This window comes from Wielerella bovis, from assembly GCF_022354465.1.
Classification (GTDB): Bacteria; Pseudomonadota; Gammaproteobacteria; order Burkholderiales; family Neisseriaceae; genus Wielerella; species Wielerella bovis.
Map to the genome: position 1 here is coordinate 1,959,973 of NZ_CP092361.1, position 115,343 is coordinate 2,075,315.

At 43.0% G+C, this 115,343-nt stretch carries 119 protein-coding genes, 3 tRNA genes and 1 other RNA gene (2 of these 123 only partly in view); 60 read left to right on the forward strand and 63 right to left on the reverse strand.

Annotated elements, in window-relative coordinates:
- On the reverse strand, positions 1 to 799 hold the 5' portion of the coding sequence (locus tag MIS45_RS09515) for an autotransporter assembly complex protein TamA (protein ID WP_249450366.1). Its footprint begins 1,082 nt before the window's first position; the window shows 799 of its 1,881 coding nt (coding positions 1-799); its start codon is at positions 797 to 799; the stop codon falls past the left edge of the window.
- Positions 800 to 1,277: 478 nt separating this feature from the next.
- Here MIS45_RS09515 and sstT point away from each other — a divergent pair, with 478 nt between their 5' ends.
- The gene (gene sstT, locus MIS45_RS09520) at positions 1,278 to 2,513 is read left to right on the forward strand and encodes a serine/threonine transporter SstT (RefSeq protein ID WP_249442368.1); all 1,236 of its coding nucleotides are present in this window, start codon (positions 1,278 to 1,280) and stop codon (positions 2,511 to 2,513) included.
- A gap of 230 nt (positions 2,514 to 2,743) precedes the next feature.
- Here the strand turns inward: sstT and trpA are convergent, their stop codons facing one another.
- Entirely contained in the window at positions 2,744 to 3,526 is a 783-nt protein-coding gene (trpA, locus tag MIS45_RS09525; RefSeq protein ID WP_249450367.1) for a tryptophan synthase subunit alpha, read from the reverse strand.
- Positions 3,527 to 3,735: 209 nt separating this feature from the next.
- On the opposite strand from trpA, the gene MIS45_RS09530 reads away from it, so the two are divergent.
- On the forward strand, positions 3,736 to 4,179 hold the full coding sequence (locus MIS45_RS09530) for a hypothetical protein (RefSeq protein WP_249450368.1): 444 nt from the start codon (positions 3,736 to 3,738) through the stop codon (positions 4,177 to 4,179).
- A 295-nt stretch (positions 4,180 to 4,474) separates the two neighbouring features.
- Here MIS45_RS09530 and MIS45_RS09535 read toward each other — a convergent pair whose 3' ends face one another.
- From MIS45_RS09535 to MIS45_RS09545, 3 genes are all read right to left on the reverse strand, one after another.
- The gene (locus MIS45_RS09535) at positions 4,475 to 5,056 is read right to left on the reverse strand and encodes a toxin-antitoxin system YwqK family antitoxin (protein WP_249450369.1); all 582 of its coding nucleotides are present in this window, start codon (positions 5,054 to 5,056) and stop codon (positions 4,475 to 4,477) included.
- A 63-nt stretch (positions 5,057 to 5,119) separates the two neighbouring features.
- Positions 5,120 to 5,196 (reverse strand) — tRNA-Asp (locus MIS45_RS09540).
- 36 nt (positions 5,197 to 5,232) lie between these two features.
- Positions 5,233 to 5,308 (reverse strand) — tRNA-Val (locus tag MIS45_RS09545).
- 331 nt (positions 5,309 to 5,639) lie between these two features.
- On the opposite strand from MIS45_RS09545, the gene MIS45_RS09550 reads away from it, so the two are divergent.
- From MIS45_RS09550 to MIS45_RS09560, 3 genes are all read left to right on the forward strand, one after another.
- Positions 5,640 to 6,821 (forward strand): efflux RND transporter periplasmic adaptor subunit, encoded by a 1,182-nt coding sequence (locus tag MIS45_RS09550; protein WP_430472170.1) that lies wholly within the window; start codon positions 5,640 to 5,642, stop codon positions 6,819 to 6,821.
- A gap of 110 nt (positions 6,822 to 6,931) precedes the next feature.
- Positions 6,932 to 8,869 carry a MacB family efflux pump subunit gene (locus MIS45_RS09555; protein WP_249450371.1) on the forward strand — a complete coding sequence of 646 codons (1,938 nt, stop codon included), beginning with the start codon at positions 6,932 to 6,934 and terminating at the stop codon, positions 8,867 to 8,869.
- Between the two features lie 102 nt (positions 8,870 to 8,971).
- Complete coding sequence (locus tag MIS45_RS09560; protein ID WP_249450372.1) at positions 8,972 to 9,622, forward strand: trimeric intracellular cation channel family protein; 651 nt, start codon at positions 8,972 to 8,974, stop codon at positions 9,620 to 9,622.
- Between the two features lie 264 nt (positions 9,623 to 9,886).
- On the opposite strand, the gene prfB is transcribed toward MIS45_RS09560, so the two are convergent.
- The 6 genes from prfB to fur form a co-directional block, all read right to left on the reverse strand.
- Positions 9,887 to 10,990 carry a peptide chain release factor 2 gene (gene prfB, locus MIS45_RS09565; RefSeq protein ID WP_249450373.1) on the reverse strand — a complete coding sequence of 368 codons (1,104 nt, stop codon included), beginning with the start codon at positions 10,988 to 10,990 and terminating at the stop codon, positions 9,887 to 9,889.
- A 46-nt stretch (positions 10,991 to 11,036) separates the two neighbouring features.
- On the reverse strand, positions 11,037 to 11,702 hold the full coding sequence (locus MIS45_RS09570; RefSeq protein ID WP_249450374.1) for a thiamine diphosphokinase: 666 nt from the start codon (positions 11,700 to 11,702) through the stop codon (positions 11,037 to 11,039).
- A gap of 296 nt (positions 11,703 to 11,998) precedes the next feature.
- Entirely contained in the window at positions 11,999 to 12,283 is a 285-nt protein-coding gene (locus tag MIS45_RS09575) for a hypothetical protein (protein ID WP_249450375.1), read from the reverse strand.
- Positions 12,284 to 12,569: 286 nt separating this feature from the next.
- Positions 12,570 to 13,295, reverse strand: coding sequence for a leucyl/phenylalanyl-tRNA--protein transferase (aat, locus tag MIS45_RS09580; protein WP_249450376.1), 726 nt, complete (start codon positions 13,293 to 13,295; stop codon positions 12,570 to 12,572).
- A gap of 68 nt (positions 13,296 to 13,363) precedes the next feature.
- Positions 13,364 to 13,963 (reverse strand): hypothetical protein, encoded by a 600-nt coding sequence (locus MIS45_RS09585; protein ID WP_249450377.1) that lies wholly within the window; start codon positions 13,961 to 13,963, stop codon positions 13,364 to 13,366.
- Between the two features lie 64 nt (positions 13,964 to 14,027).
- Positions 14,028 to 14,453 carry a ferric iron uptake transcriptional regulator gene (gene fur / locus MIS45_RS09590; RefSeq protein WP_249442390.1) on the reverse strand — a complete coding sequence of 142 codons (426 nt, stop codon included), beginning with the start codon at positions 14,451 to 14,453 and terminating at the stop codon, positions 14,028 to 14,030.
- Between the two features lie 114 nt (positions 14,454 to 14,567).
- On the opposite strand from fur, the gene MIS45_RS09595 reads away from it, so the two are divergent.
- The 3 genes from MIS45_RS09595 (at position 14,568) to pssA (ending at position 16,880) form a co-directional block, all read left to right on the forward strand.
- Entirely contained in the window at positions 14,568 to 15,023 is a 456-nt protein-coding gene (locus MIS45_RS09595) for an outer membrane protein assembly factor BamE (protein ID WP_249450378.1), read from the forward strand.
- Positions 15,024 to 15,043: 20 nt separating this feature from the next.
- Positions 15,044 to 15,856, forward strand: a complete 813-nt coding sequence (gene dapB / locus MIS45_RS09600; protein WP_249450379.1) for a 4-hydroxy-tetrahydrodipicolinate reductase — start codon at positions 15,044 to 15,046, stop codon at positions 15,854 to 15,856.
- Positions 15,857 to 15,977: 121 nt separating this feature from the next.
- Entirely contained in the window at positions 15,978 to 16,880 is a 903-nt protein-coding gene (gene pssA, locus MIS45_RS09605) for a CDP-diacylglycerol--serine O-phosphatidyltransferase (protein ID WP_249450380.1), read from the forward strand.
- Positions 16,881 to 17,253: 373 nt separating this feature from the next.
- Here pssA and MIS45_RS09610 read toward each other — a convergent pair whose 3' ends face one another.
- The 5 genes from MIS45_RS09610 to nirK all read right to left on the reverse strand — a co-directional run bounded on the left by MIS45_RS09610 (position 17,254) and on the right by nirK (position 24,497).
- Complete coding sequence (locus MIS45_RS09610) at positions 17,254 to 18,930, reverse strand: formate--tetrahydrofolate ligase (protein ID WP_249450381.1); 1,677 nt, start codon at positions 18,928 to 18,930, stop codon at positions 17,254 to 17,256.
- A gap of 159 nt (positions 18,931 to 19,089) precedes the next feature.
- Positions 19,090 to 19,773 carry a PoNe immunity protein domain-containing protein gene (locus tag MIS45_RS09615; protein ID WP_249450382.1) on the reverse strand — a complete coding sequence of 228 codons (684 nt, stop codon included), beginning with the start codon at positions 19,771 to 19,773 and terminating at the stop codon, positions 19,090 to 19,092.
- 266 nt (positions 19,774 to 20,039) lie between these two features.
- Complete coding sequence (ubiD, locus tag MIS45_RS09620) at positions 20,040 to 21,518, reverse strand: 4-hydroxy-3-polyprenylbenzoate decarboxylase (RefSeq protein ID WP_249450383.1); 1,479 nt, start codon at positions 21,516 to 21,518, stop codon at positions 20,040 to 20,042.
- A 583-nt stretch (positions 21,519 to 22,101) separates the two neighbouring features.
- Positions 22,102 to 22,851, reverse strand: a complete 750-nt coding sequence (locus MIS45_RS09625) for a formylglycine-generating enzyme family protein (RefSeq protein ID WP_249450384.1) — start codon at positions 22,849 to 22,851, stop codon at positions 22,102 to 22,104.
- 155 nt (positions 22,852 to 23,006) lie between these two features.
- Positions 23,007 to 24,497: a copper-containing nitrite reductase gene (gene nirK / locus MIS45_RS09630; RefSeq protein WP_249450385.1), complete on the reverse strand. Its 1,491-nt coding sequence runs from the start codon at positions 24,495 to 24,497 to the stop codon at positions 23,007 to 23,009.
- 372 nt (positions 24,498 to 24,869) lie between these two features.
- On the opposite strand from nirK, the gene MIS45_RS09635 reads away from it, so the two are divergent.
- A complete protein-coding gene (locus tag MIS45_RS09635) occupies positions 24,870 to 27,116 on the forward strand; it encodes a nitric-oxide reductase large subunit (protein WP_249450386.1) in 2,247 nt (748 codons plus the stop codon).
- A gap of 436 nt (positions 27,117 to 27,552) precedes the next feature.
- On the opposite strand, the gene MIS45_RS09640 is transcribed toward MIS45_RS09635, so the two are convergent.
- Positions 27,553 to 30,057: a heavy metal translocating P-type ATPase gene (locus MIS45_RS09640; RefSeq protein WP_249450387.1), complete on the reverse strand. Its 2,505-nt coding sequence runs from the start codon at positions 30,055 to 30,057 to the stop codon at positions 27,553 to 27,555.
- Positions 30,058 to 30,320: 263 nt separating this feature from the next.
- On the opposite strand from MIS45_RS09640, the gene MIS45_RS09645 reads away from it, so the two are divergent.
- Positions 30,321 to 30,872, forward strand: a complete 552-nt coding sequence (locus MIS45_RS09645) for a flavin reductase family protein (RefSeq protein ID WP_346766860.1) — start codon at positions 30,321 to 30,323, stop codon at positions 30,870 to 30,872.
- A gap of 108 nt (positions 30,873 to 30,980) precedes the next feature.
- Here the strand turns inward: MIS45_RS09645 and MIS45_RS09650 are convergent, their stop codons facing one another.
- The 5 genes from MIS45_RS09650 to MIS45_RS09670 all read right to left on the reverse strand — a co-directional run bounded on the left by MIS45_RS09650 (position 30,981) and on the right by MIS45_RS09670 (position 37,041).
- Positions 30,981 to 32,303 (reverse strand): MFS transporter, encoded by a 1,323-nt coding sequence (locus MIS45_RS09650; RefSeq protein ID WP_249450389.1) that lies wholly within the window; start codon positions 32,301 to 32,303, stop codon positions 30,981 to 30,983.
- A 508-nt stretch (positions 32,304 to 32,811) separates the two neighbouring features.
- A complete protein-coding gene (locus MIS45_RS09655) occupies positions 32,812 to 33,789 on the reverse strand; it encodes a DMT family transporter (protein ID WP_249450390.1) in 978 nt (325 codons plus the stop codon).
- A gap of 269 nt (positions 33,790 to 34,058) precedes the next feature.
- Positions 34,059 to 34,829 (reverse strand): creatininase, encoded by a 771-nt coding sequence (locus MIS45_RS09660; RefSeq protein WP_249446778.1) that lies wholly within the window; start codon positions 34,827 to 34,829, stop codon positions 34,059 to 34,061.
- 55 nt (positions 34,830 to 34,884) lie between these two features.
- Positions 34,885 to 35,823, reverse strand: coding sequence for a DMT family transporter (locus MIS45_RS09665; protein WP_249442432.1), 939 nt, complete (start codon positions 35,821 to 35,823; stop codon positions 34,885 to 34,887).
- Between the two features lie 87 nt (positions 35,824 to 35,910).
- Positions 35,911 to 37,041, reverse strand: coding sequence for a serine/threonine protein kinase (locus MIS45_RS09670; protein WP_283397266.1), 1,131 nt, complete (start codon positions 37,039 to 37,041; stop codon positions 35,911 to 35,913).
- Positions 37,042 to 37,949: 908 nt separating this feature from the next.
- Here MIS45_RS09670 and MIS45_RS09675 point away from each other — a divergent pair.
- From MIS45_RS09675 to MIS45_RS09725, 11 genes are all read left to right on the forward strand, one after another.
- Positions 37,950 to 39,938, forward strand: coding sequence for a DNA topoisomerase IV subunit B (locus MIS45_RS09675; RefSeq protein WP_249450391.1), 1,989 nt, complete (start codon positions 37,950 to 37,952; stop codon positions 39,936 to 39,938).
- A gap of 147 nt (positions 39,939 to 40,085) precedes the next feature.
- Positions 40,086 to 40,301 carry a hypothetical protein gene (locus MIS45_RS09680; protein ID WP_249450392.1) on the forward strand — a complete coding sequence of 72 codons (216 nt, stop codon included), beginning with the start codon at positions 40,086 to 40,088 and terminating at the stop codon, positions 40,299 to 40,301.
- Positions 40,302 to 40,377: 76 nt separating this feature from the next.
- On the forward strand, positions 40,378 to 40,632 hold the full coding sequence (locus MIS45_RS09685) for a hypothetical protein (protein ID WP_249450393.1): 255 nt from the start codon (positions 40,378 to 40,380) through the stop codon (positions 40,630 to 40,632).
- 2 nt (positions 40,633 to 40,634) lie between these two features.
- Positions 40,635 to 40,784 carry a hypothetical protein gene (locus MIS45_RS09690; RefSeq protein ID WP_249450394.1) on the forward strand — a complete coding sequence of 50 codons (150 nt, stop codon included), beginning with the start codon at positions 40,635 to 40,637 and terminating at the stop codon, positions 40,782 to 40,784.
- 70 nt (positions 40,785 to 40,854) lie between these two features.
- Positions 40,855 to 41,421, forward strand: coding sequence for a hypothetical protein (locus MIS45_RS09695; protein ID WP_249450395.1), 567 nt, complete (start codon positions 40,855 to 40,857; stop codon positions 41,419 to 41,421).
- Entirely contained in the window at positions 41,405 to 42,298 is an 894-nt protein-coding gene (locus MIS45_RS09700; RefSeq protein ID WP_249451377.1) for a replication initiation factor domain-containing protein, read from the forward strand. Before MIS45_RS09695 ends, MIS45_RS09700 begins: the two co-directional genes overlap by 17 nt.
- Entirely contained in the window at positions 42,289 to 42,618 is a 330-nt protein-coding gene (locus MIS45_RS09705; RefSeq protein ID WP_249450396.1) for a hypothetical protein, read from the forward strand. The genes MIS45_RS09700 and MIS45_RS09705 overlap by 10 nt, the downstream gene beginning before the upstream one ends.
- A gap of 4 nt (positions 42,619 to 42,622) precedes the next feature.
- Positions 42,623 to 42,811 (forward strand): hypothetical protein, encoded by a 189-nt coding sequence (locus MIS45_RS09710; protein ID WP_249450397.1) that lies wholly within the window; start codon positions 42,623 to 42,625, stop codon positions 42,809 to 42,811.
- A 152-nt stretch (positions 42,812 to 42,963) separates the two neighbouring features.
- Complete coding sequence (locus tag MIS45_RS09715) at positions 42,964 to 43,179, forward strand: hypothetical protein (RefSeq protein WP_249450398.1); 216 nt, start codon at positions 42,964 to 42,966, stop codon at positions 43,177 to 43,179.
- A gap of 17 nt (positions 43,180 to 43,196) precedes the next feature.
- A complete protein-coding gene (locus tag MIS45_RS09720; RefSeq protein ID WP_249450399.1) occupies positions 43,197 to 43,508 on the forward strand; it encodes a hypothetical protein in 312 nt (103 codons plus the stop codon).
- A 2-nt stretch (positions 43,509 to 43,510) separates the two neighbouring features.
- Positions 43,511 to 44,017 carry a hypothetical protein gene (locus tag MIS45_RS09725; RefSeq protein ID WP_249450400.1) on the forward strand — a complete coding sequence of 169 codons (507 nt, stop codon included), beginning with the start codon at positions 43,511 to 43,513 and terminating at the stop codon, positions 44,015 to 44,017.
- A 121-nt stretch (positions 44,018 to 44,138) separates the two neighbouring features.
- Here MIS45_RS09725 and MIS45_RS09730 read toward each other — a convergent pair whose 3' ends face one another.
- Entirely contained in the window at positions 44,139 to 44,423 is a 285-nt protein-coding gene (locus tag MIS45_RS09730) for a hypothetical protein (RefSeq protein ID WP_249450401.1), read from the reverse strand.
- Between the two features lie 31 nt (positions 44,424 to 44,454).
- Between MIS45_RS09730 and MIS45_RS09735 the strand changes: the two genes are divergently transcribed.
- The 10 genes from MIS45_RS09735 (at position 44,455) to queC (ending at position 54,164) form a co-directional block, all read left to right on the forward strand.
- Complete coding sequence (locus tag MIS45_RS09735) at positions 44,455 to 46,110, forward strand: virulence factor TspB C-terminal domain-related protein (protein WP_249450402.1); 1,656 nt, start codon at positions 44,455 to 44,457, stop codon at positions 46,108 to 46,110.
- Positions 46,111 to 46,112: 2 nt separating this feature from the next.
- The gene (locus tag MIS45_RS09740) at positions 46,113 to 46,400 is read left to right on the forward strand and encodes a DUF2523 family protein (RefSeq protein WP_249450403.1); all 288 of its coding nucleotides are present in this window, start codon (positions 46,113 to 46,115) and stop codon (positions 46,398 to 46,400) included.
- A 108-nt stretch (positions 46,401 to 46,508) separates the two neighbouring features.
- Complete coding sequence (locus tag MIS45_RS09745; protein WP_249450404.1) at positions 46,509 to 47,603, forward strand: zonular occludens toxin domain-containing protein; 1,095 nt, start codon at positions 46,509 to 46,511, stop codon at positions 47,601 to 47,603.
- Between the two features lie 315 nt (positions 47,604 to 47,918).
- Positions 47,919 to 48,932: an IS110 family RNA-guided transposase gene (locus tag MIS45_RS09750; RefSeq protein WP_249450405.1), complete on the forward strand. Its 1,014-nt coding sequence runs from the start codon at positions 47,919 to 47,921 to the stop codon at positions 48,930 to 48,932.
- Positions 48,933 to 49,225: 293 nt separating this feature from the next.
- Positions 49,226 to 50,125 (forward strand): hypothetical protein, encoded by a 900-nt coding sequence (locus MIS45_RS09755; RefSeq protein ID WP_249450406.1) that lies wholly within the window; start codon positions 49,226 to 49,228, stop codon positions 50,123 to 50,125.
- A gap of 155 nt (positions 50,126 to 50,280) precedes the next feature.
- On the forward strand, positions 50,281 to 50,406 hold the full coding sequence (locus tag MIS45_RS09760) for a lipoprotein (protein WP_249445794.1): 126 nt from the start codon (positions 50,281 to 50,283) through the stop codon (positions 50,404 to 50,406).
- 4 nt (positions 50,407 to 50,410) lie between these two features.
- Positions 50,411 to 51,133, forward strand: a complete 723-nt coding sequence (locus MIS45_RS09765; RefSeq protein ID WP_249450407.1) for an endonuclease/exonuclease/phosphatase family protein — start codon at positions 50,411 to 50,413, stop codon at positions 51,131 to 51,133.
- A 48-nt stretch (positions 51,134 to 51,181) separates the two neighbouring features.
- Positions 51,182 to 52,546, forward strand: a complete 1,365-nt coding sequence (locus MIS45_RS09770) for an MATE family efflux transporter (RefSeq protein ID WP_249451378.1) — start codon at positions 51,182 to 51,184, stop codon at positions 52,544 to 52,546.
- Between the two features lie 274 nt (positions 52,547 to 52,820).
- A complete protein-coding gene (locus MIS45_RS09775) occupies positions 52,821 to 53,411 on the forward strand; it encodes a hypothetical protein (protein WP_249450408.1) in 591 nt (196 codons plus the stop codon).
- 105 nt (positions 53,412 to 53,516) lie between these two features.
- Positions 53,517 to 54,164, forward strand: a complete 648-nt coding sequence (queC, locus tag MIS45_RS09780; RefSeq protein ID WP_249442438.1) for a 7-cyano-7-deazaguanine synthase QueC — start codon at positions 53,517 to 53,519, stop codon at positions 54,162 to 54,164.
- Between the two features lie 143 nt (positions 54,165 to 54,307).
- Here queC and MIS45_RS09785 read toward each other — a convergent pair whose 3' ends face one another.
- Entirely contained in the window at positions 54,308 to 55,693 is a 1,386-nt protein-coding gene (locus tag MIS45_RS09785) for a DHA2 family efflux MFS transporter permease subunit (protein WP_249450409.1), read from the reverse strand.
- A 273-nt stretch (positions 55,694 to 55,966) separates the two neighbouring features.
- Positions 55,967 to 57,352: a uracil-xanthine permease family protein gene (locus MIS45_RS09790; RefSeq protein WP_249446785.1), complete on the reverse strand. Its 1,386-nt coding sequence runs from the start codon at positions 57,350 to 57,352 to the stop codon at positions 55,967 to 55,969.
- A 526-nt stretch (positions 57,353 to 57,878) separates the two neighbouring features.
- On the opposite strand from MIS45_RS09790, the gene MIS45_RS09795 reads away from it, so the two are divergent.
- From MIS45_RS09795 to MIS45_RS11420, 6 genes are all read left to right on the forward strand, one after another.
- Positions 57,879 to 58,298 (forward strand): OsmC family protein, encoded by a 420-nt coding sequence (locus MIS45_RS09795; RefSeq protein ID WP_249450410.1) that lies wholly within the window; start codon positions 57,879 to 57,881, stop codon positions 58,296 to 58,298.
- Positions 58,299 to 58,388: 90 nt separating this feature from the next.
- Positions 58,389 to 58,802, forward strand: coding sequence for an NfeD family protein (locus tag MIS45_RS09800; protein ID WP_249446787.1), 414 nt, complete (start codon positions 58,389 to 58,391; stop codon positions 58,800 to 58,802).
- 59 nt (positions 58,803 to 58,861) lie between these two features.
- Complete coding sequence (locus tag MIS45_RS09805; protein WP_249442443.1) at positions 58,862 to 59,809, forward strand: SPFH domain-containing protein; 948 nt, start codon at positions 58,862 to 58,864, stop codon at positions 59,807 to 59,809.
- Positions 59,810 to 60,135: 326 nt separating this feature from the next.
- Positions 60,136 to 60,741 carry a glutathione S-transferase N-terminal domain-containing protein gene (locus MIS45_RS09810; RefSeq protein ID WP_249442444.1) on the forward strand — a complete coding sequence of 202 codons (606 nt, stop codon included), beginning with the start codon at positions 60,136 to 60,138 and terminating at the stop codon, positions 60,739 to 60,741.
- Between the two features lie 37 nt (positions 60,742 to 60,778).
- Positions 60,779 to 61,180 (forward strand): ClpXP protease specificity-enhancing factor, encoded by a 402-nt coding sequence (locus MIS45_RS09815; protein ID WP_249445805.1) that lies wholly within the window; start codon positions 60,779 to 60,781, stop codon positions 61,178 to 61,180.
- A gap of 94 nt (positions 61,181 to 61,274) precedes the next feature.
- A complete protein-coding gene (locus tag MIS45_RS11420) occupies positions 61,275 to 61,400 on the forward strand; it encodes a putative periplasmic lipoprotein (RefSeq protein ID WP_283397267.1) in 126 nt (41 codons plus the stop codon).
- A 102-nt stretch (positions 61,401 to 61,502) separates the two neighbouring features.
- Here the strand turns inward: MIS45_RS11420 and ssrS are convergent.
- The 4 genes from ssrS to MIS45_RS09835 all read right to left on the reverse strand — a co-directional run bounded on the left by ssrS (position 61,503) and on the right by MIS45_RS09835 (position 64,122).
- A non-coding RNA gene (gene ssrS / locus MIS45_RS09820) (6S RNA) lies at positions 61,503 to 61,682 on the reverse strand.
- 9 nt (positions 61,683 to 61,691) lie between these two features.
- Positions 61,692 to 61,991 carry a cell division protein ZapA gene (locus MIS45_RS09825; RefSeq protein WP_249442446.1) on the reverse strand — a complete coding sequence of 100 codons (300 nt, stop codon included), beginning with the start codon at positions 61,989 to 61,991 and terminating at the stop codon, positions 61,692 to 61,694.
- The gene (locus MIS45_RS09830) at positions 61,988 to 63,058 is read right to left on the reverse strand and encodes a coiled-coil domain-containing protein (RefSeq protein ID WP_249442447.1); all 1,071 of its coding nucleotides are present in this window, start codon (positions 63,056 to 63,058) and stop codon (positions 61,988 to 61,990) included. The genes MIS45_RS09825 and MIS45_RS09830 overlap by 4 nt, the downstream gene beginning before the upstream one ends.
- 74 nt (positions 63,059 to 63,132) lie before the next feature.
- The gene (locus tag MIS45_RS09835; protein WP_249442448.1) at positions 63,133 to 64,122 is read right to left on the reverse strand and encodes an NAD(P)H-dependent glycerol-3-phosphate dehydrogenase; all 990 of its coding nucleotides are present in this window, start codon (positions 64,120 to 64,122) and stop codon (positions 63,133 to 63,135) included.
- 162 nt (positions 64,123 to 64,284) lie between these two features.
- Here MIS45_RS09835 and MIS45_RS09840 point away from each other — a divergent pair, with 162 nt between their 5' ends.
- Positions 64,285 to 64,698, forward strand: coding sequence for a PACE efflux transporter (locus MIS45_RS09840; protein WP_249445806.1), 414 nt, complete (start codon positions 64,285 to 64,287; stop codon positions 64,696 to 64,698).
- 53 nt (positions 64,699 to 64,751) lie between these two features.
- Here MIS45_RS09840 and MIS45_RS09845 read toward each other — a convergent pair.
- Positions 64,752 to 64,836, reverse strand: a tRNA-Leu gene (locus tag MIS45_RS09845).
- Positions 64,837 to 65,113: 277 nt separating this feature from the next.
- Positions 65,114 to 66,115 carry an endolytic transglycosylase MltG gene (mltG, locus tag MIS45_RS09850; protein ID WP_430472171.1) on the reverse strand — a complete coding sequence of 334 codons (1,002 nt, stop codon included), beginning with the start codon at positions 66,113 to 66,115 and terminating at the stop codon, positions 65,114 to 65,116.
- A 164-nt stretch (positions 66,116 to 66,279) separates the two neighbouring features.
- On the opposite strand from mltG, the gene MIS45_RS09855 reads away from it, so the two are divergent.
- Positions 66,280 to 66,555 (forward strand): type B 50S ribosomal protein L31, encoded by a 276-nt coding sequence (locus MIS45_RS09855; RefSeq protein WP_249442451.1) that lies wholly within the window; start codon positions 66,280 to 66,282, stop codon positions 66,553 to 66,555.
- Positions 66,555 to 66,680, forward strand: coding sequence for a type B 50S ribosomal protein L36 (gene ykgO / locus MIS45_RS09860; protein WP_249442452.1), 126 nt, complete (start codon positions 66,555 to 66,557; stop codon positions 66,678 to 66,680). Before MIS45_RS09855 ends, ykgO begins: the two co-directional genes overlap by 1 nt.
- 68 nt (positions 66,681 to 66,748) lie before the next feature.
- Here ykgO and rimI read toward each other — a convergent pair whose 3' ends face one another.
- Both rimI and MIS45_RS09870 read right to left on the reverse strand, forming a co-directional pair.
- Positions 66,749 to 67,186: a ribosomal protein S18-alanine N-acetyltransferase gene (rimI, locus tag MIS45_RS09865; RefSeq protein ID WP_249450411.1), complete on the reverse strand. Its 438-nt coding sequence runs from the start codon at positions 67,184 to 67,186 to the stop codon at positions 66,749 to 66,751.
- Positions 67,187 to 67,251: 65 nt separating this feature from the next.
- Positions 67,252 to 68,139 (reverse strand): Dyp-type peroxidase, encoded by an 888-nt coding sequence (locus tag MIS45_RS09870; RefSeq protein WP_249450412.1) that lies wholly within the window; start codon positions 68,137 to 68,139, stop codon positions 67,252 to 67,254.
- Positions 68,140 to 68,711: 572 nt separating this feature from the next.
- Here MIS45_RS09870 and MIS45_RS09875 point away from each other — a divergent pair.
- The 7 genes from MIS45_RS09875 (at position 68,712) to fhuB (ending at position 75,770) form a co-directional block, all read left to right on the forward strand.
- Positions 68,712 to 69,377, forward strand: coding sequence for a lysophospholipid acyltransferase family protein (locus MIS45_RS09875; RefSeq protein WP_249450413.1), 666 nt, complete (start codon positions 68,712 to 68,714; stop codon positions 69,375 to 69,377).
- A gap of 3 nt (positions 69,378 to 69,380) precedes the next feature.
- A complete protein-coding gene (locus MIS45_RS09880) occupies positions 69,381 to 70,316 on the forward strand; it encodes a phosphatidate cytidylyltransferase (RefSeq protein ID WP_249446793.1) in 936 nt (311 codons plus the stop codon).
- An 86-nt stretch (positions 70,317 to 70,402) separates the two neighbouring features.
- The gene (locus MIS45_RS09885; RefSeq protein ID WP_249450414.1) at positions 70,403 to 71,146 is read left to right on the forward strand and encodes a uracil-DNA glycosylase family protein; all 744 of its coding nucleotides are present in this window, start codon (positions 70,403 to 70,405) and stop codon (positions 71,144 to 71,146) included.
- A gap of 4 nt (positions 71,147 to 71,150) precedes the next feature.
- Positions 71,151 to 71,831 (forward strand): RadC family protein, encoded by a 681-nt coding sequence (radC, locus tag MIS45_RS09890; RefSeq protein WP_249450415.1) that lies wholly within the window; start codon positions 71,151 to 71,153, stop codon positions 71,829 to 71,831.
- 259 nt (positions 71,832 to 72,090) lie between these two features.
- Positions 72,091 to 72,855 (forward strand): ABC transporter ATP-binding protein, encoded by a 765-nt coding sequence (locus tag MIS45_RS09895; RefSeq protein WP_249450416.1) that lies wholly within the window; start codon positions 72,091 to 72,093, stop codon positions 72,853 to 72,855.
- Between the two features lie 80 nt (positions 72,856 to 72,935).
- On the forward strand, positions 72,936 to 73,778 hold the full coding sequence (locus MIS45_RS09900; protein ID WP_249450417.1) for an ABC transporter substrate-binding protein: 843 nt from the start codon (positions 72,936 to 72,938) through the stop codon (positions 73,776 to 73,778).
- A gap of 45 nt (positions 73,779 to 73,823) precedes the next feature.
- Entirely contained in the window at positions 73,824 to 75,770 is a 1,947-nt protein-coding gene (gene fhuB, locus MIS45_RS09905; protein ID WP_249450418.1) for a Fe(3+)-hydroxamate ABC transporter permease FhuB, read from the forward strand.
- 313 nt (positions 75,771 to 76,083) lie between these two features.
- Here the strand turns inward: fhuB and MIS45_RS09910 are convergent, their stop codons facing one another.
- The 3 genes from MIS45_RS09910 to hemB all read right to left on the reverse strand — a co-directional run bounded on the left by MIS45_RS09910 (position 76,084) and on the right by hemB (position 78,104).
- The gene (locus MIS45_RS09910) at positions 76,084 to 76,758 is read right to left on the reverse strand and encodes a hypothetical protein (RefSeq protein ID WP_249450419.1); all 675 of its coding nucleotides are present in this window, start codon (positions 76,756 to 76,758) and stop codon (positions 76,084 to 76,086) included.
- Between the two features lie 37 nt (positions 76,759 to 76,795).
- Positions 76,796 to 77,041 (reverse strand): glutaredoxin family protein, encoded by a 246-nt coding sequence (locus MIS45_RS09915; RefSeq protein WP_249450420.1) that lies wholly within the window; start codon positions 77,039 to 77,041, stop codon positions 76,796 to 76,798.
- Between the two features lie 61 nt (positions 77,042 to 77,102).
- The gene (gene hemB, locus MIS45_RS09920; RefSeq protein ID WP_249450421.1) at positions 77,103 to 78,104 is read right to left on the reverse strand and encodes a porphobilinogen synthase; all 1,002 of its coding nucleotides are present in this window, start codon (positions 78,102 to 78,104) and stop codon (positions 77,103 to 77,105) included.
- Positions 78,105 to 78,349: 245 nt separating this feature from the next.
- Between hemB and MIS45_RS09925 the strand changes: the two genes are divergently transcribed.
- On the forward strand, positions 78,350 to 79,051 hold the full coding sequence (locus MIS45_RS09925) for a VIT1/CCC1 transporter family protein (RefSeq protein WP_249450422.1): 702 nt from the start codon (positions 78,350 to 78,352) through the stop codon (positions 79,049 to 79,051).
- A gap of 88 nt (positions 79,052 to 79,139) precedes the next feature.
- Here the strand turns inward: MIS45_RS09925 and MIS45_RS09930 are convergent, their stop codons facing one another.
- From MIS45_RS09930 to MIS45_RS09940, 3 genes are all read right to left on the reverse strand, one after another.
- Complete coding sequence (locus tag MIS45_RS09930; RefSeq protein WP_249450423.1) at positions 79,140 to 79,658, reverse strand: hypothetical protein; 519 nt, start codon at positions 79,656 to 79,658, stop codon at positions 79,140 to 79,142.
- Positions 79,659 to 79,734: 76 nt separating this feature from the next.
- Positions 79,735 to 81,144 (reverse strand): leucyl aminopeptidase, encoded by a 1,410-nt coding sequence (locus MIS45_RS09935; RefSeq protein ID WP_249450424.1) that lies wholly within the window; start codon positions 81,142 to 81,144, stop codon positions 79,735 to 79,737.
- Positions 81,145 to 81,222: 78 nt separating this feature from the next.
- Positions 81,223 to 82,203: a tetratricopeptide repeat protein gene (locus MIS45_RS09940; RefSeq protein ID WP_249450425.1), complete on the reverse strand. Its 981-nt coding sequence runs from the start codon at positions 82,201 to 82,203 to the stop codon at positions 81,223 to 81,225.
- A 347-nt stretch (positions 82,204 to 82,550) separates the two neighbouring features.
- On the opposite strand from MIS45_RS09940, the gene prmC reads away from it, so the two are divergent.
- The 3 genes from prmC to MIS45_RS09955 all read left to right on the forward strand — a co-directional run bounded on the left by prmC (position 82,551) and on the right by MIS45_RS09955 (position 84,422).
- Positions 82,551 to 83,375: a peptide chain release factor N(5)-glutamine methyltransferase gene (gene prmC / locus MIS45_RS09945; protein ID WP_249450426.1), complete on the forward strand. Its 825-nt coding sequence runs from the start codon at positions 82,551 to 82,553 to the stop codon at positions 83,373 to 83,375.
- 65 nt (positions 83,376 to 83,440) lie between these two features.
- Entirely contained in the window at positions 83,441 to 83,638 is a 198-nt protein-coding gene (locus MIS45_RS09950) for a hypothetical protein (protein ID WP_249450427.1), read from the forward strand.
- Positions 83,639 to 83,969: 331 nt separating this feature from the next.
- Positions 83,970 to 84,422: a CopD family copper resistance protein gene (locus MIS45_RS09955; protein WP_249442471.1), complete on the forward strand. Its 453-nt coding sequence runs from the start codon at positions 83,970 to 83,972 to the stop codon at positions 84,420 to 84,422.
- A 277-nt stretch (positions 84,423 to 84,699) separates the two neighbouring features.
- Here the strand turns inward: MIS45_RS09955 and kdsB are convergent, their stop codons facing one another.
- The gene (gene kdsB, locus MIS45_RS09960; RefSeq protein ID WP_249450428.1) at positions 84,700 to 85,455 is read right to left on the reverse strand and encodes a 3-deoxy-manno-octulosonate cytidylyltransferase; all 756 of its coding nucleotides are present in this window, start codon (positions 85,453 to 85,455) and stop codon (positions 84,700 to 84,702) included.
- On the reverse strand, positions 85,452 to 85,634 hold the full coding sequence (locus MIS45_RS09965; protein WP_249442473.1) for a Trm112 family protein: 183 nt from the start codon (positions 85,632 to 85,634) through the stop codon (positions 85,452 to 85,454). Before MIS45_RS09965 ends, kdsB begins: the two co-directional genes overlap by 4 nt.
- Before the next feature lie 12 nt (positions 85,635 to 85,646).
- Between MIS45_RS09965 and MIS45_RS09970 the strand changes: the two genes are divergently transcribed.
- Positions 85,647 to 85,871, forward strand: a complete 225-nt coding sequence (locus MIS45_RS09970) for a hypothetical protein (RefSeq protein WP_249450429.1) — start codon at positions 85,647 to 85,649, stop codon at positions 85,869 to 85,871.
- A gap of 78 nt (positions 85,872 to 85,949) precedes the next feature.
- Here MIS45_RS09970 and lpxK read toward each other — a convergent pair whose 3' ends face one another.
- Entirely contained in the window at positions 85,950 to 87,014 is a 1,065-nt protein-coding gene (gene lpxK / locus MIS45_RS09975; protein WP_249450430.1) for a tetraacyldisaccharide 4'-kinase, read from the reverse strand.
- Positions 87,015 to 87,040: 26 nt separating this feature from the next.
- The gene (gene murU / locus MIS45_RS09980) at positions 87,041 to 87,748 is read right to left on the reverse strand and encodes an N-acetylmuramate alpha-1-phosphate uridylyltransferase MurU (RefSeq protein WP_249450431.1); all 708 of its coding nucleotides are present in this window, start codon (positions 87,746 to 87,748) and stop codon (positions 87,041 to 87,043) included.
- On the opposite strand from murU, the gene MIS45_RS11425 reads away from it, so the two are divergent.
- Complete coding sequence (locus tag MIS45_RS11425; RefSeq protein WP_283397421.1) at positions 87,747 to 87,875, forward strand: hypothetical protein; 129 nt, start codon at positions 87,747 to 87,749, stop codon at positions 87,873 to 87,875. The two genes, murU and MIS45_RS11425, sit on opposite strands and share 2 nt — an antisense overlap.
- Before the next feature lie 428 nt (positions 87,876 to 88,303).
- Here MIS45_RS11425 and MIS45_RS09985 read toward each other — a convergent pair whose 3' ends face one another.
- The gene (locus tag MIS45_RS09985) at positions 88,304 to 89,620 is read right to left on the reverse strand and encodes a hypothetical protein (protein WP_249450432.1); all 1,317 of its coding nucleotides are present in this window, start codon (positions 89,618 to 89,620) and stop codon (positions 88,304 to 88,306) included.
- Between the two features lie 107 nt (positions 89,621 to 89,727).
- The gene (locus tag MIS45_RS09990; RefSeq protein WP_249451379.1) at positions 89,728 to 90,495 is read right to left on the reverse strand and encodes a tRNA threonylcarbamoyladenosine dehydratase; all 768 of its coding nucleotides are present in this window, start codon (positions 90,493 to 90,495) and stop codon (positions 89,728 to 89,730) included.
- Positions 90,496 to 90,639: 144 nt separating this feature from the next.
- On the opposite strand from MIS45_RS09990, the gene MIS45_RS09995 reads away from it, so the two are divergent.
- A complete protein-coding gene (locus MIS45_RS09995; protein WP_249442481.1) occupies positions 90,640 to 91,131 on the forward strand; it encodes a universal stress protein in 492 nt (163 codons plus the stop codon).
- Positions 91,132 to 91,205: 74 nt separating this feature from the next.
- Here the strand turns inward: MIS45_RS09995 and MIS45_RS10000 are convergent, their stop codons facing one another.
- From MIS45_RS10000 to MIS45_RS10020, 5 genes are all read right to left on the reverse strand, one after another.
- Positions 91,206 to 91,844 (reverse strand): MBL fold metallo-hydrolase, encoded by a 639-nt coding sequence (locus MIS45_RS10000; protein WP_249450433.1) that lies wholly within the window; start codon positions 91,842 to 91,844, stop codon positions 91,206 to 91,208.
- 172 nt (positions 91,845 to 92,016) lie between these two features.
- The gene (locus MIS45_RS10005; RefSeq protein WP_249450434.1) at positions 92,017 to 92,886 is read right to left on the reverse strand and encodes a prephenate dehydrogenase; all 870 of its coding nucleotides are present in this window, start codon (positions 92,884 to 92,886) and stop codon (positions 92,017 to 92,019) included.
- 187 nt (positions 92,887 to 93,073) lie between these two features.
- Positions 93,074 to 93,748 carry a nitroreductase gene (locus MIS45_RS10010; RefSeq protein ID WP_249446818.1) on the reverse strand — a complete coding sequence of 225 codons (675 nt, stop codon included), beginning with the start codon at positions 93,746 to 93,748 and terminating at the stop codon, positions 93,074 to 93,076.
- A 110-nt stretch (positions 93,749 to 93,858) separates the two neighbouring features.
- Positions 93,859 to 94,272, reverse strand: coding sequence for a MarR family winged helix-turn-helix transcriptional regulator (locus MIS45_RS10015; RefSeq protein ID WP_249445835.1), 414 nt, complete (start codon positions 94,270 to 94,272; stop codon positions 93,859 to 93,861).
- 414 nt (positions 94,273 to 94,686) lie between these two features.
- Positions 94,687 to 95,433, reverse strand: a complete 747-nt coding sequence (locus MIS45_RS10020; RefSeq protein ID WP_249445836.1) for an amino acid ABC transporter permease — start codon at positions 95,431 to 95,433, stop codon at positions 94,687 to 94,689.
- A gap of 209 nt (positions 95,434 to 95,642) precedes the next feature.
- On the opposite strand from MIS45_RS10020, the gene ribF reads away from it, so the two are divergent.
- Positions 95,643 to 96,566, forward strand: coding sequence for a bifunctional riboflavin kinase/FAD synthetase (ribF, locus tag MIS45_RS10025; protein WP_249450435.1), 924 nt, complete (start codon positions 95,643 to 95,645; stop codon positions 96,564 to 96,566).
- A gap of 168 nt (positions 96,567 to 96,734) precedes the next feature.
- Here ribF and MIS45_RS10030 read toward each other — a convergent pair whose 3' ends face one another.
- Entirely contained in the window at positions 96,735 to 97,493 is a 759-nt protein-coding gene (locus MIS45_RS10030) for an iron ABC transporter ATP-binding protein (RefSeq protein WP_249450436.1), read from the reverse strand.
- 224 nt (positions 97,494 to 97,717) lie between these two features.
- Between MIS45_RS10030 and MIS45_RS10035 the strand changes: the two genes are divergently transcribed.
- On the forward strand, positions 97,718 to 98,044 hold the full coding sequence (locus MIS45_RS10035) for a hypothetical protein (protein WP_249450437.1): 327 nt from the start codon (positions 97,718 to 97,720) through the stop codon (positions 98,042 to 98,044).
- A gap of 131 nt (positions 98,045 to 98,175) precedes the next feature.
- On the opposite strand, the gene MIS45_RS10040 is transcribed toward MIS45_RS10035, so the two are convergent.
- The 9 genes from MIS45_RS10040 to MIS45_RS10080 all read right to left on the reverse strand — a co-directional run bounded on the left by MIS45_RS10040 (position 98,176) and on the right by MIS45_RS10080 (position 106,650).
- Positions 98,176 to 99,129: an iron chelate uptake ABC transporter family permease subunit gene (locus MIS45_RS10040; protein WP_249450438.1), complete on the reverse strand. Its 954-nt coding sequence runs from the start codon at positions 99,127 to 99,129 to the stop codon at positions 98,176 to 98,178.
- Between the two features lie 25 nt (positions 99,130 to 99,154).
- Positions 99,155 to 99,439, reverse strand: a complete 285-nt coding sequence (locus tag MIS45_RS10045; protein ID WP_249442491.1) for a hypothetical protein — start codon at positions 99,437 to 99,439, stop codon at positions 99,155 to 99,157.
- A gap of 162 nt (positions 99,440 to 99,601) precedes the next feature.
- The gene (locus tag MIS45_RS10050) at positions 99,602 to 100,813 is read right to left on the reverse strand and encodes an ATP-binding protein (protein WP_249450439.1); all 1,212 of its coding nucleotides are present in this window, start codon (positions 100,811 to 100,813) and stop codon (positions 99,602 to 99,604) included.
- Positions 100,814 to 100,940: 127 nt separating this feature from the next.
- The gene (locus MIS45_RS10055) at positions 100,941 to 101,495 is read right to left on the reverse strand and encodes a hypothetical protein (protein WP_249442493.1); all 555 of its coding nucleotides are present in this window, start codon (positions 101,493 to 101,495) and stop codon (positions 100,941 to 100,943) included.
- A gap of 28 nt (positions 101,496 to 101,523) precedes the next feature.
- Positions 101,524 to 102,489 (reverse strand): ABC transporter permease, encoded by a 966-nt coding sequence (locus MIS45_RS10060; protein ID WP_249450440.1) that lies wholly within the window; start codon positions 102,487 to 102,489, stop codon positions 101,524 to 101,526.
- Between the two features lie 30 nt (positions 102,490 to 102,519).
- Entirely contained in the window at positions 102,520 to 103,215 is a 696-nt protein-coding gene (locus MIS45_RS10065) for a hypothetical protein (protein WP_249450441.1), read from the reverse strand.
- Between the two features lie 81 nt (positions 103,216 to 103,296).
- Positions 103,297 to 104,316: a siderophore ABC transporter substrate-binding protein gene (locus MIS45_RS10070; RefSeq protein WP_249447742.1), complete on the reverse strand. Its 1,020-nt coding sequence runs from the start codon at positions 104,314 to 104,316 to the stop codon at positions 103,297 to 103,299.
- A gap of 32 nt (positions 104,317 to 104,348) precedes the next feature.
- A complete protein-coding gene (locus MIS45_RS10075; protein WP_249445846.1) occupies positions 104,349 to 104,510 on the reverse strand; it encodes a hypothetical protein in 162 nt (53 codons plus the stop codon).
- A gap of 49 nt (positions 104,511 to 104,559) precedes the next feature.
- A complete protein-coding gene (locus tag MIS45_RS10080; protein ID WP_249450442.1) occupies positions 104,560 to 106,650 on the reverse strand; it encodes a TonB-dependent receptor domain-containing protein in 2,091 nt (696 codons plus the stop codon).
- Positions 106,651 to 107,379: 729 nt separating this feature from the next.
- Here MIS45_RS10080 and recA point away from each other — a divergent pair.
- A complete protein-coding gene (gene recA / locus MIS45_RS10085) occupies positions 107,380 to 108,474 on the forward strand; it encodes a recombinase RecA (RefSeq protein WP_249450443.1) in 1,095 nt (364 codons plus the stop codon).
- A 71-nt stretch (positions 108,475 to 108,545) separates the two neighbouring features.
- Positions 108,546 to 109,664, forward strand: coding sequence for an S-(hydroxymethyl)glutathione dehydrogenase/class III alcohol dehydrogenase (locus tag MIS45_RS10090; RefSeq protein WP_430472147.1), 1,119 nt, complete (start codon positions 108,546 to 108,548; stop codon positions 109,662 to 109,664).
- A 169-nt stretch (positions 109,665 to 109,833) separates the two neighbouring features.
- Here the strand turns inward: MIS45_RS10090 and ribD are convergent, their stop codons facing one another.
- Both ribD and MIS45_RS10100 read right to left on the reverse strand, forming a co-directional pair.
- Positions 109,834 to 110,931 (reverse strand): bifunctional diaminohydroxyphosphoribosylaminopyrimidine deaminase/5-amino-6-(5-phosphoribosylamino)uracil reductase RibD, encoded by a 1,098-nt coding sequence (gene ribD, locus MIS45_RS10095; protein ID WP_249450444.1) that lies wholly within the window; start codon positions 110,929 to 110,931, stop codon positions 109,834 to 109,836.
- A 45-nt stretch (positions 110,932 to 110,976) separates the two neighbouring features.
- Positions 110,977 to 112,740, reverse strand: a complete 1,764-nt coding sequence (locus MIS45_RS10100; protein WP_249450445.1) for a bifunctional chorismate-binding protein/class IV aminotransferase — start codon at positions 112,738 to 112,740, stop codon at positions 110,977 to 110,979.
- A gap of 403 nt (positions 112,741 to 113,143) precedes the next feature.
- Here MIS45_RS10100 and MIS45_RS10105 point away from each other — a divergent pair, with 403 nt between their 5' ends.
- Both MIS45_RS10105 and MIS45_RS10110 read left to right on the forward strand, forming a co-directional pair.
- Entirely contained in the window at positions 113,144 to 113,650 is a 507-nt protein-coding gene (locus MIS45_RS10105) for a hypothetical protein (protein WP_249450446.1), read from the forward strand.
- Between the two features lie 90 nt (positions 113,651 to 113,740).
- Positions 113,741 to 114,340: a Maf family protein gene (locus MIS45_RS10110; RefSeq protein WP_249450447.1), complete on the forward strand. Its 600-nt coding sequence runs from the start codon at positions 113,741 to 113,743 to the stop codon at positions 114,338 to 114,340.
- A gap of 4 nt (positions 114,341 to 114,344) precedes the next feature.
- On the opposite strand, the gene MIS45_RS10115 is transcribed toward MIS45_RS10110, so the two are convergent.
- Positions 114,345 to 115,343 carry the 3' portion of a BCCT family transporter gene (locus MIS45_RS10115; protein WP_249450448.1) on the reverse strand. 1,017 nt of this gene lie beyond the right edge of the window, so the window shows 999 of its 2,016 coding nt (coding positions 1,018-2,016); its start codon lies beyond the right edge, outside the window — the gene reads right to left on this strand; its stop codon occupies positions 114,345 to 114,347.

The following is a 115,343-nucleotide window of genomic DNA, read 5'->3' on the forward strand; positions in this document are numbered from 1 at the left end:
CCAAATCATAAGCATCACCAGCCTTAAATTGAGCCAAACCTAAAATCACGCTTTGTGGATAACGCTGGTTGCCTGAAATTTCAAAATCTCCAAAATAAACAGGAGCTTGACTATCCACATTAACCGTCAAATCTGCTTTTTGTGTTTCAGGATTAACCGCTGCTTGCGTTGAAGCAAATGTTGCCAATGGATATTTTTTTCGCGTAATCGCGCTCATTACCGCAACTTTACTTGCCGACCAATCTTCCTGCCGAAATGGCGCACCAACAGGTAATTTCCAATGATTTAATGCATTTTTGTAATATTGCCCCAATTCTTCGTCTTGCAAAATATCGCCTGTAATTGCCACATCCACATTGTCAATGACCATGCGTGTTCCCACTTTTACATCAACTACCCAACCGTCATTTTGTGGCGAAACATTGACCGTACTATTGAAATATCCCTCCGTTTGCATCATTTTTTTCGCATCACTTGGCGCATCTTCCGCCAAATAACCCACTTGTTCTTTATCCAAAGCTTCTTTGCGTTGATGCGCAATCAAAGGCAAATGCTGGTACAACATTGCTTGAATTTCTGTATCATCTGCTTTAATCTCAATGGGATATTTAGGTTCAAGATTAATTTCATCATCATTATCAATAGATGTATTTTCGTCATTTTCAGTACTGGCAGGCATAGATGCAGCCTGAAAATTGCTTGCGGATTCCGATGCGGCAATAGGCATCTCATCTGCCCATGCAGCAGGCATAATCGCAACAGACAGGAATAGAAAAATGGGAGAATGGCGCAATGTCATATTAAAAAATAGCGAAAAAATAAAGAAAAATGCGAAAAGGCAGCCTGAAAATACTGCAGGACGGTATTTTATCATTAATTATACAAAATATCGTTATCATTAAATGGAAATAGGTTTGATATAGCTGACTCGCTAAAACAAGTACAAAATGGAAAGCTACAAACAGTACCAGTAGTAGTTGCAACTGTTTCAAAATGAGTTAACTATAATTATGAACTTTTTTCAGGCTGCCTTTTAAACGAAAGGCATCATATTATAAGTATATAATGCTTAAAAATCTAAAATGATTAAAACTAAAAAATAAAATTTATATTTTTATAAATATTTTATGCTTTCAGGCTACTCTAAATGATGCAAATGCTTGTTTTTCATCTATTCCCACAAATTTTGTATGACGAGACCCTTGTTTTTATTTTACAATGAATTGTTCTTAACGCTTTTTTGCAAATTTTTTATTTCTTTTATCAAGGAGAACATCATGGCGAATCCTATTGTGGCATTTTATAAAAATGTTAGTTTGATTTGGCAGATTATCATTGGCTTGGTATTGGGTGCGATTATTGGTACAGCAATACCAGCAGCAGCCCCAGCAGTAGGTATTTTGGGTAGTTTATTTGTCGGCGCATTAAAAGCTATTGCGCCATTTTTAGTATTTGTACTGGTTACTTTGGCGGTTGCGCAACACGATGTCAATCGCAAAACCAATATGAAACCCATTTTGTTTTTATATGTAATTGGTACATTTGGTGCGGCTTTTATCGCTGTGTTAGGTAGCTTTATGTTCCCCAGCACACTGACTTTGGTCAATAATCCAGATACAACATTGAACCCTCCAACAGGCATCGCACAAGTGATAAAAAATGTGCTGATGAATTTGGTTGCCAACCCATTTGCCGCATTAACGACGGGTAATTACATTGGTATTTTAGCTTGGGGTTTGGCATTGGGTTTGACTTTGCGCCATGCTAGCGATGCGACCAAGGCTGTTTTAGTTGATATTTCTAACGCCGTTTCCATGATTGTGCGTGGCATTATTCGTTTTGCGCCATTAGGTATTATGGGCTTGATGACGGAAACCATTGCTGAAACTGGTTTTAGCAAAATGCTGGAAGAATACGGTCGTTTGATTTTTGTGTTACTGGGTTGCATGGGCATTGTTGCATTCATACTGAATCCATTGATTGTATTTTGGAAAACCAAACAAAATCCGTACCCATTGGTGTTTACTTGCTTGCGTGAAAGTGGTATTCCTGCATTTTTCACACGTTCATCTGCGGCAAATATCCCTGTGAATATGGCGTTAGCAAAAAAATTAAATTTGAATGAAGACACTTATGCTATGTCTATCCCATTGGGTGCCACCATCAATATGGCAGGCGCAGCGATTACCATTACCGTATTGGCATTGGCAGCCGCGCAAACACAAGGTATCCAGGTGGACTTTGGTACAGCTTTATTATTGAGCATTATCGCAACAGTAAGTGCATGCGGTGCATCGGGCGTGGCAGGTGGTTCTTTGTTGCTCGTACCTTTGGCATGCAGTTTGTTCAATATTCCCAACGATATTGCCATGCAAGTAGTGGGGGTTGGTTTCATCATTGGCGTGATTCAAGACTCAGCAGAAACCGCTTTGAACTCATCTACTGACGTGTTGTTTACCGCAGCGGCAGATATTGCAGCCAAACAACAAGAAAGTGCCAATCCTCCTGTCTAATAAAAAAAGAATAAAAAATGCAGCCTGAAAACATATTTTTCAGGCTGCATTTTTATTCTTATTGCATTAAGAACCTGTATTCACAATCTTAATAGCTTGCTTTTATCGCCACTTCATGCGCCTACTGCGTTGGCTGTTCATGCCAATATGTTCAATATTGGCATGAAAAGTCGCCTTGTATTCGCAAGTGTATCAATAAAATCAAGCCACCAATCTTATGAATACAGGTTCTAAATCGCATCTTTCAATTCACGCACCCAAGTGCCTACAGCTTGCGCTTCATTACCAACATTTTGCTCCATTTCTTTCACAATACGGCTACCGACAATCACTGCATCTGCAACCGCTGCAATTTTTGCTGCACTCGTCGCATCACTGATACCAAATCCCACGCCAATTGGCAGTTGGACATATTTGCGTAATACCGCCAAATGTTGTGCCACTTCATCTGTGTTCAACTGCGCTGAACCCGTAACGCCTTTAAGCGACACATAATATACAAAACCACGCGCATGTTGAGCAATCGCTTGCATACGCTCTTCGGTAGTCGTGGGCGCAATCAAGAAAATGCAATCTAAATGATGCGCCGATAAAGCCTCTTGCAAAGGAGCAATATTTTCAATTGGATTATCCACTGTCAAAACACCATCTACACCAGCATCTGAGGCATCTCGCGCGAAAGTTTCGTAACCCATTTTGTGAATCGGATTCAGATAGCCCATCAAAACCACAGGCGTCGTTGAATTAGTTTCACGGAATTGGCGCACCACGTTCAATACATCGCGCAAAGAAGTGTTATTTAACAAAGCACGTTCCGCTGCACGCGCAATGGTTGGCCCATCTGCCATTGGGTCTGTAAACGGAATGCCTAATTCAATAATGTCTGCGCCATTGTCCACCAAGCTGTGCATCACTTGCAAAGTAGTCGCAAGATTGGGGTCGCCAGCAGTAATATAAGTAATCAGTGCTTTTTTGCCATTCAAGGCTTGAAAAGTTTGTGCAATGCGAGTCATGATATTTTCTCTCTTGATTGAGGTTGAGTGCTTATTATAGGGGTTAATGACAATTCATGCACGGTTGTTTTTTAGTCAAAATCACCAACTTCTGTATCCAAATTATCATTCCCCACTAACGTTTAAGTGGTGTTAAGATGCGATACAATATGATTTTTCAGGCTGCATATTTCATAGGCAGCCTGAAAATAACATATAGGAATAAAATCATGATACATTTAAATAAACCACAAAAAATCACATTAGCCATCTGCTTATTTTTGTTTGCAGGCATCAAAGTTGCCACTATTTTTTGGTGGCAAAATAAACAAAATCAATCGCCTAGCCAACACAATCACACTTGCCAAGTTACACAACAAGGCTGTCCATTTTTAGGCAATGCCATTTTCAGGCTGCATGGCGTAGGTGGACACAAAACCCCTTTTCGTATTCAAGCAGACAATGTTCCTGCATCAGTAAAACAGATTTCCGCATCATTTAGTATGAAAGACATGGACATGGGTTTCAACCGTTTTGATTTGGTAAAACAAGCTGATGGCTCATGGCATACAGACAATGTATATTTACCTTTTTGTACCGCAGCGCGACACGATTGGCTCGTAGAATGGACAGTAGATGGACAACGTTTTCAGGCTGCCTTTCAAACCCGATAATTTAAATAAGGCAGCCTGAATAGGTTTTATAGTGAATTCTATTTAAACCAGTACAGCGTTGCCAGCTCCCTTATGTACTATGTGTACACGGCGGTCGCTGTCGCCTTGTCCTGATTTAAATTGAATCCACTATACAAAGATTTCAGCCTGAAAATTTTTATCAATAATAATAGCGTTTTTGTATAACAAAAATTAGGCTAAATTCCAAAAGATGAAAAATTAATAAATATAAACAAATATTTAATAAAATAAAATAATGATTTCAGGCTGCCTATTTAGTACCCATAATAATGATTTATTGATTCAACAATTGCCCAGTCTCATCCCAACTACGCACCAAAACCAGCACCCCATTTTCATACACACGCTCCGTACGCTTTCCCCCATCAGCATACCATTCCAACACCACCCCATGACTCTTCCCTTGCAGATAACTCAATTCCGAAGTTAAATTCCCACTCTCATCCCAAGTTACCATACTCACCACCTCCCCATTTTTCATATTCATTTCAGATTGCAACTGCCCCGATTCATACCACGTCCGCGCCACCCCATCTTCCACATTATTTCTAAACGTTTTCTCACTACGACGATGACCATTCGGATACCAAATCGTCCCCTTTCCCTCAATTTTGCCATTTGCGTACACCAATTCCTCCGATTTTTGCCCATTCACAAACCAGCGCGTCCAAATGCCATCAGGTTGCCCATTTTTAAATGCACCACTCATTTTTTTTGTGCCATTCGCATAAAATCGCACCACTTCCCCATCAGGACGCGCAGGAAATTCCGAGCGTGTAACAGGCTGAGTCTCCGCGTGAACCGACACCACCATACTCAACACCATCATCACACACAAACGCAAAAAAATCGTCATAACTCAATCCAAATAGATAGCAAAATAAACCGCACCTTCAAATAAAGGTGCGGTTTATATATATGGCGCGGTGGACGGGGCTCGAACCCGCGACCACTGGCGTGACAGGCCAGTACTCTAACCAACTGAGCTACCACCGCGCATATCAACCGCCGTTAAAGCGACTGATGCAAAGATGGTGGGTGATGACGGAGTCGAACCGCCGACATTCTGCTTGTAAGGCAGACGCTCTACCAACTGAGCTAATCACCCTTTTGTTCGCTGTTTATTGCTGCGAAGACTGAATTAAATCAGTTTTACGCCAACTATGCAAGCATTTTCTGTAAAAAAATTTACGATATTTAATAATTTTTTGTTTTATTTTGATATTTTTTTATAAATTTGAAATTTTGTTTCAGGCAGCCTGAAATAATTATCCTATGTGTAATTTTGTATTTATAGATTTTAAAATCATGCAAATCTAATTAATATTTACTTATTTAATTTCAATCAGTTAAACTAAATAAATATTTTTATCTAACTTGGTTTCAGGCTGCTTTTCTATTATGATATGCAACAATTCTGAATTTATGGACACAGACACATTATGAAAACGACAATTAAATGGATAACCGCTCTACTCATTGCAAGTGGTTTAGGCTGGTATGGTTACACAAAAATGCAGCCCAAAAATGAGGTTGCTTATATTACTGAGGCAGTTAAACGCGGCAAAATTTCTCAAACGGTTTCAGCAACTGGGGAAATTTCGGCATCACAACTGGTAGATGTGGGCGCGCAGGCTTCGGGGCAAATTAAGAAAATGCACGTTAAAGTTGGGCAAGTGGTCAAAACGGGGGATTTGATTGCAGAAATTGACCGTACCACGCAAACCAATACCTTGAATACGCAAAAAGCACGTTTAGGCAGTTATCAAGCACAGTTAGAATCTGCCAAAATCGCGCTAAAAATGGCACAACGGAAATTTGACCGTTATAAAACATTGGTATCATCAGGCGCGGTATCCAAAATTGAAATGGACGATGTGGAAGACAATTTGGCAGCAGCAAAAGCAAAAATCAAACAATTAGATGCGCAAATCAAAGAAACTCAAATTGCCATTCATACGGCAGAAACCGATATTGGCTATACGCGTATTACTGCGCCCAAAGATGGTACGATTGTGGCTTTGGTGGTGGAAGAAGGACAAACGGTTAATGCCAATCAAACCACACCAACGATTGTGCAATTAGCAGACCTGTCTAGTATGGAAAACAAAATGCAAATTGCGGAAGGCGATGCCACCAAAGTCAAAGCGGGACAAAACGTTAGTTTTACTATTTTGTCGGAGCCTGATGCGCCATTTACCACAACTTTGGATAGCATTGACCCTGGTTTAACGACAATGTCGCAAGGTTCATATAGCCGTTCTACCGATACAACTTCTAGCGCGATTTATTATTATGCGCGTGCCACAGTACCTAATCCTGACGGTAAATTGTCTATTGGCATGACCACGCAAAATACGATTGAAATCAGCAGTGCGGATAATGTGATTGCTGTGCCTAATGTGGCAATCAAAACGCGTGATGGTAAAAAAGTTGTGCGCGTATTGGGTGCAGATAAGCAAGTTCAGGAGCGTGAAGTGCAAACGGGTTTGCGAGACAGTATCAACACAGAAATCAAATCTGGTTTGCAAGAAGGCGACCAAATTATTATGTCTGAAATGAGTGCAGATGACAGAGCCAAAGCGGCTAATCAAGGTATGCGTGGACGTCCTCCAATGTAATTGCTTTCAGGCTGCCTATCTGTTTTTATCGGAAAATTATTCATAAAATAAACATTCAGGCAGCCTGAAACCTATTTTTCAGGCTGCCTTTTAAACAAGAAAGCACAAACATGTCGTTAATTGAATGCAAAAACATCAACCGTTATTTCGGCGAAGGCGAAAACCGCGTTCATGTGCTGAAAAACATCAATTTATCCATTCAAAAAGGCGATTTTGTCGCCATCATCGGGCAATCGGGTTCGGGCAAATCTACCTTGATGAATATTTTAGGTTTGCTAGATACGCCTACCGAAGGCACATACACGATTGCAGGCACAGAAACATCCAAAATGTCTGCTGATGAGCTGGCAGCGATGCGGCGTAAACGATTTGGTTTCATCTTCCAACGCTACAATTTGTTATCGTCCATTTCTGCACGAGACAATGTCGCCCTACCCTCTGTTTATGCAGGCATTGATTATGAAGAACGCTGCCAACGGGCGGATATGTTATTGGATAAATTGGGTTTAAAAGGCAAAGAAAACAATAAACCCAACGCATTATCAGGCGGTCAGCAACAGCGTGTTTCCATTGCTCGCGCTTTGATGAATGGTGGCGAGATTATTTTTGCGGACGAACCAACTGGCGCATTGGATTCGCATAGCGGCGAAAATGTGATGGAAATCATTCATCAACTATACCGCGATGGGCACACAATTATCATGGTTACGCACGACCCGAAAATCGCCGCGCAAGCCAATCGTGTGATTGAAATCAAAGATGGTGAAATCATTTCCGATACCAGCAAAACCACCGAAATTGCGCCCAGCCATGTGCAAAGTATTCAGGAAAAACATGGCTTAGCGTTTTACAAAGACCAATTTTCCGAAGCATTCAAAATGTCCATTCAAGCGATTGTGGCGCACAAAATGCGTTCTTTGCTGACGATGTTGGGGATTATCATTGGCATTGCGGCAGTGGTGTCGGTGGTGGCATTGGGTAAAGGCTCACAAGAAAAAATCCTGCAAAATATCAATAGCATGGGTACAAATACCATTACCATTTACCCTGGCAAAGGTTTTGGCGACCGCAATCGCAATCGAATTAAAACGCTGACCGTTGCCGATGGCGAAGCGATTGCTGGATTAAGTTATGTGGACAGCATTACACCCAGCAGCTCATCAAGCGGTACGCTGACTTATCAAAATACTGATTTAAGCGCCAATGTAACGGGAGCGGGTGAACAATTTTTTGATGTACGCGGCTTAAAATTGGCAACAGGACGCTTATTTGATGCCAACGATGTGAAAGACAATGCACAAGTAGTGGTTATTGATAGCAACACCGTACAAAAATTATTCCCAGCGGATACCGACCCACTAGGCAAAACCATTTTATTCCGAAAACGCCCACTAACCGTGATTGGTACATTGGAAGAACAAAATAGTTCATTCGGTGCTTCCGACAGCTTGGCGTTGTACACACCTTACACCACCTTGATGAATCAAATCAGCGGCGATAAATTTGTCAGCAATTTAGCAGTAAAAGTGAAAGATGATGTAGATTCGCAAGTTGCAGAAAAAGGTATCAAAGAATTATTGTTATCGCGACACGGCACGGAAGATTTTTTCATGCGCAATAGCGACAGCATCAAACAAACGATTGAATCCACCACAGGAACGATGCGTTTACTGATTTCGTCCATCGCCACCATTTCGTTGATTGTTGGTGGCATTGGCGTGATGAATATCATGTTGGTATCAGTAACCGAGCGAACGCGCGAGATTGGCGTACGTATGGCGATTGGCGCACGTCAGAACAATATTTTGCAACAATTTTTAATTGAAGCGATTTTGTTGTGCATCATTGGTGGGATTACAGGTGTCTTGGTGTCATTGGGCATTGGCATATTGTTTGCCAAATTTGTCAGCGATTTCACCATGTCATTTTCAACCACCTCCATTTTGGGTGCGGTGCTGACTTCTACCGTGATTGGCGTATTGTTTGGTTATATGCCCGCGAAAAATGCATCTAAACTCAATCCAATTGATGCGCTGGCACATGATTAATGGTGTATCTGTCCTATAAATAGGCAGCCTGAAAAATATTTTTCAGGCTGCCTTTTATGAATTAGAAAGATTATAATCCACCTTTTTAGGCAACCCGAAAAGATGACTTACGAAATAGACCTCCCCCAAGCACAAACCATTGTTTACGCACTGGATATGGTAGGCGTAGGCGCAAGTACCATCGCAGCCAGCGTACTTGCCAAACGCCTGAAACTGGATATTACAGGCGCATTTATTATTTCGGTACTCGGCAGCATTGGCGGTGGCACGGTACGCGATTTGCTCATCAATCGTCACCCCATTTTTTGGCTGCGTGATTTGAATTATTTGTCACTAATTCTGTTCTTGTGCGTGCTAACGCTGATTTTTTATCATTATTTTGAAAAAATTGACCGCTCATTACGCTGGTTTGATGCGATTGGTTTGGCTGCATTCACGATTATTGGCGTACAAGCCGCGCTCAGTCGGGGCATGAGTGCGCCAATTGCAATTTGTATGGGCGCGATGACGGGCGCGGGTGGCGGTGTGTTGCGCGATATTGTTTGCCGACAAATCCCACTGGTACTGCAAAAAGAAATTTATATTACTGCCTCCATTGTTGGCAGTATGTATTATATTATGCTGCAAGATACAGGTATTAATGCATGGTTTCACAGCATCAGCAGTATTGCGCTCATTGTAGTAGTTCGTATGTTAGCGGTATATCGACAATGGAACTTACCTGATATTACTTTAAAAATGAAAGAAAAATAATGCCCTAGTGAATTATAGTCATTCAAATATGGTCAGTTAAAATAATAAAAAACCGTGTACACAAATAGTTACACGGTTTTTTTACTTTCAAACTAAATTTCTGACAAAACCTATTTAGGCAGTCTGAAAACTCGTAGGTTGAATCTTTGTATCCAACGTTTCAAATCAAAATAACAGTTTGTTAAATATGAGAAATATCGGACTCAAGAATCCAACCTGCCATTTCGGGTTTTGCAAAGGTTTCAGGCTGCCTTTTTATGATTCTTACACGCCTTGTTTCAGGCTGGCTTCAATAAAGCCGTCCAAATCGCCATCCAACACGGCTTTGGTGTTGCCCACTTCATAATTGGTACGCAAATCCTTAATCCGCGAAGAATCCAACACATACGAGCGAATTTGGCTGCCCCAACCCACATCGGATTTACCGTCTTCCAAAGCCTGTTTCTCTTCATTGCGTTTGCGCATTTCCAATTCAAACAATTTGGAACGCAACATTTCTTCACACACACGACGGTTTTCATGTTGCGAGCGGCTGTTTTGCGATTGCACCACAATACCCGTTGGAATGTGCGTCATGCGTACGGCAGAATCGGTTTTGTTAATGTGCTGACCGCCCGCACCCGATGCGCGGTAAGTATCGGTACGCACATCGGCTGGGTTGATTTCAATCTCAATGGAATCATCAACTTCGGGATAAATAAACACGGACGCAAACGAAGTATGGCGTTTATTATTGGAATCAAACGGCGAATAACGCACCAAGCGATGAACGCCCGTTTCCGTACGCAACAAACCATAGGCGTATTCGCCTTCCACACGAATAGTGGCGCGATTGATGCCAGCAATTTCGCCGTCATCTTCTTCCAAAATTTCAATTTTGAAACCTTTGCGTTCGGCATAACGTGAATACATACGGAACAGCATACCTGCCCAATCTTCTGCTTCCGTGCCACCTGCGCCTGCGGTAATGTCAATAAAACAATTGTTTGGGTCGGCTGGCTGATTAAACATACGCTTAAATTCCAAATCCGCCATTTGCTTTTCTAGCTCGGCAACATCGTCCACAATGGCTTGAAAGCCGTCTGTGTCGCCTTCTTCCACCACCATATCAATCAATTCGCGGTTATCTGCAATGCCGCTGGCGATATTGTCCAAAGTCAGCACCACGCCTTCCAGCAATTTGCGTTCTTTGCCGATTTCTTGGGCGCGTTTGGGGTCGTTCCACAATTCTGGGTCTTCGGACAAGCCAACCACTTCTTCCAAGCGTTCTTTTTTGCCTTGATAGTCCATGTAATCACGAATATCATGGTTGCGTTTGGCTAAATCATCCAATTGATTGTTTAGCTGATTAATTTGTTCTTGTTCCATGTTTCTGTATTTCCTAACAAAATTTAGCCGCGCATTTTAACGGATTTCAGGCTGCCTGAATACTGTTTCTGCTGCATTCATCGCAGGATTGAATCATGCAGATTAAGCCATTGGTAAATGAAAATTGCGCACAGCAGCCTGAAAACTCATTACTGATTAATGCCATTGGATAAGCATAGTTTTGCTGATGTAATGGATATTTTACACCTTGTAAACTTAATTGCTCAATGTGTGTCAAACCAATGAATGACAAGTATTTTTTATTATTTTCAGGTTGTATTTCATATACACCAGCACGAAAAAATCGTACGCTGTTGCAGCGTTCATATAGATAAATTTTATCTAACCACTCGGCAAAACGCGGTTGATGTGCCAGCCAAATATTGCACAATAAATGGTCAAGCCGTCCACCACCAAGCGCGCCCAAAATAATGATTTGTTTAATATTGTCTGGTTGATAATTTTGCAAAATGTGGACGAGCGCGTATTCCAAATCAGTATCGTTTTTTTCAGGCTGCAAACGCAAAATATGACGACATTGGACAGGCGGTGGTGCGCTGTCAAAATCGCCGATTGCCCAATCTGGCGTGTAACCATGTGCGACCAAATACGCTGCGCCGCCATCTACGCCAATGAGTAAATCGGGAGAAATGTCTTGTAAAATGGATAAATCAGTATGGGGCGCACCTGCGCAGAAAATCAGGGTTTGCATAGTGTTTAGTCGTGGTTATTTACAAAGATAAGGCAACGGAGAACGCTACATTATTTTAAACGATTGTATCGTGTAGAAAGGGTTTCAGGCTGCCTTTTTACATGATTAAAGGCAGCCTGAAAATATAATTTTAAAAACTGAATTGTTTGTTTTATAGTCGATTAAAATAAAAATGATACAGCGTTACAAGCTCTCTTAAATGTCCCATTTTGTACACAAAGGTCGCTATTACCTTGTCTTATTTCTATTTCAAACGACTATAAAAACACTAAAACCCACTACACAATTTCCGTAATTTATTCATATACTTTACAAACAATGTCTTTCTCTTCGCAGAACATAGCATTATTTTTTTCCAAACATTGCTTTTGTACAGCCAACTTGGCTTTACCACGATTGATATTTTCGCTGCGATAAGTGTCCATAAAGGGCTTAATAGTGCAAACATAAACAGGGGTATTTGCCTGTTTTTCTGTATTTTCATGAATCACTAAAGGCACGACAACTGAATTGGGTTCAACAGGTACCATACACGCAGTTAAAGTAACAGCGCAAATAAAACTTGAAATAATCAATTTCATCATTTACTCCTAAATTTCTTGCTTAATATATGTAGAGACCATGTGCATTTGCATTATAATCATTTGAAATAATACAGCGTTGTACAACTTGTACACGGTGGTCGCTGTTGCCTTATCTGTGTTAATTTGAAACGACTATAACTCTTTTTGCTGTACTATTTGAATTGTTGTTTATTGGTTTGTCGCTTAACGCTCATTCCAATTCAATCCAACAAAAATTATAACAAGCATTATTATCAAGTTTGTTTTCTTTATGTGTTGTTTTGTTAAAGTTTGCTGGATTAGGTCAGGACAAATTTTGTTGTACTATTTCACAACCTATTTTGCGCTGTAAATTTTGCGGATTCAGGCTGCCTAATCGTGCGCGAAAATCGGCAAACGGTATGGTTTGTGAGCCAAATCGTTGCATATGTTCGCTGTCTTGCTGACAATCCAATAATGCGATGCCACAATCTGCTAAATATGGCATGGCACACGCAAAAGCAATTTTGGAAGCGTTGTCGCGCCATGCAAACATGGATTCGCCATAAAACACGCGCCCGATTTGTACGCCATAAAATCCGCCCGCCAAACGCCAAACACCTGTATTATCAGGCAGCCAACATTCAAATGAATGTGCGTGTCCCAAACGATGCAATGCGGTATAGGCAGCCTGAAATTCGGGTGCAATCCATGTGCCGCTTTGTCCTGCGCGTGGTGTATCGGCGCAAGCGGCAATCACGGCGGGGAAATTGTGATTGACTGTAACTTTATATTTTTGATTACGCAGCGTTTTTCTTAAAGAACGACTGATGTGTATTTTTTCAGGCTGCACAATGGCGCGTGGATGCAGGGAAAACCAGTAAAAAATACCGTTTTCGCAAAACCATGGGAACAGTCCTTTGGGATAAGCCGCCAGCACCAATTCAGGCGTGAGTGTATCGGATACGCAAACTAGACCATTGTATTGGTTGGTTTCAGGATTGTATTCGGGAAAAATGGGGGCGTGGGCGTGAATAAAAGGAATAGTCATATTATCAATGAATCAACAAATAAAAAGGCAGCCTGAAAATAGGTTTCAGGCTGCCTAAATTATACCGATTATTTGCGTGCGCAAGATACCGCTGGATTAACCGCAATAGGTGTTAAATCGCCCGATTTGCTGACTTCGTACACTTTCACACCACATGCCTGACCGCTCACGCCCACCACTTCATAATCGCGTCCCGCTTGTGGCACAAACGATACTTTATTGGAACGGCACGAACCTTCATATTGCGTGATTTTCATTGTTGGGCTTTCGTTCACATTGGTCAAGCCAACAAAGAATGTTTGCACATTAACCGCTTTGCCAGCAGGCACAACGTATTCACGGAAAAATGCACGGGATAAAATGCCGTTTTCTTGCCCCAAATATCGGGTATGTGTTGTTTCTGCGATGCCAATGCTGTGGCTATTAACCGTGCCAACCAACGAACCAAACGCATCACCCAAAGAACCGCCCGTATTAACTTTCGTACCTTTTTCGCCAGCTGCGCAATCAATACCGCTTACCATAATGGTCGGTTTCTGATTTTGCCCAAACAGTCGTACGCGCGCTTGTGAGGCAGCCTGAAAATCGCTGCTTTTTTGTTGCATAGGTGCAGGTGTAGAACACGCTGCCAAAGTTAAAATGGCACATAAACCCAAAGTTTTTATCATCACGACTCCTGTAATAAACAACAAAATAGGCAGCCTGAAAATTATTTCAGGCTGCCTTACCCAATCAGCGTTTTTCTTTTTTCTGACAAGTACCGCATACGCCATACATATACAACGCATGGTCTACAACACGATAGCCGTTTTCTTCGGCAATTTTGTCTTGCAAACGTTCAATTTCTTCGTTATGAAATTCTGCCACTTCGCCACATTTCACACACACTAAATGGTCGTGATGCCCACCGTTGTTCAATTCGTAAACTGCTTTACCTGTTTCAAAATGGTGGCGTAATAAAATACCTGCTTGTTCAAATTGAGTCAAAACACGGTAAATCGTTGCTACACCAATTTCCACGCCATCGTCCAGCAAAATGCGGTATACATCTTCCGCACTCAAATGCTCATCAGCATGTGTTTCAAATAAATCTAAAATTTTTAGACGCGGACCTGTTACTTTCAAGCCGTTGTCTTTTAATTGCATAATATTGTCCATTTTTTTCCTTATTGATGTGCAGATGACAGATTGGCGTATAATAGCATTTTTTCCGCATTTACCACCACCCAAATAATAAAAGTTTTCAATAAAACTTTTTGCTAATGCGAGAATATGCTATCTTTATATTTTGATTATGGAAAGGTTGCTGCTTTGAAACCCTTATTTTTAACTGCTGCTGTACTCATCGGACTCAATGCTTGTACACCAACTTTGGTGGAAAAGTTGCCCTACTATAAATTAGATGTGATTCAAGGTGTACCATTTGATGCGCAATCTGTGTTATCTATACAAGCAGGTATGAATCGTCAACAAGTTGCCATGGAATTGGGTACGCCATTATTACGCCCTGCTTTGCGCGATGACCGTTGGAATTATGTGTACGAAATCGCACGCGGTGACAAAATCAAAGAGCAACGTTCTCTAACCGTATTTTTTAATGGCGATATTGTCAGCAAAGTAGAAGGTAATGCGCTGGATTATGCGCGTGAACAATTACCGAATTTCACACCAGCAGAAATGGTTTTACAACCAATTGTTCAGGCTGCCTCTATGCCTATGGCACAATAATTTCATCAAAGGAACTCATCATGACACAATTAAAAATTGCTATTGCAGGCGCAAATGGGCGCATGGGTAAAACTTTGGTACAAGCGATTGACGCTAATCCCCATACTATTTTGGTTGGCGCGCTGGAACACACTCAATCCGATGCTTTGGGTTTGGATGCAGGTTATGCGGTAGGCATTAAAACAGGCGTAGCGATTTCTGCCGATGTGGATGCCGTATTGGCAAATGCCGATGTATTGATTGATTTCACACGCGCCCATGTTTCCCTTCCTCTGATTACCCAATGCGCGGCAAAAGGCGTGAAGATGATTATTGGCACAACTGGTTTTGATGAAGCAGGTAAAGCCGCTATTCAGGCTGCCTCTGAAAAAGTTGGTATTGTCTTTGCCGCCAATTACAGCGTAGGTGTAAATTTAACATTCCATATTTTGGATACCGTAGCGCGTGTGTTAAACGAAGGTTATGACATTGAAATTGTGGAAGCACACCATCGCCACAAAGTAGATGCGCCTAGTGGAACAGCTTTGCGTATGGGCGAAGTCATCGCTCATGCTTTGGGACGTGATTTGAAAGAATGCGCGGTTTACGGACGTGAAGGACACACGGGTGCGCGTGAAGCACAAACCATTGGTTTTGCAACGATTCGCGCTGGCGATATTGTCGGCGAGCATACTGCCATGTTTGCCACCGAAGGCGAGCGCGTAGAAATCACACATAAAGCCAGCAGTCGCATGACTTTTGCCGCTGGTGCGGTGCGTGCTGCGGTGTGGTTACGTCAGCACGACACAGGTTTGTTTGATATGCAAGATGTATTGGGTTTGAACAATCGTTAATTCGCAATCATCTGCGAGCCAAATTGAAAAATCAATCCATGTCATGTTTTCAGGCTGCCTGAATATTATCTTAATCGTGTATAAAAATGCAGCCTGAAAAGCCAAAAATAGGAGTTATATCATGAAAACACAGGAAGAAACCGACATTATCTCCCCTGAAAAATTGGATAAATTAGAAGCACAGCATTCGTCTGATTCCACAGAACCAGATAATCATGTTAAACCCAGCAAGCGCGAGTTAATCCGTCAAAACAGTATTTATTTGCTGCCCAACTCGTTTACCATTGCCGCCTTGTTTGCCGCGTTTTTTGCGATTACGCAATCCATGCATGGACGTTACGAAAGTGCGGCAATTTCGGTGTTCATCGCCATGTTTTTGGACGGCATGGACGGGCGTGTAGCGCGTTTAACCAACAGCCAAAGCGCGTTTGGCGAACAATTGGACAGTTTGGCGGATATGGTCAGTTTTGGTATTGCTCCTGCGTTGATTGTGTATAACTGGCAATTATTTAATTTTGGCAAACTGGGTTATTGCGTGGCGTTTATTTACTGCGCGTGTGCCGCGTTACGCTTGGCATTATTTAATACGCTGATTGGCAAAGTAGATAAAAAATGGTTTATCGGTATTCCCAGTCCAACTGCCGCCGCGTTGATGGTCGGCATGATTTGGCTGGACCGCAGTTACAATGGCTTATTTAACGAAACAGGCAGCATTTTGGTGTTGCTGCTGACTTTGTTTGCAGGTTTATCTATGGTGGCGCAAATTCCATTTTGGAGTTTCAAGGAACTCAATATTCGCCGCCGCGTATCATTTGTCGGCATGATTGGTTTGCTGATGGCGTTTGTATTACTGGTATTACAACCTGCGCTGTTGCTGTTTTTGTTTTTCTTCGGATACAGTTTATCGGGTTATGCGATGTGGGCTTGGAAAAAATGGGGAGCATCAGGCAGCTTGAAAACACAACCCGCAGTTGAAAATGTGAGCAATATTGAAAACCCAACGCCAGATAGTGAACAAAAATAAAGACATCATTATTTTCAGGCTGCCTATTCATAATCAATAGACAGCCTGAAACTTTATATTGTGAATGATATGGTCGTTTAAAATAAAAATAATACAGCGTTGCCAGTTCCCTTATGTACTATAGTCGTTTCAAATTAAAATAGCACAAGGCGACAACGCCCGCCGTGTACGCCTAGTACATAAGGGCGTTGGCAACGCTGTACTTATTTGTATTTGAAACGACTATAGATGTACACAGCGGTTGCTGTCGCCTTGTCCTGATTTAAATTGAATCTACTATAAATCTAATTCAACAACAAAAATAAATGTTCAGGCAGCCTGAAATATGGGAAAAATCCATTTTCAGGCTGCCTGATTATTTTAAAAATATAAATCAAAACAATCCGCTAATCACACCATTTTCATCTACATCAATTTTCTCGGCGGCTGGCACTTTCGGCAAACCCGGCATTTTCATCATATTGCCGCACAACACAACAATAAACCCAGCCCCAGCCGACACCGTCATGCCGCGCACCTGAATCGTAAAACCACTCGGGCAACCCAGCAATTTCGCATTATCACTCAAAGAATACTGCGTTTTCGCCATGCACACGGGCAATTTATCCAGCCCCAAACGCGTTAAATTGGCGATTTCCGCTTGGGCTTCCGCGCTGAATTCCACTTTGTCCGCGCCGTAAATTTGGGTGGCAACTGCGGTAATTTTATCGGCAATGCTGTCATTCACATCATAGGCGAATTTAAAGTTATTTTGATTTTTTTCAATCGCTTGTACCACTTTATTCGCCAAATCCACACCACCTTTGCCACCTTTTGCCCACACTTCGGTTAAGGCAAAATCTGCGCCATTCGCTTCGCAGGCAGCCTGAATGGCAGCAAGTTCCGCATCGCTATCTGACACAAAACGGTTAATCGCCACCACCACAGGCAAACCAAACACATTTTTCAAATTACTGATGTGTTTCAATAAATTGGGCAAACCTTTGTTCACCGCGTCCACATTTTCCGCGCCCAAATCGGCTTTTTCCACACCGCCGTTGTATTTCAAAGCGCGAACCGTTGCCACCACCACCGCACAATCGGGGGTAAATCCCGCCAAACGCGATTTAATATCACAGAATTTTTCCGCACCCAAATCCGCACCAAAACCTGCTTCGGTAACCGCATAATCGCCCAAATGTTGCGCCAAACGCGTTGCCAACACAGAATTACAACCGTGTGCAATATTCGCAAAAGGCCCACCGTGTACAAAAGCGGGCGAACCTTCAATGGTTTGCACCAAATTTGGTTTAATCGCGTCTTTCAGCAAAGCGGTCATCGCGCCATGTGCGTTCAAATCTTTGGCGTAAATAGGGCTGCCTGAAACGCTGTATGCCACCAAAATATTGCCTAAACGTTCTTTTAAATCTTTCAAATCATTGGCTAAGCAGAAAATCGCCATCACTTCGCTGGCAACGGTAATATCAAAACCATCGGGGCGAATCACACCGTCGGTTGGTTTGCCCAAGCCATTGATAATATTACGTAATTGACGGTCATTCATGTCCACCACGCGTCGCCATACCACGCGTTTCGGGTCAATTTGCAACGCATTGCCTTGATAAATATGGTTATCCAACATCGCTGCGAGCAGATTGTTTGCCGCACCAATCGCATGGAAATCGCCTGTGAAATGCAAATTAATGTCTTCCATCGGCAAAACTTGCGCGTAACCACCACCTGCCGCACCACCTTTCACACCAAATACGGGACCGAGAGACGGTTCGCGCATGGCAACCACCGCTTGTTTACCAATGTGATTCAGCGCATCCGTCAAACCGATGGTAACGGTGGTTTTGCCTTCGCCTGCGGGCGTGGGGTTAATTGCCGTTACCAAAATCAATTTGCCTTGTTTTTTGGGCAGGGCAAATGCGTCAGCTGGGTTGATTTTGGCTTTGTATTTGCCGTAATGTTCCAATTTATCGTGTGAAATATTGATTTTTGCTGCAATATCATTGATGTGCTTGATGTCAGCAGCTTGTGCGATTTGAACGTCAGTTTGCATGGACAACTCCGTTTATTTGAGAACAAGTGAGAAAATGAAATTCTAATGTATTTTCATCATAAAGGCAGCCTGAAAATAGAAAATTTGTTTTTAGCGTTTTCAGGCTGCTATTTTGCTTCCAGATAAAATCATTCTATTTGTAGTTAAGTTAATAGCTCAATCCATTCAACCGATGAACTGTTTTTCTCTTGCCCATTCAACCAAATCTTTGGGATAGTGAGGATATTGATAAAATTCAGTATCATCTACATCGTCCAAATAAGCAATGGCAGCGGCTTCAAATGCCCAGTAACCACAATAGCCATTTTGTTCAGGGTCTAAATGACTGTTGTATTCCAAATCTGACATACCTACCATTTCTTTGTACCAATCTTTGAGATACTGGTGCAGTAATGCTTTTTTCTCATTTGGGTCTTTTTCGCGAATGGCATCAGAAAGCAGTACGGCGTGGTCGCCCATTTGAATATAGTTTGGGTCGGGACGGTCTTTGAAGCGATAGTAGAAGAAATCTTCAATGGTATTATCGGGTTCTAAATCATCGGCAGCGTTGTCTAAAATGATTTGCAAGAGTTGGGGGAGTAGGTCTTCTCGGTGTAAAAGATAGCACATTGAAATTAAACCCAAAGTTTTCAAATACACATCAGCCAAATTCCATTGTAATGGTGGATAAAAATAGCCAAATTTTTTTAATTCTTCCTTATTTTTTTGCCAAAATTGAGTCATTTGTTGTAAATCATCAATGATTTCATTTAATATAGATGGCAATTTCTCTAAATCATCTCCTGCTGTATTTAATTCTGAGTAAATTCCATAAAGTTTGATGTCGATAAAACAAAGTTTGTTTTTCATCTAGATTAACTGATTGCTCAATGCTTTTAAACATATCAAGAGAATCTACTAATCTTTCATTAAAAATAAGCCATCTATCTTCACTTAAAAAATGCTGTCTTCTTTTTTCATGAAAGGGAATTTGAACAATCTCATTCATCATAATATCCTAAATTAGAATTGATTAATGTTTTTATGGGGTATTTTTGTTACTGATTGCCACCAAATATCAATAAATTATCCCTGTTTTCAGGCTGCCTGAAAATAAAGGCAGCCTGAAACACATTTCACAAACCCAAATTCGCCCACATCGCGTCCACTTTGGCGACAGTCGCAGGGTCGTGCTTAATCGGCACGCCCCACTCGCGGTTGGTTTCGCCCGCCCATTTATTCGTTGCGTCCAAGCCCATTTTGCCGCCCAAACCACTCACAGGGCTGGCAAAATCCAAATAATCAATCGGCGTGTTTTCCATCAAAACCGTGTCGCGCACAGGGTCCATGCGCGTGGTCATCGCCCAGATGACTTGTTTCCAGTCGCGCACGTCAATGTCATCGTCCACCACCACAATGAATTTGGTGTACATAAATTGCCGCAAAAACGACCAGCAACCCATCATCACACGCTTGGCGTGTCCAGCGTATTGCTTTTTCATGCTCACGACCGCCATGCGATACGAACAGGCTTCGGGTGGCAAATAAAAGTCCACAATTTCAGGGAATTGCTTTTGCAACAATGGTACAAACACTTCATTCAACGCCTCGCCCAACACGGCTGGTTCATCGGGCGGTGCGCCTGTGTAGGTGCTGTGGTAAATCGGGTTTTCGCGCATGGTAATGCGTTCTACTGTGAATACAGGGAAATAATCCTGTTCATTGTAATAGCCCGTGTGGTCGCCGTAAGGACCTTCCAGCGCGACTTCATCGGGGTAAATCACGCCTTCCAACACGATTTCGGCACGCGCTGGGACGTGCAAATCGTTGCCAATGCATTTGGTCAATTCTGTGCGTGCGCCGCGCAGCAAACCTGCAAATTGGTATTCGCTCAAAGTGTCGGGAACGGGTGTAACCGCGCTCAAGATGGTTGCAGGGTCGCAGCCCAACACCACAGAAACGGGATACGGCTTATCGGGAAACAGGCGTTTGTGTTCCTGAAAATCCAACGCGCCGCCGCGATGTGCCAGCCAACGCATAATCACTTTGTTTTTGCTCAATACTTGCTGCCTGTAAATACCGAGATTTTGGCGTTTTTTGTTGTAACCGCGCGTTACGGTCAAACCCCAAGTAATCAGGGGTGCAACATCGCCAGCCCAGCAATGTTGAATCGGCAAATCGTACAAATTGACATTTTCCCCTTCCAAAACAATTTCTTGGCAAGGGGCATTTTTGACGATATTCGGTGCCATGCTCCAAATGTCTTTCAGCAAGGGCAATTTGCTGAATGCGTCTTTCACGCCTTTGGGCGGTTCGGGCTCTTTCAAATAAGCCAATGTTTTGCCGATGTCGCGCAATTCGCTGATATCGCTTGCGCCCATGCCCATTGCCACGCGCTCGGTTGTGCCGAATAAATTGGCTAACACGGGGTAGGCGTATTTTGTGCCGTCTGGGCGCACTGGGTTTTCAAACAACAAAGCCGCACCATCAGCACGCAAAACGCGGTCGGAAATCTCCGTGATTTCCAAATGGGGCGACACGGGCGCGGTAATGCGTTTGAGTTTGCCTTGTTGTTCAAGGATTTGCATGAATTCGCGTAGGTCTTTGTATTTCATATTATTGCTTTCGTTTTATATTTTTCAGGCTGCCTGAAACTGCATAATCAAATTATACTTAATGGGAGCGATTAATCGCTAGATTGATATAGTGAATTCAATTTAAATCAGAACAAGGCGACAGCGACCGCCGTGTACACATAGTACATAAGGAAGCTGGCAACGCTGTACTGGTTTAAATTGAATGCACTATATAATTATGGTGTAGATTGGATACTTGTATTCGATAATTTTCAAATTATAATCGGTTAAATAAAAATAATATGGCATTGCCAGCTCTCTTATGTACTTAAGTATACACGGCAGTCGCTGTCGCCTTGTCCTGATTTAAATTGAATCCACTATACAATTTGGAACTTTGCAAAGGTTTCCAACTATACAAAAGTTTCAGGCTGCCTATATTTTAGGCAGCCTGAAACCTAGAGAATAACGGCAATGAACAGCGTCGTGCATAATTGAATTTTGCACCAAATTCGCCCAATCCTGCGTTGAAAATATTTTTCAATGGAAAGCATGAACTCACTTTTTTCCTTGAATTTTGGTTATCTGCAAAACCAACTCACGCCCAAATCATCATTCGCCGCTATTTCGCACAACGAAAACCCAAATTTTTCAACACAAAAGGTGCTTTCAAACTGGTGCGAATACCAAAGCGCATAAATGCCACATAATTACTTGGGTCGGTGGCATTATTGGAACCGCCGCCACAATATAAATCGCTGTTGCTGCCGCCATTGAGCAAGCTGCTGTTAAAATCCTCCGTCCATTCCCAAATCATGCCGTGCATATCGTGTACGCCGTAAAAATTCGCTTTGCCCTTACCCACATCACGCAAACCTGAACGCCCACCATCGGCATACCAATCCAAAATGGTACGATTGTAGCTGGCTTCATTCGTACCATTTTTTTGCAATGCCGAAGCCTGTCCCACATATTCCCATTCATCAATGGTCGGCAAGCGTTTGCCTTGCGCCACGCAATACGCATGCGCCGCAAACCACGATACATTAACCACAGGTTTATTGGCGTCAGCCGCTTTGGGGACATACGCATTGCCTTGTTTAACCCAATGACTCAAATATTGAGCTTCCGCATGACGCACACCCACTTTACCGCGCTGCCATTGCGGATGTTTTTGCACAAAACGCGAAAATTCCGCATTGGTAATAGGCGTTTTGTCCAACTGAAACGATTTGACAGGAATCAGCGGCGTATCTTTTTTTAAATACAAAGGGCGATAACTGCCGCCTTCAATTTTAGCCATGCCCGCCGCACCAACATTCAGGCAGCCTGAAAATAACACGGCTGCAAATAAATAGGAATGAAGTTTCATGATGTGTTTTTCCTTATCATTTTAGGTTTTCAGGCTGCCTTTTGTGTGATTTTATCATTGTCTATCTTAATCTAAAATTTAAACACACTTATCCACAAAACGCAGCCTGAAAAAAAGCTGCCAGCAATATCATAACTGGCAGCTTCTTTCATGCCTTACTTACGCGCAGCAGCCACATCTTCTGGTTTCACTTCGCCACCTTTGTTGCCAAAAGTGTTCAACACATAAGTCAAAACATTCGCCACTTCTTCATCATTCAATGACAAAGCAGGCATCACACTATTGTATTTTTTACCATTAACGGTAATTTCACCACTCAAACCTTTCACAACCGCTTGGATACCGCGTTTATGGTCAGCATTCAAGTAATCAGATTCAGCCAATGGCGGGAACGCACCTTCTACACCTTTACCTTCCACACCATGACAAGCCAAACAGTTAGCTTTGTACACTACTTCACCTGCTTTCACACGCTCTTCTTTGCTGCCTGCTTTGGGTGTACCCGCTTCCACTTTGGCAGTTTCGCTGGCAGTTAAAGGCGCGGTTTGAATAGCCCCACCTTCGCTTTGATATACACCTTCGGTAATTTTTCCTGAGAAAATGTCTTTATCTTCGGCACCTTCGGCTTTAATTTGACCCAAAGCACCTTTGTTAAACGTACGGAAAATAGAGTGGTCAACCAAATTGTATGTTCCTGGTACATCAATTTTCATTTCCACAATCGCCGCACCACCTGCAGGAACCAATGTGGTTTGTACATTTTTGTTGATTAAATCACCGCCTTCAACATAAACCTTGTCAAAAATTTCGCCAATCACATGGAATGAAGATACCAAATTCGGGCCACCATTACCCACAAATAAACGAACCGTTTCGCCTACATTGGCTTTCAAGGCATTTTCGCCCGCAATAGAGCCTACGCTACCATTGAATACCACATAATCAGGCTGCTCTTTAATCGCTTTTTCCATATCAAATGGTTGTAAGCCTGCTTCGCCATATTTGCCTTTGGTGTAGAAATCGCCTTGAACCACATAGTATTCGCGGTCCACTTTTGGCAAACCTTCTTTTGGCTCAACCAAAATCAAACCATACATACCATTGGCAATGTGCATGCCCACAGGTGCAGTCGCACAATGGTAAATGTACAAACCTGGTTGTAAGGCTTTAAAGCTGAAATTGCTCACATGTCCTGGTGCGGTAAACGATGCTTCTGCACCACCCCCTGGACCTGTTGCCGCATGGAAGTCAATGTTGTGCGGCACAGTAGAATCTGAACGATTGGCAAATTCCACGTCCACAATATCGCCTTCACGCACACGAATCATTTGTCCAGGAACTTGACCGCCAAATGTCCAGAATTTGTATTCCACGCCATCTGCGATTTTCATCACTTTTTCAGCTACTTCAATTTTCACTTTCACACGCGCAGCATGGTCGCGATTCACAGGTGGTGGAGCTTCTGGTGCATACGTCATCACTGCATCAATCACAGGCAAATCCGCTGCTGGCGTATTATCCACTGCCACAGTCTGAGCAGGTGCAGAAGCTGTTTTAGCTGAATCAGATGGTGCAGGTTGCGGCTGTGAGCAAGCGGCAAAAACAAAAGTAGAAGCAATCAAAGCTGCTAATGTACGCATTTTCATGGTCGTGTTCCTTCACGAGAATAAAAAGTTATTGTGTCATTTTCAGGCTGTCTGAAAACATTTAATCATGTGCGCCATTATGTGTTAAGACTTTTTAACTTATCTTGACTTAAATCAAAAATTCATTAAATACTCATATTTTTTCAGCTAAATAGCACATAATTTGGTTGTTTTGTGGTTAATTTGGTTTTCAGGCTGCCTTTTTGTTCATTGCATAAATAAATAAAATATTATTAATGTACAAATAATTAATGAATAAATAAGGCAGCCTGAAAAATTATTTATCTTTTTTCAGGCTGCCTATGTTACAATTTTTAACATTCATAATTTATGAATGTAATAAACCGCAAAATTACTTTTTAGGAGCACAAAATGGGGCAATATAAAAAGTTATGGTACACGTTAATCTGCGTGTTGGCTGTAACCTTTTCCTTACTCGGTTATTTGGGTGTTGAAGTTTATCGTCAAGCACCACCGTTTCCAGAAAAATTTGTTTCTGCTTCGGGCGCAACGATTATCACCAAAGATGACATCCACAAAGGTCAATCGGCGTGGCAATCTACGGGTGGTATGGAATTGGGCTCGGTGTTGGGACATGGTGCTTATCAGGCACCTGACTGGACGGCGGATTTCTTACACCGTGAATTGGTGGCTTGGTTGGATTTAACTGCGCAAGCTGAGCATAGCAAAAAATTTGATGAGCTGGATGTGGCGCAAAAAGCGGCAATCCAAGCGCGTTTGAAACAAGAATATCGTGAACAAAGTGCGATGGACGAATCGGGTACGGTTAAATTGTCTGATACGCGCGTGAAAGCGATTGAGCAAACGGCACAATATTACATTGATTTGTATGGCGACAAACCTGAATTGGATAAAACGCGCGAATCTTTTGCGATGAAAACCAATACTTTGCCCGATTTGCAAGCGCGTCAGCATTTAACCAAATTCTTTTTCTGGACAGCTTGGTCGGCATCGGCAAATCGTCCCAATAGTGTGGCGACTTACACCAATAACTGGCCGCATGAGCCTTTGATTGACAATAAGCCAACAACTGAAAATTATATGTGGTCGTTTGCGTCTATCGTATTTTTGTTGGCTGGTGTAGGCTTTTTGGTATGGGGTTATCACTTTTTGCGCAAACAAGAAGTTGAACCCGAAGTACCTGAATACGACCCATTAGCAAAAATTGTATTAACACCTTCTCAAAAAGCATTGTGGAAATATGCGGCTTTGACCGTTATTTTGTTTATTGTGCAAATTTTGTTGGGTGGCTTGGTGGCACACTACACCATTGAAGGTCAGCATTTTTATGGTATTGAATTATCTAAAATTCTGCCTTACTCTTTGGCGCGTACTTGGCACTTGCAATCTGCCTTGTTCTGGATTGCGACAGGTTTCTTAACTGCTGGTTTGTTTATTGCGCCTGTGTTGAATGGTGGTAAAGACCCCAAATACCAAGCTTTGGGTGTGAATTTACTGTATGTTGCCTTGTTTATTGTAGTTGCAGGTTCTTATGCAGGTAACTTCACTTCTTTGGTGTTGAATAAACTTTCAGGCAGCGCTAATTTCTGGTTTGGTCATCAAGGCTATGAATATTTGGATTTGGGTCGTTTTTGGCAATTATTGCTGACTGTGGGTTTCTTGCTGTGGCTATTTTTGATGTTACGTTGTGCTATTCCTGCTTTTAAGCAAGGTGGCGACAAAAACTTGTTGGCGATTTTCGTAGCATCTATCGTAGGTGTGGGTGCGTTCTATGCACCAGGCTTGTTCTATGGCGAACACACGACTTTGGCAGTGATGGAATACTGGCGTTGGTGGGTGGTGCATTTATGGGTAGAAGGCTTCTTTGAAGTATTTGCCACCGCTGCATTGGCGTTTATTTTCTACAACTTGGGTTTGGTAAGCTACAAATCTGCGACAACCGCATCTTTGGTTGCAGGTAGCCTCTTCTTGGTAGGCGGCGTTCCAGGAACATTCCACCACTTGTACTTCACAGGCACAACCACACCCGTAATGGCAGCAGGTGCATCATTCTCTGCGCTGGAAGTTGTCCCCTTGATTTTATTGGGTCATGAAGCTTATGAACATTGGTCTCATCAACACGCTGCACCTTGGATGAAACGTCTGCGCTGGCCTTTAATGTGTTTCGTAGCTGTAGCATTCTGGAATATGTTGGGTGCAGGTGTCTTTGGTTTCTTGATTAACCCACCGATTAGCCTGTACTACTTGCAAGGTTTGAATACCACCGCTGTACACGCGCACGCAGCATTATTTGGCGTATATGGTTTCTTGGCATTAGGTTTTGTATTATTGGTCGGCTGTTACATCAAGCCTGACTTCACATACGATGCCAAACAAATGACATGGGGTTTTTGGTTGATGAATGCAGGTTTGATTGGCATGATTATTTCCAGCTTATTGCCCATCGGCATTTTCCAAGCCTATGCCTCTATCACAGAAGGTTTATGGTATGCACGCAGCGAAGAGTTTATGCAACAAGGTCATTTGGAAATGTTGCGTTGGTTGCGCACAATTGCAGACTTTGTCTTCATTGGTGGTGCGTGCTTATTCGCATGGCAAGTGATTCGTATGTCTATTAGTAAAGATAAAGCAGCATAATAAAAGGCAGCCTGAAACCTTTGTATAGTGAATTCAATTTAAACCAGTACAGCGTTGCCAGCTCCCTTATGTACTAGGTGTACACAGCGGTCGCTGTCGCCTTATCCTGATTTAAATTGAATCCACTATAAAATCCATTCAGACTGCCTAGCTAGAATCATCATTACCAAATACTTATAATTAATTAGGAGCTAATGACACTACTGTGCTGTCATTAGCCCCTAATTACTATATCAAAATCATGCAACAATGAGGCAGCAACATCTGCCGTGTATAAGTTGTACATAAGGGTGTTAGCAACGCTGTACCATTTATAGTGAATTCAATTTAAACCAGTACAGCGTTGCCAGCTCCTTTATGTACTAGGTGTACACGACGGTCGCTGTCGCCTTGTCCTGATTTAAATTGAATCCACTATATATTTTAACCGACTATACTAGATTTTCCTCAACCGCAACGCATTGCCCACCACAATCAAAGAACTCACACTCATACCAAGCGCCGCAATCCACGGAGTAACATAGCCCAACACCGCCAACGGCACAACCAGCAAATTATAGCCCGTTGCCCACAACAAATTTTGGCGGATAATCCGCTGCGTTTTCGCCGCCTGCGCCAACATCAATGGCAATGCCGCAAAATCATCGTTCAACAACATCACATCTGCGCCTTCTCGCGCCACGTCCGCGCTGCCCGCCACCGCCACCGACACATCAGCCATCGCCAATACAGGCGCATCATTGATGCCATCGCCCAACATCAACACGCACTTGCCCTGCGCTTGCAAGGCTTGCACATACGCCAATTTGTCTTCGGGCGTGGCAGCGGCACAATAATTTGCAATATTTAATTGATTTGCCAACTGCGACACCGCAGCTTCATTGTCGCCACTCAAAATATGTAACATAATGTTTTGTTGAGATAATTTCTGCAACATTTCTACGGTATCTGCTTTAATCGTATCGCGCAACAAAAAGGCAGCCTGAAAACCGTTTTGATTGCCCAACGCAATCACGCTACCCTGCTGCGCCAATTCACGCATGCTTTCAGGCTGCATTCCTGCAATTTCCGCCACAAAATCAGGCTTACCAATAGACCAAATCTGCGTATCACCCTGCACCGTGATTTGCGCCGAAATACCCTGTCCAATTTTGTTGATTTTTTGCGCGATTTGGATTTCAGGCTGCCTGAAAAAATCAGATTGTGGCGCATCTTTTGCTTCGTTTGTTGCAGATAGATGAGACAAATCCGTACCCAATCCCAAAATCGCTTTTGCAATCGGATGTTCTGAATGTTGTTCCAATAATTGTGCGATTTCAATTAGTTGAGCATCTTTCAGGCTGCCTGAAAAATTGACAAATTGATTCACCGACAATTTTCCAGCCGTCAATGTCCCCGTTTTATCAAACACCGCATCGGAAACTTGCGCCAACGTTTCCAAAGCATGCCCACGCGCAATCAACACGCCCTCGTTTGCCAACCGTCCCGTACTCGCCGCCAATGCCGCAGGTGTCGCCAACGACAAAGCGCACGGACAAGTAATCACCAACAACGCCACCGTAATCCATAACGCCGTTTGCGCGTCCGCCAACCACCACCACACAGCAAAAGTCGGAATCGCCATCATAATCAACGATGAAGTAAAACCCGCCGCATATTTTTCTGCCAATTCTGCCAAACGCGGTTTTTGCGACAAGGCGCGGTCAAGCAGTTTGACAATGTGCGCCAAACGAGTCTGATTGCCCACTTGTTCTACCTGAATTATCAATAGGCTTGCCACATTTAAAGTACCAGCGGTAACATGGCTGCCTGAATGTTTGACAACAGGCACGCTTTCTCCCGTTAGCATCGCTTCGTTGATTTCGCTGTCGCCACGCAAAACAATGCCGTCCACAGGCACAATTTCGCCAGCGCGTACCACAATCGTATCGCCCATTTTCAATGATACAACCGCCGCTTCTTCGCTGATTTCTTTTTCCAAATCCTTGATTTTATGGCAAAACGCAGGCACCAGTTTGACCAAACGTTCGGCTGCATCGCCAGCTTTGCGCCGCGCCGATTGTTCCACAAATCGCCCAATCAACAAAAACAACACCAGCATGGCGATGCTTTCAAAATACAAGCCGCTGCCTGAATGTTGTGTCAGCGAGTAAATGCCTGCAATAAATGTCAGCGTGATGGCAAGCGCAATCGGCGTGTCCATGCCTGTGCGTTTGTTGTGAAAATCGCGCCATGCACCGATGAAAAATGGCTGCGCGGAATAGAAAATCGCGGGCAACACCATCAAAAAACTGCTCCAATGCAAAATGAGCAGATATTGTTCTTCAATATCTTGATATAGATAAGTTGGCAGCGCGAACATCATCGTTTGCATACTCGCCAAACCTGCAACCGCAATCCGAATCAGCATTTTTTTGCGTTCTTTTTGCGCTTGTTCTTCCTGTTTTTGCGCATCATATGGTGCGGCGGTGTAGCCTGTTTGTTGAATTAAATGCAAAATTTCTGACAATTTCACACGCGCATCATCCCAACGCACACGCGCTCTTTGGGTGCTGTAATTCAATTCTACTTTGACAATACCTGCTTTGCGTAAAAGTTGTTGCTCAATCAACCATGTACACGCCGCGCAAGTGATGCCGCTCAACATTAACATGGCTTCTTTTTCATTTTCAGGCAGCATTTCCACAAATTCGGCTTGTACTTCGGGCAAATCATACAATTTCAGTTGCGCCAAAATTTCATCGGGTGGCAAGCTGGCTTTTTCTGCGCTGGCGGTGCGGTTTTTGTAATAATTGCCCAGCCCTGCATCAATGATGCCTTGTGCAACTGCTTGACAGCCAGCACAACAAGTGGGTTCTTCGTGTTGCTCGTAAATAATGGTTAAATGGATGTTTTCGGGAACAGGGAGACCGCAATGGAAACAGGATTTTTCGGTGGACATAATGATTTTTTCAGGAAAGGTGTTTCAGGCTGCCTTAATAGTATGCAGCCAAAATATTCAGGCAGCCTGAAACTATTGAAATCAATTTATTGTTTCAAAATAGTCAGATAATAGAATTTATGATGAAAATAAAATAACCGTTTCAGGCTGCCAAAAAGCGTTATTATGATACAAAATAGCCAAAATAGGCAGCCTGAAAGTACAAAATCGGTTATCATCGCACCATTTTATTTATTTCAAATTAGATTATGAATATTTCTCCCGTGCCTCTCAATAAGGCTTTTCGTTTACTCAATCATGGACCGACTGTGTTGGTGTCTGCGCATCACGATGGTGTAGACAATATTATGGCTGCGGCGTGGAGTAGTCCATTGGATTTTTCGCCTTGCCGTGTAACGGTTGTGTTGGATAAAAGTACTTTCACGCGCAGCTTGATTGAACAAAGTGGCTATTTTGCCCTGCAAATTCCTGTGCAATCACAAGCACGTTTGGTTTTGGAGATGGGAAATAGTCGTCATAAGAATCCTGAAAAAATTCAGAATGTTGAAATATTCCGCCAAACTGGGTTTGATGTACCATTGGTTTCTGGTTGTGCTGCGTGGTTGGTGTGCAAGGTATTACCTGAACCACATAATCAGCAAACTTATGATTTGTTTATTGGCGAAGTGCAAGGTGCTTGGGCGGATAACCGTGTATTCTATGATGGTCATTGGTTATTTAATACAGCCCCTGCGGAAATGCGCACTTTGCATTATGTATCGGGCGGTCAATTTTATGAGATTGGTGCAGGATTAGATTTGGGTGATAGACGATGATGTGTTTTCAGGCTGCCTTTTTTGAATCACAACAAAAGGCAGCCTGAAAAATATCATTTTGAAAAATGCAGCCTGAAAACATATTTTTCAGGCTGCATTTCTTTTTAATTACAATTTTTTATATGCGGTTTCTACGCTAAATCTAATTGCAATGAGTGAGATAATAGCTACAAGTACCAAATACCAAGCAGGTGCTAAATCGCTGCCAGTATATTTAATCAACAATGTAGCAACCAATGGTGCTGTACCACCCAATAAAGCGTTACCCATATTGAAACACAAGGCAAAACCACTAAATCGCAAATGCGTTGGGAAAATCTCGGTCAAGAATCCCGGTAATGTACCATCGTTCATTGCCAACATCACGCCAAATGCCAATGTAACGAAAAGCGACATGATGAAATGATTGGTTTCCAACAGCATAAATAATGGCACGGAAAATAGGATAAATGCGATACAAGCCAGTCGCAACATGGTTTTGCGTCCATACAAATCAGACAAGTGTCCCATCATAAAAATAAAACCGATGTATGCTAATAAGCCTACGCTTGATGCCATGAATGAATGGGTTTCATCCATACCTAATACGGTACTTAAATAAGTTGGCATATAGCTTAATGTTGTATAGAACGCTACAGCATTAAGTGCTACCACACCACACGCAATGAGCATTTCTTTGCGGTATTTAGTAAGTAAGATTTGAATAGGTAATTTGGTATTTTTTTGGTTCTTATCCAGTTTAGCTTCCATTTCGCGGTAAACAGGGCTATCTTCCAAGTGTAAACGAATATAGCGACCAATTAAGCCAAATGGACCTGCCAATAAAAATGGTAAACGCCAGCCCCATTCATGCAATGCATCATGTTCCATCACAGTGTGCAATAAAGCTGCAAGTAATGAGCCTAACAATAAGCCAGCAGCGGTACTCGCGGGCACTAAACTGGTATATAAACCACGTTTGCCTTTGGGGGCATATTCTGCCAAGAAAGCTGATGCACCTGCATATTCACCCGATGCAGAAAAACCCTGCACCATACGAACGAGTAATAACAAAATAGGTGCAGCGATACCAATTGATGCGTAAGATGGAATAAGTGCGATACAGAAAGTGGAAATGGACATAATCATAATTGACCACGCGAGTGCTTCGCGCCGACCATAACGGTCACCCCAATGTCCCCAAACGATGCCACCAAATGGACGAATAATGAATGAAATAGCAAAAACAGCAAAAGTAGCAATCAAGCCTGTTTGCGGGTCTTCCGATGGAAAGAATACTTTACTGATAATAGCTGCAAGATAACCATAAGCAGCATAGTCAAACCATTCCACAAAATTACCGATGAAGCTGGAAGTTGCTGCTTTACGAAGTGCTTGACTTTCCTGTTCCGTGAGCTCCGGTACAGAATTATTTGTGTGTGTTGCTGACATAATAATCTCCAATCATGTTTTAAAGAAGACAGTTTCAAGTATAGACTGATTAAAATATTTTTCTAGTCTTATTGTTCTAAATATTTCGTTTTTTTAGAATTTTGTTGCAAATTTGCGAAAGTTAAATAGAATTTCAATATATTTTCAAGGAAATGACATTCAGTATTATCTATAAAAATTAAGGGTAATTCTGATGGCAACTCTTTAATTTTACCAATTTGGAGTTATGATGGCTTTTAAAATTTGCGTAATCAGGGCAATACTAAAATCACAATAAAAACTATTATTTAATCAATATAGATATCAAAAATTGATTAATTTTTGCATAAAATAAAACAGTAAGTCATTTTTATTTTTTCAGGCTGCCTATTCCTAACAACGCAACTTGAAAAAACATGACTACTTGCTGCTCTAATAAATACATCAAAATTTATTACAAATTATTGAAAGGTGGCTGAACAGATTCTCACACCACCTTTCAAATTATCATCAATTTTGAAACAAATTTTCAAGCTGCCGTTGCTGTTGGTGTATTATCATCAACTTCTTTATTTTGTTTACGAGAAAATAGACTAGCAATCACTTCGCTCATACCACCAACAATAATCAATGCACCACCGATAATTTGCGCCATACTCAATGGTTCGCCAAAAATCATCAAACCTACAAATACTGGTGCTACCACGCATTCCCAGTAAGATACGCAGGCAAATTCAGATGCTTTCAAATGGCGTGTTGCGATGGAACAAGTACCTAATGCACCAAAACCACATACAAAACCGATTGCAACCCACCAAATCCAGTCAGAAGTACCCATATTAGCAATAGTTGGCTGAGTAATTGGGAACAATGCCAAAATACCGATTAATGCAAACAAAAAATTCCAAAATGCTCGCGTGTCCCCTGGTACTTCTGTACGGAAACGGTTGAAGAACAAGAACAAACCGTAACCTACACCTGAATACAATGCTAACATATCGCCTTTGAAGGTTTCTTGTTTGAATTCGAAGCCCATTTTCAGGCTGCCTCCTTCAAAACTAACCAAACCAACAATCAGCAACATACCAACAAATACACCGACCATTGAAGCCCATGTTGTTGCCCTCATTTTTTCTTTCAAGAAAATTACGGCAAGTAAAGTGGAAATAATAGGGCCAACATAAATAAAGAACACTGCATTGGCAATAGATGTCAATTTAGTTGCCATCACATAAGCTGATAAACAGTTACCCATGAAAAAACCACTTAAAATCATTGGGAAAGACAGTTTAAATTCTTTTAAGGTATGCAACCTACCGTTGTACGCTAAAATAGCTAAAAATGCGAGTGTACCGCATAACATACGCGAAGAAGCGATAAAGTCGCCTTGCGCATTAATATTACGAGCAAAAAAGCCTACGAACCCCATCAAAGTGGCTGCAATAAATGCATTAATAAAGCCAACTTTTTTGTTGATGGGAGTGCTACTATTAGTTGAAGTACTCATAGTATATATCTCCAAGTTTTCTAAATTCTCCAAAAAATTCTATTCATTTGCTAAATTATTAATAATCGATACAGCCTCCTCTCCAGCATCAAAGCTTTGATATTTTTTTATAATGACTCATGATAATAATGCAGGATACATTTCAATACATACTCCAATCAAAATTTAATTTCATCAGATAACTACGCATTTCATGTATCCTGCAACAATCACTCAATTAAGATTACATACAAATTTATTTTTATATGTAAAACTTTCAATGATAAATTTTAAGCAAACTCTGTTTGAATTGCTTTAACCATTTCACTCACTGCAACCTCAGTCAAAATACGACCTTTTTCTGCAGATGATGGTTTGGCGGAAGACAGGCAGCCTGAATGAGGTGTTCTTTCTGGAATTTCTGGCAACACATCATAATTAGTCAGTTGTGCTGGTGGATGATCCATCACTCTATCCATATGTACCAAATCAGGGAAATGTTCTAACATTAATGAAGTTTCCAAAACCCCACCATGCTCAATATCCCAACCAGGGAAACCATCAGGATACAATCTTTCCAAAGCTTCAGGGGTAACAAAATCCCAATAAGATAAAATCAAAACTTTAGGTAGTTTATCTGAAATAGCACGAATATCTCTCAATGCCAATTCAACACCTTCGTACACGAATTGATAGTTTTCATAGTGTCCATTTACAAACACCATTTTTTTCAGTCCATGACGGAATAACTCATTTACTAAAGTTCTAGCCGATTCAATGACATGGGCTGCACTAAATCCAAATGTTCCGACTATGTGTGTTCCACCTCCTGAACGAGGTTGAGATTTATAACCAAAGGCAATTGTTGGCGCAACCAATCCATCAATTTTTTCAGCTACTAATTCAGCCATTTTGGTAGATAAAATAGTATCTACACCCAAAGGCATATGCGGACCATGTTGCTCAACAGCACCTACTGGTACAAGCATTACTGTTTCAGCATTAGAAATTTTTTCACGATAACTAAATGCGTCAATTCGCATAATATTTACTTCTGCCATGATGCACCTCTTACTAATGATGTATGTTAATAATAATTATTTAGAAATAATTCAATTATTTATTTTCTAACGATTCAGATTGTTTAGGTTTTTTCATTGCAAAGAAGATTTGAGAAACACCGCCCAAAATAATCAAAGCACCACCTAACATTTGCATTCCTGTAATAGGTTCAGCAAACAACGCAATCCCCAATAATGTTGCCATAATTGTTTCTTGGTATGAAATAGTTGCCAATTCGCTTGCCAGTAAGATTTTAGAAGCTACTGTTAAGAAAAAGAAAGCACCAAAACCAGTTACTGTCGCAGCAATAATCAAAACTATCCAACCACGACTAGTCATTTGGGACAAATCAGGTTGCATAAAGAGCAAAATAATACCAATAGTACAAATAGCAAATAAGAAGTTAAAGAAAGAACGAACATCTGAATCAACATCGCCACGATAACGGCTAAAGAACAAGAACAAGCCATAAGCAACGCCAGAACCCAAAGCAATTAAATTACCTTTCATATACTTAGGATCTAGACTTAAACTCATTTCAATACCATTTTCACCGTTGCTAATAATACCAATGATTAATAAACAACCTATGAATACAGCTACTAATGATGCTGCAGTCAATTTAGTAAATGGTTCTTTTAAAAAGATTGTGGCTAGTAATGTTGAATAAATCGGCCCTGTGTAAATTAAAAATGCCGCATTAGATAATGTCGTCAACTGAGTTGACCAAACATATAGACCAGAAAGCAAGCCTAAAAATATACCGCTTAAAAAGATTGTAGGGGAAAACTTAATTTGTTTGACTTTATATAATTTGCCAGCAACGGCAAAAATTAAAATCATTCCAATAAAACCAACAAAACTACGAGTAAAAGAAATAAACATACCTGGTGCTTCAATATACCTGGCGAATGCACCGATACCACCCATCAAACTTGAAGACAAAAACATGAAACCAAAGCCTTTAAGTTTTTCGCGACTTGTCGTATCCATCTTAAGACTCCTAAATTTTAAGTTAAAATAAGTCATGAACAGCTAAACCCATCCATGACTTATCTCTAGCTATTACAATTTAAACAATTAAACTAAAGTAGCATCGTTGAAATTGCGATTTGGGAAGTAATCTTCACAACCACCTTCACGATATACGTCAGCAGTAGCGCAGTGTAATGCACCACCGAATGGGTAAGCATCGCGGAATGGAACTGGGATTACGTTCATGCCCAATTTGTCCATTTGTTCCATTTGGTTCACTTCTGAAGCTTCGCAAATCACAGTTTTGTGATCCAATACCAAGCAGTTCATAGACAACCATACTGAGCTGTAGCACAGTGGAGGAGGTTCTTTGTGAGCAGGCATAGCTGCATCAACAATTTCCCAACCGTTTTTCTCGAAGATTGCACGTTGTTCTTGTGGCAAACGACGAGTTGGGTTGTTAATAATCAAACCTGGACGCAGAGGAACAAATGTTGCGTCAATGTGGATTGGATATGGGTCACCTGGGAAGTTAACTGCGTGAACAGTCAAGTTTGGATAGTAGCGTTTGAACCATTCCATTGCAGTGCGGTTAGTAGTCAAACCATGTTGAATGAACAAGTCTTTACCTACACGCATAATGTCTGCAGCGTCCCACATTGGTTCGTGTTCAGTTGTCACGAAGTCTTTGTTTGCTGTACGAACCAAACGTTCTTCCAATGAAATTTTTTCATCGTAGTAGTTGTGTTTGTATGATTTGTCAGTCAAACGTGGACGAGGAGCTTGAGTCCATTTGAATTCTGGGTCTTCGTCAAAATATTTTTTCATCAGAGGCCAGAAAGCCAGATATTCAAAGTAACGGCAACGGAATGAGTTAGCAGAAGCCATAATTTCATTACCGATTGTCAACAGAATATCACGAGGAGGCATACAAGTCATCATAGATTGAGTACGGAAATCTGGAGTGATGACTGGTTGGTTCCATTGCAATGGAGTTGGGCGGTCAACTTTAACGCCACGATCTTCCAATACTTTAGCCAAATAGTTCAGTTGAGCATTTGCTTTTTCAACTGTTTCTAATGGGCGAGGACCCCACATGCCGCGCATTTCGCTGTCTACAGGCACTTTTTCAGAAGTAGCTGGTTCTTCATCAGGGATTACGCTGTGATCTGCCACACCAACGATAATGTGTTTTAGAGGGTCAAAGTCGTTCCAAGAGTTAACGATTTTTGCCATGATAATTCTCCTTACAGCACTACATTCAAAAGACTAACACTGGTAAACTCACAGGTTAGCAACGGGTTAAAATCTACGAAACGTGATAACTACAATTTTTGTAATCATCGAGATTAAACAACATTGCTATCGTTTTTTCTCTCTCGCTCCGTATCTCTTGATGCGCATTTTAACGACTTGCCGTTTTTTTAAAAGTCAAAAAAGAATAAGATTTATGTCAAAAAAATACGAAGCCCTACAATTCAATCAAAAATCAAATTAACCATTTGTTTATATGTAAAAATATTTTTCAATCAAGCAGCCTGAAAAATATTTTTCAAGATATTTTTTATACTATTTGTAGCATTTTGATAGTTGTATTTTGATGCTTTTCAGGCTGCCTTTTATTGGCAACCAATGTTTCCAAAATATTTCCGTTATTCAAGACACAATTTTATGTGGAATTTAGCTTACTATCTACTAAAAATCACATTTCGCCATGGTTAAATGATGAATATTACATTCTTCAAATAGATGACCTAAAAATGCAAATCCCGAATATTTCATCTCCATTATCTATTTTAATATTTCAGACCACACACTCCAATAAAGATAATGATCAATTTATACAAAATCTTATTTAATAATAAAAAATTGAATGACAGTATCCGCCTACACCTATTTCAGAGACTTTAATTAAAAGATACCTAAAATGATGGATATTAAACTCCTCAAATAAGCAGCCTGAAAACACACAATACCCAAATATTTTTCACAATTTTTGTTTCAAATACTTCAAGCCAAACTTTTGCAAAACTCAAAATAACAGGTCGGATACAAGTATCCGATAGTTGTTACAAGTTTTCAGGCAGCCTGAAAGACTTTTTGCGATACAATACGCCCCCTAAATTTTCAACATTACATAATTTATGGCTCAATTTAATCAGTATTCAGAAGAAAGCATTAAAGTTCTCAAAGGTTTAGAACCCGTCAAAGAACGCCCTGGCATGTACACCCGCACCGACAGCCCCACCCACATCTGCCAAGAAGTCATCGACAACGCCGCAGACGAAGCCTTGGGCGGCTACGCCACACAAATTGATGTGATTTTGCACGAAGACGGCTCGCTGACCGTGCGCGACAACGGACGCGGCATCCCCACAGGCTTACACCCGATTGAGCAAATTCCCGTTGTAGAACTGGTATTTACCCAACTCCACGCAGGCGGCAAATTCAACAAAAAAGACGGCAATGGCGCATACGCCTTTTCAGGGGGCTTGCATGGCGTGGGCGTGTCCGTAACCAACGCCCTGTCCACGCGCTTGGAAGTAACCGTGAAACGCGAAGGCAAAATCTCACGCATCGTGTTCGCGCATGGCGAAGTAATTGAAAACCTACACGAAATCGGCAAATGCAGCCTGAAAGACACAGGCACCGAAGTCCGCGTGTACCCCGACCCCAAATACTTTGAACAGCCCAACTACAATTTAGCCGAATTAGAACGCCTGCTCCGTGCCAAAGCCGTGTTATTGCAAGGCGTGAGCGTGTCGCTAACGCGCCACATAAAAGGGCAACCTGAAAATACCGCCCACACCCAAACATGGCATTATCCGCAAGGTTTACGCAGCTATCTCGCTGATTTATTGGCAAACGCGCAAGAAGCCGTTCCCATTTTCGCTGCCGAAAACTACATTTCAGGCAGCCACGAAGATTTCCGCGAAGGCGAAGGCGCAGCATTCGCGCTCACATGGCTGGAAGACGGAAATTGCGCCAACGAAAGCTATGTCAATCTCATTCCCACGCCATTGGGCGGCACGCACGAAGCAGGTTTGAAGCAAGCCGCTTTCCATGCCGTGAACAATTTTATCAATCATCACAATCTCTTACCGCGTGGCGTGAAATTGCAAAGCGATGACGTGTTCAACCGCGTGGCATTTGTGCTGTCCGCGCGCGTGCTTGACCCACAATTTCAAGGGCAAACCAAAGACAAATTGACCAACCGCGACGCGCTCAAATTGGTGGCGACTTTGTGCGCTGACCCATTGGAATTGTGGCTCAATCAAAACGTGGAAATGGGCAAGAAAATCGCGGACTTGGCGATTAAACAAGCCCAAGCGCGTATGCGTTCCGTGAAAAAAATTGAGAAGAAAAAAGGCTCGGGCGTAGCCGTTTTACCTGGCAAATTAACGGATTGTGAAAGCGAAGACGTGCGCGAAAACGAGTTGTTTTTGGTGGAAGGCGACAGCGCGGGCGGTTCAGCCAAATTGGCGCGAGATAAACGTTTTCAGGCAGTCTTACCTTTGCGCGGTAAAGTGTTGAATAGTTTTGAAATTCACAGAGACCAATTATTTGGCAATGCCGAAATCCACGACATTTCCGTGGCGATTGGCGTTGACCCACATGGCGCAAATGACGATGTGGATTTGAGCGGTTTGCGTTACGGCAAAATCGCCATTTTGTCGGACGCGGACGTGGATGGCTCGCACATTCAAGTTTTACTTTTGACGCTTTTTTACCGCCATTTCCCGAAATTGGTGGCAAATGGCAACATTTATGTGGCACAACCGCCGCTTTTCCGCGTTGACGTGAACGCGCAAGGCAAAAACAAGCCCGCCCGCAAATTGTACGCGCTAGACGAAAGCGAATTGAACGCGATTTTGGAACGATTGAGCAGCGAAAAAATTCGCGAAAACGGTTTTTCCATTAGCCGATTCAAAGGCTTGGGCGAAATGAACCCCGACCAACTGAAAGACACCACCTTGCACCCCGACACGCGCAGATTATTGCAAGTACAAATCCCCGAACAGGACGCAGCGCACACGGAAACCGTGTTTCTGAAACTGATGGGCAAAGGCGAAGCCGCAAGCCGCCGCGCGTGGATGGAAGCGGAAGGGGATACGGCAGAAGGGGATATTTGAAAATGTGATGTTTTCAGGCAGCCTGAAACCTTATATATTGCCCCCAATTCAAGGGGCAGTCAAAAATTTAAAATCACGGCGAAAGCCCCTTGAATTAACTAATGTTAATTTTCAAGGGGCTTTTAACATGAAGGAAGTAGGCAAGAGATGAGCAAAATAGACATGAACGTCCGCATAGACAGATTAGTAGAAAGTCAAAACTACCGATTAGGCTTAATGCTAATAGAGAACGGCAAGATGGGTAAATTTGAAACCTACATTTGTCAAACGCTCGCCGAAGTCTGCGAAAGAATAGCCAAGTTTGAAGCACAAAATCTAACCCTTATATATTGCCCCCAATTCAAGGGGCAGTCAAAAATTTAAAATCACGGCGAAAGCCCCTTGAATTAACTAATGTTAATTTTCAAGGGGCTTTTAACATGAAGGAAGTAGGCAAGAGATGAGCAAAATAGACATGAACGTCCGCATAGACAGATTAGTAGAAAGTCAAAACTACCGATTAGGCTTAATGCTAATAGAGAACGGCAAGATGGGTAAATTTGAAACCTACATTTGTCAAACGCTCGCCGAAGTCTGCGAAAGAATAGCCAAGTTTGAAGCACAAAATCTAACCCTATTTGAAAACGCCATAGATTACCAAAAAACCGACTGGCGAGAGTTAGCAAGACAAAACAAAGCGAAAAAGGCAGCCTGAAAATGAAAGATGTTCAAACCACACAATTAGCCAAACAAGGCAGCATCGCGCAAGGCGGTGGCTGGGGCAGCGCAAGCGACACTTGCCAACGCCAGCGCGATGCAAGCCCCCCTAGGCTAATAGGGGGGGAACAAACAAAAATCCCTAAATAGCCATACAGGGGAACAAATAAAAAAATTTACTTAAATTCAAACAAACCAAGTTATCAAGGGAACTTAAAAAATGACCACTCTAGATTTCCAAAACTACGAATACTTCACCCACGCCGTAACCGTAGGCGGAAAAATCCTAGAAGTTCCCTTACGCAAAGGACAAAAAGACAGCGCATTCATAGACGCACTCACATTCACAATCAAGAAACAAACCATAGACATCAACAAAGGACTGTGCATCACAGATTTAGAGTATGTCGCCGCGTATAGCGAAATCCTACAAGACATTTTCGGTTTCGGCGTAAGCGAAAAAGCAGGTAAAGGACGTTATTTCTACAACGCATTCTACCGACTCGGCACCAAAGAAACCGAATATGGGACACTTCACATCGGCGGACAAAGAGAAACCATCTTAATTGAATTAACAGGTATAGTCGTAGAAGTGAAAAAGCAGTACAAGGCGACAACGTCCGCCGTGTGTGAAAACACATCAGGACGTTGGCAACGCTGTAATGATTTTTCAATTCTGCGACTATACAGGCTGCCAAGCAGCAAAACCAGGTTGGGAACAAAGACTATACCAATTCCTAACCCAAGCCGTCCGTCCAAGAATTACACGCATAGACTGCGCTCATGACTTCTTCAATGGCGAATACAGCCCAGAACAAGCCATGTTAGACCACAACAAAGGTTTATTCAACCGTGCAAACAAACGCCCAAAAAGCGAATGCAAAGGCACCGCCTGGCGAGAAGAAGACTACACAGGCAAAACATTCTACATCGGGAGACGTGGCAGTTCCAAACTCGTCCGCGTTTACGAAAAAGGCAGACAACTAGGCGACAAAGACAGCCAATGGACACGCTTTGAAATAGAGTTCAGAAACAAAGACTGCGTTATTCCACTAGAAATTCTAACCGCACCAGGCGAATTTCTCACAGGAGCCTACCCAGTCGGAGAAACCCTGTTTACAACAACAGCCCAATCCATAGAAGCAGCGACCGAAAAAGTGAACATCACTTTTGACAGCAAACTAGCCCACGCCAAAAACCAAGTCGGGCGCATGGTCCGCTTCCTAAATGATATTGGCTGGACACCCGAACAAATCATAGAAGCCCTAATTGGCGAAGAAGACAAATACCCAAAAGGCTTAAACCCAGAAGAATACGACTGCGACAAAGCTCAAGTTCACTATCTCACAACAGAAGACATTGACTACACCGAATTGCCAACAGACGAACTAGACGAAGTCATCAAAATAGAAACCGCCATCAGAATCTTTGACCAAGACACCCAATTAAAAACCGATTGGCAAAAACAACTGATAGCCGAATTTCCAGACGACTTCAAACGCTGGCTAGACATCTGGAAACAGCAGCAATACTACGGCATTAACCACCATTTACGCGAAGCCGAAAATTTAAGAAGAGAACAAGAAAGCCATCTTGACTATCTCTATTCCAAATACGGCACATTTTTTCCAACCCAAACTAAAAGGACAACATCATGTCATTAAATTTTAACGAACAAACCCCACTCATCTACCAAAAGAAAATTGTCATGGGCGTATCCCGCTTCAAAGGCGAAGTAGATAAAAACCAAATTGACAACTGCAACGTCTTAATCGCAGCCCCATTGAGCAGCGACAAAGATAACGCGAAAGGCTTTGGCGTAGCCAAAGTCCCCTTTGGCAAAAGCGACAACTTCAACAAATTTCTCGGTGTAACGTTCCCCTGCGAAATGGAGTTAGCCTTCGTTACAGAAACCAACGCATCAGGCAAACAACGCGAAGTTCTGAAAGACATTCGCCTGATTGCTCCACCAGCAAAAGGATAACCCTATGCAAATCAAATACATCGTGCAGGATTTGGAAACGTGCGAATTCCTGTATCCCTCGCCCGATGGCGATGTAGGGCAAACGCCCTACATAAAACAGGCAGGGCATTTTGAAGAAATGCAAGATGCCCTAGATGCAGGGGAAGATTTAGGCGCACCCTTTACCATTTTTACTTTTTACCTACCTAAATAGGCAGCCTGAAAAGCAAAAAGCAAATTCAGCCCAAATCAAATTCAATCCAAAACCCAAACCCAATTTACTGCGTGCCGGGCGGTTGCGCAGATAAACCCCTTGATAACCGCCCATTTTCCATTTTTTTAACTTAATTTTTAAGGAGTTCAATCATGAACATCAAACAAAAAATGACTCGTGTAGCAGTCGTATCCACAGCAGCATTGGCAACCGCAAGCGCACAAGCTGGCACAATCGCAGATGCAGTAACTCAAGGCACAACAGGCTTGGTTGAAGACTTGGGGGCAACAGGCGCGATTGTAATCGGCATTGTCGTAGTCGGCGTTGGCATCGGCGCAGCAATCCGTATGTTACGCAAAGGCGGTTAATCTTAAGGAGCTACCATATGAAAGGTTATAGAGTAGGCGGTCAATGCTTCGCCACTTCGGAGGAAGCGTCCAATTACAAAATGAGTATGGTAGTTCCGACCATTACGGCGGACGGGGAATTAAAAACCCCCGTCTACCAAAATGGTAACTGGTATTACGGCACTCAAAAAATAGTTCTCACATTTCCAGAATGCGACCCAAAAGAATCTTTTATAGAAGGTTTACAAGTTGGGACTATGTTAATCGGACTATTTTTACTTACTTTCGGCATTAAAACGGCAATAAGAATGCTGTATGCAATCAATCAAGACACAAATAGCGAGTGTTAAAAATGGAGACAGGTAAACCCAAACCAGGCATGGAAATGATAGGCGGTGGTGGTTCAAGTGGTGGTGGTTCAAGTGGTGGCGGTTCAAGCGGAGCGAAAACTCAAACAGTAGTAGGTCAAGCCATTCAAAAATCCACAGAAGGATTAAACACCGATTTATATGTTGTTTCAGGAATTTTAATTCTCATAACCGTGATAATTGTTGGTGTAGCAGCAGTCATCAAAATGATGAGAGAAGCCGAAATGGGAGAACTGCGTATAGACATGACCGATGAACAATTTGCCGATGAAATGTTTAGCTATCAAGACGGAGAAGAACATAGCCATTTTACCGATGAATTTGTTCAAGACTTCTTTGATGAAACAAACGAGCATACCGCTAGCACCTTTGCGAGCGAAATGTTTACAGATGAGCCACCAGATGACCCGATAGACCAATTTGTAACAGACATGTTTACAGAAACTGACACAACAGAAAGCGAATTGGAGTCACAAGATGAGAAAGGATAAAAATGAACGACACAATCATGTTTTTACTCGGGCTGCTGTTCACAGCACCGTTTTTACTCTTATTTTTTTAATGGGCTGGATATGGCAACAATAAAAGGCAGCCTGAAAGCTGCCTTTGTGATTATTCTTGCTGAATTTTGATTTTTTGATATTGAATTTTTAAAGCATTAACTGCCGTTAATAGTGCAGCATCAAACAGATGTGGATTATCTAAAATGGGTTGAAGTTGTTCCATGCTTGCCATAACACCTAAATAAACAGGTTTATTGGTTTGCATTTCTTCAAAGGTCATTTTGTCTATTTCAATGTGTGTTGAGCAGCTGAGAATTCCTAAATTTTCTTTAAAAGTGCCACTCCATAAATTCACACTTGGGCTGTATGTGAAATCTTTAATGTCGTAATCCATTTGTTTATCTCCGTGAAAGTTGAAATATATCATGAAGCTTTTTCGTATTTTAATTCCTTTTTTTCTTTTTGTATCACTCAATTCTTTTGCTGATACTGCCTATATCCCACCTAATACTCCACAAGCTGTTATTACTCGTACTGCTAATGGAAATCCTATTCATGTTAAAACTCCTATTAGGGGCGGTGCCACATATTCTGGGAGTCTTGATAGTGGTCTTACAATTAATGTTCCAAATAAACAATTCAACAGCGTAAAAGCCCAAAACGGCAACGTAACCGCCACCAAAACCCACCCCGCCACCTTTACCGATTCGCACGGCGCAAAAGCAACAGGCACCGTCAACACCCAAACCAATGTAGGCAAAATGAGCAATTTAAGCAAAGGCTTTGCCACCTACGCAGGTGTAAGTATCGCTGGTGCAGTCGTCAACAGTCCTCACGCTCAACAAGCAGCTCAATCACTCGGGCAAGGAGACTACGGAAAAGCAGCTGCTCACGCAACAGCAGCATTTGATTTCTCTGGTCTCGGCTCTGGTCTTTATGGTTTATTTGACATTTTCCAAAACGCCAGGGCAGGCAAAGAAATGGGAAAAGCCGTTCAAAATGCAGCTGCACAAAAAGCCCAAGCTGCTGCTCAACAGGCAGAACAACAGCGTAAAAACAATGAAGATTTTAATAAATACCTTCCAAACCCGGCAACAGGTAAACCAGCAGTTTACCCTAAATTATTAATAACGGAGGGCTATTATGGAGGTCATGTCAAAATTCTTCCTCATGATTCTAATATTGGTCAAGGCGGTACAAAAAGTGGACATTTTTTTCAAGAAATTAACTGGGGGTTCGGGGATTGGAATTGTTACAGCCGTAGCTGCTATCCTCCTTCTGGTACAACTTGGCATTCCGTTCAAGTAACGGAGAAAAACTACGACCAGTATAAAGATGCTATAGCTCAAGCCATTAATTCATCGCCTAACACCTTAACTCTGGAAGATTTCCTGTTAAATCAGCAAGAAATTATGGCAATTATTGCAGATTATTTGGACAAGAATCTCGCCCAAAATCAAGCCTTAACAGAAGCCATCACCAACATGATGTGGCAGTTAGGCGCGGGAAACGGCGGTATTGGCGCAGAAAATACACAAACTACAATAGTAGGCAGCCAAGCTGACAACACCTTCGTCTCTCCCCCCTACACACCTGCTGGAAGCAACCAAGCTCAACAAACTCAATTTGTTGTAAACCAAGACGGAAGTGTAACCACATCAACGATACCACGTCCAGACTTAAATGCACATACCAGTCAAGCACCAACACGACATCCGATAGGACAAAACACTTCATCAACACAATCACAGACAGAAACGCCTAAAAGCCAATCAACAGCTTCTGCACCTGATATTTGTGCGATGAATCCTAACTCTTTGATGTGTAGCCCTTTGGGCAACATGGACTACGAAGACATAAAGCTACCGACAAATACGGTCAATATCAGCTTAAACCCTTTAAATATTTTTCAAACAACAGGCGTATGCCCACCACCAGAAGAGTTAAATTTATTGGGAAACCGCTTCTTATTCAGCTATCAGCCAATGTGTGATGGTGCGTTGAAATTGAGACCATGGTTGATTTTTCTTGCCATGATTTTATCGTTTTTAATTGTGAAAGATTCAATAGAAAGGCAATAAAAATGAAAGGTTCTATCGGTTTATTACTCACATCGGTTTTTACCACGCTAGCCGGCAAAATCATGGCTGCTCTAGGCTTGAGCATCATAACCTACACAGGTGTAACCGCGTTGCAACAACAAATGATTTCCCGTATTTCCAGCGGATTAGATGACATTCCATCAGCTTCATTACAAATCTTCTATTTAGCTGGCGGCGGTGTCGCTTTAAACTGGTTAATGTCTGCCATTTCCTTTTCATTGGGATTCAAAGCAGTTTCTAAACTAGGGACAGTATTCTCAAATAAATAATTAATAAACAATGATTTATTAATTAAATTGAATTATATTTAAGGGGTTAATATGATTAGTTTAATAACAGGTATGCCAGGCATGGGCAAAACCAGTTTAATGGTTTCTATGTTGCTCAATCGCAAGGATTTAAAAACACGCCCTTTGTATGTAGAAGGTATTCCAGATTTAAAATTGCCACACGAAGAAATTCCCGAAGGTCATTCAATGGAAGATTGGCATGTTTGGGCACCTACTGGCGCGATTTTAGTGATTGATGAAGCACAAAGAATTTTCCGTCCGCGTTCTGCTGGCGCAAAAGTACCTGAACATGTTCAAGCGTTGGAAACTCATAGACACAAGGGTGTTGATATTTTTATTCTTACACAGCATCCACGTTTATTAGATGTAAATGTTCGCTCTCTCGTTGGTGAGCATCGCAATATCAGCAACACCCTTCTTGGTGTTCGCCGTGTCAGCTACTGGGCGCGCTGCGCCAATCCTGAAAGCAAAACAGATATTTCTGAAGCAAAAAACAGCGTCTTCCGTCTTCATAAAGATGCGTTTGGTTTGTATAAATCTGCTGAAGAACACAATAAAATTTCAGGTAAACGAACCATGTGGATTTATATTATTCCAATCGCAATAATTTTCAGTATATTCATGATTTTACATATGATAAACCGCTATAATCAGCGATTTGGAACAGATAAAAATCAAACAAATCAAACAACGATAACGCAACAACATCAAATAGCATCACAAGCACAAATGCAGCCTGATAGTGTGCCTGTTGGTCAGTATTCAGGCAATGCACACAATATGAGTGTATCTGAACCTACTCAACCACAAAGGCAGCCAATTAAAGTTGAAGACTTTAAGCCTGATATTGAAGGCAGACCGTGGACAGCACCGATTTATGATAATTTTAATCGTAATTATCAGACGATGCCTTACCCAGTTATGTGTGTTAAATCATCTAAAAAATGTACTTGCTATACGGACCAAGCGACACCCATTAGAGATATGGATAAAGGTTTATGTATGGATTTTGCTGAAAACGGCATTTACAATCCATATTTGAAAAACGAATATCAAGATGTTCAGCCAAGTGAAACCGTTGGGCAACCAGTTCAATCGACTGCGCAAATATCCGAACTTGGCGGCGAGCCACTTCCATCACTCAGCCCCGCCAATTCAAGTCATTTGAAAGTGATTCAGTAACTTCATTATAGGTGCGATTTTTGTAAATGTTACTATGCCCCAAGCATAGTAACGTTTGCAAAAATCGTACCCACCAACCGTAGGGCGGTAGTCGTTGAATTTCACAAACATAAACCAAAAACCCTAAACCATTTCTACGGAGCTGGTTTAGAGATTTTGGTTTAGCGCAAAACTAAAATCAGGCTGCCTAGATAGAATAGAAACCATAGTTTCAAACTGTTGCAAAGAATTATCGGGCAGCCTTTATCTATTGAAGATTGACTATCATCATAGCCGTTGTGAACAACAATAGGCTGCATATAAGGAAAATCCCACATGAACGTAATCGCACTAGATATTTCAAAGGCTACAGCTGACTGTCATCTCAAAACAGCCAAAAAAACCGACAACCTGAAAATAAGCAATGACATTTCAGGCTGCCTAAAAATTGATGAGTGGATAAGGAAACACCGCATCCGAAAGCTCATTATCGCAATGGAAGCAACAGGGATTTATTATGAAACCATAGCCAATTATCTTTCACAGAAATACGATGTTGTAGTGATTAATCCACTCAAAATAAAAGAATACGGCAAATCCCTATTCAATCGCACCAAAACTGATAAAGCCGATGCCATACTCATAGCAGAATATGCTTATCGTCATCACGATAAACTAGACTTCTACATCGCTCCCAAAAATCATCAATACCATCTTCACAAACTCATCGCACTCTACTCACAACTCAATCTACAAATCACGCAACAAAAAAACCGAAAACACGCATCACAAGATGATTTTACTCATGCTGTTCACAACGCTATTATTCAAACACTTGAAGAACAAATGTCGCTGACACAAAATGAAATTGAAAAAATGATTAAGAAAAATAATGAACTAAATCAACAGTACAGAAATCTGTTAACCATTCCCAGCATTGGCAACAAAACCGCTCCCATTATTTTGCACTATCTTAACTCACGAGATTTTAAGAATGTAAACAAGTTCATGGCATTTTGCGGACTAGTTCCCAAAATTGAACAATCAGGAGAAAGTGTCAATAAAAAATGCTCGCTTTCTAGATATGGACACAAGAAACTAAAAGCAGCATTCTTTTATCCTGCTCTGGTTGCGTATAACTACGGCTATTTCCCTAATTTGGTTAAAAACCTAGAAACAGCCAAAAAGCCCAAAATGGTTATTATCACAGCCATTATGCGAAAGCTCGCCAAAATCTGTTACTGCATACACAAATCAGGTCAGCCATTTGACAAAGAAAGGCATCAGAAACAAACGTTCAAAAAACCAATAGAACAAATAGAACAAACACAAGAAACCCAAAAAGAGTAGTAAGCAGCAATACGCGCGGAAAAGTCAAAGAATAGCGCAGCTTTGACTAAAAACACCAATTAAATCAACACGATTACAGAGTAAAAACTGTACTCGTGCCATTTTACAATCTGAAAAAATGTCAAATAAATATACACAAATAAATCAATGAGATATAAATATTTTAAGATTTGTTATTGACGAGCTATACTATCATCTTTGCAAAACTGCGGAACCCTTTAAATTGCCGTCATTCCCGCGCAGGCGGGAATCCAACATTGGGTTAAACAAACTTTTGTTTCTTAAAGTTAAAAATGGATTCCCGCCTACGCGGGAATGACGATGGCTTTTCTTTTTCAGGCAGCCTGAAAGGAATAAAAATGGTTGAAATTAAAGAAAATCCTTTGTTTTTCTTGGTTCTGCTATTTGCTGCAATCACACCGTTTTGTTTTTATAGCTTGTTGGGCTTGGAAACCTTGTTTGTATTTGGCATGATGACATTGTGCTCTTCTCTTGCCCTATTAAGCTTATTTTTATCAAATGGCAATTTAGATGTATTTGCTTTCAAATGGATTTTGTTGCTTTTCGTAACCATGCCTTATGTGGACATGGTTCATGAAATGTGGGGGCGTTCATGGTTCTTTGTTTACTGGGGAATAGCATTTTTCGTTTATGGCTTGAATGGCTCGGTTTATTGGGTTAAATGGCTCAAAATCTGCGTATTATCGGTATTATTGTTTGTCCCGATTGCTTTATATTTTGAATACACAACAGAAAAACAAGACATTATTGCCAACCGCACCCAAACCCTTTCAGGCAGCATTCCCGAAAGCCCATCCAGTTTTACCAAACCATGTGGCAAAGGGGGACGTTGCACATTTTATTTTTTGGATTTGGCTGGCGTGAAGTTTAATTGCGACCTACATTCAAAAAAGGCAATGGACAAATTCATCTGCCAAGACATCTACCAACACGCAGGCAAAACCGCCACAGCCCAATACATTCTTGAAAATCAAAAAGAAGCCCGTCTTGTTTCCTTGCGCGTGGACAATCAAATACTTTGGTCGTCCGAACAAACATTGGCGTGGTATCAGCAGAGAGAACAAACTTTGTGGCGCGAGTTTGGTGCAGGTTTGTTGCCCATCAGTTTGCCATTTTTGTTGCTGTTTGCGTGGGCGCGGAAATTGACGTTTCAGGCTGCCTTTTTGTATTAAAATAACTATAATTGCTTATCCTAATTACCAACTTTAATAGTGAATTCAATTTAAACTAGTACAGCGTTGCCAGCTTCCTTATGTACTATGTGTAACGGCGGTCGCTGTCGCCTTGTCCTGATTTAAATTGAATCCACTATATATAAACAATCATCATGAAAAAAATCCTACTCACCCTAACACTCATCGCCACTCTTTCAGGCTGCGCCCATACCCATACCCACATCAATGCCAATAACGGCGGCGTATGGGGTTCTATTGGACAATCATATCGCTGGTAAAACCATGAAAATTTTAAGCTACAACATTCAGGCTGCCATCGCATCGGACAGCTATTTCAGCTATATTTCGCGCTTACATCGCCAAATTTTACCCAGCCCTGCCAAAACACAAATATTATCCAACATCGCCAAATACATCAGCGATTTTGACATTGTTTGCCTACAAGAAATTGATTTAGGAGGCTTTCGCAACGGCTTTGCCAACCAAGTACAACAACTATTAAGCCAAACCCCCTTTACACATTATATTTACCAAACCAACCGCATCGTTGGCAAATTATCAGTACACGGCAACCTGATTTTAAGCAAATACCCCTTGCGCGAAGTTGTCAACACCGCCCTACCCTCGCGCATCAAAGGACGCGGCATTTTAGCCGCCCAAGTACAAACCGAATCAGGCGAATTTGTCGTTGCCAATGTCCATTTAAGTTTGGGTGCGCTTGACCAATTCCATCAAATACGCTTTATTCGCCAACAACTTGAACCTTTTGAAAACGTCATCGTGATGGGCGATTTCAACTGCCCCCCCGAAGCCGAACAACTTTGCTTGCTTACCGACCACGATTACATCCGTTTAAGCGATGGCTTACCCACCTACCCAAGCTGGAAACCACAACGCACACTTGACCACATTTTTATCAAAGGCAGCCTGAAAGGACATTGCCGCGTAAGCCAATTTACCGCATCCGACCATTTACCTATCATTTTGGAAATTGATAATGCCTAATACAGCCTGAAAACATTTTCAGGCTGCCTCATCTTAAAAATAAACATGATGCTATTTGACCTAAACCGTTATTCTATCAACGATTTCAAACACGAAACTCGGCAACTGCTTACCCTTGCCCTACCCATGATGCTCGGTCAAATCGCCACCATCGCCATCGGTGTTGTCGATACCATTATGGCAGGCGCAGCAGGTAAAGCCGATTTATCCGCTGTCGCACTAGGCAGCTCCGTTTTTGTAACCGTATTCATCACATTTATGGGCATCATGGCAGCACTCAACCCCATGATAGCCCAATTATTCGGCGCAAACAAAACCGATGAAGTTGGCAAAACAGGGCAACAAGGCATCTGGTTCGGCATTATTTTCGGCATCATCGGCATGATATTAATGCTCGCCCTAATCGTACCGCTAAAAAATTATCTGCACATGGACGATTATATTGAAGCACAATTCGGACAATATCTCTTCTATGTCGCCCTTGCCATGCCATTCGCACTCGTCTATCAAGCATTGAGTGCCTACGCCAGCAGCCTAAATCGCCCCAAACCGATTATGTGGATAAACTGGGCAGCGTTAATCATCAATATCCCTTTGAATTGGCTATTTATTTTCAAATTCAACATGGGTGGTTCAGGCGCAGGTCTCGCCACCTTATTCATCTTTTGTTTCAACAGTTTCGCCCTATTTTGCCATATTTGGAAAAATCCCTATTTCCAACCATTTGGGCTGACACAAACTTTCAGGCTGCCTGAATTGACTGCACAAAAAAACATTTGGAAATTAGGCTGGGCAATTGGTTTATCATATTTTTTGGAAGTCAGCTTATTTAGTTTTATCGTTTGGTTGATTGCCGATTTGGGCGAAGATTTTGTCGCCGCCCAACAAATAGTCGGCAACTTAAACAGCATGGTGTACATGATACCGCAAGCCATCGGTTCTGCCGCCACCGTGCGCGTGGGGCAAAGCATCGGACGGCGACAATTTGCCCGAGCGCGTTATATTTCAGGCGTATCTTTACTATCAGGCTGGGTACTTGCGCTATGCACATTTACCTTATTGCTCACGCTCAATCAAGCACTGGTCGGCTTGTACACCCAAGATGCCAGCGTGTTACATATCGGCGCAAGTTTGTTGATTTTTGTTGGATTTTTCCAACTATTTGATTTTACACAATGTATCGCATCATATGCCTTACGCGGTTACAAAATCACCCGTGTACCGATGGTCATTCACGCGATTGCTTTTTGGTTGCTTGGTTTGTTACCTGGGTATGCGCTGGCGTATTGGGCAAATATGGGCATTTACGGTTTTTGGGCAGCGTTGATTTTATCGCTTGCTTCCGCCGCCAGCGCATTGGTTTGGTATTTGAACAAACGCAGTTTATGGGCAATGAAAAATCGTGCTTTGTAAACAGGTATTTTTCAGGCTGCCTATATCATCAATAATATAGTAAATTAAAATAAGCAATCTGCTTCGTTGTCCACACCCTTATGTATTATTTGTACACGGCGGGCGTGGTCGCCTTGTACGTATTAATTTGAAACGACTATAGTTAAATCTGGTTTTCAGGCAACCTTACAGTACACGACAATTTTTGTGAAGTTGTAGGTCGGGCATTCATGCCCGACTTACGGAAATGTTTTTTGTCGTGTACTGTAAGGCAGCCTGAAAACAGGAAAACATCATGGATTACACCCAACTTACCCAATCCTACGCTACACCCGATTTTACCGCGCAAGTGCAAGCTGAATTGCAACAAGTACAAGCTGCCCTGCGCGCTGGCGAGCGCATCATCACATGGCAAATTCATCAACCCATCAGCCCCGAAGAAATGGGACGACGCATCCAAATATTAAAAATGGGTAATATCATCAGCACCATCATCAATTTGGTCATTATCATCTATGCCACCCATTTTGTATTTCCCAATGATGCAGAACTTCGCTATATCATCATTGGCATATCACTCCTACCTCTTATCGGCTTTGGCTGGTTTGTACACCGTTATCTGCCCAAAAATCTGCATAAACAAACCATAACACGGACGCAGATTATGCTTAATGCAGACAAGCAAATTGCCGAAATTGTGCTGCCTAACCGTACCAAACGCAGCCTGAAATGGCACAGTTCCGCCGTTTTACCTGCTTTTATTTTGCCGCATTCATGTATAGTCGCAGAATTGAAAAATCATTACAGCGTTGCCAACGTCCTTATGTGTTTTCACACACGGCGGACGTTGTCGCCTTGTACTGTTTTTTCACTTCTACGACTATAGCAGCGATTTACGCCGTTTACGCGATGAAATACAACATCATATTAGTCAAATAACAGGTTTATCTTTTGAATAAAGGCAGCCTGAAAACTTGTAGGAAAATACAAAATGAAACAAGCACTTGTTATTTTTTCTGGTGGACAAGATTCCACCACTTGTCTGTTCCAAGCGATTGCTGAATATGGCACAGAAAATGTCCAAGCCATCACATTTGCCTACGGACAACGCCATCAAATTGAACTGGAACGCGCGGCATGGATTGCCAACGATTTACATATTAAGCAAACGGTACTGGATTTATCGCTGATTTCCGCCATTACGCACAATGCTTTAATGGACGATGCCGCAGCCATTGAAACCAATGCCCAAAATCTGCCTAATACTTTCGTGGATGGACGCAATGCCTTATTTTTGCTGTATGCCGCGATTTATGCCAAGTCTCAGAATATTCACGATATTTTCATTGGTGTATGTGAAATCGATTTTTCAGGCTACCCTGATTGTCGCAATATGTTTATCCAATCTATGAATGTTACTTTGAATTTGGCAATGGCGTATGACTTTGTTATTCACACACCATTGATGTGGCTAAATAAAAAAGAAACATGGGCTTTGGCAGATAAATTGGGCGCATTTGATTATGTGCGCGAACATACTCACACTTGTTATTTGGGCGTGGACGGTGGTTGTCATGAATGTCCTAGTTGCGTGTTGCGTGAACGCGGCTTGGCGGAATATTTGGCGGAGAAATTATAAGGTTTCAGGCTGCCTTGGTTTATAACGGCAGCCTGAAACTTTTTTCTATAATCATTCAAAATTAAAGCAGAGTTTTTGCTATCGCTTTATCTTATTGTTTAATTTCTAATTAACTAGAAAATTTACGAACACAGGTTCTAAACTCATCGCCTAATCAAATTTTCCCCATCACGCGGATGCAATCGTGCAAAAATCAAACCCGATACAATCGTAAAACTTCCCATAATAATCAGTGTGTAACGAAAAGCTGTGTGCATATTTGGCACAATTTCAGGCTGCATACTGAAATAACGCAATAATGCCGCAGAAATAGCTGTACCAAATCCTACCGCAAGCTGTTGATTAACAGACATTAAACTTGTACCACTTGCGGCTTGATGTTGGCGTAAGTCGGCAAGTGTTAGCGTGTTCATACCCGTGAATTGAATGGAATTGCATAAACCCATCAACAACAGTAATGGTAATAATGTCCACAAGGGGGCATTGGGCGAAGGAACAGCGAGTAACATAATAATGATGCCACCCATGCAAGTATTGGCGATGAGCATTTTGCGATAACCCAAACGCATTGCCATTGGTTTAACAAGCGGTTTGGCGGCAATAGAAGCCAATGCCACAGGTGCTAATGCCCAACCTGCTAATGCTGCGCTATGCCCTAATCCAACTTGTAGCAACAATGGTAATAAAAATGGCATAGAACTCATGCCAATGCGACTCATCAAATTACCTGATAAACCTAAACGGTAGGTTCGTACACAAAATAAATTTTTGTCATATAATGGATTTTCAATGTGATGCGCATGCCGTGTATAGGCAAATAAAGCGGAACAGGCAAAAAATGCAGACAATCCTGCAAACCAAGTTGCATTGGGATATTGTATCAATTCAACGGCAAAACTTATGCCAACCGCACCGCTGCCAAACAATAAAAATCCTAATAAATCAAAAGGTTTATTTTCACTCATGCGTGGAAAATCGGGCATGATTTTGTGTGTAAACCATGCTGCCGCCAAACCAAAGGGTAAATTGATAAGAAAAATCCAATGCCATGATACATATTCCACCAAATAACCGCCCACAACAGGCCCTAGAATTGGACCAATTAATGCGGGCATAACGACATAATTCATCATATTAATCAACTGACTTTTGTCATACGCACGCACCATCACAAGACGTGGCACAGGGGTCATCATCGCGCCACCAATCCCTTGTACAATTCTCGCTAATACCAGTAAAGATAAATTAGGTGCGGCAGCACACAATGCAGAACCTGCTACAAAAATAATCATTGCCCAAAAAAACACGCGTTTAATGCCAAAACGGTCGCATAACCAACCACTCAAAGGCATCAGCAGAGCCAATGTCAGCACATACGATACGATTGCGGTTTGCATATGCAAAGGCGATTCATTCAAATCTCTTGCCATTGTGGGTAAGGCGGTATTCAGAATGGTTGCATCCAACATTTGCATAAATACACATAATGCGAGCAACATGGGAAGAAAACGATGCGATTGTGAAGTCATGATTGATATAGTTGGTTAAGATAAACACAGACAAGCTGGCAACGCTGTATTATAGTGGATTCAATTTAAATTAGGACAAGGCGACAGTGACCGCCGTGTACACATAGTACATAAGGGAGCTGGCAACGCTGTACTGGTTTAAATTGAATTCACTATATTTTTATTTTAAATAACTATAAATATACAGTAAAAAGGCAGCCTGAAAACATTTTCAGGCTGCCTTTTCTTTGAATTTTTATTACAAATTCACTCTACTTCCATTTTTCAGGAATACTATTCAGATTTTTCCGATAAATAAACCGACTTATCAGTCAAATCGTGTGGTAAAAGCAAGTTCAACACCACAGCCGTAATGCCACCAGCCGCAATCGCATTACGGAACACTTCGGGCAACAATTTGAACACATCAGGCTCAAATGCCACGCCCAAACCCACGCCTACCGCAGTCGCGGCAATCACGGCTTCGCGGCGGTTAATGCCATTAGTCATAATAATGCGCACACCAGCAATCGCAATCAAACCAAACATCAACACCATCGCACCACCCAACACAGGACTAGGGATTGTCGTAAATGCGCGCCCAAAAATAGGGAACAAACCCGCCACCACCAAAATTATCGCAATAAATTTGCCCACATGACGCGACGCCACGCCCGTCATTTGAATCACACCATTATTTTGCGCGAAAGTCGTTAAAGGCAGCGAACCGAGCGCGGTCGCAATCACAGAAACCAAGCCATCGGCAAATACACCACCGCGCAAACGTTGTTGAAATTCCTCGCCTTCATATTTTTGTCCCGACACCATGGCAGTCGCAGTCAAATCGCCTACTGCTTCAAACACACTCAACAGGTAAATCGTACCAGCCACCAAAAATGCCGCAAAATCAAATTGAAAGCCATATTTAAACGGCGTGGGAATTGTCATAATTGGCGCATCTTTCAATGCCGAAAAATCCACCATGCCCATAAACAAAGCCACAATATAACCTGCAATCAAACCGACTGCCACGCCACTCATGCGCAAAAGTGGATTTTTCATGCAGTTAAACAACAATACAACTAACAACACAAAACTTGCCAAACCCACATATTTCAGGCTGCCAAATTCGTCCGTACCTTTCAGATGAAAGCCACCGCCGAAATCAGTAATGCCCACATCAATCAAACTCAAACCAATCAGCAACACCACCACACCACTCACAGTAGGCGTAATCACGCGTTTCAAATACGGCAGCACCCACGCCGCACCGCACACCAAAAACGCGCCCACAAACGACACGCCCAACAAAGTGGAAATCATCGCATTTTCGTCCAAGCCTTTCTCTTTCATGGAAAAACCGAGCGAAATCATCACGCCCACAAACGAAAAATTCACCGATTGAATGGACAACATGCCCGAACCAACCATACCAAAACGATTCACTTGCAAATAAGTGCCAATACCAGATGCAACCATCGCCATAGAAACCAGATAAGCGGTCATTTCTACGGGTAATTTCAAAACGTTACCAACAATCAGCGCGGGGGTAATCATAGGAACAAAAATCGCCAGTAAGTGCGTAATCGCGCTTACCAGCGAATTGAAAAACGGTGGTTTGTCTTCAAGTTTATAAACCAAATCCGCTTCGGCGGTGGCTTGGGTATTCAGTTCTGCCATTTTTGGGTATCCTTAAAAAATGATAAAAAAGTCAGTGAAATGTGTTTTCAGGCTGCCTGAAATCATTTCACTATTGCGTAAAAAGGGCGCCATTGTAGCGCAAATTTATGTAAAGAAATAGGCAGCCTGAAAAATAATTTTGTTACGCAATAAGATATAGTCATTTAAAATAGAAATAAGACAAGGCGACAGCGACAGCCGTGTACACATCGTACATAAGGGAGCTGGTAACGCTGTATTATAGTCGCTTAAAATAAAAATAGGACAAGGCGACCACGCCCGCCGTGTACATCTAGTACATAAGGGCGTGGGCAACGCAGTAGTATTTTTAATTTTAAGCGACTATATTTTTATTTTAAATGACTATAGATTTGTGCATCTTTGAAACACATTATCATTATTTGTTTATCAAACGCCAAAAATCCACCGAAAATCATGTTTCATTCATATAAAATATGTTAAATTTATATTTATCAAGGCAGCCTGAAACAGGTTTATTAATCATTAATACGAAAGGAAAAAATAGATGAAAATCATTAGTCAATGGGTAGATGGTCGCTGCTTTGTGGCAGCAAATGAACGCGGCAACAGTATTATTATGGATGGTACTTCTGCTGACGAAGGCTTAAAACGTGGCGCAAGTCCAATGGAAGTTTTGTTAATGGGCGTGGCAGGATGTTCCAGCATTGATGTGGTGGACATTGTGAAAAAACAACGTCAAGACATTGTGGATTGCATTGCCACCGTTGAAGCGGAACGTGTGGACAGTATTCCGCGCGTATTTAGCAAAATCCATTTGCATTTCAAAGTCATCGGGCGTGGTTTGAAAGAAGATGCGGTCGCCAAAGCGGTACAATTATCAGCAGAAAAATATTGCTCGGCTTCTATTATGTTGGGCAAAGCTGTGCCGATAACGCATAGTTTTGAAGTGGTGGAAACGGAATAGTTTTTCAGGCTGCATCACAGATAAATAGGCAGCCTGAAAATAAAACGTTGAATATTTGTGCATAATTTCATGCAATAAAGGAGACATATCATGGCTCTATGGACATTTTGGCTTATTTTGGCATGTCTGGTTTTTGTAGCAGAAATGTTTACAGGAACGTTTTATTTACTGGTATTGGCAGTAGCATTGTGTGGCGCAGGCATATTTACTTTGTTGTTTGATGTCAGCATGCAAATGGGACTTTTAATTGTCGCATTTTTATCGCTAGTCGGTACAATCTACGTTTACCAAACACGTCGCCAACGCCCTATGAATAATGATGATTTGGACATTGGTAGCATGGTGCAAGTGGAACAGCCATTATCAGGCGGAATGTGGCGTGTGTTTTATCGTGGCGCAACTTGGGAAGCGCGTGCGGTTGATAACAGCCATTTTCAAATGGGCGATACAGCCCGAATTTGTGGCAAAGATGGCATTGTTTTGTTGATTGAAAACGATGTTTAACTCATTTCAGGCAGCCTGAAAAATATTTTTTATCACTTTAATACTACAAGGAGCAAAGAATGTTTAGCTTACCTTTCATTATTTTAATTGCCGTCGTTGTGGTCGGTTTCAAATCACTAAAAATTGTGCCACAGCAAGAAGCGCACATTGTGGAACGCCTAGGCAAATTTCATGCGGTATTAAGCCCAGGTTTGAATATTCTCGTGCCATTTTTAGACCGCGTTGCCTACAAACATTCGCTCAAAGAAATCCCTTTGGACGTTCCCAGCCAAGTATGTATCACACGCGACAACACACAATTGACGGTGGACGGCGTACTGTATTTCCAAGTAACCGATGCCAAACGCGCATCGTATGGTTCAAGCAACTACATTTTGGCGATTACACAACTGGCACAAACCACGCTGCGCTCGGTTATCGGTCGCATGGAATTGGATAAAACTTTTGAAGAACGCGATGACATCAACCGCACAGTAGTGGCTGCACTAGACGAAGCAGCGGTTTCATGGGGCGTAAAAGTTTTGCGTTATGAGATTAAAGACCTTGTTCCGCCACAAGAAATTTTGCGTTCTATGCAAGCGCAAATTACAGCGGAACGTGAAAAACGCGCCCGCATCGCCCAATCGGAAGGCTTGAAAATCGAGCAAATTAACTTGGCTTCGGGCGAACGTGAAGCCGAAATCAAAAAATCTGAAGGTGAAGCGCAAGCTGCTATCAACGCATCAAAAGGTGAAAAAATTGCACAAATTAACCGTGCCGAAGGTGAAGCAGAAGCCTTGCGTTTGGTGGCACAAGCCAGCGCAGATGCGATTAAAATGGTCGCACTAGCCATTCAAGAACCAGGGGGCAGCGAAGCGGTTAAATTGAAAGTTGCGGAACAATATGTAGAAGCATTCAGCAAATTAGCCAAAGAAAACAATACGATGATTATGCCAGCCAATGTTGCCGATATTGGTGGCTTGGTAGCAGCAGGTATGAGTATTGTCAATCAAACCAAACAATCGTAAATCCATCACAAGGCAGCCTGAAAAATCGTTTTCAGGCTGCCTTTTTATTCATTTTTCATGATTTATCAAGTATAGTGAATTCAATTTAAACCAGTACAGCGTTGACAGCTCCCTTATGTACTATGTGTACACAGCGGTCGCTGTCGCCTTGTCCTGATTTAAATTGAATCCACTATATAAAATCTCTTTAATATTCAAATATATAAAATCATTTTTTTGCTAAATACTTGTTAAAACGATATAATTAACCTACTTATTTTCCCAAATTATTTTCAGGCTGCCTATTTGCAGGCTGCTTGACTCATTTTATAACAAGGAATCCGCACATGATGATATTGTATTCAGGCATCACTTGCCCATTTAGCCACCGTTGTCGTTTTGTTTTGTATGAAAAAGGCATGGACTTTGAAATCAAAGACATTGACGTATTCAACAAACCTGAAGATTTGGCAGTCATGAATCCCTATAACCAAGTTCCTGTTTTAGTGGAACGCGATTTGGTACTGTATGAATCCAACATCATCAACGAATATATTGATGAACGTTTTCCGCATCCACAATTAATGCCCGCCGACCCTGTGATGCGCGGTCGTGGTCGTTTGGTCTTATTTCGCTTGGAAAAAGAACTGTTTGTTCATGTGAAAACTTTGGAAGACCCAACCGCCACCAGCAAAGAACAAGCCAAAGCGCGTGAAGCGATTACCAATGGCTTAACCATGATTGCACCAGCATTTGCCAAAAACAAATACGTTTTGGGCGACGATTTTTCCATGATTGATGTGGCACTTGCACCATTATTGTGGCGTTTAGACCATTACGACATCAAATTGGGCAAAGCAGCCGCGCCATTATTGAAATCAGCGGAACGCATTTTCCAACGCCAAGCATTTATTGATGCGCTGACTCCTGCTGAAAAAGCAATGCGCCGTTAATAATTTGTTGCATATCAAGGCAGCCTGAAAGACTATTATGAATATTTCAACCAAACCTTATTTTATTCGCGCACTCTATGAATGGTGTTTGGACAATGGATATACACCCTATCTTGCCGTGTGGGTCAATGAACATACACGCGTTCCCAAACAATTTGTAAAAGACGAACAAATTGTATTGAGCATCAGCACCACTGCCACTAAAGATTTGCTGATTGATAACGAATGGATTTCGTTTCATGCCCGATTTGGCGGTGTATCCCATGAAATTTGGATACCTGTTGGACACGTTTTGAGCATTTTTGCCAAAGAAACGGGGGAAGGAATGGGATTTGAAATAGAAAAATGGCAGCCTGAAAACGTTGCAGACACACTACCCGACACACCTGCAACCAATGATGAAACACCAAAGAAAAAAGTATTGAAACTGGTTAAATAACCATATTTACCACGAAGGCAGCCTGAAAACTTGTTTTCAGGCTGCCTTCTGTTAAATTAATTTACCCTGATATTTTTATTAACAAGGACGTATCATGAAAAAAATCTTCGCATTAACCGCCATCGCTGTCTTATTAGCTGCTTGCGCAGGCACAAGTTCAACTGGTAACACCGAAATATACGGTCAAATCAGCGGTGGCGTAGAAACTACTTTCAAATAAAGGCAGCCTGAAACCTAAAGACCTTCATTTCATATAGAGATTTAAAATACTCAAATCCCAAAAAAGAAAAATACCACCTAAAATATTAGGTGGTATTTTTTATGGAACCCCGCAAATGCCGTTTCGGCTTAGTCCGCTTGAACCTTGTAAACAAGGTGGTCATCTCGGGTAACTTCGGGTGCAACCTAACTAGAGGTCGCTCGCTCCTGTTACAACTCCCGACAACCGAAGCAAACTTATTGGTTCAAGGAAAATATGCCTTTACGAACACCGCAGGGAAATTTAACTGGTTTAATCGGCTTTTAACGCTGTATCGCAAAGCTCAATCAATGCCTGAATTTTACCGTTATATTCGTCATTTGGCAATTCATTTTTATTCTTTTCCACTGCTTTAAGCAAGTCATGCGTCAAATTCAAAGCTGCCATAATCACGATTTTTTCCGTTTCCATGTTTTTGCCAGCATGCTGAATCGCTGTGATTTTCTGATTCAACATTTCCACCGCTTTGAGCAAGGTTCCACGTTCGCTGTCAGGTGTACCAATGGTAAATTGACGGTCGAGAATTTCAACACTGATTTGTTCAATACTCATTCGTTTGCTCCCTTGCTATCTGTTTCAATCACAATTTCATCGCTTGTATCCACTTCATTATGCACAGTTTCAGTACTCAACAACTCTTGTCCCAACTCACCAGTCAATTCAGGAGCGGGCAAGCGCGCCAATAATGCACGAATATTGTTAGCATTTTGCAGCAACATACTGCGATATTCTTGATTTTGATTATTCAACTGGCGAATTTGCTCTTGCAATTCTGCCTTTTCAGACTGCATACGCTCTTTTTGCTGGCTAATTGCTTGATTCAAACGACTCAAACTCTGTTCATGTTTTTGTGCTTGCAAGGCAAATTCAATACGGAAACGCTCGGTTTCTTGCGCCAATTTAGTTGCAGCACGTTCTTGTTCTGCCGCTGCTTTTTCATTCAGTATACGCTCTTGTTCCAATAATGCTTCACGCGCCTCTTTCAACTCTTCTTGCAATTCTTCATTATTGCTATTGCTGGTAGTTAAGCGCATTTGCGTATCCGTTAATTGTGTTTGCAAAGTATCTAATTGCTCACGCAAACTTTGATTGCGACTATCCAAATTAGCTTGTGTTTCTGCCGCTGATAATTTTTGGCTTTCCAACTCTTTGGTAATGGTTAAAGAATTGTCTTCAGCTGCACGCAGCTGCTCTTGCAAAGTACTAAAACGCACACGATCAGCCGTTAATTGCTGTTCTTGTTCATCAAAACGGTCTTGCCAATCTTTTTCTTTATTTTGAATCGTTTGTTGCAAAAAATTGATTTGATCGCGTAAATTCACACGTTCTTTTTCCAATAACTGAATTTGCTGTTCTTGAAATTGGATTTTATCGGTCAAATCGTCTACTTCTTTGGCAGATTGCGCCGCAGTTGCCGCAAATGCCGCAGCCGCTTCACTGGCTTTAGCTTGATTGCGTGCATCTTCCAATTTGTATTGCAACGTTGCTGCTTGCTCTTCGTAATTCAAACGCGCTTCACTCAACTGCTCTGCTAATTGCGCATTATCAAGACGCAGTTGATTCATTTTGCCGATGAGGTCTTGTATGCGACTTTCAAGATTTTCTAATGATTGGTTCATATATTTTTCTCGGAAAATTGATAAATTAAGTTTTCAGGCTGCCTTATCAAAATCGAATGTAGCCTGAAAAAAGATTATTCACTTTTTGGTTCTCGCTGCATCAATCTGTCTACAACATCTTGCGCAGCCAATTCATTGCGTACCAGTTGGAACAACATATCGGTTACAGGCATATCAATTTGGTATTTTGCCGCCGCATTATGCACTTCCTCAATGGTTGGTACACCTTCGGCAACGTGTCCAATTTCTTTCAAAACTTGATGCAAGGTTTTGCCTTCCGCCAGCCCCAAGCCAACTTTGCGATTACGCGATAATGCGCCTGTACAAGTCAAAATCAAATCACCCATACCCGCCAAACCCATCATGGTTTTGGGTTGTGCGCCCATTGCCACTGCCAAGCGCGTGATTTCTGCTAAACCGCGTGTTACCAAAGCCGCGCGTGCATTCAAACCATAGCCTAAACCATCGGATAAACCCGTTGCAATCGCCATAACATTTTTGACCGCGCCACCAACAGATACGCCAATCACATCTTCATTAGCATACAAGCGCATGACTGTGGTATTCAGTTGATGTGTTAATTGATTAATCCACGCACCATTCTCGGACGCCAAACAAACGGCACAAGGTAATTGTTTTGCCAACTCTTGCGCAAAACTAGGACCCGACAACACCCCAATCTTATCGTTTTCAGGCAGCACTTCTTTAACCACTTGGAACGTGAGCAAACCCGTATCCAATTCAAAGCCTTTGCACGCCGTTAAAATGGGAAGATGACCACCACCGTTTTGTTGCAATAATTCCACGCTGGCACGCAGCCCCACCACAGGCGTAACCACCAATACCAGCTCGCTATCCACCAACGCTTCACGCATATCGGTGTAAATGTTTAAATTATCAGGCAGCCTGAAATTGGGTAAATAACGCTCATTTTGGCGCGTCTCCTGCATCGTTTTTGCATGCGCTGCATTATGTGTCCACATTGCAACACGATGATTATGCAAGGAAAAATGTATGCCAAGAGCCGTACCCCAAGCACCCGTTCCCAAAATGGTAATATTCATCGTTCGTCCTCATTCCGCTTGTTTTTAAATGGCCATTTTCAGTTACCCTATTGATACACAATACAGCCATTCGCAATTTTATCACAAGGCTTGCTTTTGTGTTCAAGCAGCCTGAAAATATCACATTTTCTCAATCAACAAAATAGCTTTCAGGCTGCCTTTATGACCAAAAAAGAACGCATTTTCCAAGCCATATTATTTGAAGCCCTACTCGTGATTATTTCCACACTTTTGCTCGCAGCATTCACATCACACGGCATTGGCGAAATGGGCGCATTATTTATCATCATTTCCCTGATTGCATTAGCATGGAATATGCTATTTAACTGGTTATTTGACCAAAAATTTACCGCACCACGCATTGAACGCAGCCTGAAAATCCGCGCATTGCACGCCACATTATTTGAAGGCGGCTTAATGCTACTTACCGTACCACTAATTGCATGGTGGCTCAACATCACATGGTGGCACGCCATTATTATGGACATCGGCATGACACTTGGCGTGATGATTTACACCGTAATTTTTCATTGGTGCTATGACCATTTGCGTGAAAAAATCAAAAAGGCAGCCTGAAAACATAAATAAAAAAAGACCGCTTAAAAAATTAAGCGGTCTTTTTAGCGATTTGGTGCCCAGGGTCGGACTCGAACCGACACACCTTGCGGCGGGGGATTTTGAGTCCCCTGCGTCTACCAATTTCGCCACCTGGGCTTCTTGGGAAAGATTTGAATTATACGGATAATATAAATTTTGTAAAGACTCTATTGGCGAGAGAATTTTTACCCATTGTTTTTTATATAGATTAAATTGAAATATTTTTTCAGGCTGTATCCTTTGCAAAATCTGAACTACTGGGTCAGATTCCCGAATCCCACATTTTGTATATTTAACAATGATTTTATTCCAAAACCATATCAAATACACAACCCACTTCTGTTTTGCAAAAAACACTTTCTTTATTAAAAAGCTGCCTGAAAAACATTTCAATTTATTTTTTCTTCAAAATATACTTACGCACCGCCGCATTATGTTCTTCCAGCGTATGACTAAATTGACTTTTGCCCGTATTATCCATGCGCGAGACAAAATACAAATATTTGCTGCTGGATGGATTTGCCACCGCTTGTAACGCTGCACGACTCGGCAAAGCAATCGGCGTTGGCGGTAAACCATGCCGCGTATAAGTGTTATACGGTGTATCGCGCTGCAAATCCGCCTTACGAATGCGCCCTTTATATGCATCGCCCATGCCATAAATGACAGTTGGGTCTGTTTGCAAGCGCATATTAATCGCCAAACGATTGCGAAATACCGCCGCCACATCGCCACGGTCATCAGCATGCGCTGTTTCTTTTTCCACCAAACTCGCCATAATCAGCAATTCATACGGATTTTTATACGGCAAGCTGGTATCACGTTCCTTCCACGCTTTGTCTAATTCTTTTTGCATAGCTTTATAGGCAGCCTGAAAAATCTGCAAATCACTGCTTTCCGCCGCAATTTCATAACTTTCGGGAAAAAACAGCCCTTCTGGATTATCCGAAATCGCATTTGGGTCAATTTTGCGCAACAATTCCGCATGGCTCATATGGCGCGTATCGTGTTTGATATTTGCCGTTTGGTTAATGACATGGCGCATTTGTGAAAACTTCATACCCTCTATAATTTGCACGCGCACCGTATCAGGGCTATTTTGACGCAAACGCTTAATTACTTCCCATGCCGAAAATTGGGCAGGAAAACGATAACTACCCATACTCAACTGATTATGCACACCCATTGCATACGCCGTTGCCACCAAAACCGTGCGATTAAAGATTTTGCCATCTTGCGCCATTTTGCGACTGACAGCAGAAATGCCTTGCCCCTTTTCTACCGTTACACGATAAGGCAATCCATTGTTTTTTGGTATAAATAATAAAGCGGAGAACACAGTAATCACCACAACAGGCACGGCAATCAGCAAAACTTTAAGCAATTTAGACATAATATTCAGCAACAAAAAAATAAGATTTTAGCCGATATTGAAAAGATTGAGACAGCCTGAAAAAATAAAAAAGTTTCAGGCTGCCTGAAACGTCATGCTGATTCTAAAACTTGCATTTGCTTCATCATTGTTATACTATAACATTTTAAGTTAGTAGGAATAACACCATGAAACAAGGCATTCACCCCGAAGATTATCGCACCATTTTATTTTACGACAGCAGCGCTGAGCAAGGTTGGCTGATTCGTTCATGCGCCAATACACATGGCAAAACAATGGTTTGGACAGATGGTCAAGAATATCCCGTGTTTATGCTAGATACATCTGCCGCATCGCATCCTGTGTACACAGGCAAACAACGCGAGCATAACAAAGAAGGTCGTGCAAGCGTGTTCAATCAACGTTTTGCAGGCATGATGTCAGCATTTAGAAAGGATAAATAATGCAAGTATTGTCTTCTTTGAAAGCAGCAAAAATACGTCATCGTGATTGCCAAGTGGTGCGTCGCAAGGGCAAAGTTTATGTAATTTGCAAATCTAATCCGCGTTTTAAGGCACGACAACGGTAAAATGAAAAACGGATTGTGTTGTATGACACAATCCGTTTTTTGTAGAAAGTGGGTTTTCAGGCTGCCTATTAGATGATTTTTTCCATTAAAACAGCATCTTCCCCATCGCGATAATACTTCTGTCGCACAGTGGTGGCAGAAAAACCCAGTTTGCGATACAAATTCTGTGCGACATGGTTGGATGCACGAACTTCTAGCATAATCCGCACAATATTTGCGGTAGAGGCAGCCTGAAACATTTCTTGCATCAACATTTGTGCGATACCTTGTTGGCGATATTCTGTGGCAGTAGCGATAAGATGCAGCTCCATTTCGTCCACAATTGTTTGCCATACGATAAAGGCGAGTATGGCTCCCTGTTTATTTTGCGCGACCAATACAGTGTCCAAATCAGATTGCAGCACGGATTGCCACCATGCCAATGACCATGCCGAAGAATTGGTTGCTGCATCTATCGCCATGATTTCAGGAAGTTGTTCAGATGTTGCGTGAGAAATATGTATCATGACATTTTGTTTCGAAAATAGGTTTTCAGGCTACCTTTTTATAATTAGGCAGCCTGAAAAATACTTTATAACTGGCGTAATCGTGTTTCACTCGGTGCGTAATAATACGCGCCAGAAACGGCTTGGGTCAGGCGTTCCAACAGCAAATCGGTCTGCCCGTCTGCTACATCGCCAAACATATGCTGCAACTGCGCTTCAATATTGTGTAACGTACCAGCATACGCAATAAACGCCAATCCGTGTTCGCCCGAAGCCGTGCCATAGGGCAAACTGCGGCGCACAATTTTTAAACCTTTGCCATCTTCTTTGATATTGGTACGCGCGATATGTGAACGAGGGTGGCGAATATCTTTGCTAAATTCTTCGTTACTTTCTTTGCTGCGTGCCACACTTTCTTCTTGTTCAGCGATGCTGTATGTATTCCATTTGGCTAAATCGTGGCGATAACGCTGCATCAAAATATAGCTGCCACCGTGTTCATTCAAACCAATAGACAGGATTTTTTCTGCGCCATGTGGATTTTCGGTGCCGTCCACAAAGCCATCCAAACCGCGTTCTTGGTGGCGACGGAAACCGTGTGTTTCGTTGCATACTTCAATCGCTGTGCCAAACGCTGCCAGCACGTCCATTGCTAACGTGAAATTGCTATCGTGATGATTGGATTGGATGTGCAACAATAAATCATGTTGCGTGGCAGGTGCGTGCGTATTGCCTTTGCCGTATGTGGGGAAATTTTTTAATTCGGGCGCTTCGGCAGCATGTTTCAGGCTGCCCCAAAAATCTGCGCCAAATGCAATGCTTAAACCAATTTGGTCTTCGGGATAACGCGCTTGAATATGTGATAATTTATCCAATGCAAGAGCGCAAGCAGCGGCGATTTTTTCAGGCTGCTTGATATTGGCTTCAATAAACAAACCAAATTGTGCGTGTTCGTTGAGCAAAATTTCTTTCATGATGCGTGTTCCTGTGGTCAATGATTTGATGCGTGATTATACGATTTTTGCGTGAGAAAAAAACAGGGAATTGCACATTTGTATGATGACGAAAGCAGCTTGGTTATCCGTACTATTAATTATTTTTAATGAAGTGTGATTCGTATGGCAGAAATCTTCAGGCTGAAACCTTTGCAAAACCCCAGATTTGAGCACAGTTCAAAGCGATAGTATCACAAAACGTGCAGACATATCATGTAGATAGGCAAGCGTTTGAGAAACGCATCGCGCAGAAATGTGCCAAAAATGGGGATTTTGCAAAGGTTTCAGGCTGCCTAAATCAAATCCACCATAAAATATAAGAACCTGTATTCACAATCTTAATAGCTTGCTTTTATCGCCACTTCATGCGCCTACTGCATTGGCTTTTCATGCCAATATGTTCAATATTGGCATGAAAAGTCGCCTTGTATTCGCAAGAATTATCAATAAAATCAAGCCACCAATCTTATGAATACAGGTTCTAACTCAACAAGTTCTGTTAAAATCAGTTAAAATCTTGTGTTTGATTGTTCAACCCATCGGGTTTCAAAATGAAATCATCTAATTTTCTCGCCATGTTGATTGCGCGAAGTTTGTACGCGCTGGTGGCATTTATCACAGGCATACGCCCAAAATTTGAAGGCAATATTTCTTTTGGTACAGAACGCAAAGTTTATTTTGCCAACCATGCCAGTCATGGCGATTTTGTGATGGTGTGGGTTTCCTTGCCAAAAAAATGGCGCGACAAAGCACGTCCTGTTGCAGGCGCAGATTATTGGCTCAAAAGTCCCCTACGCCGTTTTATTATCAACCAAGTTTTCAATGGTTTATTGATTATGCGTAACGGCAACGACCCCAAAGCCATCACGCAACAAATGACCGATGCGCTGGCACAAAATGTGTCCTTGATTATTTTCCCCGAAGGCACACGCAATACTGATGACAATATTTTATTGTTACCATTCAAAAGTGGCATTTATCATTTAGCGCGTGAAAACCCCGATGTCGGTTTTGTGCCGATTTGGATTGACAATATCAACCGCGTATTGCCCAAAGGCAAGGTCATTCCTGTGCCAATGATTTGCGAAGTGAATTTTGGCGAAGAATTGTATCTGCAAGAAAACGAAGACAAAGACGCTTTTTTGCAACGCGCTCGTGAAGCCATGCTCGCACTCGCACCTGCCCACAAACGCGCCCAATATGCTGAAAAAGGATAAACCATGCCTACTTCCAATTTTCCTGCTCTGGCAGCAATGGTCTTTGCTGGCATCTTTGTTTTATTGGCGATTGCCGCGTTTTCAGGCTACCTTTTGCAAAAACGTCCACAATATGCGCACAATTTAATGCTCAAAGAATTTAATACGCGCGTGTATTCATGGTTCGCCATGACGGTAATTTTATTGGTGGCATTTTGGCTGGGACGCAGCGGTATGATTCTGTTGTTTCTTATCGCGTCCTATGCCGCCATGCGCGAATTTATGTCGCAAGTGTACCGCTATCGTGGCGACCACAATGCCGTAGCCACTTGTTTCTACATACTTTTGCCGCTGCAATATTATTTTATTTGGACAGATTGGCACAGTATGTTTACCGTGTTAATCCCCGTGTACGCCTTTTTGCTATTGCCGATTATTGTGCAATTATCCAGCGGCTCCAAAACTGAATTTTTTGAACGCACCGCCAAAATTCAATGGGGCGTGATGATAACCGTATATTGTTTATCGCACGTTCCTGCGTTGATGAGTTTGCCCATCAAACATTTTGCGGGCAAAAATATTTTATTGCTATTGTTTATGCTGGTGGTCGTGCATACTGGCGACGTGGCTTATTATTTATGGCGGCGTACGGGCGGTACACAAGGCGGTCGCCGTACCACAACGGGTGCAATCGTCAGCATTGTCATTGCAACATTTGTTGCCACTTGTTTATTCTGGATAACACCATTTAATCCATTTCAGGCTGCCTTAACAGGTTTATTATTGAGTGTAATGGGCTTTTTTGGTGGTACTGTCATGCAACAAATCAAACACAGCTTTGGCATACATCACTGGGGACGCCCTGCCCCACGCGGACACAGCAGCGTACTAGACCGTGCCGACAGCATTTGTTTTGCCGCGCCAGTGTTCTATCATATTGTGCGGTATTATTGGACGTAATTTATTGATTTTCAGGCTGCCTTTTTATATAAATACACATAAATAGGCAGCCTGAAAACTATTTTATTTATTTTTAAGAGAAATATATGTTAAACAGCCGCTATGTTCATCTCCACGAAGCACTGGGTTTAGGCGTAATGTGGCTCAATGCCAATGCCAAAATCATTACCCCAATCTCAAATCCTGTTTCTACGCCTGATACAAATACTTTTCAGGCTGTCTCAGTCGCGCCCACACCTAGCAAACACGAACATAGCAACGCTCGTTTAGCTGCATTACAACGAGTGCGTGGCAATACCAATCTACCCAGTACAACCGAAAATCATCTGCACGATAACATTCAAACCATTCCCCATATCATCACACAAGCCACACAACAAAGCGTTGTTACGCCACAAAACGCAACCATTATGGCAATGAGCGTATGTCCTTCGGTGCAAGATATTGCTGCTAAAAAATTATTCAGCGGTGATGACGGTGTGATGTTGTACAAAATGTTGGCAGCGATTGGCTTGCAAGCGCAAGATGTGTATTTGACCACATGGCTGAAAGATTTTCCCGATTTCAACCCCAAACCACCAACCGAAATCGTGGTAGCTGCTGCGCCACGTGTGGCACAAGAATGGCAACAAAGTGGCGCAAAAGCCTTGTTATTATTGGGCGATTTGTTTTTTGACCGCGAAGACGTACAACAACAGATTGAACAATTTTGTCCGCATCATCAACGTTTTATCATTCCCCACCCTATGCGAATCATCAACAATCAAACACTCAAACGTGGCGCATGGGAAACTTTGCAGCGTTTGGAAAAACACATCAAGGCAGCCTGAAAACATGAGTATTAAAGATTGGGCGACTGGCGAGCGTCCGCGCGAAAAACTATTGCAACGTGGCGCCAATGCATTGAGTGATGCGGAATTATTAGCGATTTTGTTGCGTGTAGGAACGCAAGGCATGAGTGCGGTGGATTTGGCACGTTCTTTGTTAGACAACTACGGTGGTTTAGGCGGCGTAATGCACGCATCGGCAGATGAGTTGAGCCAACACAAAGGCATGGGTTTAGCGGCATACGCACAATTTGCCACAGTATTGGAAATTGGTCGGCGCGTATTGAGCGAAGAATTACGTCAGCAGCCAGTATTCAATAATCCGCAAGTAGCGGGCGATTTTTTGCGTTTGCGAATTGGGCGCGAACGTGTGGAAGTCAGCATGGCATTGTTTTTAGATACACAAAATCGTTTGATTGCGTGTGAAGAATTATCGCGTGGCACGGTGGCGGAAAATATTGCGTATCCACGCGAAGTGGCGCGATTGGCATTGCAGCATCACGCTGCCGCTGTCTTATTCGCGCATAATCACCCATCAGGCAGCCTGAAACCTTCGCCCGAAGATTTTGCGTTTACGCAGCGTTTACAAGCAGCATTGGCATTGCTGGATATTGTGTTGCTAGACCATGTAATTGTTACAGCGACGGCAACGGTTTCGTTTGTGGAACAGGGTTGGTTGAAATCGTGATGATTGGGTTTCAGGCTGCATTTTGATTTTGCATCTTAAAATAGTCGTTTCAAATTAATAAAATAAGACAAGGCGACAGCGACCACCGTGTACAGCCAGTACATAAGGGAGCTGACAACGCTGTATTATTTTTATTTCAAACGACTATACAAAAAGTTTCAGTCTGAAAATATTTTTATTGCAAATTATTTTTATTTATCACTTTCCAGAAAAACGATATAATCCATAATCTTTTGATTTTTCAGGCTGCCTTTCTACCGTGTTTCAACTCAATCAAGTTCAATTTGCCGTACCAGAGCGCGTGTTATTGCACAACATTAATCTCACCTTTCATACCCAAAAAGTGTACGGTTTAATCGGACACAACGGTTCGGGCAAATCCACCTTACTTAAATTATTGGTGCGCCAACATCGCGCCACAGCGGGCAAAATTTTGTTGGACGGTAAATGCGTGGACGATTACTCGCCCCGTGAATACGCCCAACATTTAGCCTATTTACCGCAACATTTGCCTGCCGCCGCCGCGCTGACTGCTGAAGAATTGGTCAAAATGGGACGATACGCATGGACAGGTTTAACAGGGCGCGAAACCGAAGCCGACCGAGCCGCCGTTCAACGCGCATTGGCATTGACTCGCACCGAAAAATTTCGCCACGAATTTGTGGACAACCTATCAGGCGGCGAACGTTCGCGTGTATGGTTGGCGATGTGTTTGGCGCAAGAAAGCCGCTATTTATTATTGGACGAACCTTTGGCAGCTTTGGACATTGCACATCAATTAGACGTGATGACTTTGGTACGCGAATTGTCGCGTGAACTGGATTTGGGTGTAATCGTTGTGATTCACGACATCAATTTAGCGGCACGATTTTGCGATGAATTGGTGGCATTACACCAAGGGCAAGTGCTTAAAGTAGGGCAGCCTGAAAATATTATGACCGCAGATGTTTTGCGTGATATTTACAGTGTAGAGATGCAAATTTTGCATCATCCAATTACGGGCAATGTGATGGCTGTGCCGTAGTTTCAGGCTGCATTTATTAGAACAAATATATTTTCAGGCTGCCTATCCATAAAAAAGGCAGCCTGAAAACCAAAAAAATCATGAAAAAACTATTTTTTATTTTATTACTTTTACCCGCATTCACGCTCGCTGCGCCACGCATCGCCACATCTGATTGGACAGTCGCCGAAACGCTGACTGCATTGGGCAGACCTCCGATTATGGTTGGCGACAAAACTGCGTATCGCACATGGGTTGCGCATCCTGCTTTGCCGCCATCCACCGCCGATATGGGTTTACGCATGCAGCCGAACCGCGAATATTTGCATCGCATGCAACCCGATTTTTTTATCCAAACACCATTTTACGCAGGCATAGAAAACCAGTTAGCACAAATCGCGCCCATCAAAAAAATAGCGACCGCCACCGAACAAGGCACAACATGGACACAAACACTTATCGCCACACGCCAAATCGCCATTTGGGCCGATGCCAAACCACAAGCAGAAAAAATCATTGCCGATGCAGAAAAACATTTCGCTATACAAAAACAACAACTTGTATCATTTAATAAACGTCCGATTGCCGTGATTCAATTTGCCGATGCGCGACATGTTCGTGTGTATGGCAACACCAGCTTGTTTCATGTGGTGCTGGGCAAACTGGGTTTGCAAAACGCATGGACGGGCGAGAGTAATGCGTGGGGTTTTGCTAATGTAGCGTTGAGCGATTTGGCAAGGCTGCCTGAAAATACGCTGGTGTTGATTGTGAAACCCAATCCATTGGGTTTAGAACAATCTTTGCAAAACAGTGTGTTATGGAAACGTTTGCCAATGTCGCTCCGTGAAAATCATCGTTTTGTGGACACGGCTTGGGCGTATGGCGGTATTCCGTCTATGGTACGGTTTAGCGATTTACTGGTAGATGCATTGCGTCAAAAATGAGGTTTCAGGCTGCCTTTTATACCCAATATCATCATCTCACTTATCATGAAAAAATCCCTATTCTTCCCACTTTCAGGCTGCCTGTTGCTGCTGTGTCTAGCCCTATCAGCCACTTTATTCACACAACAATGGGTGCACCCATTTACCGCATTATTCCAATCGCCCGATTTTCTGCCTTTGGATGCGTTATTGTTTCACAGCACAGTTTTGCCACGTTGGTTGATGGCGCTGGTTGCAGGTGGTGCATTGGCGGTGGCGGCGATTTTGTTGCAACAAGTGATGCACAATCCGCTCGCATCTGATAGTACATTGGCAGTTAGCAGCGGCGCACAAACAGCGATGTTATTGGCGATTATTTTTGCACCAACGTGGGCAACTTCATCGACAATAGTAGCATTTAGCGGTGCATTGGTAGCATTAGGTGTGGTGTTGTGGTTATCGGCAAAAGGCGGATTTCGTCCGCTAACAGTGGTATTGGCTGGTTTGGTTGTTTCTTTGTATTTAAGTGCGATTACATCTGCGCTAACGGTGTTTTACAGCGAAGAAACACGTGGCGCAGCAATGTGGGGCGCAGGTTCTTTGCTGCAAGATGGCTGGTCGCCTGTGTTGAAATTAACCGCCATCATCGCCGCTGCTTTGGTAGCGATTTCTTTGATTATCAAGCCATTAGCCATTATGTCTTTGAGCGATGAACAAGCTGCGGCGTTGGGTATCCCTGTCAAACGTATTCGTTTAGCGGCTTTGATATTGGCGGCATTTTTATCGGCAAATGTGGCGGCAACGGTCGGTATGCTTGGTTTTATCGGTTTGGCGGCGGCGAGTGCGACACGTTTATTGGGCGTGCGGACGTTGGCGCGACAAATTTTAGGCGCATTTGTGTTGGGTGGATTATTGTTGTGGTTGGTGGATTTGGTGCTACAAATTTTGGCGCATTATGGTGTGGTGGATTTACCCGCAGGCGCGGTTTCGGCAGTGGCAGGTGTACCATTATTGTTGTGGTTGATGTTGCGGACGAAGTTTCAGGCTGCTTTATCATCACGCAGTCGGCAAATAAAAAGGCAGCCTGAAAAATATGGTTTATTACTGATTTTATTGATTGTAGCGATATTTTTTTCTTTATTTATCGGACAAACAGAACAAGGTTGGTATGTTTCAGGCAGCCTGAATGTGTTGGAATGGCGTTATCCTCGTTTGCTGACGGCGATGTCGGGTGGCGCATTATTGGCAACGGCTGGCGTATTGTTGCAACGCATCACGCATAATCCGATGGCAAGCCCTGAATTATTGGGGATTAGTTCGGGCGCGGCGGTAGGCGTGATGACGGCGGTATTGTTATTTAATGTAGCAATGGACGGTTGGGGATTTTGGTTAGCAGGTACAATCGGTGCCGCTTTGACTTTGGGTGCGATTGTATGGTTTAACCACAAAAACGGAATGCAGCCTGAAAAAGTATTGCTAACAGGCATGGCTTTGGCAGCATTGGCAAGTGCATTGGTACAAATTTGGGCGACTTCGGGCGATTATCGCATCATGCAAATGCAAACATGGTTATCGGGTTCAACCTATGCCGCAACGCCTGAACGCGCGTGGATTTTGTTAATTTTGACGGTGGTGGCGGTGGGATTGATGGCGCCATTGCAACGTTGGTTGGGTTTGTTAGGATTGGATAGTTTGGTGGCACAATCGGCAGGTGTGCCTGTGGTTTGGGCGCGTTGGGTATTGATTGTGGCAGCGGCAGCGATGACGGCAGCGGCAACTTTAACCATTGGTCCATTGAGTTTTGTTGGCTTACTCGCGCCGCAGTTGGCAACGATGTTGGGCGCGCGTTTGCCACGGCAACAGTTGATTGCAGCGGCATTACTCGGTGCGTGCATTATGACCGCAGCGGATTGGTTGGGGAGACAAATCGCGTTTCCGTATGAAATTCCTGCTGGGATTGTGGCGACTTTGTTGGGCGGGGCGTATTTTTTGGTGTTGATTCGGAAGATTTAAATGCAAGAGGCAGCCTGAAAACAAGCTTTCAGGCTGCCTAAAAAACTATTTTAATTATTGTGTTATTGATACAAAAATGACGTTCATATTCAAGAGATGATATAGTCGCAGGACTGAAAAAGCAGTACGGCGTTACCAACGCCCTTATGTACTATTCGTACACGGCGGGCGTTGTCGCCTTGTACTGCATTTTCATTTCTACGACTATATAAATGATAGGCAGCCTGAAAATGATTGAATCCATCTTTATTGTATTCATATTGCGTGGGCAGCGGGCGCCTACTCTACGCTTGCTACAAAGTCAGTTTCTACGCTATCCATAATTGTTCAATCGCTCAACAATCGCTTCACGCGCCAAATCATCTTTTGCTTGAATCATGTCAGCAAATATTCTTTTAACGGTTTCATATTGTGTAAAATCAAAATTGCTTAAAGAAATTGTCCGTATTTCTTGATTGGCTGTTGCTTTCAATTCACAATTTTTCAATTTTCTTTCTATCCAACTGCGTATTGTTTGCATATATGTTGCACTGCGACTGTCCTGATGAATCAATATTTCTACATAAAAATATGTTCCGCCTCGTCCGTGAATTAAGAAAAATTGGTGCTGTAAAATATCTGCCCAAAAAACAGGCGGATAAGCAGAATTTAATTCTTGATTATAAAAATAAAATTTTTCTGGCGTGATGATTAATTCGGGTTCTTGAAAATGTTTTTGGCTAAGCCCCTTATATTTAATCTGATACCAAACATATATTCTTTTAATGATTTCTATACAGCTTACTATTATTATAATAATAAAAATAAGGTTCAATCCGCCAAGAATTAAAAAAACTTTCCATTCTTGTTCATTGTTTTCAATAGGAATAGGGGGCATAAGAACGTAACTAATAAATGAACACAGCAGGATTCTCAAAATATATTCTAAAACAGATTGCATTGTTGCACTTGTCGTATAATCGGCGGCGTAAAGTTTATAAGTCTTCATTTTGATTTTCTAAATTTGTTTTTCAGGCTGCCTTAAATTATCTATTTGATGCAGCCTGAATATAATCACGCAAGGCTGGTTCATCTAAAAAATAATGACAAATTTCCGTATCGCCATGCAACAATACAGGCACAAGTTCATTGTATTTTTCTTCCAAATCGGGAAAATCATCAATCGCCACAATTTCCACATCAAAACCCAACTCGGCTTGTAAAGGTTGCAGCGCATCGCGCATTTGATGACACAGGCTGCAATATTCACGGAACATTAAGGTTAAAATCATGTTTTTTCTTTCATAAAATGGTTTTTCAGGCTGCCTTTTGGTATTTAGGCAGCCTGAAAAATTAACGGCGCAACTGTTCAGCAGCTTCCAACGCAAAATACGTCAAAATACCGTCCGCGCCCGCGCGTTTGAATGCCAACAAACTTTCCAAAATCACTTTATCGCCGTCCAGCCAGCCATTTTGGATTGCCGCCATCAACATCGCGTATTCGCCCGACACTTGGTAGGCGAAAGTCGGTACGCCAAATTCGTCTTTCACGCGACGCACCACGTCCAAATACGGCATACCAGGTTTGACCATGACCATGTCTGCGCCTTCTTGAATGTCCAGCGCGACTTCGTGTAGGGCTTCGTTGCTGTTGGCGGGGTCTTGCTGGTAGCTGTCTTTGGTGGATTTGCCCAAATTGCCTGCGCTGCCCACCGCATCGCGGAAAGGCCCGTAGAATGCGGACGCGTATTTCGCTGAATACGCCATAATCCGCGTGTGAATATACCCATGATTTTCAAGGGCTTGGCGGATTGCACCAATACGCCCGTCCATCATATCCGATGGCGCGACCACTTGTGCGCCTGCTTCGGCATGGCTAATCGCTTGTTTCACCAATACTTCAATCGTTTCATCGTTCAACACATAACCTGTTTCGTCTGTCAAACCGTCTTGTCCGCTCAAAGTGTAGGGGTCGAGCGCGACATCGGTCATAATCCCCAATTCGGGAAATTCTTTGCGTAAGGCACGCACGGCGGTTTGCACCAAACCTTCAGGATTGCAGGCTTCGCGTGCGTCTGCGGTTTTGTTTTGCGTTACGACTGGGAACAATGCCAACATCGGCACGCCCAATTCGCAAGCGCGTTCTGCCGTTTTCAGCAACAAATCAATGCTTTGACGTTTAATTTTGGGCATGGATGCGATTTCTTGTTCCTGATTTTTGCCTTCCAACACAAAAACGGGGTAAATCAAATCGTTGGCGGTCAAAACGGTTTCGCGCATCAGTCGGCGAGAAAAATCATCGCGACGCATACGGCGCATTCGCGTGGTGGGCGCGTGGCGTGGTGGGAAATTCATGGTTTATCCTTGTTGCAATTAAATAATAGAAATAAGAATTTTGGTATTTTATAATCGTTCAAAATAAAAATATAGTCGTTCAAAATTAACACGAACAAAGTAACCATGCCCACCCCGTGTACACTAGTACATAAGGGCATTGGCAACGCTGCACTATTTGTATTTGAAACAACCATACATACAAGTGTCAGCAATGCGGTATTCTGTTGATTTTAAACAACTATTAAGTAAACAAGGAACACAATATGCAAACATGGCAACGAGCGCATAGTGAGCCGCATTATTCTTCACGAAACAAATGGCTACGCGCGGCAGTTTTGGGCGCAAATGATGGCTTGATTTCTACCGCCAGTTTGTTGATGGGCATGGTAGCCGCCAACGCCAGCACACAAACTTTGTGGCTGACAGGCATGGCGGCTTTGGTGGCAGGGGCTGTGTCTATGGCGGCGGGAGAATATGTGTCGGTATCCAGCCAAGCGGATACGGAACGCGCTGATTTGGCAAAAGAAAGCAAGGAATTGTCGGAGCATCCGCAGCGTGAATTAACTGAATTGACCGATATTTACCGCAGTCGTGGTTTGGATGATGATTTGGCGCATCAAGTCGCGCTGGCTTTGACGCGACACAATGCTTTGCAAGCGCATGCACGTGATGAGATTGGCTTGACCGATGAATTGGCTGCCAATCCGTTTCAGGCTGCCTATGCCAGCGCAATCGCGTTTTGTGCGGGTGCGTTGCCGCCTGTTTTGGTGGCGGTTTGGGCGGATAATGCGAAAATGGGTTTGGCAATCACGGCGTTATTGGGGTTGGCATTATTAGGTGCGGTGTCGGCAAAATTGGGCGGTGCGCCTGTGTTGCCTGCGATGCGGCGTGTGATAATTTGGGGCGTGATTGCGTTGGCAAGTACGGCGATTATTGGCGGATTATTTGGGGTTCAGGCTGCCTGAAAATGTTTTTGTATATTTTTATAGTAATTTGAATGAGAAATATAAAAAGGCAGCCTGAAAAATGGTTTTCAGGCTGCCTAAACTGTTTTCATCCATACCTGTGCGCTAAAAATAATATGATACAGAGAGACCACGTTAAAAACGTTATTACCAGCGATAAAACCGAAAATTCACGTTGCCTATAACGAATATCTTTGATTTCTTTCCACATTCTTTCGTGTGCTATTTTCATAGCAAACTTTTTATCCTGCCCAAGATGAAAATTGCCCTGAATCAAAAATGATGTTTGGCGCGCCAAATTGGTGCGTACCAAAGCCACATTATCGGCATAAAATTTGGTTTCTTTGTGTTTAAAAGCACACAGATACTGATATTCTTCCAAACAAACCACTTCGGCATAATGCTTTTTGTCGTGAACAATCGCCAGTTTTATCATGACACCATGTTTGGCAGGATAGTGTCTTTGGGTGATTTCTGCATTGGGTAAACGGATGATTTTAGCGCTAAACGTGTCAAACGCATCGTTGCGGATAAACATGACAAGACTCGCCCATCCAGCTACAAAAAAACCTAATAACGCTAAAAACAAAGAAGATTTTGATTGCATACGCATCCTATGCTAAAAAATATAAATATGGGATACAAAAACTTGTATCCCATCGTTTTTTCAGGCTGCCTGAAACTTATTTCGCTTGATTACGCAAATATTGCACCAACAAAGGAATTGGACGACCCGTTGCCCCTTTTGCCGCACCCGATTTCCACGCTGTACCAGCAATATCCAAATGCGCCCATGTCATATTTTCAGCAAAATGCGCCAAGAAAGTCGCCGCCGTAATCGTGCCAGCAGGACGACCACCGATGTTTTGCATATCGGCAAAATTGGATTTCAACTGCTCTTTATATTCAGGGAATAAGGGTAGTTGCCATGCTTTATCGTTGCTGTCGCGCGATGCTTGCAGCAATTCATCGGCAAGCTCTTGTTGATTGGACATCAAACCGCTCGCTACATGACCCAATGCAATAATGCACGCGCCCGTTAAAGTTGCCACGTCAATCACGGCTTTGGGCGTGAAATTTTGTTCCACATAAGTCAGCGCATCGCACAACACCAAACGTCCTTCTGCATCGGTATTCAAGTTTTCAATAGTCGTACCGTTCATGGCTTTGACCACATCGCCTGGTTTGGACGCGGCTGCATCGGGCATATTTTCACAAGTCGCCACCACCACCGCTAAATTGATAGGCAATTTGGCTTTGACTGCTGCGATAAATGTGCCAATCACGGTTGCCGCGCCACACATATCGTATTTCATTTCGTCCATGCCTTCCCCCGGTTTCAATGAAATACCGCCGCTGTCAAATGTTAAACCTTTGCCCACCAAGACAATCGGGGCAGCCGATTTATCCGCCGCGCCAAAGTAACGCATTTCCAATAATTTCGGTTCTTGTACGCTGCCTTTTGCCACGCCCCAGAAAGATGGCATATTGGCTTGAATGTAATCTTTGCCCAAAATTTTCGCTTCTGCGCCAAGTACTTGGGCTTCTTTTGCGGCAGTTTCGGCTAAATAAGTGGGCGTGCAAATATTGGGGGCGGTGTTGCCCAAATCTTTGCACAAATTCACGCCATACAATAAGGCTTCTGCTTGTTCCAATGCGGATTGGAGCAATGTGGATTCGGTTGCGTGTACAAATTCAACGGCTTGTAATTTGGCGGGATTGGCTTCTTTTTTGTACGCATCAAAACGATAAACAGCTTCGCCAATCGCTGCTACCAATGCGCTAACTACACGCGGTGCGTTAATGGCGCACAATGGATTTAAATCCACCGAAAGGGCTGGTTGTTTTTGCGCCCATGCAGCGGCTTCTTTGCTGGCTTTTTGTAACGTTTCTATTTTTAAATCGGTAAAACGTAATACGGCAACGGTTTTCAGGCTGCCTTCTGTTGGGATTTTGGCTTCAATAAAACTGTCATTATCGCCCAAAGTTTGGAACAATAATTTGGCGGTTTCATCGGATAATTGGTTGATTTCGGTGCAAACAAATAATTTTGCACTTTGGACATTGCTTTGTGGGGATACGGTGTATTGCATATTGTGTTGCTCCGTGTGATTAATCAAGTTGAGGGAAAATATAAGGATATGCTTTCAGGCTGCCTATTATGTGCAGTCTTAATCTTCGGTATCTAAAAAATCTAAATCTTGCTCTTGCATTAAAGTTAGCGTAACGATGTGTTGAATAATGCTGCGTAAAGCTGGATGATTTTCATCAAATACATTCATCACAATCATTAAGGCTTGATGCAATAAGGGTAAGGCAGCCTGAAACTGGTGTTGTTGCGCATAATGCCGCGCCTGACAAAATAGAATATGTGCGCGTATCGGGTGGTCTTCGCTAACGCAACGCAGCAACATTTGCATGGCTTGCGAATAGATTTTGGCTGCCTCTTCATATTGCTGCATTTCATCGTGTGATACGGCTAATTCTGTCCATGCAAATACGGTACGCGGATGGTCGCCTAATAAGTCTTGCAGCGTTTGCGTGGTACTTTTGAGAATGGACAGGGCTTCGGTACGATGTCCTTGTCCGCGATAAACCACAGCAAGATTGGTGTATGCCAAAGCAGTATCACGGTGTGCCATGCCAAATAGTTGTTCGTGTTGCGCGGCAGATTGTTCGTATAATTCTAATGCTTTTTCAGGCTGCCCTATGTTCATACAATCGCTGGCTAAATCATTTAATAATATCGGTATTTTTTTATCACATTCACCATTTGTAAAGGTGTGATACAACGCCAATGCTTCTTCATGTATGTTTTTCGCTTCTTCAAAACGCGCCAATTTGGCGTATGTGCCACCCAGTTGATGCAACGCATCGGCAAGTTCAGCGTTCAGGCTGCCTGTAGTATTGTGGCGGCGCAAAATTTGTACCGCTTGTTTGAGTAGCGTTTCTGATGCTGCATAATCACCACTGTATTCGTGCCAGTTGCCTAAATTGATGAGGCTTTGCGCGTGTTCCACACTGTCTTCGCCATAATGAGTTTGGGTGTAATCGTGCGTTTCCTGCACGGCAGATTGGACTTGCGTTAAACGGTAATCTTCAATTAACTGACGTTCGTGTTGCTGACGTTGGGAAAGTTCAGAAGGGGACATAATTTGCTTTCAGGCTGCCTATTTATTGGGACATAGATATACATAATAAAGTATCTGTTTCCGATATGCAAAAATCTGCTTGATTCGGTGTATTCATAACATAGGCAGCCTGAAAAAGTTATAGTCGCAGAATTGAAAAAGCATAGTGAATTCAATTTAAACCAGTACAGCGTTGCCAGCTCCCTTATGTACTATGTGTACACGGCGGTCGCTGTCGCCTTGTCCTGATTTAAATTGAATCCACTATACTACGGCGTTGGCTCGCCTTGCCGCCTTGTATTACATTTTCACTTCTACAACTATATAATCTCAACATTTATTTAACTCAATAAGGCAGCCTGAAAACCATGCTGACACTCCAACAATGGCTTAATCAAACCACCCTGCCACGCAACGAAGCCCGTATGCTGCTACAGCAAATAACAGGCTACACCCGCGCCCAACTCATCACTCACGATACCGAAGTATTATCCGCCAGCCAATTAACCGCACTCAACCAACTGGCACAACGCCGTACACAAGGCGAACCAATGGCGTATATTTTGGGCGAACGCGAATTTTACGGGCGCATATTCCGCGTTTCGCCCGCCGTCTTGATTCCGCGCCCTGAAACCGAACATTTGCTAGAAGCTGCACTTTTCAGGCTGCCTACACACGGCATTTTGTGGGATATGGGCACAGGTAGCGGCATCATCGCCATTACCGCCGCGCTGGAACGCAGCGATGCCACCGTGTATGCCAGCGACATCAGCCCCGATGCGCTCGCAATCGCCCAACAAAACGCTACCACATTGGGTGCAAATATTCAGTTTGCACAAGGTTCATGGTTTGCCGCCGCACACGCTTTCAGGCTGCCTGTGGATAAAGTACATATATTAGTCAGCAATCCACCGTATATTGAAAACCACGACCCACATTTAACACAAGGTGATTTGCGTTTTGAACCACAAACCGCGCTGACCGATTTTGCCGATGGTTTGCAACATATCCGCGAAATTGCGCGCCACGCACCTGATTATTTACATGAAAATGGCTATTTGCTGCTGGAACACGGTTACGACCAAGCCACCGCCGTACAACATATTTTGCGTGAAAATGGTTTTGTTGATGTACAAACGTTACCCGATTTGGCAGGATTAGACCGCGTAACATTGGGACAAATAACGACATAAAATGTAAAAGGCAGCCTGAAAATGGGTTTCAGGCTGCCTGAACGTATTTTTTAGTAAAATGGGAGATGAAAATGTTAGAGCCAACGCATTTGCGCCAAACCGCCCGAGTTAAAACATGGGACGGCAAAAGTGGCACAGCCCAAGCCGAAGACGGTGGCATTTACGAAATAAACATGGCACGACATCGCCAGCGCAGAAATCCGCAAAATCCGATTTTTCCGCCTAAACTATTTGCACATCACGCCCAAAATCCCGCAGCCTGAAATCAAACTCGCCCTGTTTTTATTGGATAAACCAATGCAAGATGAAACCGTACACATCATACAAAACGCATTCAGGCTGCCTGAATAGATTTTGCAAAAATTTCAGCCTTTTACGCTATAATCCTGAACATTAAATGATAATATAGTGGATTCACTAAATCAGGACAAGGCGACAGAAACCGCCATGTACACATAGCACATAAGGGAGCTGGCAACGCTGTACTGCTTTAGTGAATTCACTATAAATATATTATTAAGATTTTTTTAAGAAAAGTGTTCGCAACTTTTGTGTTGGATGCCAAATTTTATTTACAACATATCACAAAATATTATGAGCCAATTTTATTCTTGGGCGCACATTATTCATTTAGTTTGCGCCATTACTTTTGTCGGTGGCGTATTTTTTGAAGCACTCATTTTAAGCGCGATACACAGCAAAAATGTCTCACGCGATGCGCGGCGCGAAGTAGAACATGCCATTTCAAAGCGCGCGGTGCGTGTGATGCCATTTGTTGTCGCTGGCGTATTTTTATCGGGATTAGTCATGATACATCGCTATGCCACCATTTTACGCCATCCATTTGCCAGCGCATTTTCCATACAACTATCCTTAAAAATTTTGTTAGCTTTCAGTATTTTATGCCACTTTATCATTGCTGTATACAAAATGAAAACACATACATTAACCGTTGCATGGTCAAAATACATTCATACCGCTGTATTTTGCCAAATGTTATTGATTGTATTGCTCGCTAAAACAATGTTTTATATTTCTTGGGGCTAGATTTATCATATTGAAACCTTTGCAAAACCCCAGATTTGAGCGCAGTTCAAAGCGATAGTATCGCAAAACGCGCAGACATATCATATAGATAGGCAAGCGTTTGAGAAACGCATCGCGAAGAAATGTGCCAAAGATGGGGATTTTGCAAAGGTTTCATATTTCAAGATTAAAACCTTTGCACAACTCAAAATGACAAAATGATAGCAACTGTATTTTTAACCCCGTCAGGTAAAAAATACAGTTGCTACATGTTTTCAGGCTGCCTTATCTCAAAAATTTACCCTTGCCAAATCTCACACACACGCGCTAAATCTTCTGCTGTATCCACACCTGCAGGCGGTGCAAAATCCAACACTTCCACCGCAATATCATAGCCATGCCACAACACGCGCAGTTGCTCCAAACTTTCGGTGGTTTCCAACGGCGATTCGCTCATTGCCGCATATTGCTTCAAAAAGCCCACACGATACGCATAAATCCCAATATGGCGCAATGGCGTATGTTCAGGCAATTTTTCTTCATTTTTCAACATACTATCACGCGGATAGGCAATCGGCGCACGGCTGAAATACAGCGCGTTTTGCTGCCGATTCAACACCACTTTCACGCAATTGGGATTCATAAACTCGGCAAAATCGTGAACAGGATGCGCTGCTGTTGCCATTGGCGCATCGCTGTTTGCCAATTTGTCCGCCACACGCGCAATCAATTCAGGCGGAATCATCGGCTCATCGCCTTGCACATTGACCACAATCGCATCATCAGCTAAATCAAGCAGTTGCACCGCTTCTGCCAAACGTGTTGTGCCACTTTGATGATGCGAACCTGTCAAAACCGCACGAATTTGATGCGCGACACAAGCAGCCTGAATGCTGTCGTGGTCGGTTGCTACAATCACATTTTGCGCGGTGGTTTTTAAGGCTTGTTCGGCGGCACGCACCACCATCGGTTTGCCGTGAATATCTGCCAATGCTTTATTGGGCAAGCGACTGGACGATAATCGCGCAGGAATAATAACCGTAAATTGAGTCATGATTTTGCTTCCAAATCAGTGAGTTCACGCGCTTCGTTTTCCAACATAATCGGAATGCCATCACGAATGGGGAAAGCAAGTTTGGCAGATTTGCTCCACAATTCTTGCGTATCGGCGTGATATTCAAGTGGTTTTTTGGTAATGGGACAGACGAGTTTGTCTAAAAATGATGCTTGCATAATAAATCTTTCGTGATGATTAACTTGCGTTTAGGCAGCCTGAAAAGTGTCCATTATCACATAAAATCATTTTTCAGACTGCCTTACGGTACACGACATAAATCTTTCAGGCGGCTTTACAACACCCGACAAAAAATTATTTCCGTAGGTCGGGCATTTATGCCCGACATTGATGAAGCATGGTGCATTGCATCGAGCATGAATGCCCGACCTATAGTCGTAGAAGTGAAAATGTAATACAAGGCGGCGAGCCGCAGACAGTACAAATAGTACGGCAAGGCGAGCCAACGCCGTAGTACTTTTTCAATTCTGCGACTATAAAGCAGCCTGAAAGCCCAATTTCCGCATTATTTCCGCCGCCAAATCGGGCGAAATCTGCGCCTGAATCGGCACAACCCAAATATTATCAGGCGCATTAGCTGGTAATTTTACCGCATCTTTTTCCGTAATCAACACATAATCTGCGCGTGGTAAAGTGGACACATCTATGGCAGCATGGTCGGGCAATACGCGCGTTTCTTGCAAGATAAATCCCATTTGTATCAACGTGTTAAAAAATCGTTGTGGACGCGCAATCGCCGCCACCGCCACGCAACGTGCGCCATTTTTCAGGCTGCCTATGCTTAAAATATCATCAGGCTGGTTCAAACGATAAGCTGCCGCTGTTTGAATTTGACTGAAAAACAGCGTTTTTTCAGATGGATACGCGCAAATAGGCAGCCTGAAATATGTTTGCGCGGCAGAAAATGTGTCATGATTGGCATTGCTGACCACAATAAAATCAACATCTTGCAAACGCGAAACAGGTTCACGCAAACCGCCATTGGGCAACACATCTAAATCTGTCCGCCCAACATCGGCAGCAGGGAAAACGCAAATTTCTATGTCTCGCGCCAGTTGATAATGTTGCAAGCCATCGTCTGCAATAATCATTTGTAAATCAGGATATTGCGCGATAAGTGCCATGCCTGCTGCGTGGCGATTGGCGGCAACGGCGGTGGGCGCGTGGGTGCGGCGATACAACATCAGCGGTTCATCTCCCACTTCGTCGGCGGTGCTATTCGCGTGTAACACATGGATTTGTTTAGATTTTCTGCCGTATCCGCGACTGATGATGCCAACTTTGATGCCACGCGCTTGCAAATCGGCAACGAGCGCGGCGGTAATGGGCGTTTTACCTGTGCCACCTGCGTGAATATTGCCAACTACAACTACTGGAATGGGCAGTTTTTGTGTTTTCAGGCTGCCTTTATCGGATAAAAATTGTGCGCGGCGGCGTTGGGCAATTTTGGCAAATATTTTGGACAAGGGCGACAAAAATAGCCGCAAAATGGCGTTGGGGCGTTGCCAATGTTGTTCAATAATTTGATGGAAATTCATGGTTTCAGGCTGCCTTTACCAGATAATTATGCCCAATCTGTACGCGCACGCACAATGGCATCGGCTTGTGCCAAGCGTTCGGGCGTGCCCACGTCTAGCCACAAACCTGTGTGCATTTCGCCTGATACGCGTTGTTGCGACATGGCTTGGCGCAATAAGGGCGCGAGTTTGGCGGCGGTGTGCGGTGGCGTGTTGGCGAATAATTCGGGCAGATACACGCCTGCGCCACTGAATGTTGCACCTGTGCCGTTGTGGGGATTAGCGTCTAGCAAACCGTTGTTTAACAAACCAAAATCGCCTGTGGGATTGTGTTCTGGATTGGGTACGAGCCACAAATGGGCGAGTTTGCCTGTATTGGGTAAACTTGTTGCGATTTGTTGGGCAGCCTGAAAATCTATATCGGTTAAAACATCGCCGTTAATTACCAAAAATGGCGCATCGCCCAGCAAAGGCAGCGCGGTGGCAATGCCGCCAGCGGTTTCTAAACCTTGTGCACCTTCGGGCGAATAGGCGATGTGAACGCCATAAGCTGCACCATCGCCAAGCGTATCTTCAATTTTCTGCCCGAGCCATGCGTGATTGATAACGATTTGTTCAATGCCTGCGGCTTTTAGGCGGCGCAAATGCCAGCCAATCAGCGGTTCGCCACCTGCGTGTAATAAAGGTTTGGGAGTATGGTCAGTAAGTGGGCGCATTCGTTCGCCGCGCCCTGCGGCTAGAATCATGGCTTTCATGGGGGACTTTCTGTTAATGGGCTGCCTTACAGCACACGATTTGTTGTCGGGCATCAATGCACGACCTACGGAACATTTTTTATCGTGTACCGTAGGGCAGCCTGAAAAAGTGAGATATAAATATTGAATGGATTGCGTTATTCAAATAATTTTCAGGCTGCCTTTTGCATATTTGCATGATTAGGCAGCCTCACAGTACACGACATTTTTTTGAAATAACCACGAATCTGTTCCCTCCCCCGTCTCCAATGGGGGGCTAGGGTGGGGGGAATCTATGGAACAGATTCATTATGCTGAAAATCAACGAGCCACCCCCACCCTAACCCCAGACCTGCCAAGTTCTCATCGTGTCGTAGGGGCGGATTTTATATCCGCCCTGTGGGAAGTACCACAATTCAAATAATCGTAGAAAGGGCAGATATGAAATCTGCCCCTACGAAGTACAGAACTTGGCAGGTCTGCACCCTAACCCTCCCCCGCCAGCGGGTGAGGGGACAGATTTCAGGTCATATTAAAGATTTGTGTCGTGTACCGTAAGGCAGCCTGAAAAAACAATTATTTCACTTCAATGGCGATATTATTTTGTTCCGCCCATTCGCGCCAATCTTGTACTTCATCGCTTTCGCTGGTGGCGACTTCCGATGCGCTGGCAACAGGTTTTGGCTGAACGCTTAATTTTTGTTCACACGATTTAATGTCTTCCAATACGCAAGACAAATCCACCGCATTCGGTATTGCCGCATCCAAAGTGAATTTAGGCGCAGAATAATCATAATGTGTGTGGCTAACCAAAGCGATTTCCATGTTGCCAAGTTTTGTTCGTGCTACATCATCATTGGCAGCATTAAAACTCAACACACTATGTGTACCCAACAAACGTCCTTTGCCGTCCACATATAATTGTTGGCGATAACGCACTTGTTTCAACAGCGTTTGCGTTTGTCTATCCAATTGTGCAAATTTGTCCATTTTATCTTCGGCATTGCGTGGTTTGCCAGCATTCATTTTTGCTAATTCTGACAACGCTAATAAGGTTTTGTCGCGGTCTTCTTCGCTCACACCCTCTTCCAATTTTGCCGCTGCCACTTGGTCATGCAAACTTTGCAGCGATACTTGGCTCATGCTTATCATTTGCGCCATTGTCAGGTCTAACTCAATTTGTTTACTCGCACCCAATTTGTGACCCATTTCGTCCACAGGTTTAAATTGATAGCTCTCGGCAGGCAAGCTGGCATAACCATCGTCCAAGGCTTTTGGATACGCTTTAGCCAATGTTTGAAATGGCACGCGATGTTGCCATTTTTCAGGCAGCGTGAACGACACCAAACGTCCGTTTATCGGTTGCAGTTGAGATATTTGCATAAACGGGTCGGTAAAATAGGTAATGGCTTCGGGGTCAACATACAGCGTTTTGTGTTTTACATTCAACTGCATCGGCATTTTAATGCTGCTGTATACATTGCGCTGCGTCGATTGTTCCAGTTGCGGCACAATTTCCATTTTGCCTTGCGACAAATCCACCGCACCCGTGTAATTCAAGCGAGTGGATTGCGCCAGCATTTTGAGTACGGCAGTGACAGCTTCGTTGAGATGTTGGCGGTAATTATCATCATGTACGATGCCTTCCACTCGGCTGACAACATCATCGCTGGCATCGGCAGCCACTTTATCCGCCGTTTGGTTTAATTTTTCACGCGTTTGTTCATTGATTTGAAATTGTGCGCTGCCTGAAAAATTGTAGCGATAATCATCGCTGAACTGACGTTGCATACTGTATCGCGCCAACTGGTCGGCAGATTGTGGCGTAACACTTTGGCACGCGGCTAATGCAATGGCGGCAATCGCAAGGGAAAGATGGGTTTTGTGAGACATGATGATTTCCTTTGTGGATAAAATGAACGTGGGATTTTCAGGCTGCATTGTAAAATAAAAAGCAGCCTGAAAACAGAGTTGTGATGTTTTTCAGGCAGCCTGAAAGCCTATTTCGCCGCACGTTTAATAATATGTTCAATCGCAGCGGTGGCACAATGCAAACCAAAACTCGCCGTAACCAACATACTCGCACCATAACCTGCACACGATAAACCTTGTGGTGTCGTGATTTCGCAATTTTCTGCGACTTGCGGCGGCGTAATCTGCTCGCGCGAATACACGCATGGCACTCGCATTTTGCCTTCACGCGCAAAACCGTGTTTTTTGCGTAAGGTGTAGCGCAAATTAGACAATAATGGGTCGTGTGTCGTTTGCGATAAATCGGCGGTTTCAATCAGCGCAGGATTGCGTTGTCCACCTGCACCACCACTAATGATAAAGGCTTGTTTATGTTTAATAAAATAATCCACCATCGCGACTTTTACGCGCACTTGGTCAATCGCATCAATCACGAAATCAAAAGGCAGCCTGAAAATATTGGCTAGATTATTTTCGTCCACAAAATCTTCTATTTCATGTACCACGCAATCGGGATTGATTTGTGCGATTCGTTCACGCAAGGCGCTTACTTTGGGTTTGCCAAAATCGGGCGTGAGCGCGTGTAACTGTCTGTTTACATTGGAAACGGCGATGTTGTCCAAATCAATCAGCGTTAATTCTCCCACACCACTTCGCGCTAAACTTTCTACTGCCCACGAACCAACACCGCCCACACCGACAACACAAACATGTGCGTGTTGCAGCGCGTGCAAACCGTGTTCGCCATACAATCGGGCAATGCCTCCAAAACGGCGTGTGTAATCGGATTGAGTCATGGTTTTTCCTTGTTGTAATATTGTTTTCAGGCTGCCTGAAAGCGGCGTTTTTTGATAAAAATTTGCCGCAAATAGACGTGCATGGATTATACTGTAATCGTTGGGTAAACCAACAACCCTTCTATAAACAAGGAGCATTTTATTATGTACAAACACATCGTAGTCGCCGTTGATGGTAGCAATACTTCTTTGAACGCATTGCAACATGCTGCTAGTTTGGCTGTGGCTGGTAATGCTAAATTAACTTTGGTTACTGTTGCCAATCCCAGCGAATACATGACATTGGCACCTGAATTTTTGCAACATGAAAGCTATGAAGCCGCAGCCATTTCGGGTGGTAATGAAGTGCTGGCAGAAGCAGGCTTGGTGGCAAAAAATGCAGGCGTAAGCGAAGTAGAAACACATCTGCTGGTCGCTTCCAAAGGTGCGAAAGAAATGGCGCAGGAATTGGTGGATTATGCGGATAATCATGGTGCAGATTTGATTGTGATTGGCACACATGGTCGCACTGGTTTGATGCATTTACTGATGGGTAGTTTTGCGGAAACCGTTATGCGCCAAAGTCATTTGCCATTATTGGTAATTCGCAGCACATACAGCGATGAGGAAGATGAAGATACTGCTGTTGCGGGTTAATTCTTCAATATAATCATAAATCAAACATAAAAGGCAGCCTGAAAACTATTTTTCATGCTGCCTTTTTATATATTTTAAGCGCGTATAAATGGGTTATACATTTTCTCGTGTCCAATGGTGGTCATGCGCCCATGTCCTGCGATGACTTGGGTATCATCGGGCAAAATGTATAATTTTTCGCGGATATTGCGCAATAAATCATCATGATTGCCGCGTGGAAAATCAGTACGCCCGATGCTTTCATAAAATAAAACATCGCCCGCAATCAACAACGATACGGTGGCGCAATAAAATACAACGTGTCCTGGTGTATGTCCTGGTATGTGCAATACTTGGAAGGTATAGTTCCCAACGGTTAGCGTGTCGCCTTCGTGCAAATAACGTGTGGGCGTGAATGCGGGACAAATGGGGAAACCGTATGATGCGGTGGTTTCGGGCAGCGTGTCTAACAAAAATTGGTCGTCTTCGTGTGCGCCCAATATGGGGACGTTGATGCGTTCCAATAGCGCAGGAATGCCACCTGCGTGGTCTAAATGTCCATGCGTGAGCCACACGGCTTGCAGTTTCAGGCTGCGTTTTTGAATTTCGGAGAGGACATAATCTACGTCGCCACCCACATCGGTTAGCACGGCTTCTTGGGTTTCATCGTCCCAAATCAGGGTGCAGTTTTGGCGAAATGCGGTTACGGGCATGATTTGTATTTGGAGTGCCATGTGATTCCTTAAAAATAATGAAATAATGTGTTTTGTGTGATTTTCAGGCAGCCTGAAAATGGATATAGTCGCTTAAAATTAAAAATACTACTGCGTTGCCCACGCCCTTATGTACTAGATGTACACGGCGGACGTGGCCGCCTTGTACTATTTTTATTTTAAGCGACTATATTCAATGTTTATCGCCCCATTCTTCGCGTACTTTTTGGGCAGCCTGAAAATAATGTATCAATGCATCAGCATCGTTGTTTTTCAGGCTGTCTGCTAAATAATCCAGTTGCTGTTTTTGTGCAGCGATTAAATCCAACAAACTGTTTTTATTGGCTAACATAATGTCTTTCCACATTTCGGGGCTGCTGGCGGCGATGCGTGTGAAATCACGAAAACCGCTGCCTGCAAAATCCAAATAATGCGTGCCTTTGGGGTGGTCAAGCATTTGGTGGACGTAAGCAAATGCGAGTAAATGCGGCAAATGGGAAACGGCGGCGAAAATTTCATCGTGTTCGTGGGCAGACATAATGTGCGTGTGTGCACCCACCGCTTGCCACAAGGTTTCTATGGTTTTCAGGCTGCCTGCATTTTGTTGTTCGTTTGGACACAAAATCAATTTTTTGTCTTGATACAAACCAAATTGTGCAGCCAATGCACCACTGCGGTCTGAACCTGCAATGGGATGCGCGGCGACACAATGGGCAAATTGTTGCGGCAAATGCAGCCTGAAAGCAGCGAGCGTGGATTGTTTGGTGCTGCCAACATCGCTGACTATAGTATGTTCAGATAATAATGGGGCGAGCGTGGTGCAAATATTGGGCAATGTGGCAACGGGCGTGGCAATCAACACCAAATCAGCATGTTGTACAGCCTCAGCGCAGATTTGGGTATAAGCAACATCAATCACGCGGCGTTCCAGCGCACGGTCAAGATTGGTGCGGTTTAAATCTATGCCGACAACGGTTTGTACGCGTTTGTGGCGTTTTAAATCCAGCACAAACGAGCCACCGATTAAACCAACACCAATTAAAGTGATTTGTTTGAGGGTCATGTATAGTCGTTTCAAATTACAAGAAGACAAGGCGACAGCAACCGCAGTGTACATAAATACATAAGGGAGCTGACAATACCGTATTATTTTAATTTCAAACGACTAGATTTGTCTCAATAAAATTTTCAGGCAGCCTGAAATAAAAAACACCGCTTATCATCACGATAAACGGTGTTTTTTGATGCTTTTACCAATGCAACACCACACTGTCTTCTACTGGCACACGCCCCAAATGGTGTTTGTTTTGCATGGCGTCCCAATCAGGGTGTCCAAAGGCAATGCCGTGCAACAGTTTGTAATCGCTTGAAACGCCCAGTTCTTTACGAATATCATCGGCAAACAATCCCAAAAATAACATAGGAATGCCACCAAAGCCACGAGCGGTCAAAGAAAGTAAAAAAGTTTGTGAATACATACCCATATCATTGGCAATATTGACATCGTGATTGTCAATCGCAGGCATAAACAAAAACGCCATGTGTGCTGCTCCATAACCTGTGATATTTTGTTCAATCACGGTCGCACGCCCAGCTTTATCTTCGCGTTCCACACCAAAACTGGTTGTAAAAACATGGGCATATTGATTACGCCAACGCGGTTCATAAATGCCACCGTATTTCATTTGGTCAAACTCAAAATCTGGGGTAAATTGCCCTGCGTGAAAGCGTTCGCCAATGATTTTGTGCAGGCGTTTCAAAGTTTCGCCAGACGCAATATGCACCAGCCACGGCTGAGTATTGCACGCAGACGGGGCATTTTGGGCATCGGCAAGGATTTGTTTGATTTCTTGCTCGGTCATTGGTGTGGGCAAAAATTTGCGAATGGATTGACGGGTGCGAACGGTGGTTTCAAAGTCTAACATTTTTGGTTACTCCGCTTAATTGTTGATTGATGAAATTATTATAGCTTACAATTAAATTGTATACAATGTCTATTTTTGGAAAACTGGCTTTCAAAAATGGAAAAGTCATTTTATTTTAACTGACTGGCAATTTTTTGTAATACCGCCACTTCATCAGCCGTCAAAGTCAAACAATCCGCTACTTGATTAGGAATGTTTACCGCCTTGTGTTCCAACGCTCGGCCATCATTGGTCAGGGTAATGATGACGGTGCGTTCGTCCGTTTGACTGCGGGTGCGTGCCACTAAATTTTTGCTTTGTAAGCGTTTTAAAAGTGGGGTAAGCGTACCGCTATCAAGGTGCAATTTGTCGCCAATCTCGCCCACACTTTGCTCGCCAAATTCCCACAACACCAGCATGACCAAGTATTGTGGATAAGTCAAATCCAATGTGTCCAAAAAGGGCGTGTATTGGCGCGTAATTTCTTTGGAAAGTGCGTATAATGGAAAGCAGATTTGGTTGCTCAATTTTAATTGTTCATACATGAGATGGGCTTTACTGAATTGTTGAAAATTGAATTTTACACAATTTTCAGGCAGCCTGAAAATACGATTGAGATTTTATAATATCGAAAATTAAATTTTGAAAAATTTAATTAATGGAAATATTTAATCAATAATTGATTGTATGCGAGATTAAATTTTTACAAAAACAAGGCAAACTAACGCCATTTTTACATATAGTGAATTCACTAAACCAGTACCGCGTTGTCAGCTCTCTTATGTACTCGGTGTACATGGCGGTCACTGTCGCCTTGTACTGCATTTTCATTTCTACGACTATATTTTAATTTCAAACGACTAGATTTGTCTCAATAAAATTTTCAGGCTGCCTCTATGATAGAAAAGGCAGCCTGAAAATAAAAATCCCTGTTTATTTGAATAAACAGGGATTTGATTTTAATGATGAGCCACGTTGTAACGTTTTTCCAAGCGCGAGAAAATCCAGCTTAAACACAAAGTCATCACCAAGTAAATCAGCGCAACGGTGTACAAAGGCTCTTCGTAAATGGAATAGCGACCCGAAATGGTTTTTTGTACATACGCCAATTCTGCTACGGCAATCGCGGATAACAATGAACTGTCTTTCAACAAGGTGATAAATTCATTTGCCATAGGTGGCAACATACGGCGTAAGGCTTGTGGCAAAATCACAAAACGCATCGCCTGTGCATGGGTCAAGCCCAAAGAGCGCGCAGCTTCCATTTGTCCCTTGTCAATGGATTGGATACCTGCACGGAAAATTTCGGTTACATACGCACCTGTGTTCACCGTAATTGCCAGCGTACCCGCAATCAACGCACCATAATTACGGCGCAATTCCGCTGCTAATTCGCCACTAATCAACAAACCATCGGTGGGATTAATCAGCGCAACCGACCACACAAAATGCCAAATAAAAATTTGTACAAACAAGGGCGTACCACGAAACAGCAATACATAAATCAGCGATACTGTCCTCATTAACCATGCCAAACCTTTGGCAATCGGTCCTCCTTTTTCAAAATGCACGATGCGCATCAACGCACCAATCAGTCCCAAAATAGAACCGAAAACCACCGCTATGCTGGTTAATTTCAATGTTAGCAGCGCACCGTCAATAAACATCTGACGGTATTCCCAAATAATGTCATAACGAAAGCTCATAGCTCCAAACCCATTTCTAATAATTATTTTCAGTATCGTGCAAAAGCTTTAACAAATCAGCTTCACGAAAAAATACGCTATTTTACAATAAAAGCGGTCATTTGCATGATAAAAATTAAGCAAAATGATGATATGCAACTATAAATATGGTTTCAGGCAGCCTGAAAAGTCATTAAAATGCTCACTTTTCGTATTATAGTTTTGAACACATGGATATTTGGATTGGGCAAAATGCCCCCATACCCACACAGGAACATGCTGTAACCATTGGCAATTTTGATGGCGTGCACACAGGTCATCGCCATATTTTAGCTCGCCTGTCGCAACAAGCCACAAAACGCCAACTCAACAGCATCGCGCTGATTTTTGAGCCACAACCCAACGAATTTTTTAGCCAACAAACAGGCAAAATTGTGCCTTATCGTTTGACACCTTTGCGCGACAAATTACGTTTATTGGCGGAAACAGGCAGCCTGAAAGCCGCATGGATACTGCGTTTTAACCCACATTTTGCCAATATAACCGCCGAGCAATTTATCCAACAAATTTTGCGCGACAAATTACATACGCGCTATTTATTGGTTGGCGATGATTTTCGTTTTGGCAAAGCACGCGGTGGCGATTTTTCGCTGTTGTCTCGGCAAAACGATTTTGTAACCGAATGCACGCCCAGCATTTTGGTCGCAGGTGCGCGCGCCAGCAGTACCGCTGTGCGCCAAGCTTTGAATGAGGGAGATTTGGCACAAGCGGCGCATATTTTGGGACACGCGTACACATTAAGCGGACACGTTAAACATGGCAAAAAATTAGGGCGGACGATTGATTGTCCAACTGCCAATGTGCATTTACCCAATCATCATTATGCGTTGAGTGGCGTGTTTGTGGTGGATGTGGTGGGCGATTTTGGCACGCGGCGTGGCGTGGCATCGTTTGGCGTGAATCCCACCGTTTCTGATACGCTTGAACCGAAACTGGAAGTGCATTTATTTGATTTTTCAGGCTGCCTATATGGACAGCGTGTACAAGTGTCGTTTTTGCACAAATTGCGTGATGAACAAAAATTTGCCGATTGGGACGCTTTGAAACAGCAAATTTGGGCGGATATGGAGGCAGCAAGAGCTTGGAATAATTAAACAATAGGCAGCCTGAAAAATATTTTCAGGCTGCCTATTTTGATGTTTTATATAGTGGATTCACTATATAGTAAAGTAAAATAAGAAAGATGCAAGGCGACCACGCCCGCCGTGTACAAATAGTACATAAGGGCGTGGGCAACGAAGCAGATTTCTTATTTTAATTTACTATACATGATGCACAATCAATTTTTTGCCCTTGTAATCCAAAATGTCCACGTCCATATCAAACAAAGTTTTGATATTTTCTACGGTAAACACTTCTTCGGGTGTGCCTTGAAATTTCACTTCGCCTTTTTGCATGGCGACAATGTGGTCGGCGTAGGCGGCGGCTTGGTTGATGTCGTGCAACACCACCACCGTTGTGCGATTATGGTCATGAGTGATGTGGCGCAAAAGTTGCATTAAATTACGTGCGTAATACATATCTAAATTGTTAAGCGGTTCATCTAACAACACAAATTCGGTGGATTGGCAAAACACCATCGCAATCAAGGCGCGTTGGCGTTGCCCACCCGACAATTCTGTAAGATAACGGTTGGCAAACGCTTCAAGCTGAAATTGCACAATCGCTTTTTCCACCAATTCTTTATCGTGTTCGCTGGGGCGACCTTGATGATGTGGGTAACGCCCGAACATCAGCAAATCGCGCACGGAAATGCGGCTGTGTATGCTGTTTTCCTGCGTCAAAATGGACAGGATTTTGGCGACTTCGGCGGTGGGTGTACTGGCTAAATCGCGCCCATTGTAGGCAATGCTGCCTGAAACCAGCGGCTGCAATCGCGCCATAAACGACAACAGCGTGGATTTCCCTGCGCCGTTTGCGCCGATTAGGGCGGTAATGCCACCTTGTGGAATGTTCAGCGAGACATTGTTTAAAATGATTTGTTCGCCAATTTTGTGGGAGATGTTTTTGATTTCTATCATGATTTTTCTTTCTTTCAGGCAGCCTGAAAATAAAATCGTAATGACCAAAATACCATTTGATTTAATTAGGCAACTTTTTGGGCATTTTATGTCAAATAAATCAGTTCATTTTAAAATTAAAATAAAGAGTTGAAAGTGGTATTTACCAAAAATATATTTTCATAAAATCATTTAGTGATACAATAAAGTTAAATTTTCTCAACCTTCAATATAAGGGCTTTAAAATGAATAAATTAGTTATGGGTTTGATTTGTGCTGCGGTTTTATCTGCTTGTGGAACGGTCGGTAATGCAGTTATTTCTGATAACGCTTTGAAAGAAAAAGCCGCATTTGCTTTGGATACTACTGCTGATAAAGTAACGATTTCCAATCGTCATGGCGACATTGATTCAGTTAAATTTGTGGCAACTACGCGTGGACGTTCACATCAATGTTACATTACAACGGTAGCAGGTGTACTGTCTTCTGATGCGATTTGCTCGGGTGCAGGTTCCGCAACAGGTTCAACCAATTGCAATGCTTTATCAAAAGCAGCAGGACGTTGTAAATAATTCATTTCATTAGGCAGCCTGAAAAACACATTTCAGGCTGCCTTAAAAATTATTATCCAGCCAATATGTGCCATCAATATCATTAGAAACAAACTTAACTAAATCAAATGTATGATTTCTTTGCTTTACAATCACAACACCTTGCGTTTCCCCAACACCAACCACAAAAACACCAAGCCGCCCGCAAATTCCACCACCACGCTCAACACAGCTTTCATGCCCAGCGCGTGTTCAAAAATGGCTTGACCGCCCACCAGCATAATCGCCGCCAGCAAAAACACCATCGGCAAACGCACAGAATGTTTCAGGCTGCCTGAAACATAATTTGCCAACGCGCAAACCAGCAATCCAAAGAAACTCACAGGTCCAACGGCAGCAGTTGCCGTCGCTACCAACGCAGAAATCCACAATAAAATCAGCAAAGTGTGTTTGGAATAATCAATGCCCAAATTGATGACTTGGTCGCGCCCCAGCAAATGCACGTCCAAACGGTGCCGTTCGCGCCACAAAAAGGTGCCGCTCAACGCCACCAATGCGCCACTCACCAGTAGCAAATTGGTGTTTACCGTGTTGAAACTGGCGAATGTGTTGGCTTGGGCAACGGCAAATTCTTCGGGGTCAATGATGCGCTGCAACAGGCTGGACACGCTGCGAAACAGCACGCCAAAAATCACGCCAATCAAAATCATGCGCGTCAAATCGCGTCCGCCCTGCCGCAGCAGCATTTGAAACAGCAGCACGGAAGCCCCCATCATTACCGCCAATTCCAAGAAAAATTTGCCCGTCAAAGGCAGTTGCGTGTAGCCCACGCTGCCGAGCAGCACCACCAGCAGCGTTTGCAAAAAAATGTACAGCGTGTCAAAGCCCAACACGGACGGCGTGAGTATGGGATTGTTGGTCAAAGTCTGAAACAGCAGCGTGGACACGCCCACCGAATACGCCACCAGCAGCAATGCCCCCAGCTTTTTCGCGCGAAGTGGCAGGACAAAATCCCAGTTGCCCTGCGCGTTCCACACCAAAAAGGCGGCGCAGGAAATCAGCAGTAAAACAGTTAAAATGATGATTTTTTTGATGTCTTTTGTCATAATCTTTCTTTCAGGCAGCCTGAATTTATTTTTTAAAATGATTCATGTTTTTCCAATAACCCAATAATCCGCCAAAAATCATCAACCAAATAAAGGCAGGAATATCAAAGCGCAAAGTCTCGCCAATAAAATAGCCCACAATAATCAGGCAGCCCTGAAACACCATTGCCGCAAATAAAATCCAAAATAAACAAACACCTGCTTTCAAATATTGTTTGGCAATATTTTGGTATTCTTCCTTGGATAATTCATCTTCGTATTTGCCGAAAGTGCGTTTAAATAATTTTTCGTAAAATGTGCGTTTTTGCATATTTTTTCCTTATTTTCCATTTTCAGGCAGCCTGAAAGTACACGACAAAAATGATTTCCGTAGGTCGGGCATTCATGCCCGACATGAGAAATTACAGCACATTGTCGGGCATGAATGCCCGACCTACAAAATCTCGTATACTGTAAGGCAGCCTGAAAACATTTATTCGCTATCCAATTTCAACAAAAAAGCGCGCAAACTCAAACAGTTAATGCCTTGAAACGTGTTGCCGTCAAATTCGTCCATCGTTACCACATATTTTGGATAATTGTCTTGAATTTTCAACAAATTACCAAATTCACGTTCCAGCGTTTTTTCTTCGTTAATTGTGAGTGTGGCTTGCACATAAATGCGTTCGCCATTTTTTTCTGCTACAAAATCAATTTCTTGGCTATTTAATCCGCCAATTTTGACATCGTATCCTGCGATTTGCAGATGATTGAAAATGGCGTTTTCCAATAATTTGCCGCGGTCTTGGGCGCGGTAGCCGATGAGCGCGTTGCGTAAACCCAAATCTTCAAAATAATATTTTTCGCCAATTTCAAAAATTCGTTTTCCTTCAATATCATATCGCTTTACTTTGTAAATCAGAAAGGCGTTTTCCAAATATTCGGCGTAGTTTTGCACTTGCGTGGTGCTGGCGGAAATGCGTTGTGATTTCAGGAAGTCGCTGATTTTTTTGGCGGAAAATAAATTGCCAATATTGCTGGCTAAAAATTGCGTTAATTGCTCCAAAAATTGCACGTTGCGTAAGGCGTAGCGGTGGACGATGTCGCGCACGGCAATGGTTGAATAAATATTGCGTAAATATTCAAATACAATATCATCTTGTTTTGGCAAGTCTTTTAGATAGGGCAAGCCGCCATATTTTAAAAATTGCGCCATGGCTTTGTCGCTGTCGTCTTGCTGCATAAATTGCAAAAATTCAGCGTAAGACAATGAATGCACATGAATTTCTATCGCACGACCGCTCAACGCACCCGCGATGTCGCGTGAGAGTAAATGCGCGTTGCTGCCTGTACAGTACAAATCCAATTCTTCGTCCAATAGCAGCGAGCGCAAGGCAATTTCAAATTCATTAATTTCTTGAATTTCATCAATAAAAATATAATTAATTTGCCCCGCTTTTTTGTTTGCCAAAACATATTCGGCTAATTCTGGCGCGGTTTTGATGTGGGAAAATGCCAAATCTTCTTTGTTGATGTAGATGATGTTGGCTTGTGGGTTATCCAGTTGAATTTCTTTCATAATTTGAAAGAGCAAATAGCTTTTTCCCACGCGGCGTTGTCCTGTAAACACTTTAATCAGTGCTTTGCCAATAAAGGGGCGGACGCGCTCTAAATAGCGTTGGCGGCAAATGATGTCTTTTTTCATAATGAAAATTTGTCGGCTAATTTGGAAAAGTTTTCATTATACTTGAAACTTTTTCATTTTTTGAATTTGTTTTGTGTATGGACTTTCAGGCTGCCTGAAAGGACTGCGCATCCAGTGAATATTCAATTTAAGGTAAATCAGTACGCTGTTTGTCTGCTTCGCTGCGTTGGTCAATATAGTCAATATGAAATGGTGAATCAGATTGATTGGATTCAAATAATTGAATTTCGCCATTTTCTAATGTGTTCAATAACCATGTGGCTTGTTGCTGAATTTCGGTAAGGCTTTCAGGTGCAAATCTGATGTCATCACTTTCATGAATGAGACATAAACCATACTTTAACGCTAATAAACGCATAAAATAATAACCATGACAATACAAATCATAGATTTTTACCAATGCCCATTTATCATCAGGTTTTTGAATAAGCTGGGTTAAAATTTGTATCAGTTGCCATTGCAAGTATTGGTTTTTGTCCAAATAGTTCGCTAATAATTTGTCTAATTCATGCAAAATATGTTTGTCTTTGAAATTTAAACTGATTAAATCATAATAGACATTTTCAGGCAGCCATTGCGCTAATTTTTGGTCGGCATACAACCATGTTTCAAATTCACCAATCGGCATAACACCATCTAATGTTTTAAAAATAATTAATTGATAATTAAATGGTAATTTCATATTTTATCCCTTTCGTGATGTTTGTCATTTACCCACGCGCAGGCTGCCTGAACAATAAAAACAAAAACAATGCCGTCCCCAACACCCCAAACACGGTAGAAACGGGAATTTCAAACGGAAACACAATCACGCGCCCAATCACATCGCACAGCAACACCAAACTCGCGCCCAACAACGCCACCGCAGGCAAACTCGCCCGCAATTTGTCGCCCAACAAACGGCTCACAATATTCGGCACGACCAAGCCAATAAACGGAATATTGCCCACCGTTACCACCACCAAAGACGTAATCAGCGCGACAATCGTCAGCCCAATCCACAAAATCGCGTTGCGGTTCAAACCCAAATTTGCCGCCACAGAATCGCCCAAACCGACAATCGTCAGTTGGTCGGCAATCACATACGCCAAAATCGCCATGATGCCCGTCAGCCACAACAATTCGTATCGCCCCAGCAATACGCCCGAAAAATCGCCACTCTGCCAAACGCTTAACAGTTGCAACATGTCGTATTCGTAGGCGATAAACGTCGCCACGCTCTCAATCACGCCGCCGAAAATAATCCCGACCAAAGGCACGAGCAGTTGCGCGGTAGGCGGCAGTTTGCGCGTCAAAGCCATGAAAATCAGCATGCCAACCATTGCCGCCACAGCCGCCACAGACATTTTCAACATCAAAGCCGCGCTGGGCGCAAGCAATGCCATGAGCAGCAAACCCAAAGCCGCGCTTTGACTCGCGCCCACCATGGACGGCTCCACAAATCGGTTTTTCAACAGAATTTGCATAATCATGCCCGCCACAGCCATAGACGCGCCCGTCAGCACAATGGCAAAGGTGCGCGGCAAGCGGCTAATCAGCATGAGTTGCGAACTGTCGTTCAGGCTGCCTGAAAACAGTTGCGCCCACGAAAAACTCGCCACGCCCACAGACAAGCTGGCGATAAACAAAATGGCGGTAAGCAGAAAAGCGATAAGGTATAAGGTTTTTTGCGACATTTTTATTCAATTAAATTAAGGTTTTATTTTTCAGGCAGTCTGAATGCGTTTTTGTATGATGTGTATGGTTTCATCTTGCGCTTGTTTATCCAATAAAAACAAGGCTAATTTGATTTCAGGCTGCCTGATGTGTTTTTTCGGTGTGATGTGCAAATATTTTAAGCGGAAAAATTGGGTTTTGCGGATTTCTGCGCTGGCGATGTCGTGCCATTGTAAATAGGCGTTGCATTGATTGACTTCCGCATATTGGCTGACAATGATTGCGCTGTCGTTTTCCGTCCATGCCCACGTTTTTCTTAAACCAAATAAAGCCAAATCAATAATGCGAACAACGGTGTAGCCCACAATACCGCCCAACATATTTGTCCACGAAAAATCAGGCAATATCATCGCCAAAATACACAAAAACAGGATAAGCGATAGAAAATGATACAGTTCGCGCAACAAAATTTGGCTGCGTTTGGCAAAAAATTGCCTGCCTGACATTTGCGATAATTCTGCATAATCCAACGTTTCCATTTGTCCCACCTTTGGCGCAATCCGCCAACTTTCTATTTTGCCATCAAACCAAAAAATCTCAATTTTATCGCCCACTTGTACGGGCGCATAATCCATTGTTTCAATGGTAATTTCGCAAATACCGCCGTCTTGGATTTGAGCCATGCCGACTTTGCCGTCCCAAGTTTGCACTCGGGCGGTTTGGCGTGAATGTGTTGGCTCCAACATGTTTATTCCCCCATTGTACTAAAAAGTACGTTCAGGCAGCCTGAAACCCATTTTCAGGCTGCCTGAATTTTTGAACGCGATTTATTTGGCGTTTTTCATGGCTTCGGTAATTTGTTTGGCAGCGATTTGTAACTGTTGCGCACCGCCTGCTGCCAAATAAGTGCCAGCGTCCAAATACACCACTTGTCCTTTTTTCCAAGCCGTTGTTTCGGCAACCAATGGGTTGTTCAACACATCTTTGGCGGCTTGACCTTCTTCGCCAATCGCCGCACTGCGGTCAAGCACAAACAGCCAATCGGGATTTTTCTCTTTGATGTATTCAAACGAAATCGGCATGCCGTGTGAGCCTTCTTTCATCGCCGTATCCACAGGTGCAATGCCAATGTCATTGTGCAGCCAACCGCCCAAACGTGAAGTCGGGCTTTGTGCGGATAATTTACCGCCACTTACCACAAATACCAGACCTGTACCTTTGCCCTGTGCGGCGGCTTTGGCATCTGCAAATGCTTGGTCAATTTCGGCTTTCAGTTTATCGGCTTCGGCTTGTTTATCAAAAATTTGGGCGAATGCATCAATGCGCTCTTTCGCGCTTTCGCGTAAATTTTGGGTGTCAGCTGTCATTTCAATGGTCGGCGCGATTTCATTTAACTGATGAATGGCTTTATTGGCGCGGCTGCCTGTAATAATGAGCTGCGGCTTAAATGCATGTAAAGCCTCGTAATTTGGCTCAAACAAGGTGCCAACGTGGGTGGCTTTATCCACCACAGGTTGCAAATACGCCAATGGGGCTTTGTCCACCGTTGCGCCCACGTTCACGCCCAAAGCGGTCAAAGTGTCCATCATGCCCAAATCGTAAACGGCAATGCGTTCGGGATTTTTCGGTACATCAAATTGTCCGCGTGTGGTTTTCACATTGACTTTTTCGCCTTGAATGTCGTGTGGTTTTAGGGGTTTGTCATCTTTTTTGTCGCCTTTGATGGTGGTGGCTTGTGCGCCAGAAGCGGCAGATGCAGCATTGTTGGTGCTTTGTTGATTTTGTTGCTGACCACAAGCGACAAGCGCAGTAACGGTCAATAAAGCAATCAGGGATTTTTTCATTATTTTTTCCTTTATGAATATTCATAAAAATATTTTCAGGCTGCCTTACAGTACACGACAATTTTTGAAGTAGGTCGGGCATTTATGCCCGACACAATGCGCCATGATTCATCAATGTCGAGCATAAATGCCCGACCTACGGAAATCATTTTTTGTCGTGTACTATAAGGCAGCCTGAAAACCCACAAAATCATCATAAAATAAATGATTTGGTATTTTCAGGCTGCCTGAAAAGATTTTACATCATCAGAAAGTATAGTTCATGCCAACGCGGAATTGACGACCTTCGCCCGCGAAAGAGCCGCGTTGTGCGTGTGGGCGATAATTTTTATTGGCAACGTTATGTACGGCAAAATTCACATTCATTTTGTCGTTGTTCAACGGTTTCCAGTTGGCAGAAACATCAACCACACCATAACCTGCTTTGCCTTTGTCAGAGCCTGTTTTCAGCGTACCACCTTGAATAAAGTAATTGTCTTCCGCTTTTACCTTTTCCAATACGCGCAACTGTGTACCCAACTCTAAATTAGGATTAGCAAAACGATATGCTAAAGATGCTGTCCAAGTACGACCAATCGCGCTGGCGTATTCAGGGTTGCCACTTAACAAACTTTTCTCTACCATTTTTCCACTGTCATCTTTTTCCCATCTGGTTTGAGAATGGAAACGTGGTTTGCTGTGTGCTACGCCCAAACGTGCTGTCCAAGCACCATTGCGGTATGAGCCTGATAATTCATAGCCATGGTTTTTAATTTTACCTGCGTTCACAATGGCTTGAGCATCGGTTCCGTGATTACTACGTCCATTGGTTGTACCCAAGGCATCTTTAATGTTTTGCCAGAAATATGCACCTTCCAAACCAAATGTGCCATTATTGAAATTAAAACCAATTTCGGTATTACGCGCTTGTTCGGCTTTGGTATTGTCGCCAATTGTTATTACACCACGCGCACCATGCGACAGCAAAACATCGTGCATACGCGGGCTACGAGTTGCGTAATTGTGCAAGGCATTTACGCTAAATTCAGGCGTAACTTGGTAAATGGCACTCACGCTTGGATTAACTGCACCATCGCTGCGTTTTTTGCCGTCCATCGCTTTAAAGTTGAAATGGTCGTAGCGCAAGCCCGTTGTCAGTGTCAATTTGTCGGTTACATCAGAAATGGCTTCCACATACACGCCCATATCACGTTTCTCTTGATTATTGAGATTGGCATTGAAAAATGTGTTTGGCTTCACTTCTTGTTGACGGTAGTTTGCACCATATTTCAACAAAATTTTGTCGTGTATTTGCGTGTCAAAATTCACATTTGCACCAGTGGTAACCACTTTATTTTTGGTTGAGCTTGTATTGCGCTTGCCACCTGCGTAACCATTGCCCGAATCGTCAGCAGACCAACGACCGTGTGTCATATGGTAAACATTGGCTTCGGCTGATTGTGCAAAACCCAAATCTTTGCCTGCCCAAGTCAAATCGGTTTTGTCCACATACATTTTGCGTTCGGCAGGGAATTGGCGGTCTAATGTTAACTTGCTTCCTGGTGTACCAATCGGGTCAGCAGGAAACTCTTCTCGTACCAAGCGTTCTCCTTTGTGTTGTTCATGCATGTGGCTCAACACAAAACGCTGGTTACCGAATGTCGCACCCAATTTTGCTAAATAACTATTCTTATTTAATTCACTATAAGGTGCTTTATTTTCCCCAAAGCTGTTCACATAACCTTTACCACCTTTGTAGTTATTATCTTGAACATGATTACCTGCCAACAAATAATCAAACGCACCATTTTGACCAAATACTGCCAAACCATAGTTATGACCGTCATTGCTGTTATAACCAGCATTCACACGCACACCAAAATTGGGATTACTGCTGTTTTTCAGCAAATCGGCTGCGTCCAAAGTTTTGGCGATAATCGCGCCATTGGTTTGACCGATACCAGCAGACGCGCTGCCCGCACCTTTTTGCACCGCCACAATTTTCACCAACGCAGGGTCAAGCATATGGCGACCTTGGTGGTAGTGAATTTGGCTGTCGCTGTAAGCATTGTCCACTTTCACGTCAATGGAATTTTGCCCCATGCCACGCAAATACAAATATTGTGATGTGCCAGAACCCGCACCCATGCTGATAGAAGGCTCGTTTTTCAACACTTCTTTTAATTGGGTATTGGTGGTTTCCTCCATGCGTTTAACTGTAATACGGCGTGCAGAAGAGGAAGGGTCTCCTTTCACAACAATGTTTTGTAATTCTTGCGAATGTTCGCCAGCCGCGTGCGCCATATTGCCAAATAATGCCAAAGATAATACGGATAATTTAAAAATAGGTAATTTCATGATAGTCTCAATCAGTTATAAATAAATTAATGATAAGTATTTTCATTAACTATGATAACTCTTCTTAACAAATATTGTCTAGCGTATGACAAATGTGAATTTAAGATGTATTTGATTTGCCTAATTTAAATATTTTGATTTTCAGGCTGCCTTACAGCACGCAATAATTTTTAGGTCATGCGCTGATACTAAAAAATTATCTGAAATAGATTTTACAAAGGTTTCGGATTAATTCTTACAAAGGCAGCCTGAAACCTATAGTCGCTTAAAATTAAAAATACTACTGCGTTGCCCACACCCTTATGTACTAGATGTACACGGCGGGCGTGGTCGCCTTGTCCTATTTTTATTTTAAGCGACTATATATAAAACCCAAAATTGTAAGTCAGATTCTTAAAATCCAGCATTTTTCATATTTAACAATCATTTGTTTGATTTAAAAATTGTCAAATACAAATATCCAATCTATGGTTTTTCAGGCTGCCTTTCAGTACACGACATTTTGTAGGTCGGGCATTCATGCCCGACGATGTGCTGTGATTTCTGATGTCGGGCATTCATGCCCGACCTACGGAAATGTTTTTTGTCGTGTACTGAAAGGCTGCCTGAATAAATGTTACAAAAGTTTCAGCCAAAATAGCGATAACAGGTATCACAAAATCCGCTTTCAGGCAGCCTGAAATATGCGATAATACGCGTTGATTTTAACCTACTAATTTTGAGAGCATCATGGCAGACAAAAGTACAGATAAACCTTCAAAAAGCGCGGATAAACCGACCGATAGAGCCGCGGCATTAGCGGCGGCATTGGCGCAAATTGAGAAGAATTTTGGCAAAGGCTCCATCATGAAAATGGACGGCAGCCAAGAGCAAGAAGAATTGCAAGTGATTTCCACAGGCTCATTGGGCTTGGATTTGGCGTTGGGCGTGGGTGGTTTGCCGCGTGGTCGTATTGTGGAAATTTTTGGCCCTGAATCTTCGGGTAAAACCACTTTGTGTTTGGAAACGATTGCACAATGCCAAAAAAATGGTGGCGTGTGCGCGTTTATTGATGCGGAAAATGCGTTTGACCCCATTTATGCGCGTAAATTGGGCGTGAAAGTGGAAGAATTGCTGGTGTCTCAACCTGATACGGGCGAGCAGGCATTGGAAATTTGTGATACTTTGGTGCGTTCTGGCGGCGTAGACATGGTGGTGGTGGATTCGGTTGCTGCGCTGGTTCCGAAAGCGGAAATTGAAGGCGATATGGGCGACAGTCATGTGGGTTTGCATGCGCGTTTGATGAGCCAAGCCTTGCGTAAATTGACGGGACACATCAAAAAGACCAATACTTTGGTGGTGTTTATCAATCAGTTGCGTATGAAAATTGGTGTGATGTTTGGTAGCCCCGAAACCACAACAGGCGGTAATGCCTTGAAATTCTATTCATCTATCCGTTTGGATATCCGTGGTTCTGCGCAAATTAAGAAAAAAGATAGTGATGAGCCAATCGGTAAAGAAACCAAAGTAAAAGTGATTAAAAACAAGGTTGCGCCTCCATTCCGTCAAGCTGCATTTGATATTTTGTACGGCGAGGGCATTAGCTGGGAAGGTGAGCTGATTGATATTGGCGTGGCAATGGGCATCATCAAAAAATCGGGTGCTTGGTTTAGCTACAATGATGGCAAAATCGGTCAAGGTAAGGAAAATGTGCGTATCTGGCTGAAAGAAAATCCAGACATCGCCAATGAAATTGCAGACAAAATTCGTGCCGAAGGTTTGGTCAATCCAATTATTACCGAAGGTATGTTAGATGATACTGATGGCGAACAGCCAGAAGAATAATGGAGTAGGCAGCCTGAAAATGTTTTTCAGGCTGCCTTTATTTATTTTGATAAATTGAAGGAATATCATTTATGGATATGATTAAAACCCGTGCTGCGGTAGCGTATACACCAAATCAACCGCTGGTCATTGAAGAAATTGACTTGATGCCGCCACAAGCAGGCGAAGTATTGGTACGTATTGTCGCAACAGGCGTATGCCATACCGATGCTTATACGCTGTCAGGACAAGATTCCGAAGGCGTATTCCCCTGCGTATTGGGACATGAAGGCGCAGGCATTGTGGAAGCGGTGGGCGAAGGCGTTACCGATTTCAAAGTCGGCGACCATGTGATTCCGCTCTACACCGCCGAATGCAAACAATGCAAATTCTGTACGTCAGGCAAAACTAATTTGTGTTCATCAGTCCGCGCGACACAAGGCAAAGGTTTGATGCCTGATGGCACGACACGCTTTTTCAAAGATGGCAAACCAATTTATCATTACATGGGTACGTCCACATTTTCTGAATACACCGTTGTATCGCAATATTCATTGGCAAAAATTCAAGACGATGCGCCATTGGAAGAAGTGTGCTTGCTCGGCTGCGGCGTAACCACAGGCATTGGCGCAGTAACCAAAACCGCCAAAGTGAAAGCTGGCGATACCGTTGCCGTGTTTGGTTTGGGTGGCATTGGTTTGGCAGCGATTATCGGCGCGAGAATGTCGCAAGCCAAACGCATCATTGGCATTGACATCAATCCCGATAAATTTGCCAAAGCCAAAGAATTGGGTGCAACCGATGTCATCAATCCCAATGATTACGACAAACCGATTCAAGAAGTGATTATTGAAATGACCGATGGCGGCGTGGATTTTTCATTTGAATGCGTGGGCAATGTAGATTTGATGCGTGCGGCATTGGAATGTTGCCACAAAGGTTGGGGCGAAAGCGTGATTATTGGCGTTGCACCTGCGGGTGCGGAAATTCGCACACGCCCATTCCAATTGGTAACGGGTCGCGTGTGGCGCGGTTCGGCATTTGGTGGCTACAAAGGTCGCAGCGAATTGCCTGATTTGATTGAACAATATCAACGTGGTGAGTTTAAATTAAGCGATTTCATCACGCATACCATGCCGCTGGAAGACATCAACAAAGCATTTGATTTAATGCACGAAGGTAAATCTATTCGTACGGTCATTCATTTTTAAGATTGTGTCGGGATAAAATTATCGTAAAAAGGCAGCCTGAAAACATTTTCAGGCTGCCTGAATAAGTTTTATAGTGAATTTACTATACTATGTGTACACGGCGTTCGCCGTCGCCTTGTCCTGATTTAGTGAATCCACTATACAAAGGTTTCAGCCTGAAAACTTATATTCACAACACATTTTTCTGCAAAACCCATTTCATATCATCGCCCAACGTTTGCAACGAAACCGTGCGCCAATCGGCTTCACGCGCCAAAATCGCCGCATTTTCAGGCAGCCTGAACGCATTTTTGCCTGTTTCGCCCAATATTTTTGGCGATTGATACAACACAATTTCGTCCACACAATCCGCCGCAATCGCTGCCGAAGATAAGGTTGCACCCGCTTCTATCATCAATTCGCCAATATTTTCTTGCGCCAAAGTTTGCCATAATTCGGGCAAATTAATTTGTTGAGACACGTTTTCAGGCTGCCTGAACACGCGCACATTGCTATATTTGGCGACCCAATCGGGCGTGTCTGTCAAAGTAATAACCCACGTTTTACCACCATCTTGTACCACATGTGCGCTTTCAGGCAGCCTGAAATGCGTATCCAACACAATCCGAATCGGTTGGCGGATAGTGGCAATTTCACGCACATTCAAACGCGGATTGTCGACTAAAATCGTGCCAATACCTGTCAAAATGGCACAACTTTCGGCGCGTAAGATTTGCACATCATGTCGCGCTGCTGCCCCTGTAATCCAAAAACTGCGCCCATCTGCCAACGCGGTTTTGCTATCCAAACTGGCGGCGATTTTCACGCGCACAAATGGGCGTTGACGTTCAATACGCGACAAAAATCCGCGATTCAAAGCACGCGCTTCGTCCGCCAACAAACCATGTTGCACCACAATGCCCGCTTGTGCCAACATCGCCAAACCTTTGCCTGCCACCAATGGATTAGGGTCTTGCATTGCTGCCACCACACGCGCTACACCTGCTTCAATCAAACCTTTGGCACAGGGCGGCGTGCGACCATAATGTGAACAGGGTTCCAATGTTACATACGCGGTTGCGCCACGCGCCAATGCACCAGCTTGACGCAGCGCATGAACTTCGGCGTGCGGTTCTCCTGCGCGGACGTGAAAACCCACGCCCACAATTTGTTCGCCCTGCGCAATCACGCAACCGACACGCGGATTGGGCGAAGTGGAAAATCGTCCTTGCCATGCCAAATCCAATGCGCGGCGCATATATTGTTCATCTTGTATAGAAAAAATCATATTGTTTATTCCAATTTAAAAGGCAGCCTGAAAAAATCGGCTCAATCATGACGCATCAAGCAAAACTTCCATCCAACCACGCAGCGCATTGCCCACGCAAATCTTATCCGCCCGATACAACATTTCACGCGTAATATATGCCGCTTTGGGTTTCAGGCTGCTTTTTGCCAGCGCAATACTCGGTAAAATGTCCAAATCCGCTGCGGGCGTGAGCCATTGATTATCCAGCAAAATCATCACGCTGCTGCGACCTCCTTCCAACAAAAAACCATCTTCGTTAAACAACAGCGCATCAAACGCGCCATGCTGTTCCGCTGTTTGCCATGCTGCATCAAAGACTGCCCGATGCGTGGTTTTGTGGCGGCGCAAACTATCGTGGCGCGGCAAAATCGTGTCGCTGATGCGAATACGTTGTTGTCCCGATAAAGGCGCAAGTGGCGCGTATTCGGTGTTCAGGCTGCCTTGTGGCGATAAACTTAATTTGATGCGATACACTTTATCCGCCGCCATATCGGACAAAATCGCGCGCACGCAATCTTCCGCCGCTGCCGCATCAAATGGAATATTCAGCGCGTGCGCCGATTGTGCCAAACGCGCCAAATGTTCGGGCAGCCATGCAATCGCGCCCTGTTCGCCGCGCATGGTTTCAAACAAACCGCATTCAGGGCGCAATTCGCGGATAAATCGTGCTTTCCAACCACATTCTGCATATTCGTCCGCCGCTTGGCTGTCTATCACAATGCCGCTGCCCACGCCGTATGTGCCATCAAATGTGCCATCGTGGTGCGGCGATAATTGCAGCGTGCGAATTACCACATTCAGGCAGCCTGAAAAGCCCAATTCGCTATCGGTTTCAGGCTGCAAAAAGCCAATACTGCCCGTGTATAAGCCGCGTGGCGTATCTTCCAATTGTGCGATGATTTCCATGCTTTTGCGTTTGGGCGCACCCGTGATACTGCCGCACGGAAAGGCAGCCTGAAAAATTCGCGCAACCGTTGTTTCACGCGGCACACGCGCTTCCACGCGGCTGGTCATTTGCCACACGCTGCCAAACGCGTTTACCGCAAACGGCTCGGGGACGGATACGCCGCCAATATGCGCGATTTTGCCCAAATCGTTACGCAATAAATCCACAATCATAGTATTTTCGGCGCGATTTTTCGGGTCATTTTGCAGGATTTGAGCGCGTTCTTGGTCGTGTCCATCGTGCAAAATCGGTGCTGTGCCTTTCATTGGTTCGGTGATGATTTTCCCTGTGGATTCAATGCGTAAGAATAATTCTGGCGAAAAACACAATGTCCATGTGTTTTCAGGCTGCCTTGCCAATGCTGCATAAGGCACATTTTGGCGCAAACGTTGATATAGGCGCATCGGATCGCCATATGTTTGCATATTTAAACGCAAAGTGTGATTGATTTGATAGGTGTCGCCGCGTTGAATGGCAGCGTGAATCTGCGCGATGTGTTGGCAATATTCGGCTTGTGAAACATTGAGTTGCGGTGTGGATAAACCTGCTGGTTGTGCGCTGGCATGTTGCGTGAGCCAATCGTCCACATTCGCCACAATGTTGCGCGTTTTGAACCACAATATTTTCAGGCTGCCTGTGTGTGATGCAGGCAATTTTTGCAGCGGCAAACCCAATTCATAATCGGCAAACAAGGCGCAATATAAGCCGTTTGCCCACGCGCGTTGCAAATGTGTATCCAGTTGCGGCAGTTGTTCGGCAGTCAATTTATCTTGATAAACAAAATCTTGCAAAACAAATGCATGTGCTTGGCGTGCATCGTCAAATAATACAAATGGGGACATGATTTCAGGCTGCCTGATGAAAAAGGGGAATTATATAAATAATAGCAATAAAAGGCAGCCTGAAAATAAAGTTTCACAAAATCTATAATCGTTTGAAATTAACGCAGACTGTTCATTTAAAACGATTATAAATAGATTTTCAGGCTGCTTGATGATTCATAACATGAAATCACGCAATCGCAACAGAATTTTGCGCAAATGGGACTAGGCAACGTGGTGAGTTTGCATTAAAAATACACCCTAGCCTATTTATCTTTTAATCTATATTTTTGATATAGTGAATTCAATTTAAACCAGTACAGCGTTGCCAGCTCCCTTATGTACTATGTGTACACGGCGGTCGCTGTCGCCTTGTCCTGATTTAAATTGAATCCACTATACAAATAACCATGAAGGAAACATCATGAACAAATTATTCAGCACACTCGCCATCGGTACAATGCTATGCTCCCTTTCAGGCTGCGTGGTTGCAGATGATTCCGTGCATTATGATGTCGCAGCGGCGCGCAATATCGGTACAAAAAATTGGCTATTTTTCAGCGCAAGCGATGGTTATTATTATGACCAACATTACAATCGCCTACCCTATGGCTATCGCCCAACCAGTCAAGTACGCATTCGTCACATTAACAACATAGACGATTATCGTCGCCAACACACTAACTGGAATCATCCCACTAAAAATCGACCCACGCGCCCGACCCCTGAACAATGGCAGCAACAAGAAATCCACAATGAAGTGGAATATTGGCAAAAACGTCGCCAAAACCAAATGCAGCAACCTAAGTTGCGCCAACAAAGCAATAATGTCATACAGCGTTCCAATCATCAGACACGCTCAGAACAAAAGCCATCATTGCGCACCACCATTGATTCATCGAATCATCGCCCACCTCGTTATCGTTATTGATACCATTTAACTTTTAGATTTCAGGCTGCCTAAATAGTTAATTTTTGGCTACCATAATCTTTTTCCCACCAAATATGGATAAATCCTAAAATGACTGCGACACACGAAATCCTACTCGCTTCCGCCAGCCCACGCCGCCGCGAAATTTTGCACAATTTAGGCTACACCGTACAAACCGTTGCCGCCGATATTGACGAAACCCCACGCGCCAACGAAACCCCACACGATTATGTTTTGCGCTTGGCAAGCGAAAAAAATCGCGCCGTGCGAGCCAAGCATTTTTCTGACGATTTGCCGATTGTTAGCGCTGATACCAGTGTGGTACAACATGGCAAAATTTTGGGCAAACCCGAATCCAAAATACACGCCGCGCAAATGCTGACTGCGCTTTCAGGCTGCACTCATCAGGTTTTAACAGCGGTATGCGTATCATTTGGCGAACATGAATACGCGCTGGTGCAACAAAACGATGTGCAATTTAAAATTTTGTCGGTGGACGAAATTTCGGCGTACATTGCGACTGGCGAGCCGATGGATAAAGCAGGCGCATACGGCATTCAAGGCATTGGCGGCGTATTTGTGGCGCATCTATCGGGCAGCTTTACAGGCGTGATGGGCTTGCCTGTATTTGAAACGGTAGCATTACTGAGTCGTTGTGGGGCTAATGTACCGCCGTTTCAGGCTGCCTGAAAAATTATTCTGCAATATTGGTTTGTTCATGCGACATGAGTTCTTGTCCAACATTCGCCAATAAATTCAGATATAAATCATACTGTTTCAGTATATCCGCAATCAATTCTTTTTGTGTCATATATTGAACATCATAACCATCACGTCCATCGCCAAAATAAGTCATTGGCACATAATGTTCTGCGTCTTGAATATGCGGCAAATGTCTGTCTTCTACTAATTGCGTGGCAATTTCCTGACGTACAGACTTGATGCCATAAACAAAATCGCGCATGGTGCCTTTGGTAATAACCAGTTCAACCGCTGGTTCATCTTGTGTCAATAGAATATTGATTTGCGCGTTCATATTGTACACATCAACCAACTCTTGTTTCAGCTCATGCATGGCGGGTAATGCTGTTTGCTTCAAAAATTGGACAATGTCTTCTTCTTGGGTTTGATTCATCATTTGTTGTAACCGCTCTTTCCAAAGTTCGCCAGTCCAGAAAATACTGCTTGGATTAACAGCGGTTTCAAAATATTTTTTATCGTTATGCAAACCTTGCCATAATGCCATTACCATCACAATCATTAAAACAGTAAAAGGCAAAGCACTAATTAAAGTCATGGTTTGCAAAATACTCAAACCACCTACACCCAATAAAGCAATGGCTACTGCCGACATTAATATACCCCACATTATGGCTTGCCAGCGTGGCGAAGCCAAACTTTTATCGCGAGAGGCAATATTGTTTAACACATAAATACCTGAATCAGCTGATGTAATAAAAAATAAAGAAATAATCGTCAATGCAACTATGCTACTCAATGTTGGCAAGGGTAAATGATTCAAAAATAAAAACAACAGTTGTTCAGATGTAACACCATCGGCTGTCAAAGCACCATGTGCAACATGGGTATCTAGCCAAATTGCGCTGTTGCCAAATATGGTGAACCATAACACACAAAATAAACTAGGAATGGCTAAAACACCAAAAATAAATTCACGAATCGTGCGACCGCG

Coding starts and splice junctions, on each gene's coding strand:
- sstT (WP_249442368.1), top strand. CDS start 1,278: ATGGCGAATCCTATTGTGGCATTTTATAAAAATGTTAGTTTGATTTGG.
- trpA (WP_249450367.1), bottom strand. CDS start 3,526: ATGACTCGCATTGCACAAACTTTTCAAGCCTTGAATGGCAAAAAAGCA.
- MIS45_RS09530 (WP_249450368.1), top strand. CDS start 3,736: ATGATACATTTAAATAAACCACAAAAAATCACATTAGCCATCTGCTTA.
- MIS45_RS09535 (WP_249450369.1), bottom strand. CDS start 5,056: ATGACGATTTTTTTGCGTTTGTGTGTGATGATGGTGTTGAGTATGGTG.
- MIS45_RS09555 (WP_249450371.1), top strand. CDS start 6,932: ATGTCGTTAATTGAATGCAAAAACATCAACCGTTATTTCGGCGAAGGC.
- MIS45_RS09560 (WP_249450372.1), top strand. CDS start 8,972: ATGACTTACGAAATAGACCTCCCCCAAGCACAAACCATTGTTTACGCA.
- prfB (WP_249450373.1), bottom strand. CDS start 10,990: ATGGAACAAGAACAAATTAATCAGCTAAACAATCAATTGGATGATTTA.
- MIS45_RS09570 (WP_249450374.1), bottom strand. CDS start 11,702: ATGCAAACCCTGATTTTCTGCGCAGGTGCGCCCCATACTGATTTATCC.
- MIS45_RS09575 (WP_249450375.1), bottom strand. CDS start 12,283: ATGAAATTGATTATTTCAAGTTTTATTTGCGCTGTTACTTTAACTGCG.
- aat (WP_249450376.1), bottom strand. CDS start 13,295: ATGACTATTCCTTTTATTCACGCCCACGCCCCCATTTTTCCCGAATAC.
- MIS45_RS09585 (WP_249450377.1), bottom strand. CDS start 13,963: ATGATAAAAACTTTGGGTTTATGTGCCATTTTAACTTTGGCAGCGTGT.
- fur (WP_249442390.1), bottom strand. CDS start 14,453: ATGGACAATATTATGCAATTAAAAGACAACGGCTTGAAAGTAACAGGT.
- MIS45_RS09595 (WP_249450378.1), top strand. CDS start 14,568: ATGCTATCTTTATATTTTGATTATGGAAAGGTTGCTGCTTTGAAACCC.
- dapB (WP_249450379.1), top strand. CDS start 15,044: ATGACACAATTAAAAATTGCTATTGCAGGCGCAAATGGGCGCATGGGT.
- pssA (WP_249450380.1), top strand. CDS start 15,978: ATGAAAACACAGGAAGAAACCGACATTATCTCCCCTGAAAAATTGGAT.
- MIS45_RS09615 (WP_249450382.1), bottom strand. CDS start 19,773: ATGAAAAACAAACTTTGTTTTATCGACATCAAACTTTATGGAATTTAC.
- ubiD (WP_249450383.1), bottom strand. CDS start 21,518: ATGAAATACAAAGACCTACGCGAATTCATGCAAATCCTTGAACAACAA.
- MIS45_RS09625 (WP_249450384.1), bottom strand. CDS start 22,851: ATGAAACTTCATTCCTATTTATTTGCAGCCGTGTTATTTTCAGGCTGC.
- nirK (WP_249450385.1), bottom strand. CDS start 24,497: ATGAAAATGCGTACATTAGCAGCTTTGATTGCTTCTACTTTTGTTTTT.
- MIS45_RS09635 (WP_249450386.1), top strand. CDS start 24,870: ATGGGGCAATATAAAAAGTTATGGTACACGTTAATCTGCGTGTTGGCT.
- MIS45_RS09640 (WP_249450387.1), bottom strand. CDS start 30,057: ATGTCCACCGAAAAATCCTGTTTCCATTGCGGTCTCCCTGTTCCCGAA.
- MIS45_RS09650 (WP_249450389.1), bottom strand. CDS start 32,303: ATGTCAGCAACACACACAAATAATTCTGTACCGGAGCTCACGGAACAG.
- MIS45_RS09655 (WP_249450390.1), bottom strand. CDS start 33,789: ATGAGTACTTCAACTAATAGTAGCACTCCCATCAACAAAAAAGTTGGC.
- MIS45_RS09660 (WP_249446778.1), bottom strand. CDS start 34,829: ATGGCAGAAGTAAATATTATGCGAATTGACGCATTTAGTTATCGTGAA.
- MIS45_RS09665 (WP_249442432.1), bottom strand. CDS start 35,823: ATGGATACGACAAGTCGCGAAAAACTTAAAGGCTTTGGTTTCATGTTT.
- MIS45_RS09670 (WP_283397266.1), bottom strand. CDS start 37,041: ATGGCAAAAATCGTTAACTCTTGGAACGACTTTGACCCTCTAAAACAC.
- MIS45_RS09675 (WP_249450391.1), top strand. CDS start 37,950: ATGGCTCAATTTAATCAGTATTCAGAAGAAAGCATTAAAGTTCTCAAA.
- MIS45_RS09680 (WP_249450392.1), top strand. CDS start 40,086: ATGAGCAAAATAGACATGAACGTCCGCATAGACAGATTAGTAGAAAGT.
- MIS45_RS09685 (WP_249450393.1), top strand. CDS start 40,378: ATGAGCAAAATAGACATGAACGTCCGCATAGACAGATTAGTAGAAAGT.
- MIS45_RS09690 (WP_249450394.1), top strand. CDS start 40,635: ATGAAAGATGTTCAAACCACACAATTAGCCAAACAAGGCAGCATCGCG.
- MIS45_RS09695 (WP_249450395.1), top strand. CDS start 40,855: ATGACCACTCTAGATTTCCAAAACTACGAATACTTCACCCACGCCGTA.
- MIS45_RS09705 (WP_249450396.1), top strand. CDS start 42,289: ATGTCATTAAATTTTAACGAACAAACCCCACTCATCTACCAAAAGAAA.
- MIS45_RS09710 (WP_249450397.1), top strand. CDS start 42,623: ATGCAAATCAAATACATCGTGCAGGATTTGGAAACGTGCGAATTCCTG.
- MIS45_RS09715 (WP_249450398.1), top strand. CDS start 42,964: ATGAACATCAAACAAAAAATGACTCGTGTAGCAGTCGTATCCACAGCA.
- MIS45_RS09720 (WP_249450399.1), top strand. CDS start 43,197: ATGAAAGGTTATAGAGTAGGCGGTCAATGCTTCGCCACTTCGGAGGAA.
- MIS45_RS09725 (WP_249450400.1), top strand. CDS start 43,511: ATGGAGACAGGTAAACCCAAACCAGGCATGGAAATGATAGGCGGTGGT.
- MIS45_RS09730 (WP_249450401.1), bottom strand. CDS start 44,423: ATGGATTACGACATTAAAGATTTCACATACAGCCCAAGTGTGAATTTA.
- MIS45_RS09735 (WP_249450402.1), top strand. CDS start 44,455: ATGAAGCTTTTTCGTATTTTAATTCCTTTTTTTCTTTTTGTATCACTC.
- MIS45_RS09740 (WP_249450403.1), top strand. CDS start 46,113: ATGAAAGGTTCTATCGGTTTATTACTCACATCGGTTTTTACCACGCTA.
- MIS45_RS09745 (WP_249450404.1), top strand. CDS start 46,509: ATGTTGCTCAATCGCAAGGATTTAAAAACACGCCCTTTGTATGTAGAA.
- MIS45_RS09750 (WP_249450405.1), top strand. CDS start 47,919: ATGAACGTAATCGCACTAGATATTTCAAAGGCTACAGCTGACTGTCAT.
- MIS45_RS09755 (WP_249450406.1), top strand. CDS start 49,226: ATGGATTCCCGCCTACGCGGGAATGACGATGGCTTTTCTTTTTCAGGC.
- MIS45_RS09760 (WP_249445794.1), top strand. CDS start 50,281: ATGAAAAAAATCCTACTCACCCTAACACTCATCGCCACTCTTTCAGGC.
- MIS45_RS09765 (WP_249450407.1), top strand. CDS start 50,411: ATGAAAATTTTAAGCTACAACATTCAGGCTGCCATCGCATCGGACAGC.
- MIS45_RS09770 (WP_249451378.1), top strand. CDS start 51,182: ATGCTATTTGACCTAAACCGTTATTCTATCAACGATTTCAAACACGAA.
- MIS45_RS09775 (WP_249450408.1), top strand. CDS start 52,821: ATGGATTACACCCAACTTACCCAATCCTACGCTACACCCGATTTTACC.
- queC (WP_249442438.1), top strand. CDS start 53,517: ATGAAACAAGCACTTGTTATTTTTTCTGGTGGACAAGATTCCACCACT.
- MIS45_RS09785 (WP_249450409.1), bottom strand. CDS start 55,693: ATGACTTCACAATCGCATCGTTTTCTTCCCATGTTGCTCGCATTATGT.
- MIS45_RS09790 (WP_249446785.1), bottom strand. CDS start 57,352: ATGGCAGAACTGAATACCCAAGCCACCGCCGAAGCGGATTTGGTTTAT.
- MIS45_RS09795 (WP_249450410.1), top strand. CDS start 57,879: ATGAAAATCATTAGTCAATGGGTAGATGGTCGCTGCTTTGTGGCAGCA.
- MIS45_RS09800 (WP_249446787.1), top strand. CDS start 58,389: ATGGCTCTATGGACATTTTGGCTTATTTTGGCATGTCTGGTTTTTGTA.
- MIS45_RS09805 (WP_249442443.1), top strand. CDS start 58,862: ATGTTTAGCTTACCTTTCATTATTTTAATTGCCGTCGTTGTGGTCGGT.
- MIS45_RS09810 (WP_249442444.1), top strand. CDS start 60,136: ATGATGATATTGTATTCAGGCATCACTTGCCCATTTAGCCACCGTTGT.
- MIS45_RS09815 (WP_249445805.1), top strand. CDS start 60,779: ATGAATATTTCAACCAAACCTTATTTTATTCGCGCACTCTATGAATGG.
- MIS45_RS11420 (WP_283397267.1), top strand. CDS start 61,275: ATGAAAAAAATCTTCGCATTAACCGCCATCGCTGTCTTATTAGCTGCT.
- MIS45_RS09825 (WP_249442446.1), bottom strand. CDS start 61,991: ATGAGTATTGAACAAATCAGTGTTGAAATTCTCGACCGTCAATTTACC.
- MIS45_RS09830 (WP_249442447.1), bottom strand. CDS start 63,058: ATGAACCAATCATTAGAAAATCTTGAAAGTCGCATACAAGACCTCATC.
- MIS45_RS09835 (WP_249442448.1), bottom strand. CDS start 64,122: ATGAATATTACCATTTTGGGAACGGGTGCTTGGGGTACGGCTCTTGGC.
- MIS45_RS09840 (WP_249445806.1), top strand. CDS start 64,285: ATGACCAAAAAAGAACGCATTTTCCAAGCCATATTATTTGAAGCCCTA.
- MIS45_RS09855 (WP_249442451.1), top strand. CDS start 66,280: ATGAAACAAGGCATTCACCCCGAAGATTATCGCACCATTTTATTTTAC.
- ykgO (WP_249442452.1), top strand. CDS start 66,555: ATGCAAGTATTGTCTTCTTTGAAAGCAGCAAAAATACGTCATCGTGAT.
- rimI (WP_249450411.1), bottom strand. CDS start 67,186: ATGATACATATTTCTCACGCAACATCTGAACAACTTCCTGAAATCATG.
- MIS45_RS09870 (WP_249450412.1), bottom strand. CDS start 68,139: ATGAAAGAAATTTTGCTCAACGAACACGCACAATTTGGTTTGTTTATT.
- MIS45_RS09875 (WP_249450413.1), top strand. CDS start 68,712: ATGAAATCATCTAATTTTCTCGCCATGTTGATTGCGCGAAGTTTGTAC.
- MIS45_RS09880 (WP_249446793.1), top strand. CDS start 69,381: ATGCCTACTTCCAATTTTCCTGCTCTGGCAGCAATGGTCTTTGCTGGC.
- MIS45_RS09885 (WP_249450414.1), top strand. CDS start 70,403: ATGTTAAACAGCCGCTATGTTCATCTCCACGAAGCACTGGGTTTAGGC.
- radC (WP_249450415.1), top strand. CDS start 71,151: ATGAGTATTAAAGATTGGGCGACTGGCGAGCGTCCGCGCGAAAAACTA.
- MIS45_RS09900 (WP_249450417.1), top strand. CDS start 72,936: ATGAAAAAACTATTTTTTATTTTATTACTTTTACCCGCATTCACGCTC.
- fhuB (WP_249450418.1), top strand. CDS start 73,824: ATGAAAAAATCCCTATTCTTCCCACTTTCAGGCTGCCTGTTGCTGCTG.
- MIS45_RS09910 (WP_249450419.1), bottom strand. CDS start 76,758: ATGAAGACTTATAAACTTTACGCCGCCGATTATACGACAAGTGCAACA.
- MIS45_RS09915 (WP_249450420.1), bottom strand. CDS start 77,041: ATGATTTTAACCTTAATGTTCCGTGAATATTGCAGCCTGTGTCATCAA.
- hemB (WP_249450421.1), bottom strand. CDS start 78,104: ATGAATTTCCCACCACGCCACGCGCCCACCACGCGAATGCGCCGTATG.
- MIS45_RS09925 (WP_249450422.1), top strand. CDS start 78,350: ATGCAAACATGGCAACGAGCGCATAGTGAGCCGCATTATTCTTCACGA.
- MIS45_RS09930 (WP_249450423.1), bottom strand. CDS start 79,658: ATGCAATCAAAATCTTCTTTGTTTTTAGCGTTATTAGGTTTTTTTGTA.
- MIS45_RS09935 (WP_249450424.1), bottom strand. CDS start 81,144: ATGCAATACACCGTATCCCCACAAAGCAATGTCCAAAGTGCAAAATTA.
- MIS45_RS09940 (WP_249450425.1), bottom strand. CDS start 82,203: ATGTCCCCTTCTGAACTTTCCCAACGTCAGCAACACGAACGTCAGTTA.
- prmC (WP_249450426.1), top strand. CDS start 82,551: ATGCTGACACTCCAACAATGGCTTAATCAAACCACCCTGCCACGCAAC.
- MIS45_RS09950 (WP_249450427.1), top strand. CDS start 83,441: ATGAAAATGTTAGAGCCAACGCATTTGCGCCAAACCGCCCGAGTTAAA.
- MIS45_RS09955 (WP_249442471.1), top strand. CDS start 83,970: ATGAGCCAATTTTATTCTTGGGCGCACATTATTCATTTAGTTTGCGCC.
- kdsB (WP_249450428.1), bottom strand. CDS start 85,455: ATGACTCAATTTACGGTTATTATTCCTGCGCGATTATCGTCCAGTCGC.
- MIS45_RS09965 (WP_249442473.1), bottom strand. CDS start 85,634: ATGCAAGCATCATTTTTAGACAAACTCGTCTGTCCCATTACCAAAAAA.
- lpxK (WP_249450430.1), bottom strand. CDS start 87,014: ATGAATTTCCATCAAATTATTGAACAACATTGGCAACGCCCCAACGCC.
- MIS45_RS11425 (WP_283397421.1), top strand. CDS start 87,747: ATGGGGGACTTTCTGTTAATGGGCTGCCTTACAGCACACGATTTGTTG.
- murU (WP_249450431.1), bottom strand. CDS start 87,748: ATGAAAGCCATGATTCTAGCCGCAGGGCGCGGCGAACGAATGCGCCCA.
- MIS45_RS09985 (WP_249450432.1), bottom strand. CDS start 89,620: ATGTCTCACAAAACCCATCTTTCCCTTGCGATTGCCGCCATTGCATTA.
- MIS45_RS09990 (WP_249451379.1), bottom strand. CDS start 90,495: ATGACTCAATCCGATTACACACGCCGTTTTGGAGGCATTGCCCGATTG.
- MIS45_RS09995 (WP_249442481.1), top strand. CDS start 90,640: ATGTACAAACACATCGTAGTCGCCGTTGATGGTAGCAATACTTCTTTG.
- MIS45_RS10000 (WP_249450433.1), bottom strand. CDS start 91,844: ATGGCACTCCAAATACAAATCATGCCCGTAACCGCATTTCGCCAAAAC.
- MIS45_RS10005 (WP_249450434.1), bottom strand. CDS start 92,886: ATGACCCTCAAACAAATCACTTTAATTGGTGTTGGTTTAATCGGTGGC.
- MIS45_RS10010 (WP_249446818.1), bottom strand. CDS start 93,748: ATGTTAGACTTTGAAACCACCGTTCGCACCCGTCAATCCATTCGCAAA.
- MIS45_RS10015 (WP_249445835.1), bottom strand. CDS start 94,272: ATGTATGAACAATTAAAATTGAGCAACCAAATCTGCTTTCCATTATAC.
- MIS45_RS10020 (WP_249445836.1), bottom strand. CDS start 95,433: ATGAGCTTTCGTTATGACATTATTTGGGAATACCGTCAGATGTTTATT.
- ribF (WP_249450435.1), top strand. CDS start 95,643: ATGGATATTTGGATTGGGCAAAATGCCCCCATACCCACACAGGAACAT.
- MIS45_RS10030 (WP_249450436.1), bottom strand. CDS start 97,493: ATGATAGAAATCAAAAACATCTCCCACAAAATTGGCGAACAAATCATT.
- MIS45_RS10035 (WP_249450437.1), top strand. CDS start 97,718: ATGAATAAATTAGTTATGGGTTTGATTTGTGCTGCGGTTTTATCTGCT.
- MIS45_RS10040 (WP_249450438.1), bottom strand. CDS start 99,129: ATGACAAAAGACATCAAAAAAATCATCATTTTAACTGTTTTACTGCTG.
- MIS45_RS10045 (WP_249442491.1), bottom strand. CDS start 99,439: ATGCAAAAACGCACATTTTACGAAAAATTATTTAAACGCACTTTCGGC.
- MIS45_RS10050 (WP_249450439.1), bottom strand. CDS start 100,813: ATGAAAAAAGACATCATTTGCCGCCAACGCTATTTAGAGCGCGTCCGC.
- MIS45_RS10055 (WP_249442493.1), bottom strand. CDS start 101,495: ATGAAATTACCATTTAATTATCAATTAATTATTTTTAAAACATTAGAT.
- MIS45_RS10060 (WP_249450440.1), bottom strand. CDS start 102,489: ATGTCGCAAAAAACCTTATACCTTATCGCTTTTCTGCTTACCGCCATT.
- MIS45_RS10065 (WP_249450441.1), bottom strand. CDS start 103,215: ATGTTGGAGCCAACACATTCACGCCAAACCGCCCGAGTGCAAACTTGG.
- MIS45_RS10075 (WP_249445846.1), bottom strand. CDS start 104,510: ATGATGATTTTGTGGGTTTTCAGGCTGCCTTATAGTACACGACAAAAA.
- MIS45_RS10080 (WP_249450442.1), bottom strand. CDS start 106,650: ATGAAATTACCTATTTTTAAATTATCCGTATTATCTTTGGCATTATTT.
- recA (WP_249450443.1), top strand. CDS start 107,380: ATGGCAGACAAAAGTACAGATAAACCTTCAAAAAGCGCGGATAAACCG.
- MIS45_RS10090 (WP_430472147.1), top strand. CDS start 108,546: ATGGATATGATTAAAACCCGTGCTGCGGTAGCGTATACACCAAATCAA.
- ribD (WP_249450444.1), bottom strand. CDS start 110,931: ATGATTTTTTCTATACAAGATGAACAATATATGCGCCGCGCATTGGAT.
- MIS45_RS10100 (WP_249450445.1), bottom strand. CDS start 112,740: ATGTCCCCATTTGTATTATTTGACGATGCACGCCAAGCACATGCATTT.
- MIS45_RS10105 (WP_249450446.1), top strand. CDS start 113,144: ATGAACAAATTATTCAGCACACTCGCCATCGGTACAATGCTATGCTCC.
- MIS45_RS10110 (WP_249450447.1), top strand. CDS start 113,741: ATGACTGCGACACACGAAATCCTACTCGCTTCCGCCAGCCCACGCCGC.